The organism is Glycomyces harbinensis (genome assembly GCF_900101745.1).
Classification (GTDB): Bacteria; Actinomycetota; Actinomycetes; order Mycobacteriales; family Micromonosporaceae; genus Glycomyces; species Glycomyces harbinensis.
Genome location: NZ_FNAD01000011.1, coordinates 1 through 112,992 on the forward strand (window position 1 = coordinate 1; position 112,992 = coordinate 112,992).

The following is a 112,992-nucleotide window of genomic DNA, read 5'->3' on the forward strand; positions in this document are numbered from 1 at the left end:
GCCTTGTCGAGTCCCTCCGGTGGGACTGCTTGGGGCAGGACGGCGCGCGCTGTGCCGTCGGCGAGGGTCTCGATGACGCCCATGACGGCGTAGACGAGGTAGAGCGTGGCGATCGGTGCGGCGTCCAGGAGCACGAGGCCGGTCAGGAGGGCGAACATTGCGGCGCGGGAGAAGTTCGCGAGGTACGCCAGGCGGCGCCGGTCGACGCGGTCGATGAGCACGCCGATGCCGAGCACCGAGACGATGCGCGACAGCGAGTACGCGACCGCGAGGCCGGCGATCGCGATCGGGCTGTCCGTGACCGTCGTGGCAAGCAGCGGAAGGGCGATGAACGTGATGCCGTCGGCCAGGTTCGCTGACGCGTTGCCGAACCAGATCCGGCGGTAGTCGGCTCCCAGATGCATCGACGCCCCTTGTTCACGGCAGCCTCCCTGAACGGTCGACTGGGCCTGAGCGGACGCTAGTCAGGCTGCCGTTGGAACGCAACCGGTTTATTGCCGGAACCTCGGCGCCTGCGACGGGTGAATCGAGAACGACGCCTGGCCACGAGGTGTTGTCGGAGAGCCGAGATGGGGTCCCCGTCCACCATCGCGGGGCCTCCTTCGGAAACATCGGTGATGGGCGGGGCCGTTCACGATGCCCTGGTCAGCTCGATCATCGTCGAGGCGTAGTCGGAGGGAGCCAGGTCCAGGTCCAGTCCGTGCGCGGTGAGCACCGCGCCGTGGTGGACGCGGCCGGTGCGTTCGTCGCGGTACGTCGAGGCGGGATCGAGTCCTGCGAGTCGCAGCAGCGGGTCGCGGTAGCCGAGGCGCCGGGCACGGCGCCATGCGAGCACCGCGATCCGGTCGCCGCGGCGGTACTGCACGCCTTCGACCGCGCCGGCGGCGAGCGGGTGCCGCTGTCCGAGTTGGACGGTCGGGCGGACGCGCTTGTAGTCGGCCACCAGTTCGGCGCCGCGGTCCAGTTCCTCGCGGGTCCAGGACCGCAGGTCCCCGCCCACGCCCAGGACGCCGGCCATCGCCACGTGGAAGCGGAAGTCCAGCGGCGTCTCGCGGCGGGTGAACGGGTTGGGCGAGTCGGTCACCCATGCGCCCATGACGCGTGCGGGGTAGACCTGCGCGAAGCCGCGGTGGATCTCGATCCGGTCGGCGGCGTCGGTGTTGTCGGAGGTCCACACTTGGTCGGTGCGGCGCAGGATGCCGAAGTCGGCCCGGCCGCCGCCCGAGGAGCACGACTCGATCCGCAGCCGGGGATGGTCGGCGCGGAGCCGGTCGAGGAGGCGGTAGAGGTTGCGGGTGTGGTCGAACCAGAGCCGCTCGGGGTCGCCCGCGCCGGGCCACCCGGCCTCGGTGAAGGGCCGGTTCATGTCCCATTTGAGGAAGTCGATCTCGTTGTCGCGCAGCAGGTCGTCGAGTCGGCGGTGCACCCACTCGGCGACGTCGGTCCGGGCGAGGTTGAGCACCAGCTGGTGCCGGATCTCCGTGCGGCGGCGGTTCGGCTGGTGGTAGACCCAGTCGGGGTGCTCGCGGTACAGGTCCGAGTCCGGGCTGACCATCTCGGGTTCGACCCAGAGCCCGAACCGCATCCCCGATTCGTGGACGCGTTCGATCAGGGGCCGCAGGCCGTCGGGGAACCGGTCGGGGTTCGGGGTCCAGTCGCCGAGCCCGGCCCGGTCGTGGACGCGCGCCCCGAACCAGCCGTCGTCCATGACGAACAGCTCGCAGCCCATCAGTGCGGCCTTGGCGGCCAAGGCGATCTGGCCCTCGGCGTCGATGTCGAACCCGGTGGCCTCCCACGAGTTGTAGAGGACCGGCCGGACCTCCTCCGGATGCGGCAGGACGTGCGCGAGCGCGTACGCGTGCCAGGCGGCGGCCGCCCCCGCGAAGCCGTCCTCGGTGTACAGGCCCGCCGAGACCGGCGTCTCAAGTTCCTCGTCCGGTCCGAGGCTGATCGCGATCGGGTCGTGGCCGAATCCGGCCGAGACGGCGACGCGGCCGGTCGGGGCCTTCTCGACCGTCATGCGCCACGTGCCGCTCCAGGCGAGGACGGTGCTCCAGACGCGGCCGTGGGATTCGCCCGCGGTGCCGTCGTCCAGGGCCAGCCAGGGGTTCGCCTGGTTGCTCGTGACGCCTCGCCGCGAGCCGATCAGGGTCTCGCCGAACGGCAGCGGGGTGCGCGTCAGCTGCGTCTCGGCGGCCCATTCGCCGTGGAGCCGGCTGAGGCGGTAGTCCTCGAGTTCGGGCACGACCCAGGTGGCCGAGTCCGCGCGGAGGACCGCGATCGGCTCGGTCCCCCGGTTGCGCAGCGTCATCGAGCGCTCGACGGCGTCGGTGTCGGGGAAGGCGCGGTAGTGGACGCGCACCTCGAGCGGGTAGTGGGCGTCCTTGAAGACGAGGGTCAGCTCCCCTTGGCCCTCTTGGGCTTCGGTGAAGACCGTTTCGAGGTCGCGGGTGCCGTCGGCGAAGCGCACCTGGAGGCCGGTCGGGCCGTAGCGCAGCGCGGAGGCCGGATTGAAGTCGAGGACCGCGTCCCGGCCGTCGGTGAGCGACCGGCCCGTGGCCGCCGGCAGCGACAGGAGCGTGGCGGCCTGCTCGCGGGTGAGCCGCGGTCCCCAGTGGAGGCCGTGGAGCCGGTCGTCGTCGTCCAGGGCCACGACATAGCTCGTGCGGGGCGTGTCGACGGTCCAGAGGCGGGGTTCGCGCGCAGGCATGCAGCGTCCTTCCAAGGGTGTCAGAGGTTTCCGTGGTGAGAGCCCGCCCCGGGTCGTGGAGCGGGCTCTCGGGGCGGCGGCCTACTCGGCGAGGAGCGGCGCGATCGCGAAGTGGTCGAAGTCGGCGGCGCGGCCTTCGCGGTCGCCGATGTCGGTGAACAGGCCGGAGTTGCCGATCTCGATGGTGTTGGTCCCGGCTTCGAGGTCGACCACGAGCGGGTAGGACCAGAAGTCGTTCCAGCTCCAGGTGCCGCGCATCGGCACGGTGGCGACCGCGTCGCCGTTCACGGTGAACTCGGCGTACCGGGAGATGATGTCGATGTTGTAGTCGTGGTTGCCGCTGCGCTCGTCGTTGGCGTAGTGGACGAGCAGCAGGTGCGGCCCGGCCTCCTCGGCCTCGACGGTGAGCGTGGCGGTGTTGCCTTCGCCGCCGCCGACGCCGGTGACGACCTCGCCGTCTGCGGCCCAGGGGTTGTCCGTCAGCTGCGCGGTGCCCGCGAGGTCGGCGTCGGCGGCCGCGATCCGCGTGAAGTCCTGCTCGCCGCCGTCGCCGGTGACGGTGAGGTCGTGGACTTCGAGGCCGCGGCGGCCGTCGGCGCCGAGCGCGATGCGGTTGACGCCTTCGCTGAGGGCGAGGGTCTGCTCGTCCTCGAGTTCGAAGGCGGCGTTCTCGCCGTGCGGGCCGACCAGGGTGAGTTCGCCCTCGCCGTCGGCGTCCACGGCCACCTCGTAGTAGCCGTCGGCGGGCGCGTAGACGTCGAAGACGACCTGCTCGTCCCCGCGGACCTCGACGCCTTCGTGCCTGCCGTACCGGTAGTCGACGTCGCCTTCGGTGCGGGCGAACACGGCCGGGTAGGTGTGGGTGTCCACTGCGGAGAGGGCGAGGTCGATCTTGTCGATTCCGGCTTCGCCGTAGGCGGTCCCGGACTCGGTGTCGGACTTGGCGAGTGCGAGCGTGTTCTCTCCCGCTTCGAGTTCGACCTGGACGGTGACCTGGCCGCGCGAGCCCCACTGCATGGTCGACGGGTAGGTGACCGTGGCGGCGGGGCCGCCGTTCACGGTGAGGAACTGCTCGGTCGGCGAGGCGCCTTCGGGGAGGTCGCGGCCGTACGTGTTGCCGTAGGTGACGGTGAGGTCGTAGGTGCCGGCCTCGGGGACGTCCACGGTGAAGTCGACGCGGCTGTCGGCCCGGTTGAGCGATCCGACGCTCTTGCCGCCGGAGGCGGGGAACGCGAACGCGTTCGAGGGCCCGCCCTCGTTGTAGACGGTGCCGGCGGTGATCGCGGCGTCCTCGGCCTCCCAGGTGCCCGTCCAGGGCAGGTCGACGCCGTCGGCCCGGCCGGTGCCGGGAGTGAGGGTGATCCAGTACGCGGACATGGGGTCCAGGTCGGAGAGTTCCACGGTGGACGAGCCGTCGCGGTCGGGGCGCAGGGCGATCTGGTCGATGACCCGGGGCGGGGCCGCGGAGCCCTCGTTGCCGGTCCAGGCGATCTCGTGGACGGTGGCGGTCACCTTGCGGCCGAGGTCCAGGCCGGTGAGGTCCACGGTGGTGTCGCCGGAGCCGCCGCCGAGGAGGATCTGGGCCTGCTCCTTGGACTCGTCGTAGGTGGCGATGCCCTGGAGGGTGTCCACGGTGTCGGCCTGCGGCGGCGTGACCTCCGCGGTCTGGCCGGTCATCTGCGAGTAGGTCTTGAGGAACCACCAGCCGCCGTTGGGGACGTTGGTCTGCGGGGCGTTCCCGGAGAAGCCGCCCGAGGCGGTCCAGTAGGCCATGTCGGCGATCGCGTCGGTGTCCTCGAACATGGAGGCCCACTGCACCATCTGCCCGGGCATCCCGAAGTCGCGGTTGTTGCCGTACTCGTTGATGTTGATCAGGCGCGGTTCGAGGCCGAGTTCGGCCTCGAGGGCGCGGTAGTGGTCGAAGTTGCCCTGGTAGTAGCGCAGCGAGTCCGGTGAGAGCTCGTGCCAGGTGATGACGTCGGGCACGGTGCCGGCCGCGGCGGTGTGCTCCATGAAGTCGCGCATGAACTGCCGGTCGTAGTGGGACTCGTTGGGTCCGGCGATCGGGGTGTCGGGGGCGATCTCCCGGAGGTGCGCGTAGGCGAGGTCCCAGTCGTGGAAGAACCGCTCGGTCGCGCCCTCGTAGTCGTCGCCGCGCGGGTACCAGATCCAGTTCGGCTCGTTGAAGGGCACGTAGACGAGCCGGTCGGCGTGCTCCGAGGCCTCCATGACGGGGACCATCTCGTCGATCTCGGCGAGGTAGGCGTCGATGCCGTCGTTCTGGTAGGGCCAGTCGGGGTACCAGTCCTGGAGGTTGACGTAGGCGTCGCCGCCGTCGTGCTCGGCGAGGGCCGCGAGCACGTCGTTCGCGTCGCCGTTGGGGTGCTGCGTGCCGCCGGTCGGCTTCGCGGCCATGGAGGAGGGGGCGAGCGCGTCGAGCAGGTTGTCGCCGGGCACGCCGGATTCGGAGATCCCGTACAGGGAGCCGATCGCACCGTGGGTCGGCGCTCCGGTGAGCCGTCCGAAGTCGACGGACAGGACCGGGGTGTCCTGGGCTTGTGCGGGTGCGGCGGCGAGCCCGGCGAGCAGCCCGGCCGAGGCCGTGGCCGCCAGGCCTCTGCGGAGGAGCGGATGCATTGGAGCCCTTTCGGTAAGCGTCGTCGTTCAGGGGGTCCGGAGGTCTCCCGGACGATGAGTTCGGGTGAGCGCCAGGCGGGTCGGGGCCGATCGGTTCCCTCGAGCTTGCCGCGCAGCAGTTCGAAGGCGCCGCGGCCGACGCCGCGGAAGTCGAGGTCGACCGTGGTCAGGGGCGGGACGTGGTAGGCGGCGAGCGGGCAGTCGTCGAAGCCGATGACACTCAGGTCTCCCGGCACGCTCCGGCCGGCCCGGTGCGCGGCGGACAGGACGCCGAACGCGAGGTCGTCGTTGCCGCACAGGATCGCGGTGACGTCCGGGTCGGCGACCAGTCCGAGCGCGGCCTCGAACGCCGAGCCCACGGTCCATCCGGAGGGGACGACGGGGGGCGCCTCGATCCCGGCCTCGTCCAGCGCCGCGGCCCAGCCGGCCTGGCGGCTGGCCTTGGAGGGGATGGCGAGGTAGTGGACCGTGGTGTGGCCCATGTCGAGCAGATACCTGGTGGCGCGGGCGGCGACGGTGCGGTCGTCGAGCGAGACGAGCCAGTCGGTCGCGGGCTGCTCGACGCCGAGGTGCTCGCCGCCGGTGGCGACGGTGGCGTGCGCCTGGGTCTTCTGGAGCGCCTGCATGGCCTTGGTGGTGGTCTCGTCGTGGGCGATGACGATGGCCGGGGCGCCGTCGTGCGGGAGGCGGGCCAGGATGTCGGTCTCGGCGTAGGTCTCGTCGGGGTCCAGGACCGAGATGAGGATGGTGAATCCGGCGGCCCGGGCGGCGTCTTCGATGCCGCGGAGGGTCTCGGCGGTGCCGTAGAGGGAGGTGTCGGTGGTGAGGACGGTGACCGACCGCAGGGCGCCGCCGGCGAGGGCGCGCGCCGAGCGGTTGGGCCGGTAGCCCAGCTCGGCGATGGCGGCCTTCACTTTCGCGCGGGTGGCGTCGGCGACCATCGGCGCGTCGTTGACGACCCGCGAGACGGTCTGATGGGACACCCCTGCGCGCTCGGCCACGTCGAACATGCTGACTGGTCGGGGTTCGGCTGCGCTCATGGCGGTCGGTCACCTCTCGGTTCGAGTGCTATTCGGCGTTGGCGATCTCGACGACCGCCTCGGCCGCGGCCTGGGCGTCCTTCTGCCCCAGCCAGACCTGATTGAACTCGTCGAGCGCGGCGGTGCCGAAAGCGGCGTCGTTCATCGACAGCGGGTAGCCGATGGTGGTGCCTTCGGCGGCGGTCTGGAAGCCGGTCACGTCGATGCCCTCGCCGGCCCAGTAGTCGGCGAAGCCCTGGTTGAGGGAGGCGACGCCCGGCCACACCGAGCCCATGCCGGTGGCGATGGACTGGGCCTCCTCCGAGCCGAGGAACGACACGAGCTCCCAGGCTTCGTCGGGGTGCTCGGTGCCGGCGTAGACCGCGTTGGAGAGGCCGTTGATGACGGTGCCGGAGCCGGCGGGGCCGGAGGGGTTGTCGGCGACGGCCCATGAGCCGGGTTCGAGGCCGTCCCGGTAGAAGCTGAGCATCCACGAGCCGTCGAGGGTGGTGGCGGCCTGGCCGGGGACGACGTAGTCGCCGGGGACGCCGCCGTTGGGCTGGTTGGTGGATTCGGCCGGGACGGCCACGTGCCACCGGTTGTAGAGGTCGGCGGTGAACTGGATGGCCTCGACGCATTCGGGGGCGTCGATGGCGTAGTCGCCCCACGCCTCGGTCTGGAGCGAGCAGCCGTTCTGGACCGCGTAGTTCCACCAGTCGGTCTGGCCGGTGGAGGAGGCCATCGCCGTCCCGTACTGGGTCACGTTCTCGGGGTCGAAGTCGGGGCTCAGGGCGTTGTTGCCGTTCGCGTCGACGGTGAGCTTCTGGAGGAACTCCACATAGGTGCCGCCGTCGACGGGGTTCCATTCGAGGTCGTTGACGGTGGCGGGGTCGATCCCGGCGGCTTCGAGCGCGTCGAGGCGGTAGACGAGGCCGATCGAGTCCCAGTCCTTCGGCAGGCCGTACTGGTCGTCCTCGTACTGCCATGAGGCGTAGAGGTTCTCGGGGTAGACCGAGGGGTCGATCCCGTCCTCCTCGATGTGGTCGGTGAGGGGCAGCAGCACGCCGTTGTCGGCGTAGGTCGGGAAGCGTGAGACGTGGTTCCAGAACACGTCGGGCGCGTTCTCGGCCGCGAACTGGCTGTCGAGTCCGGGCCAGTAGTCGTCCCAGGGGTTCTGCTCCAGCTCCACCTCGATGTCGGGGTGGTCCTCGTTGAAGGCCGCGATCATGGCCTCCAGCGCGGGTCGCTGGTTGTCGTCCCAGAAGGCGTAGCGCAGCGTCACCGCTCCCCCGTCGTCGCCGCCGCAGGCGGCAGCGGTCAAGGGGAGGGCGAGCGCGAGGGCGGCGAGGGCCGCGGTGCGCGTCTTGTTCATCCTTCGTGCCTTTCATGGTCGAGAGGTCGGTGGAGAGGTCGGTCGGGAGTCGGGGTCACTTCATGCCGCTGAGGGCGATCGAGCGGACGATGTGGCGCTGGAAGATCAGGAAGACGACGACCAGCGGGAGGAGCGCCATCGTGGAGGCGGCCAGGATGAGGTGGTACTCCTGGTTGAACTGGGACTGCATCTGCGCGATGCCGCGCGTGATGACCCTTGTGGACTCGGAGTGGGTGATGATCAGGGGCCACAGCAGGTTGTTCCAGGTGTTGACGAAGCTGATGATCGCGAGCGTGCCGAGGATCGGCTTGGCCATGGGGACCATGACGCGCCACAGGACGGTGAACGTCCCGGCGCCGTCGATGCGGGCCGCGTCCTCGATCGAGGCGGGGATGGTCTTGAAGTACTGGCGGACCAGGAACACCCCGTAGGGCATCAGGAAGCCGAACACGAACGGCAGGATGAGCCCCACGTGCGTGTCGACCAGGCCCAGTTCGCGCACGATGATGAAGGTGGGCACCAGCGTCACGATCTGCGGGACCATCAGCGTCGCGATGTAGGCCCAGAAGAGCTGGTCGCGGCCGGGGAAGTCGAGGCGGGCGAACGCGTAGGCGGCGAGCGTGGAGAACACCAGCTGGCCGACGGTGACCGCGACCGCGACGATCACGGAATTGACGACGAAGGTCGCGAAGTCGTAGCGGCTCCACACCTCGGCGAAGTTCGACAGGATCGGGTTCGCGGGGGGCGCCCAGGGTTCGGAGGTCAGGACCTCCTGTTTGGACTTGAACGCGGCGTTCACAGTCATCAGGTACGGGGCCACCGAGAGCAGGGCGCCGGCCAGGAGCACCAGGTAGAGCGGGATCTTCTTCATCGGTGCCCCTAGCTGAAGTCGTAGGTGGTGCGCTTGCGGAAGAACGAGACCTGCGCCAAGGTGATGAGCGCGATGATCGCGAAGAGGATCACGGCGAGCATCGAGGCGTAGCCGGCGTTGCGCTGGGTGAAGGACTCCAGGTAGATCTGGTAGTTCAAGGTCGCGGTGGAGCCGGCGGGGCCGCCCGCGGTCATGACGTGGATGGTGTCGAAGACCTGGAACGAGCCGATGACGCTGGTGATGAGCACGAACAGCATCGCCGGGCGCAGGAGCGGCAGCGTGATCGTGAAGAACCGGTGCGCCGGCGAGGCGCCGTCCACATCGGCCGCCTCGTAGAGCTGGGCGGGGATGGCCTGGAGCCCGGCGAGGAAGAACAGCATGGTGTAGCCGGTGTACTGCCAGACGTTGACCGAGGCGATCACCGGCATGGCCCAGGCCGAGTCGGTCAGCCACGCCGCGCCGTCGACGCCGAACAGGTCGAGGAACCGGTTGAGCGCGCCGTAGGCCGGGTCGAAGACCCACCGCCAGATGACGCCGAGCGCCACCGGCATGGCCATCCACGGCAGGACGTAGATCACGCGGAACGCGTTACGGGCCTTGATCTTCGCGTTGAGCGCCAATGCCAGCGCGAGGGCGAGCACGGTCTGGGCGGGGATGTTGAGCAGGACGTAGTAGAACGTGTTGCCGATCGACTTGAGCGCCCGATCGTCGCCGGCGAGGTCGCGGTAGTTCTCCAGGCCGATGAACTCGGGGTCGGACAGCAGGTTCCAGTCGTAGAAGCTCAGGGCGACGACGACGATGATCGGCGCGATGAGGAAGACCGCGAATCCGATGATGCTCGGGGCGAGCATCCCGTAGGCCTCGATCGCCGTCTTCGGGTGCCGTGATCGCTTCGCTCGGGGCGGCGCTCGGCGGGCGCTCGCGGGCTCGGCGTCCGGCTCAGTGTCGGGAAGGGTTCGCATGGCACCTGGCTCGTCAACTCGTGGGGTCTGAGATGCGAGGAAATGTTAGCGCTCACGGTAAATCGAAGTCAAGGCCTGTCATAAATATTTCCAGATATCGATCTAACTTGCATGTTCCCACAGTTGAAGACGAATCCGGTGCTGGATGATGCTCGACTACCGGCCTCGGCCGCGCCTACTCAGTCGCTCTGTCTCGAAAACCCGTTAGCGCTAACAGCATCGGGCCGGATTTCTCGCCGGCCTCGAGGGGACGCGACGGGAGCCTGCAGCAATCCCCTGCCAGGGCTCCCGCCGCGCCGGATCATCCCGCAGCGATATCGCCCGCACCGAGCTCCGAGGCAAGGAACTCGTCGCGCTGCTGAATGATCGTCTTGAGCGACGCCGCGCCTTCGGCCGTATCGGCCGCTCCGTTGAGTTCGGCCGCGGCCGCCACGGTGTCGACCGCCTCCTCGGCGGCGCCGCCGGCGTAGATCCGCTCGTAGAGGTCCTCATAGGCCTCCGTGTAGACCTGTTGGAAGGCCTCGGAATCGAGGAACCGCTGTTTGAGCTCACCGGCGCCGGAGGACATGCCGCCCATGCCTTCGGGCATCTCGCCGCCCCCGGGCATCTCCATGCCTTCGGGGATCTCCATGCCCTCCGGCATCTCGCCCATGCCGCCACCGCCGCCGCCCATGATCGACGCGCTCTCGTCGGGCGCCAGCTCGGCGTTGGTCAGCGACAGGTCGAGGTCCCAGGTGATCACCGAGATCAGGCCGGTGCCGTAGTCGTACCAGAGGTAGTAGTTGCTGCCGGGACCCGACATGTCGTCGCCGTTGACGATCAGGTTCTGCAGCGCGGTGTAGTTCGCGAACGACTCGACGTCGACCCATTCGGCGAGTTCGGCGTCGAAGGTTGCGTCGTCGGCGGAGTCCAGCCACTCCAGGAAGTCGATGATCGGCTGCATGTCCGCCGAGCCCTCCATGGTGACCTGCTTGAAGTCGTCCTCGTACTCGCCGGGATCCTGTCCCTGATAGGCGAATTGGCCGCTCGCCCGTCCCTTGTAGAGCACGCCTTCGCTCTCGCCGTACTCGTCGTCGGCCCAGGTCACGTCCATGACGTCGACGACCCTGCGGGTCACCGCCTCCGAGCCGTTGACAGCGACCGTGGAGTAGGTCCAGTCGTAGCTCGGCTCGCCGCTCGCCTCGACCAGCTCGAGTGCGACGGCCTCGGTCAGGGTCGAACCGCTGATGCCGGCGTCGACGCGCAGGGTGATCTGCTGATTGCCCTGGTAGACCTGGCCGTCGACGTACTTCGAGAAGTCCACGAGCCACGGCAGGCCCTCCGGGTCCTCGAAGCTCAGCGAGCTCTCCATGCCGCCGAACCCGCCTTCGGCTCCCTCGCCGCCGCCGGGGCCCCCCATGCCTTCGGGCATTTCCATACCCTCGGGCATTTCCATACCCTCGGGCATTTCCATATCCTCGGGCATTTCCATGCCCTCCGGTATCTCCATGCCCTCGGGCATCCCGCCCATGCCGGTGCCTCCCCCTCCGAGGCTCGACAGGGTCGAGTTGCCCTTGAGACGGATGCCGACGTCGGCGACGGTCACGCCGTCGATGGTGATGTCGGCCTTGATCCATCCCTTCTCGCCGGATTCCTGGAACGTCTCGATCATCTTCTGGTAGTCGTCCTCGTTGTACTCGAGGCTGATCTCGTGCGCCACCGAGGTGTCGAACAGGTCCTCCGTGCCCTCGATGTCGTTGGTGATCACGAAGCCCTCGTTGGCGTCGGAGGTCACCACGGCACTGACGCGGATCGTGCCGACGGCCAGCACCAGGACCGCGACCAGGCCGACCGACCCGGCGATGAGCTTCCAGTAGTGCCGGACGCTCACCGGGATCCGGTGCCGCAATGCCTTGGCGCGCATGGCTAGAGGTCCGTCTGGTCGTAGCCGGTCAGCACCGTCACCTGCTGGCCCTGCGTCACGTCGCGCAGGTCGTCGAGCAGGTCGGACGGCTTCTTCCCGGACTTGAGCTTGACGGTGTAGGTCATCTCCGTCAGTGCTCCGCCCCTGATCGTCTCGATGCTCACCTGTTCGTACTCGTCGGTGTGGCGGATCAGGACGTCGTCGACCTCGCCGGTCAGGTCCTCGTGCGCCGGCACCTGCACCTTGACGACCTGGCGCTGCACGCTGTGCGCGAACCAGTTGAAGCGGCTCATGATGAGCAGCACCAGGCAGATCACCGCGGTCGCGATGATCGCCAGGAGGTAGAACCTGGTACCGCAGGCCATGCCCACGCCCATCACCAGGAAGATGTACCCGACATCGCGGGTCTCCTTGAGCGCGTTGCGGAACCGGATGATCGACAACGCGCCGACCAGGGCGAAGGCCCGGGCGACGTTCGAACCGACGATCAGCATGATCATCGCGATGATCATGCCCATGATGATCAGGGTCTGCACATAGGACTGGCTGTAGGAGACGTTGCGGTGAGTCCGGCGGTACACCAGTGAGATGACGCAGCTGAGCACGAACGAGAGGGTCAGCGAGATCGCGATGTCGGCGACGCTGAACTCCCCCGAGAGGTCGGTGAAGTCGGTCAGGAAATCCATGTGGACGACTGCTTTCGGCAGGTAGAGGGCGATGCCCGATCGGTTACTGGACGGAGGAGGACGCCGCGGCGCCCTCCGGCTTTGCGTGGACGGCGAAGTCGTCCTCGACGGGGACGTGGAACACCGAGCGGGGTGCCTGCCCGTGCGCCTCGATGCTCTGGCAGTACTTGGAGACGCGCACGACCGACATGCCCAGCCGGGCCGACAGGTCGGTGATCCAGTACGGGACCCGCTCGTTGGCCTTGACCTCCACGATCGCCTTGTGCGGCGGGATGATCAGGCGGTTCTCGACCTCGGCGCCGAGATGGAAGTCCCGGTCGCGCCCCCGCACCCGGTGGTCGATGGTCACGCGCAGGCCCAGGTCGGCGTCGTAGCCCAGGTAGGCCTCGCGGTTGTAAGCGGTGATCGCGATCGGACGCAGCCCGTGCCCCTCGACCAGGCCCAGGACCTCTTCGAGGAACGGGTGCTGCTCCGGCAGGTGGTCGATGAGGACGCGCTCGTCGCACAGCCGGCGGGCCTGGAGGTACGGCACCCGCACCCGCCGCTTCTGCGTGACCCGGTTGACCCGCTGCTTGATCTCGATGTAGACCGGGGACTCGTCGTGGAGCTCGTGCCGCGGGCCGTAGTTGCGGATGCGGAGTTTGCGGCGAAAGTGCAGGCCCTCGATCTTCTCCCAGTAGTACCGCAGCGACTTCGAGTCGTAGTAGAGGCTGCTGACCGGGTAGCCGCCGCCGACGGTGAACGGGTCCGCCTCCATCCGGGCGGCCAGCTCCTCGCGCAGTTGCGGGACCTGGTCGTACGCCAGCAGGTATTTGATCTCGAACCGGTTGAACGAATGCAGGGCACTGGCGGTTCGGCGCAGGTGCCCCGCATCGGCTCCGCTGGGTCGGCTCATCGACGCTCCTTCATGCTTGGGAACGTTGACGAGTCAACCCGCGGAACATAATGGTGAACTCAGGGTGAACTCAAAGTTGCCTCAGGACTCCCCTATTTGACCGCGCCGGCGGTGAGTCCGGAGATCACCTGCCGCTGCAGGATCAGAAAGATGACAATGGGAACCAGCATCACGATCGTCGCCCCGGTGACGGCGGCGGTGACGTTGAACCCGAACTGCGACTTGAATCCGGCCAGCGCCAGTTGGACGTTCTGGTTCTCCTGCGATATGAGCAGGAGGTTGGCGAAGAAGAACTCGTTCCAGATGTTCACGAACGCCACCACGGCCACGGTCGCGAGCGCGGGCCGCGCCAGCGGCAGCACCACGCGGAACAGCGTCGTGAAGTATCCGGCGCCGTCGATCATCGCCGCCTCCTCGAGCTCGGGCGGCGTGGAGACGAGGAACGCCCGCAGCACGACGAAGGTGAACGGGAACTGGAGCGCCGAGTAGAAGATCACCATGCCGAGCCGGGAGTCGAACATCCCCAGTTCGCGCACCACGAAGAACACCGGTGTCGCCAGGCCGACCAGGGGCAGCGCCAAAGCCAGGGAGAACAGCGCCACGAGAGCGTTGCGTCCGAGGAACGTGTAGCGCGCCAGCGGGTAGGCGGCCAGGAACGCGGCCGTCAACGCGCCCAGGGAGCCGGGTCCCGCGTACAGCAGCGTGTTCAGCAGGTACTCGTGGAGGCGGATCTGCGTGAACACGTCGATGAATCCCTGCACCGTGAACGGTGCGGGCCAGACGCCCTCGCCGCTGAAGATCTGGGTGCCGGTCTTGAAGCTCGAGAGCATCACCCATGCCGTCGGCGCGAGCGCGAGCAGTGCCACTGCGCCCAGGAATCCGTAGATGAGCAGGTGCGCCCAGGCGGGCCTGGTGGTCTTGACCTCCGTTGCGGTGTTCACAGCGTGCGCTCCCCGATCCGAAACACTCGTCGTACGGTCACGATCAACACCAGTCCGATGAGGATGATGACCGATCCGACCGCGTTGGCGTAGCCCCATTCGCCCCCCAGGTAGGCGCGGTAGGCGTACAGCGCCAGGGTCGCGGTCGCGTCGTCCGGCCCTCCGGCGGTCAGGATGAACACCAGGTCGAACATGCCGATGTCCACCAATAGGCGGATCAGGATCGCGGTCCCGATCACGTTGCGCAGCAAGGGCAGGGTGATCCGCGTGAGCTGCTGCCGGGTCGAGGCGCCGTCGACGGAGGCGGCCTCGTAGAGCTCGTTCGGGATCGACGCGATCTCGGCCATCACCAGCACGACGACGAATCCGATGATGAACACGAAGGTGCCCGTCACCGCCCATCGCGCCGTGGCGGTGTCGAAGAGCCAGTCCCTGTCGCCGGGCATGCCCAGTGCGCCGAGGACGTTGTTCAGCAGGCCCGACCTCGGGTTGTAGAACATGGAGAAGATGACGGCGTAGGCCGCGCCCGAGATCACGAACGGCACGAAGATGATCGTCCGCAGCGCCTTCCAGCCGCGGGGCCGCAGTGCGAGCACCATGCCGACGGCCACGCCGAGCGGGACCTGGATGAGCACCGACGCCGCGGCGTAGAACAGCGTGTTGCCCAAGGCCTTGAAGAACACCGGGTCCTCGAGCATCCGCCGGTAGTTGTCGAGTCCGGCCCAGGCGAAGTCCAGGCCGCCCCAGCGGGCGAACGCGGTCGCCACCAGTACGAGGAACGGCACCAGGAAGAACGTGCCGAACAGGACGAGTCCCGGCAGGAGCGAGAGGGCGACCGCTTTGCGCGCGCCGCGGGGGATGGTCGTCCCGCGGACGCGCCTGGGGGTCCTCTTCGTTCGTCCGGCCATGGCGTGGGCGGTCCGTCCGGGACTGCGGCTCGGCGGCCGGAGCGTGGTTGCGGCGCTCATGGCGGCCTACATCCCGCTCGAGGCGGCGTCGTCGGTCAGGCGCTGCAGGAACTCGTCGGTGTCCATCTCGCCCTGCACGTAGGCGGGCCAGAGGTTCTTCCATGCGGTGCTGAATCCCGCCGGGCCGTGCACGCGCGCATGCGGGTAGCGATAGGTCAGATCGGCGGCCTCGGTGACGAGGCCGGTCGCCAGCGGTTCCAGGTCAGCCGCTTCGGTCGCCGCGGGGTCGACCCGCACCGGCGGGTTGGCGCCGGTCGCCGCCGCCTGGGTGAGCACTTCCTCTTCGGAGGACATGAACTTGACGAACGCGTCGACCGCCTCGAGCCCTCGCTCGTCGGTCGTGCCGGAGACCCATCCGGCGCCGGACACGATGACGGTGCCCCGGTCGCCTTCCGTCCATCCGGGCGCGGGCGCGTAGCCCGTGTGCTCGTACAGGTCGGGTGCGGCGGCGTCGGTCGTGAGGTTGGTGCTGACGAACCACGGCCCGTTGGCCACCATCGCGGCCTCTTCGGTCAGGTAGGGGGCGAAGGCGTTCTGGGGGTCGCCGGAGAACGCGTCGGCGTTCACGTAGCTCTGCTCGTGCCAGTCGCGCAGGCGCTCGGTCGCCCGGGTCACGACCGGGTCCTCGCCCCAGTCGTCCATTGTGGCGATCCCTTCGCCCAGGAATTCGGGTCCGCCCGGCTGGGTCCCGATCAGGTTGACCCACATGAGCATCGTCGTCCAGTCCCCGTCCATGGCGATGGCGATCCCGCCCTGGCGCTTGAGTGCCTCGGCCAGGTCCTCGAACTCGTCCCATGTGGACGGAAATTCGTCGTAGCCGGCGACTTCCAGCATCGCGGTGTTGTAGTAGATCCCGATCGCGTCGCGCTGCTGCGGTATCGCCCAGATCTGGCCGTCCGGGCCCGTCAGCGCGTCGAACGCCTGGTCGTGGAAGGTGGCCGCCCACTCCTCGTCGTCTTCGAGGGCCGGCGCGAAGTCGTGGAGCCTGCCCGTCTCCTGCATCGCGGTGATCTCGGCGGAGTTGAGCTGGAACACGTCGGGCAGGTCGCCGGCCAGGGCGAGCCGCTGGTAGTACTGCAGGCGGTCGTCACTGGACCCCGCATTCGGGTTCTCGATGGTCTCGACCTGGTACCGGCCCTCGAACGCCTCGTTGAACCGCTGCGCGGCTTCGTAGTTGTACTGCAGGAACGGGTCGGTGGGGCTCTCCTGGCAGGTCGCGCAGGTGATCACCACTTCGCCCGATGCCGAGGTGTACGGGTCGGAACCGCATCCGGTGACCGCCGCCAGCAGTGCGGCCGCCGAAGCCGTCGCCGCGATCATCGTTCCGGGTTTGCTCATGACGCCATCTCCCTTGATGGTTCTTCCTGTGAATGAACGGTCGTTGGTTCGCCTCAGTAGCCGGCGACGCGCGGCCAGTGCCGCTCGATGCCGGCGTCGTCCAGCTCCCGCGTGAACTCGGCCAGCAGCTCCTCGTCGGCGCGGACCTGCCGCGGCGTCGCCTTGCGCTTCGCGCAGAACGCGACCAGGTGGCCGGCGACCTCGCCGATGTTCCACTCCACGAGCGGCATCCGGTACGCGCCGTTCGTGATGTGCGTGGTGCCGATGTTCTTCGCGCCGGCGAGCAGGTTCTCGACGCGCACCGGGATCATCGCCCCGAGCGGCAGCTCGAACGGGCAGCAGCCGATGTCGATGTACGGGTCGCCTCCGGTGGAGGGATGGAGGTCGATGCGGTACATCCCCACGCCGACGCTGTCGTCGTGCGCGACGGCGCCGGCCGCTCCCCGCACGTCGAGGGAGAGCTCCTGCTCCACGATGGTGTGTTCGGCGCGGATGCGGCGCGACTCCCTGATGTACAGCGACTTCGCCAGGCCGTCGCCGGTGTCGCCGACGATGTCGCCGCGCAGGCGCAGCCCCGGCCATCCGGTGCCGCCGTCGGGGCGGGGGGCCTCGGTCTGCAGCCAGTACAGGAACGACAGGCTCAGCTCCCGTGCGGCCCGCGCGTGCGCCTCGGCCTCCGGGTGGCCGTAGACGGGCCCGCCCCAGTAGTCCATCTGCGGCCAGTTGACCAGGGTGACGTCGCTCGGGTAGGCGTCCGGCCGGAAGTGCGCCCGGGCCGCGATCCGCCGGAACGTCCAGAGGTTGCGGTCCCTGGAGCCGACGCGCTGGTCGTTGTAGTCGGGCCGGATCGTCGCCGGGTCCTCGTCGGGGTTGGGCCAGAACCGGTGCTCGACCGGTCGGCGCGTCTTGGGGTGCGGCGCGGTGAAGGAGAGCTGCCCGTTCGGCCAGTCGACGGCGCGGGCGGCCTTGAACTCGTCGTAGCGCCCTGGTTTGTCGACGGTGTGGTCCTCGCCGGGCCGGTGGTCGAGCGCGAAGCACACCGACACCGGCTGCATGTTGAGCGGGTCGGCGACCTCGGGGGCGTGGGGTTCGCCGGTCTCGGTCCGCGATTCGGCGCCGGTGACGTGTTCGACGTCGGCCAGCGGCAGCAGGTCCCCGGTCTCGCTCGCGTCGACGACCCACTGGGCCGCGATCGTCGTCGTGTCGCCGGTTCGCTTGCAGCGCACGGTGACCGCCGTGATGCGGTCGCCGTCGGTCTCCGCGGCGACCGGTTCGTGCTCCATGAGGACGCGCAGGCGGCCCGAGCCGCGCAGCGGGGCCGCCATGGCTTCGAGCACGGCCACCGTCACGCGCGGTTCGTGGCACAGGTCGGAGACCTTCGCGCCACCGGGGTTGAACGCGCGCCGGTGCCGCGCGGCGTCGGTCAGGGGGTAGTGCCGCCGGTAGTACTCGCGCACGGCGTCGCGGTAGGCGCGGTAGGTCGCCGTGCTGCCGAACTGCTCGATCCAGACGTGCTCGTCCGGGGGGACCGCCTGGGCGGTGAGCACGCCGCCGAGCCAGTCGGTCGGTTCGGTGAGCGTCACGCGGATGCCGCGGCGGGCCGCGGTCAGGGCGGCCATGACGCCGCCCACGCCGCCCCCGACCACGAGGAGCTGTGTCTCAGTTTCACTCATGCGGTCATGACATCAGGATTCGACCATCATGAACATGGCTGTAATACACTGATCTGTGTCCCAGTTTGATGCCCACGCGCGTAGGCTCCGTATCACGGACGCGACCGCGAGACAGATCGTGCAGCCCGCCGGCTCCAAGATCGGACCCCGCCGCCAGCAGGAGATCCAGTTCATGCTGATCCATTCCGGCTCGATGAGCGTGCGCATCGACGGCGGGCCCGCGCGCGACGTGCCCGCGGGCCAGATATGCCTCCTGCTCCCCGGCCACACCGAGGAGATCCGGTTCGACGGGCGCGCCGACACCGGTGAGACGCTGGTCCGGGGCCGCATGGAGCAGGCGACGGACCAGATGCGCGCCTGGCTCGAATCCCTCCGGCCCACCAGGCCGCTCTCGTCCGCCCTGACCTACCTGGCGCGCGAGGCCGTCGCCACCGAGCAGACCCGCCTCACCGCCGACGGCGCCCTGGTGGACGCCCTCGCGACGGCGCTGCTGTGGCGGTTCATCGCGGAGTTCAAGAACCTTCCCGCCGCGCTGCCCGGATCGATCGAGGACGCCCGCCTGTTCATCCACCGGAACCTCGAACAGCCGATCACGCTCGACGACATCGCCCGGGCCGCCTCGGTCACCCCGGCCCATCTGGTCCGGATGTTCCGTTCCCACATGGACACCACGCCGGTGCGCTACCTCTGGGACCGCCGCATCTCCCTCGGCGTCGAACTGCTGACCTCGACCGGTCTCTCGGTCGGATCGATCGCCGTCCGCTGCGGATTCAAGACCAGCTTCCATTTCTCCCGGAAGGTCAAGGAGACGACCGGCCTGTCGCCCACGGAGCTGCGGACGTCCACCTCACGAGCCTGACGGGGCGGGCGCCGGTGAGCCGGCTCAGGAGGCCGCGAGCGACTGGTCGGAGCGGATCCGGTTGCGGTAGCGCAGCGGGGACTCACCCACCTCCCGCTTGAACGCGTTGCTGAACGCGCTCTCCGAGGCGTAGCCCAGTTCGGTGGCAAGTGAGCCGACCCGAACGTCGCCGTCGCGCAAAGCCTTCTGCGCCAAGAGCATCCGCCAGCGGTTGAGGTACGTCAGCGGCGGCAGGCCCGCCACGGTCCGGAAGCGTTCGGCGAACGCGGTCCGCGACATCGCCGCGGCGCGCGCCAGATCCTCCAGGCCCCAGGACTTCGCCGGGTCGGCGTGCATGAGGTCCAGGGCCGGGCGCAGCCGCTCGTCGGTCAGCACCCGGAGCCACCCGGGCGGCAGTTCGGCCTGGTTCACGTAGGCGCGCAGCACGTCGAGCAGGAGCAGCTGGCCGTACTGGCGGATCGCGAACGCCGAGCCCATGCGGTTCCCGCTCATCTCCTCGAACAGCCGGTCGAGGCTGCCGCGCATGTTGGCCGCGGCGGCGTCCGACGCCCGCACGTGCGCGACGGGAGGCAGCGCCTTCAAGAGCACCGCCCGCCCGGCCTCGTTGAGGTCGATGCGGCCGCCGAGGAGGACGTCGTCGGTCTCGCGGTCGGCGCCGATGAAGCGCAGCTCGTTCTCCTCGGGCGTGACCTCGCGGCGCGGCCCGTCGCCGGTGCCGCCCTCGACCCGCAGCCAGGACCGGCCGTTGAGGATGACGACGTCGCCCGGTTCGAGGTCGATCGGCCCGTCGATGCCGTTGGTGTTCACCCGGGCGCGGCCGCCGACCATCGCGAAGAACTTCATGCTCTCGTTGATGGTCCCGCACGACTGCCACAGGCCCCGCACCGCGAACCCGCCCGAGAGCACCCCGCGGACCTCGACGAGATCGAACACTTCTGAAAGATGGTCACCGGTCATATCTGTACTATCGCGCAGAAAATACGGACTGACAACCATTCAGCATCCGGGATTCCGGACGCAGACTGGTCCCATGACACAGCGACAGCACCCGATCGGCACCGGATTCACCGCCGCTTCCACCGCGGACGACGTCCTCGAGGGCATCGACCTCTCCGGCCGGAACTTCATCGTCACCGGCGGCCACGTCGGCCTCGGACTCGAGACCACGCGCGCGCTCAGCAGGGCCGGCGCCGCCGTCACCGTCGGCGCCCGCGACCCCGAGCGCGCCGCCGGCGCGCTCGCCGGCGTCGAACGCGTCGAACTCGACCGGCTGGACCTCCTCGACCCGGCGTCGATCGACGCCTTCGCCGCCCGCTACGTCGACTCCGGCCGCGCGCTCCACGTCCTGATCAACAACGCCGGGATCATGGGCGGCCGGCTCAGCCACGACGCGCGCGGCTACGAGTCGCAGTTCGCGACCAACCACCTGGGCCACTTCCAGTTGACGCTGGGCCTGCTGCCCGCCCTGCGCGCCGCACGCGGCGCCCGGGTCGTCACCGTGACGTCCGGCGCCCAGCGGCAGGGCCGGATCCGCTGGGACGACCCGAGCTTCAGCACCGGATACGACCCCTTGGCCGGCTACGCCCAGTCCAAGACCGCCAACGTCCTGTTCGCCGTCGAACTCGACCGGCGCTTCGCCGCCGAGGGCATCCGCGGCTACGCCGTGCACCCGGGCATCATCGCCGGCACGAACCTCGGGCCGCGGTCGAAGGACGACGACACCGCGGCGTTCAGCGAGGACCAGATGCGGGAGATGGGGCTGATCGACGCCGACGGACGGCCGGTCATCGACCCCGAACGCGGATTCAAGACGCCGCAGCAGGGGGCCAGCACCAGCGTGTTCGCGGCGACCAGCCCGCAGCTGGCCGACATCGGCGGCGTCTACCTGCGCGACAACGAGATCTCACCGCTGGACACCGCGACGCCCATCGCCTTCAGCGACGCCGCCGGGGTGACCCTCACCGACGTCGTGCCGCACTCGATCGACCCCGAATCGGCCGCGCGCCTGTGGGAGATGAGCGAGCGCCTGATCAAGGCCTGACACCCAGCCGCACCCACCAGTTCTAAGGACAGCAGATGCAGTACCGCACGCTCGGCCGCACCGGCATCAAGGTCAGCCCCTTCGCGCTCGGCGCGATGATGTTCGGGCCCGTCGGCAACCCCGACCACGACGACTCGGTCAAGATCATCCACAAGGCACTCGACGCGGGGATCAACTTCATCGACACCGCCGACATGTACTCCGGCGGCGAATCCGAGGAGATCGTCGGCAAGGCCCTCAAAGGACGCCGCGACGACGTCGTGCTCGCCACCAAGGCCCGGTTCCCCGTGGACTTCAACCCCGGGAGCACCGCCCCGGCCGTGCCCAACCGGTCGGGCGCCTCACGGGTCTGGCTGACCCGCGCGCTGGAAGGCTCCCTGCGCCGCTTGGGAACCGACCACGTCGACCTGTTCCAGATCCACCAGCCCGACCCGGACACCGACGTCGAGGAGACCCTCTCGGTGCTCACCGACCTGGTCCGCGAGGGCAAGGTCCGGGCCGTCGGGACGTCGTCGATGCCGGCCTCGGACCTCGTCCGGTCCCACTGGGTCGCCGAGCGGCGCGGCCTCGTCCGGTTCCGCACCGAGCAGCCGCCCTACTCGATCCTCAATCGCGGCATCGAACGCGAAGTGCTGCCGGTGGTCCAGGAGTTCGGCATGGGCGCCCTGGTCTGGAGCCCGCTCGCCGGCGGGATGCTCACGGGCCGGTACCGCAAGGGCATGGACGCCCAGACGCACCGGTCCAGGTTCGGCTTCCAGCACCTCAAGGACGACCGGCGGCTCGACGCCGTCGAGCAGCTGATCCCGCTCGCCGAGAAGGCCGGGATGTCGCTGGCGCACCTGGCCCTGGCCTTCGCCGTCGCCCACCCCGGCGTCACGTCCGCGATCATCGGGCCGCGGACCATGGAGCACCTCGACGACCTGCTCGGCGGCCTCGACGTCGCGCTCACCGACGAGGTCCTCGACCGGATCGACGAGATCGCGCCGCCCGGCACCGACATCGGGCGCCTGGACATGGCCTACGACCCGCCCGCGATCCAGAAGGCCGCCCTGCGCCGGCGCCCGCTCGAGGAGCGCGCCGCCGCCTGAACGTCGAGCGAGCGCCCCCGCGGGTCCCGCGGGGGCGCCGCCGTGCCGTTCTCGGGGCCGGGCGTCGACTTATGCGCCGTGTGCGCGGCGCAGGATCGGCGGGTTGAGCAGGGTCGCGTCGCCGCGGCGGAACAGCTGTGCCGGGCGTCCGGGCTCGCCCTCGGTCGTTCCGCCCGTTGGGGACACGAAACCCGGTGTCGTGGTGGCCTTGCGGTGGAAGTTGCGCGGGTCCAGCGACTCGCCCCAGACCGCTTCGTAGACCTGGCGCAGGGCCGCGATGGTGAACTCGGGCGGGCAGAACGCGGCAGCCAGCGGCGTGTACTCCAATTTGGACCGAGCCCGCTCGACCCCGTCTGCGAGGATGCGGTCGTGGTCGAAGGCGAGGCCCAGCGCGCCCACCGGACGCCACTCGGCCTCCGCCGCATCCGTTCCGGCCGTGGGAATGGGAAGGTCGGGGACGAGCGCCAGGTAGGCGATCGTGACCACCCGTCCGCGCGGATCGCGGTCGGGCGCACCGTAACTCGCGAGCTGCTCGAGATGCCCGCCCGGCTCGGCCAGGCCGGTCTCCTCGGCGAGTTCACGCCGCGCCGCCGCGGCCAACTCCTCGTCGGCGTGGACGAACCCGCCCGGGAGCGCCCACCGGTCGAGATGGGGTTCGAGGCCGCGCCGCACCAGCAGCACGTGCAGCCCGCCGTCTCTCACCGTCAGCACCACGAGGTCCACCGTGACAGCGAACACTGGATAATCCATTATCACCACCTTGACGATAATCTAGCACAGCGGTTATCGTCAGTATGACGTGAAATGGAGGCCCAACCCATGGCCGATGTAACGAGACTGCTCCACCTGCGACACCTGCGCGGCACCCCCACCGTCTGGGTCCGATTCCAGAAGCGCGACCGCACCGTCAAGGAGGGGACCGGGCAGTCGTTCTGGTACCGGCCCCTGGTCGCCGTCCTCTCCGAAGTGCCCGTCGACGACCGGGAACTCCCCCTGATGTTCCACGCCCGCACCGCCGACTTCGCCGACGTCACCGTCCAGGCGACGGTGACCTACCGGATCGCCGACCCGGCGCTGGCCGCCACCCGGCTCGACTTCTCCGTCGACCCCTACCGCGGCAAGGCCCGTGCCCGGCCTCTCGACCAGGTCGCGACCCTGCTCACCGAGCTCGCCCAGCAGCCCGCCCTGGACCTGCTGGCCCGCGTGCCGCTGGCGGAGGCGCTCACGCTCGCCATCACCGAGGTCCGGGAGTCCGTCGCCGCGGCGCTCTCGGACGAGACGCGGCTCAGCGACATCGGGGTCACCGTGGTCAGCGCCCGGGTGGTGGCGATCCGGCCCGAACCGGAGCTGGAGCGGTCCTTGCAGACCCCGACCCGGGAGGCCGTCCAGCAGGAGGCCGACAAGGCCACGTACTCGCGGCGTGCCCAGGCCGTGGAGCAGGAGCGGGCCATCGCCGAGAACGAGTTGCAGAACAAGATCGAACTGGCCCGGCGCGAGGAGCAGCTGGTCGAGCAGAAGGGCGCCAACGACCGGCGCCGAGCCGAGCTGGCCGCCGCGGCGGCGCTCGCCGTCGCCCAGGGCGAGGCGGAGCAGTCGCGCACCCTCGCGTCCGCCGAGGCCGACCGGATCCGTGCGGTGGGAGCGGCCGAGGCCGAAGCGGAGGCGGCCCGCATGACCTCCTACCGCGACCTTCCCGCGACGGTGCTGCCGTCGCTGGCGCTGCGCGAGCTCGCGGGCCAGATGCCCGAGATCGGCCAGCTGACGATCACCCCGGACCTCCTCTCCGGGGCCCTCTCGCGACTCGCCGACGGCTCGCGATGAGCGCGACGCTGGCGCCGAGAGTGGTGGTGGTCAGCCGCCGCAGCGAACTGGACGAGCTGCTCGCCCGGCACGGCACGCGCGCCGCGGCCGAGCACTTCCTGCGCCAGCGCGGCCGCGACCTGGGAGAGGTCACCGTCCGGCACGAGGCGCTCGAGGCGGCGCTCACCACAGTGGACGCGGCGGTCCCGGCCGAATGGCGCCGGGGCCGGGTCGACCGGGCGGACCTGCCCCGGTTCCTGTTCTCGCCGGAGGACCTGGTCGTCGCGGTCGGCCAGGACGGGCTGGTCGCCAACCTCGCGAAGTACCTGTCGGGCCAGCCGGTGATCGGCGTGGACCCCGAGCCGGGGCGCAACCCCGGCGTGCTCACGCGCTTCCAGGCCCGCTCGGTCGCCGCCGCGCTCCGGGCCGCGGCGCAGGGCTCGGCGGCGATCCGGCGGCTGACCATGGTCGCGGCCCGCCTCGACGACGGCCAGGAGCTGGCCGGTCTCAACGAGGTGTACGCGGGCCACGGCACGCACCAGTCCGCGCGCTACCGACTCGTCGGCGCGGACGGCGCGGACGAGCGGCAGTCGTCCTCCGGGGTGCTCGTCGGCACGGGCACGGGGGCCACCGGCTGGAGCGCCTCCGTTGCGGCCGAACGGGGTGGGAACACGGTGCTCCCGGCCCCGGAGGAGCCGTCGCTGTCCTGGTTCGTGCGGGAGGCGTGGCCGTCGCCGTCGACCGGCACTTCGCTGACCGCCGGCGTGTTGAAGGCGGGGGAAGAGCTGCGGCTGGTCTGCGAGAGCGAGCGGCTCGTGGTCTTCGCCGACGGCCTCGAATCCGACCACCTCACCGTCACGTGGGGGCAGCAGGTCGTCATCGGCCTGGCCGACCGCCATCTTCACCTGGTCGTGCCCCGCTAGGGCGTGGCGGCGGCCGACCGCGATCGGCGTCGGCCGCCCGGTCGGCCGACGCGAGCCCTTCGGCGGCGCGAAGCGGGTTTCAGGGGCCTGCGTCCCGATCTTCGGGCCGCCGGCATCGAGGAGATCGGGCGCGTCGGCTGGTGGGTTCGCAGTGGCGGCGGTCGGCATCGGGCTCGTGGAGCGCGGCGACGCCTACCCGTTCCCGATCGGCGCCGGGGTCTCGATCTGGAGTGCCTGGACCTCGGGCGTGTCGAGGGGCGCGTCCTCGACGTCGCACAGGAGGCGCAGTCGCTCCTCGGTCCCGGTGTACGGCTTCGGCAGCTTGACGACGAGTTGCAGGTCGGGCGCTTCGGCCGAGTGCAGCACCACCTGTTCGAGTCGCAGCATCCCGATGCGGGGGTGGTCGACGTCCATGTCGATGCCCGCGCCCCGGTGCACCACCTCGTGCTCGTCCAGCCACGCCGCGGCCTGCGGGAAGTGCTCCCGCAGCCTTCCGAGCAGGGCTTCCATGCGCCGGTTCGGATCGCGGGCGAAGGACTCCCGCAGCTCGCCGACCATCCTGCGGGCGTGCGCCTCCCAGCCGACGGTCTCGGAGCGGATCCGCTCGGACGCGAAGAACAGCCAGGCGGGGTTGCGGTCTCCGGGCGGCACCCTCGTGTACCCGTAAAGGGCGTCGGCGACGTCGTTCCAGCCCACCAGGTCCCAGCCGCCGTCGATGATGATCGCGGGCGCCGGATGCTGCGCGTGCATCATCCGCAGCAACCGCTCGGGAACCCCCGCTCCGATCGGCTCGGACGAGGGCGGCAGTTGACCGACGAGCCGGAACAGGTACTCCGTGCCCGCCGCGTCGAGCCTGAGCGCGCCCGCGATCGCCGCCAGGATCTCCGGCGAGGGATTGATGTCCCGGCCCTGCTCCAGCCAGGTGTACCAGGTGACGCCCACATTGGACAGGACGGCGACCTCCTCGCGGCGCAGACCCGGCGTCCGCCGCCGCAGACCCGGCGCGAGACCGACCTCTCCGGGGGACAGCGCGCGGCGCCGACTGCGCAGGAACTCCCCCAGCGCGGCTCTCCGTACCTCTTCCACGTGCGGCTCCCAGGTGTTCGGACTACCAGTATCGAACACGCCAGTCGGGCACCCGGTTCCCGGGCGACGCTTGGACCGATCGCAACAACGCATGAGCGAAAGGGAGCGAACGGTGCACAAGCACATCACCGGACCGGTGCTCGCCGCACTGGCCGCGGCGACCCTGGTGGCCGCCGCATCACCGGCGACCGCGGCAGGGCCGCAAGGGGAACGTCGTCCCGACCTCGTCGAGGCGCAGGCGCCGACCCTGTATCCCGAAGGCGTCGCCTACGACTCGGGCCGGGACGCCTTCCTCGTGTCCTCGGCACGGCACGGGACGGTCTCGATCGTCGCCGACGACGGGACGGTCGAGACGCTCGTGGAGGACCCGGCCATGATCGCCGCGCTCGGCGTGACGGTCGACGCCCGCAACGACCGGCTGCTGGTCGCCAACGCGGACAACGGAGTCGCCGAGGGCTCCAGCTCTGAGACCGCCGGACTCGTCGCGGGGCTGGGGATCTTCGACCTCGAGAGCGGCGACCGGATCGCGTACATCGACTTGGCGGCGCTGGTTCCCGACGGCGGGGGCTTCTTCGCGAACGACGTCGCGGTCGCGCCCGACGGCACCGCCTATGTCACCGACTCGTTCGCGGGCGCCGTCTACGCGGTCGAGCCGGACGGGTCGGCCTCGATGCTGGTCCGCGACGAGCGCCTGGCGTTCGAGGGCGGCTACGGCGCCAACGGGATCGTGTACGACAGCGGCCGCCTGGTCGTGGGGAACTACTCGGACGCCTCGCTCTGGCGCATCGACACCGCCCGCCCGGACCGCTTGCGGGAGGTGAAGGTCGACGGCGACCTGACCGGTGTGGACGGCCTGCGTCTGCGTCCGGACGGTTCGCTGGTCGCGGTGCTGAACACGCTCGGCGGCGGGGGCGAGGACGCGGTTCGCGTGCTGTGGCTCTCGCGGGACTGGGGGTCGGCGACGGTGAAGTCCGGCAAGGACTGGCCGGATGCCGCACCGACCGCTGCAACGGTGGTCGGATGCTCGGTGCACGTGCTGAGCGGGGATCTGGGACTGCTGCTGTCGGGGACGGGCAGTTCGGACGAGTTCTCGATCCGCCGGTACTGATCGGCGGGCCGGCGGTCAGGTGACGCCGGTTCGGAGCGGGGTCGGCGCCTCTGGCGTCGGCCCCGGCCTGCTCGCCCCGGCACGGAAACGCTCCCATATCTGAAATCTACTATGGACCGTTCGAGCAGAACCCGCACCGCGCGGCTTCCGTCGGGCGTTCGCTCGCGGACCATGCATCCTCTTGTCCGGCAATGGAACCATCGTGGAGAATGATCCGCAGTAGACTGGATACCAGTGAGTAACATATCGGTCTCCGAAGCAGAAGTTACACGAAAAGTGCGAGATCTATTGAAGCCCATTGTTTCCAGGCCATAGACTCTCGATCATGCATCCCTCCCCTCGAGCAGTCGCCGTGGGGGTCGACCTCGGGTCGGCGACCACGACAGTGTCCACGCGCCGAGACGACAGCGGTCCTGAGGACCGGGACGTTCAACAGAGCACGACCCCTCTGGTGAACGCCGACGACCCCGAACCGACCCGAACCCCCGACCCGAACCCCGACGAAGAGCCGGTGCTCGTAGGGCTCGCCGTCCCCGCCTCCTGGAACTCGACCCGGCGCCGGGCGCACGCCGAAGCGGCCGCGAACGCCGGGTTCGACGCCTCGTTCCTGGTGTCCGAGCCCGAAGCCGCCGCCCGGCAACTGGCCGAAGCCCAAGGCCGCCTGCTCGACCCGGGCGCGCCGCTCGTCGTCTACAACCTCGGCGCGGCCTCGTGCCATGTGGCCGTGGTCCACCGCGAAGGCGACCAGTACCGGGTCGACGCCGCGAAGAGCGCCGACGACATCGGCGGGCGGGCGTTCGACCAGCTGCTGCTCGAGCACCTCTCCGTCCGGATCCGCCACTCCGACGCCGAATACTGGGCGCGGGTCCAGAACCCCGGCGAGACCGTGCTGCGCGCGGGCGTGCTCGACGCGGTGTGCGCCGCCCGCGAGCACCTGTCCGACCATCTCTCCGCGAGCGTCGCCCTGCCCGGGCTCGACCACGAACTGCGCTTGACCCGCGAGGACGCCGAACAGTGCCTCAGCCCGGCGGTCCTGCGCACGGTGAGCCTGGTCGAGGAGACCATGCGGGAGGCCGGAGTCGAACGGGGGCAACTCGAAGCCCTGCTGCTGGTGGGCGGGGCGAGCCGGACTCCGCTCGTGCCCACCGTCCTCGGCCACCACCTCGGCGTCGAACCGGTCAAGCCCGAACTGCCGGACCTGGTGATCGCCGAGGGGACGGCGCTCGCGGGACTCGCACGGATCGGCGGCGAGGAGACGGCCGAGGCTCCGGTGGCCGCCTCGCCGTTCTCCCGGCTGCGGACGAGCCCTGACGTGCTGGTGACGATGATGGTCGTCGTCGTCGCGGTCTTGGCCTTCGCCGGTGTGGCCCTGCTCAACCGCGGGACTCCGGACACCGAAGGACTCGACGCCGGCAGCATGACGCCGTCCCCGCCCGATGCCGCCGGCGAGGCCGAACCCGAGGAATCGGACTCCGGCGGCACCGAGGAGGAGCCGGCCGACGAGCCCACCTCCCCTGAACCCTCAGCCCTCGAAGAGGAGACGGACGGGCCGTCCCCGACACCGGAGTCTGCGACGACGGCCGCCACGGCGGATCCGACCTCGCCGGGCACCTCGGCCTCGCCGGCGGCCGACGCCGGGGCCGCGATGCCGAACGTCGTGGGCGAGTCGGCCGCCGACGCCGAGCGCCTTCTCGCCGAGGCCGGATTCACGAGCGTGACGACCGACGGCGAGCGCCGAACAGGGTCCACGTACGACCATTGCGAAGTCACCGCCCAGAGCCCCGGGAGCGGCTCGCAGCACTCGTACGACGACCCGATCACCCTCGAATACGTCTACGTGGGAACCGATTCCTGCTGAGCGGCAACGGATCCGGCCCGGGCCGTGGAGCTCGGTCGCAGGCGGCATCGGCGTGCTCGCCGAGCGCTTTCAAGGTCGGCTCTACGCCGGCGGCTACAGTCAAATACCTTGTTGTCGATATATATCTCGTTGACCGACGAGGGTGCTCGGGTCGGGGCCGTCGGAGCCTTCGATCCATTCGAAGAGGAGCTCGAAGTAGGTGATCCGCCGATCCGCCTCGGCGTCGACGTACGGGCTGAGGGTGCGCGTGGACGAGGAGTCCATGTAGGCGAACCCGAAGCCCGTCAAGTGCTCGGCCCACGGCGGGGCCGTGTCCGAGAAGGCGCGCCTCTCTGCGTCCCAGGCGATGACGAACGGCAGCACGGTGGAGACGTAGAGCGTGCCTTCGCCGTCGACCTCGTAGACGCAGGACGTGTTCATGTTGGAGTCGGTGACGGGACGCGCCACCGGCGAGAGCGCTGCTGCGACAAGGTCGTCCCACACCCCCGAGAACGCCGCCTCGCGAGCCGGTCCGAGCGACCAGGTGGGGATTCGGTGGCTGCCGATCGCCGTCGCGAGATATCGGTTGATCACCTCCCACCTGGAGTGGCGCGGACCGTTCATGCCGTCCCTTCTTCGATTCGGGCGCGAGGCCGAGTGCGGTCGGTGGGTTCCCCGACGAGCGGTTCGGCGATCGGCCGAACTCTCGATCCGGGTCAGGCGGTCCTGACCGAGACTCCGAGTGCGTTGGGGAAGTATGCGACCGGCGTGAAGACGCTGTCGCCGGCGCAGTAGCCCACATGGCTTCCGTACGCCCGGTTGCCGTGGGACCAGCCGCCGCCGGAGTCGCCGCCGGTGGTGACGCGCTTGTTCATCTGGACCATACGGGCGGTGCTGACGCCGTCGATCGTGCAGGTGAGGCTGGGCCGCAACAACAGAGCCGAGCAGTCGCGCTGATTGGTGGTCCGGCCGTAGACGCAGATCGATTCGCCGGTGGTGAGTCCGGAGGCCGGCTCGGTGGAGGTCGTGGTGCGACGCGTGTTCGCATTGGCGTAGAACCGGGCAGGAGTGGAGTTGCCGGGCACGGTGTGCCATTCGACGTCGCCCCACCGGCCGCGATGCTGCGATCGGTAGTCCATCGCGTGCCAGCCGGAGCCGTCTTCGAGGATGCGGGTGATGCCGTCGCAGTGGCCGGCGGTGGTCACGCCTTGGGTGCCGCCGGGAGTGATGACGGTCCAACCGCTGGTGCACGATGTGCCGCCGCCGACCTTGGCGCCCCCGAAGGCGTATTCGAGCCCGGCTTCCAGGGAGTCGGTGAAGTTCAGTTCGACGCCCTCGTCGAACTCCTCGGACAGGGCGGCCCGAACGGCCGTCCTGCTGGACGAGAGCTCCTCGGTGGTCTCGATGTCGGCTTCGACGGTGCCGCTGGTGATGTCGACGGCCGTCATCAGGGTGTCGTAGCCCATGCCGATGAGCTCGGCGTGCAGCTTGTCGTTGCGCGCTTCCAGTTCGACGAACGAATAGGGCTGGCCGTCGGCGATGTTGACGGCGACCTCGGCCGAGGCGGCGAGCGCGTTGATCGCGGGGGCGGCGGTGCCCTTGATGTAGAGCGTGGGCGCGCCGCCGGGCTCTGTGGACAGTGCGGACCCGACGAAGGCGTCAGGGTATGCCGCCGCGACCTGGACCGCCAGTTCCCCGATCGCTTCGGTCGCTTCGTGCTGGGCGAGCGCTTCGGCGTAGGTCCAGCCTTGGGCCGCGGCTATGAGGGTGAGGTCTTCGGCGAGGGCTTCGTCGGCGGTCTGGAGGTAGGGACCTGCTTCGGGCTCTTCGGCATTCGCGGCCGCCGCGGGGGCGAGCAGGAGTGCGGACGATGCGAGCGCGATGAGCGCACGTGTCTTCATCATGTTCCGTCCAGTCTCTCGGAGGGGGTCGTCTCGGCGGCGACCTGTCCGATGGTCGGAAGCCGAGACCGAGGCCGCCGAGTCGGGAACCCGAGCGCGACCAGGCCTCGCCACCATTCTTTCTGTGAAAGGAGGGGAAATCGAGGCGGAAGACCGGCGGGTGACCGGCGGCCGTCGGCTCCGCCACAGCGGGCGCGGTCGATCGGTGTACCCGGCGGCTCAACGCCGCCGGCACCAGGTTCGTTCGCGGGATTCAGCGGGATTCAGCGGGATTCGAGGGTCGCCAGGTCGCGGAGGGCGTAGTGCCGGTGCTCGCAGTGCTCGTTGAGCACCACCCGCAGGCACCTGCCGACCGGCAGGCTCAGCACTCCCCAGGTCGGGGCCGGCTCGGCGGTGACGAGCCGTTCGAACTCGGTCTCGGTCAGGCCCTCGACCGCGTCTCGCATCATCGCGGCGCGACCGGCGCGGACCTCCACGATCTCGTCCCAAGACGGCCGCGCGTCGACGTCGACGCCGATCTCACGGGCCGCGTCGGCCGGAAAGTCGCTCGTCGGCAGACCGATCCGGTGGAACGGCCGGGCCTCTCCCCTCGCCATGCGCCCCACCCAGATGTCGGTGGCGAAGACCAGGTGGCGCATGGTCTCGGCGAAGGACCACTCGCCGTCCACCCGCTCGTTGCGGACCGCCTCCGGCAGGCGCTCGGCGCGGGCGACCGCGTCCTCCCAGAGCCGCTCGAGGACCGTCCACATCGATCGGTAGTCGTCCGGCGTCCGCACCGCCCGCAGCTGCACGCGTTCGGGATGGCGCCGGTCGAGTTCGTCCCGCACGAAAGCGGTGACGTCGACGTCGTTGACCACGAACCGGTCGATCTCGCCGGCGTGGCCCGACACGCGCAGCTCGGGGATCGCCGACGCGGTGATGCGGACCCGGCTCAGATCGCAGTCGCGGAACACCGCGTCCGAGAGGTCGACGGACTGGAAGACCGCGCCGCGGAAGGCGTCAGTGTGCTCGAATCTCGCTGTCATCGCACCATCCTCCCCTGCCCCACCGACAATCCGGTCGAGTCGTCGGTTTCAGCCGGGATGGGGCGGCTTACGCGCGTGGGGCGCGGCGGCGGCCGACGTAGCCTCGGGGGCGCACTCCCACGCGCAGCGGGATCGTGGACTCCTGCGCCCGCGATCGGCTCAGGACCGGCGATTCGCGCGCGTCCGATCGCCTCTCGCTCGACCAGGGCGGGTCGGCCGTCAGCGGATCAGCCCCGAACATCGCCGGAGTCTTCGCATCCCACGGCGGCTTCGCCATCGGCGTGACGAGGACCGGTCGCGTGGCACGCGATTGGGAACCCATGGTGACCGTCGGTGTCCTTCCTGTCGAGGCACGAGCGGCTCGGCTCGTGCGGATCCGCGGCGCGAGGCGCCGGTGCGGCTTGAGTTCGGTCGGGCATGACACCGCGTCCCGAGAACGCGCGGGTCAAGGGCAGTCGTGCAGTCCCCAGTAGGCGATCTCCACGGGGTGGTCGTGCTCCACGGCGGCCTCCGGTTCGGGGTTCTGCGACACGATCTCGCAGGCCTCGGGGGCGGCCCCGGCGAACAGGAGCGTGGGGACGATGCGGACATCGGTCCAGCCGAGGGAGTGCAAGTGCGCCTGGGCTTCGGTCGCGTCCATGCCGACGACGTCGGGAAGGCGCACGCCGGCGGCCGCGGTGGTCTCGACGGACCCGCCCGGGTCCGGCAGGGCGACGGCGGGTGCGGGCGCGGTCGTCGCTTCGGGGAGTGTCGACGCCTCCTGCGAGGGCGCCTCGGACGCGGTGGGGGCGGCATCGGCGCTCACCGGTGCGGACGGGGATTCGGCGGCGACCGTGTCGGCTCCGGATTGCGCGTCGGTGCGAGCCGGCGACCACGGCCGCCACAGCATGAGAACGGCCCCGACGGCAAGGACCAGGATCAGCGACGTGACGAAGACCCGCGGCCCGGCCCGGCGCCGGAGGCGGGTCGTCGGCACGCCCGTGTCGTCGGCCGCAGTGGATGCGGCGCGGCAGGCCGCAGCGAGCGCCGAGGCGCTCGGCCAGCGGTCCTCGGGGTGCTTCTGCAGGCACCGCTGCACGAGCGCGGCCACTGCCGGGGGCAACGAGTCGGGAAGCGGCGGCGGTTGCGCGTGCAGGTGCTGGTAGACGACCCCGTGCGGGTCGTCGGCGGTGAACGGGGGGCGGCCGGTGAGGCACTCGTAGGCGACCGCGCCGAGGGAGTAGAGGTCGGCAGTTCCGCGCACCTGGCCGCCGCCGAGCTGTTCGGGCGAGATGTAGGAGAGGGTGCCCAGGACATCGCCGACCGAGGTCAGCCGGTCGTCCCCGTCCGCGAGCGAGATGCCGAAGTCCACGACTCGCAACCGGCCGTCGGGTTCGACGAGGAGGTTGCCCGGCTTGATGTCCCGGTGCACGATGCCGCTGCGGTGGGCGACGGCGAGCGTCGCGGCGGTCGCGGCGACGTACCGGAGGGTCTCCTCGACCGAGAGGACGCCGTGCTCCGCGATGAGCGTCGCCAGCGAGGTGCCCTCGATGAGCTCCATGACGATGAAGCGCACCGCCCTGCGGCCCGACGTGTCCTCACCGTAGTCGTAGACCTCCACCAGGCCGGGGCCGCGGACGCTGGCGAGCGTCTTGGCCTCGCGGGCGAACCGGTCCCGCGCCTCTCGCGGGAGATGGCGCGTGCTGCGGAGGATCTTGACCGCCACCGGCCGTTCGAGCAGCGTGTCGAAACCCCGCCACACCTCGCCCATGCCGCCCGCCGCAATGGGGTCTTCGAGACGGTAGCGCCCTGCGACGAGCGTTCCGAGATCCACAATGGCTCCTTCATGGCCGATTCCGGCGAGATGACCGCCTTCGACGCGGGCGGTGAAGGGCACCTGCACCATATCGGTCGGCTGCGGGAACGGCCGCCTGCGCGACGCGAGCCGATCGGCACCGATGCCCAGGTCGCCCAAGCATTTCCGGGCTCGATCAGCCCGTGGAAAATGAAACCTGAAATCATCGAGTTCACCCGTTGGTGGGTACCGCCGGCGGCAGTCCAGAGTATTCCTAGGGTTTCGACGCGCTGTTTGCGAACGCCATGGCACGCCCGGTCCCCGGGGGCGGACGCCGCCGAAGGGAGTCCTGGCGGCGACCGCTCGGCAGAGCGCGGCGATGGCGGCTCCCCCATAGGCTGCGGCGGTGCCGGTCCCTGCCGGTCGATCAGATCCTGTCTGCCGCTGCGGGGATGGCGTCGTCGATGAGGACGGCTGCGATTGCGGTGGCGGTGGCGAACGCGTCGGCGTTGAGGACTCGGCCGCGGGCAGAGGCGCCGTCCAACAGCAGCGCCAGTTGCTCGCCGAGCCGTTCGGGATCGGCGGCGCCGGCCTCGCGCGCGGCATCGGCGAGCCGGGCGGCGAAGCCGATCTTGTAGTCGCGGGCGAGAACACGCGCCGGGTGGCCCGGGTCGGGGATCTCGACGGCCGCCGCGATGAACGGGCACAGGGGCGCGTGCACCTCGAACGCGGCGAGGAGCCGTTCGCGAGGCGTGAGGTCGGTGCGGTCGAACACCTCGGGCAGGATGTCGGGATCGAATCGGCGCAGGCACTCGGCGATCAGCTCGTCCTTGCCGGAGAAGTGCTGGTAGAGCGTGCGCTTGGACACCTCGGCCGCCGCGCAGAGCTGGTCCATGCCGGTGGTGTTGATGCCCTGATCGCGAAACAGCCGCTGTGAAGCGCTGACGATGCGCTCTCGCGCGCCCCTGCCGCGGCGCAGGCCGCGCGGCCCTTTCTCCAACTCGGTCACACGACCAGTCTAGCTCGAATGGGTACCGATCGGTGTGCATAGCTTGCGCCCCGCGCCGACCGCTGATACGTTAAGTACGCAGATCGGTGTACATAGCATCGGCGCAGCAGGTGAATGGAGTGGTCGTGGGAAAGCTCGATGGCAAGGTCGCGGTGATCACAGGCGCGACAAGCGGGATGGCGCTGGCAGGCGCGAAGCTGTTCGTTGACGAAGGGGCTCACGTCTTCATCTCGGGCCGGCGGAAGGACGCGCTGGACGCCGCCGTCGAACGGGTCGGCCGGAACGTGACCGGCGTGCAGGCCGATTCGGCCGACCTCGACGACCTGGACCGTCTGTTCGAGACGGTCAGGCGGGAGAAGGGTTCGGTCGACGTGCTGTGGGCGAGTGCCGGAACGGGCGAGCAGGGCAGGCTCGGCGAGATCACCGAAGAGCAGTTCGACGCCGCCTTCTCGCTCAACGCACGGGGCACGCTGTTCACGGTTCAGAAAGCGTTGCCGCTGTTCAACGACGGCGGCTCGATCATCATGACCGGGTCGAACGCGTCGCTCCGGGGCTACCCCGACTGGGGCGTGTACGCCGCGAGCAAGGCCGTGCTGCCCGCCTACGCACGGGTGTGGGTGTCCGAGTTGCGCGACAGGAGGATCCGGGCGAACGTGCTGACCCCCGGCCAGGTCGCCAGCCCGACGATGGAGGCCGTGATGGACGAGCAGACGAAGGCCCGGTTCGAATCCGTGATCCCGCGGCGGGCGATGGGCCGGCCTGAGGAGATCGCCTCGGTCGCGCTGTTCCTCGCCTCGGACGACTCGAGCTACGTCAACGGCATGGAGCTGGTCGCCGACGGCGGCACCACGGTCATCTGATGAACGGGCACCGGACCGTCGGATAGGCGCCCCTGACGTATTCCGGGCGCTGCGTCCGGAAAACGTCAGGGGCGCTCCCAGGCGATCGCGGCGCTGCCGGGCCGCCGCCCCCTGGCGCCATCTCGCTACGATCGCGGCATGGCCGCTCACAAGCCCCGCACTGATCGATCGGCGACGCTTCGGACCTGGATCGCGGCGCATCGCCGGAAGCCGGTGGTGGTCGTCGGCGTGGTCTGCGCTCTCGCGAGCGGCTGTGGACTCGTCGCCGCCTTCGGCGACCTGTACGGGGAGAATCCAGTGAGCTGGTCGATGGTGCTCGGCCCCATGGTGGTGACGGTCTTTCCGACGGTCGAGCTCGCGTGGAGCAGGGACCGGGACCTGTCGATGGCGTCGATGAAGCGGCGGTGGCTCGTCCTCCCGTTTCTGGGGGTGCTCGGCGCCGTCGTCGCCATGGGCCTCGCCGAGCTCGCCGTATACGCGGTGAACGCCGAGGCCGCCGGGCAGGCCGCGGACGTATGGCTCGACGGGTTCTCCGCGGACGGTCCGGCGCTGGTGTCGGTGTCGTACGGCCTGCTCGGCTACTTCATCGGTCTGCTGCTCGCCGTCGCGTTCTACTCGTTGATCCTGTGGCCGCTGCAACTGATCCGGCGCCAAGGACGGGCGATCGGGGAGCACCCGATGGACACCGCTGATCCGGACACGACCCTCGATTAGCCACTGGACCGCCTTGAGCGAACGGGGCTGTGGCGGCAAATGACTAGGATCGCGTCATGACTGCTCATAAGGCTCGTACTGACCAGTCCAGTGCGATTCGCGCATGGTTCGCGACCAATTACAGCGTCCCGGCGATGATCGTCGCCGTGGTCGGGGTGCTCGCGAGCGCGTGGGGACTCGTCGTCGCGGTCGGGGATCCGGACGGTGAGAATCCGGTGAGTTGGCTGATGTTCCTCGGTCCGGCCGCAGCGGGCGGTTTTCCGACGCTCGAGCTCGCATGGAGCAGGGACCGGGATCTGTCGACGGCGTCGATCAAGCGGCGTTGGTTCCGCCTCCCGATACTCGGCGCGCTCGCCGCCCTCGCCGCGATGGGCGTCGCCGAAATCGTCATGAACGCGACGGGCGCCGTCGCCGCCGCGCAGGCCGAGGACCAGTGGCACTACTGGTTCCCCACGGACGGGCCGTCGCCGGCGTCGGTGATGTTCGCCCTGCTCGGCTGGGTCATCGCGCTGCTGTTCTCCTTGACGTTCTTCATGCTCGTCCTGTGGCCGCTGCAACTGGTCCTGCGTCCCCGCCAGGCGATCGGCGAGAACATGATGGACACCTCGGAGCCGAACCTCCGCCGCAACCGGGCGGCCCTGGCGTTGACCCTGCTCCTCGTGATCGACGCCTTCGTGATCTCCGTCGCCCTCGCGCTCGAAATCGACTGGCTCGCAGTGGCCGGGGTCGTGATCGGGGTCGTCATGCTGGTCGTCGTGGTGCTCCTCCAACGGGTCGACAAGCAGCGCCGCGCCGAGGCCGGTCTCCCCGCGGGGGTCGAGATCAGGCGCAAACGCAAGCGCGACCACTACTGACCGATTGCGGCGCAAAACGGTCGGGCGCGGGGAAAGTAGGGTGCCCATATGTCCATCGCCCCTCTTCTGAGCATCGACTTCGGCACCTCCCACACCGTCGCCGCCCTCCGCCATGCGAGCGGGAACGTGGAGTCCGTTCTGTTCGACGGTTCGCCACTGCTGCCCTCGGCCGTATTCGCCGAGGCCGACGGGCTGCTCACCGTAGGGGGCGACGCCCGTGATGCGGCGCGCCGCGACCCGGCCCGGTTCGAGCCGCACCCGAAACGGCGCGTCGATGACGGGACCGTGCTCTTGGGCGACCTGGAGTTCGCCGTGTGCGACCTGTTCGCGGCCGTGCTCTCCAAGGTGCGCGCCGAGTGCGGGCGAATCCTCGGCACCGCCCCGAACGCGGTGACCTTGACGCATCCGGCGGCGTGGGGCCCGACGCGGCGGCTGGTCCTCGAGGACGCGGCGAAGGCCGCAGGGTTCGTGTCCGTGACACTGCTGCCGGAGCCCGTCGCCGCGGCGACCTACTACGCCACCGCGCTGAAGCACCTGGTCCCGGTCGGCGCCGCCGTCGTGGTGCACGACTTCGGCGGCGGCACCTTCGACGCGAGCGTGGTGCGGCGCAGTCAGACCGGATTCGAGGTGCTCGTCGTCGACGGCCTCGACGACCTCGGCGGCATCGACATCGACGCCGCGATCGTCGGCCACCTCGAAGGGCACTTCGGCGCCGACGAGGGCTGGCGGCGGCTCCTCACCCCGGCCACTCCGGTGCAGTGGCGGCAGTGGCAGAGCCTCTACGACGAGGTGCGGCAGGCGAAGGAGCGGCTGTCCCGCCACTCCAGCGCGGACCTGTTCATTCCGGTGATCGACCGGGAACTGCACCTCACGCGCGCCGAACTGGACGCGCTCACACGACCGCTGCTCGCCCGGGCGACGCGAATGGTCGCGGCGGTGATCCGCAGCGCGCGGCTTCCGGAATCATCGGTCGTCGGCATCTTCCTGGTGGGCGGTGCGAGCCGGATGCCGCTGGTGTCCACCATGCTCCACCAGGAGACGGGGAGGCCGCCGACGATGATCGACCGGCTGGAACAGGTCGTGGCCCACGGTGCCCTGCTCGCCCCGCCGACCGCAGAGGCACCGGAACCGCCGCAGTGGAAGTACGAGCCCGCGCAGCCGCCGCAGCCTGCCCGGCAGCCGCTGAACGCGGCGCGGGCCGCTCCGACGCCGACGCCGACGCCGACGCCGCAACAGTCGGTCCGGCCGCTGGCAAGCGCGCCGCAACCCGCGCTGCGAAAGGAGCGCATGCCTTGGCTGCTGGGATGGTTCGCCGTGGCCCTGGTCTTCCAGGCGCTGCCGATGTCGGACCTGATCTACGACGCGTTCTACAACGCTGACGAGCACCTGCTCTACTTCCTCAACGCGGGAAGGGGTCTCGTCCTGGCCTGCGTCCCATTGCTGTGGGTGCGCAGGCCGTGGGCGTGGTGGGCGCTCGTCGCCGCGCAGGCAGTGCTCATGCCGGTGCTGGTGCTCGTGCCGGTGCTGCAGACGCTCGGACTGCTCGGTTAGGAGACCCTCATGCAGATGATCGATACGCCCGCAGCCGGCGATTACGTGATGCTCCTGCTGTTCGCCGCGCTCGCCGCCACGGGTCTCGCGCTTCTGGCGCGCCCCGCCGCCCGGCGCTGGTTCAAGCGCCGCTAGGTCGAGTCCGGGCTTCGAGCTCGTCCGGTCAGCTCGCCGCGGCCTCCTCGACGCGGTCCAGCCATTCGTCCAGGAAGGCGTCGAGCAGCACCGGCTGCTCGAGCTGGAGGTTGTGCCCGGCCCGGTCGAGCACGGCGAAGGTCGCGCGCGGGTAGTGCTCAAGCAGCGCATAGACATCGGCGTACCCGGTGTTGTCGTCCTGCCGACCGGTGACGATGAGCGCGGGCCGCTCGAACGGCGCGCCGGATTCGGGGGCGGTGCTCAGCTCGTAGTTGCGCGCCACCCGAACCAGCCCCTCGTCGTCGGCCAGCGCCAGCCCCGGCGCGATCTCCTCGCGGAAGCGGCGGAACGTCTCCGGGGACTGCACGACCGCGAGTTCGCCGTAGGAGGCGGCGTCCGCCGGCGGCAGCCCGGCCATGAACGCGGGATCGGCGGCGATCACGGTGTGGGGTGGGAGGGTCCGCTTGGAGTGGCGGGCCTCTTTCCCGATGGGGCACACCAGGCCGAGGCCGAGCACCTGCTCGGGGCGGGAGTTGGCGATGGCGCGGGCGAGGTAGCCGCCGTAGGATTCGCCGACGATGAGGAACGGCGCGCCGCCGATCGTGTGGTCCACGAAGCCCTGGAGGGCGTTGAGCATGTCGTCCGTGCCCTGGTACTTCTCGGTGATCTCGGTCTGCCCCATGCCGGGGAGGTCGGGGTAGAGGCGGCGGTAGGGGCGTCCGCCGGGGCGTGCGGCGGAGCGGCGGGCGAAGAACGGCTCCATGAAGCCGGTCATGAGGCGGTGGTCGGGGGTCCAGCCGTGGATCGCAAGGACGGGGGTTCCGGTCCCGTGCGCGACGAAGTGCATTGGCATGGGCGCAACCCTAGGACAGCGGCGCCGCATTCGCCAGCGGCGGCGAAAGCGCCCGGGTTAGATCAGTTCGACGTGGGTCTCGGCGGTGGGCCTGTGTCGGTCGACGACGCGGCGCAGGACGGCGGTCGCGGCGCCCGCGTCGTCCTCGAAGTAGAAGTGGCCGCCGCGGACTTCGCGGTGCTCCAGCGGATGCGCGGTGACGTCCTGCCAGCGCGCGGCGCCTTCGGGGCCGACGTGCGGGTCGTCGGCGGCGACGACGGCGGTCACGGGGACGTCGAGCGGGGGCCCGGGTCGGTACCGGTAGGCCGCGGCCATGGCGAAGTCGCGGTGGAGGGGGCCGAGGAGGAGGGTCGCGGCCGCGGAGCCGCTCTCGATCTCGGGCGGGATGCCGCCGAAGAAGCGGACTTCCTCGGCGAATGCTGCCGGTTCGAGGGCGGCGAGGCGGCGCACGCGTTCGGACGGCAGGAGCGGCGGGCCCGCGCAGCCCGAGACGGTCAGGGCGGCAGGGGCTCGCGGCAGCCGCCGGGCGGTCTCGTAGGCCGTGAGGGCGCCGAGGCTGTGTCCGAAGAGGAAGAACGGTTCGGTGGCGTGCGCGGCGATGGCCTCGGCGGCGTCCTCGGCGAGCGCGGTGAGGTCGTCCGGGCGGGGTTCGGCGAAGCGGTGGCCGGTGCCGGGAGCGCAGACGGCGACGACGCGGACGAGTTCGCGCAGGTCGGGCTGCCATTCGAGGAACCGGTCGGCGCGCCCGCCGGCGTGGACGAAGGTGTAGAGGTTCGGGACCGACGTCGGCGCGTCCCCGGTCTCGATGAACCATCCTCGGCGGCCCGGCATCAGTGTGGTCTCCCTGTCGTTCGCGGAGTCGGAAAGGCTTGGTGCAGGCGGCATCTGAGGCGCCGGCGGTCCGGGGCGCACACGAGCGCGACGGTGTGGCGGCCCGCGGTGAACCGCAGGTGGCGCCACGGTTCCGGCAGGCGGGTCGGTGCGGGGTGGAGGGTCGTGGCTCGGACGCGGGCGGTGAGGCCTTCGCCGGTGGCTTTCCCGTAGGCCTCCTTCAGTGTCCACAGTGCGGTGCGGAGGGTGCGCTGGGAGTCCTTGGGCGCCTGGGCGATGCGGGCGCGTTCGTCGGCGGTGAAGGCGAACTGGCCGATGTCGTCGCCGACGGCGGTGGCGGATTCGATGTCGATGCCGCATTCGGTGCCGTCGGCGATCGCGCAGGCGACGGCGCCGTCGGTGTGGGACAGGTTGAACCGCAGCCGCGAGGCGGGGGCCGCTATCGCGGGTTTGCCGCCTGGGGCGGCGGTGAACCGCCATTCGGCGGCGCCGACGCCGTCGGTCATCGCGCTCAGCGCGCAGCGCAGGAGCGCGTGCGCGGTGAGGTACTGCATCCTGGTGTGCGCGTAGGCGAAGCGCGCCAGGCGTTCGCGTTCGGTGCGGTCGAGCACGGCGAGCAGGCGTTCGCGCTCGCCGCGCCCTTCGACCGGCGGCACGACCCAGACGTGGACGGTCACTCCAGTGTCCACACGTGCTCCTTCGCGGTGGCGGGGTCGCCGGGCCACAGCCGCAGCCGGCCGGTGTCGGGGCGGAGGACGACGGCCGCGACGGTGCGCTCGCGGCGGAGGTCGCCGTTGTCGGGCACGTTGATCGGCCGGCCGGACAGGAGCCGGTGGTGGGCCGCGACGTCGTCGGCGTCGGGGATGCCCGCGGCGAGGACCGCGTCGAGCCGCCGCTTGGACGAGTTCTTCGCGAAGACGTTGATCTCGTCGCGGGCGGTGAGGTCGGCATGCAGGAAATGGTTGGCGTGCACCAGTTCCGGTCCTTCGATGAGCCGCCGCTCCTCCCCCAGCGCCTCGACGCAGACGGCGCGTCCCCCGCCGCAGACGGTGAAGGACCGCGAGCTGGCGAGGTCGAGGCCGCAGAGGATCGCGACCGCGTGGTCGACGTCGTCGGCGGTGTCGAGGGCGTGCCGGATCGCCAGGTACGGCGGCACGCCGGGCCGCCACGTCCCGCCGATGACGAGGTTGAGGCCCACGGCCACCCCGGCGTCGTTGACGCCGAGGTAGCCGAGGAGTCCGGCGAAGCTGAGCACCAGGGAGCGGTGGCGCGGCCCCGAGACCGCGAGCACCGCGATCTGGTCGTCCAGGCCGCCGTTGAGGTCGACGGTCTGGGCCAGCACGGGGCGGCCGCGCACGGAGGCGTAGGTGGTGCAGTCGCCCGCGGTGACGCGGCTGTAGCCGAGGATCTCGCGGCGCAGCTGCAGCAGCCAGGCCTCGTCGCGGTCGATCCCGGCACCCTCGGCGAGGCCGTCGACCTCCTCGGCGAGGTCGGGGAGGGCCTCGGCCACGGCGTCGCGGTGGGCTTCGACCGTGCCGCGCACCGAGTCGAGGTCGATCGACCGGTCGGTCAGGTGGTCGAGGCGGGCGAGCCCGTCGTCCAGGAAGGCGCGGAGGCGGTCAGCGAGGGCGCGCCCGTGCGTTCGGCCCCGTTCGCGGGGCCCGCCGGCGATGTCGACGGTCGTCACGGCGTTCACAGCGACGGGTTCACGGCCTTGCCGCGGTCGCGGAGCTGCGTCTTCACCGACGGCCATTCGCCCGCGAGCACGGAGTAGTAGACGGCGTCCCGCCTGCGGCCGCCCGGCATGGGGTTGAAGCTGCGCAGCACGCCCTCCTCGCGGGCGCCGATCTTGCGCAGGCCCGCGCGGGCGCGCTCGTTGAGCACGTCGGTCTTGAACTCCACGCGGACGGCGTCCAGGTCCTCGAAGGCGTGCTGGAGCAGCAGGTACTTGGCCCAGCGGTTGACGCCGCGGCCCTGGAACTCCACGCCGAGCCAGGACCAGCCGATCTCCAGGCGCCGGTCGGCCTCGGCCATGTTGCCGTAGCTGGAGCTGCCGGCGGCCCGGTCGGCGCCCTTGTCGACGATGACGAAGACGGCGCGGCGCCCGGCGGCGTGGTCGGCGAGCATGGCGTCGAAGAACGCGTCGAAGTCCGCGTCGGAGTCGACGCGGCTGACGAAGTAGTCCCAGATGCCCTCGCCGAAGGCGATCTTGCGCAGCGGTTCGCGGTCGTCCTCGGTCACGGGCCGCAGGCGGACGTGGTCGTTCTCGAGGACGGCGGGTGCGTCCTCGTTCCAGGCGGTGTCGGTCATCGTCGTCATCCCTTCTGGTCGGCGTGGGGACGCATGGCCTCGACGACGTCGCCGAGCGTGCGCATCCGGGCGAGGTCGTCCTCGGTGAAGCGCTCGAGGCCGACGTCGGCGGCCCGGCACAGCGAGGTGAGGAACAGGACCTTGTTGAGCGAGGTGAGCCCGTAGGTCTCCGCGAGGTCCTCACCGGCGTCGAGGGTGGCCGGGTCGGGCCGGTCGCGCAGGACCTGCGCGAGCTGTTCGCGGGCCAGGGTGTCGAGGTCAGCGGGCATGGAGTCCTTCTTTCGGGTCGGCGATGCGGTCGCGGTAGCGCTCGAGGATGCGCCCCCGGATGGGTTTGAACTGGGAGGTGAGGAGTCCGTTGTCGATGGTGAAGGGCTCGTCGGCGGTGATGACGCGGGAGATCCGCTCGTCGGGTTCGGAGCCGGCGTTGACCGCGGCGAGCGCGGCCGCGACGGCGGCGCGGTCGACGGGCCCGGGATGCGGGGAGACGACGGCGACGAGCCCGGTCTGGTTGCGGCAGTATAGGACGCATTCGGCGACGGCGCCGGTGTCGCGGAAGCGGGTCTCGATCGGGCGGACGACGACCTTCTTGCCGTTGTCGAGGACGATGACGTCGTCGCTGCGGCCGTGGATGTACAGGTAGCCGTCCTCGTCGAGGTGGCCGAGGTCGCCGGTGCGGACGAGCCCGCCGGGCTTGAACATCCGCTCGCTCTCGCCTGGCGCCGCGAAGGTGTAGGCGGTGTTGACGGGGTGGTCGCTGCGGACGCACACGACGCCGTCGGCGTCGATGAGGATCTCCTTGCCGGGCAGGGCCTTGCCGACGCTGCCTTCGCGGTGGGCGCCGGGGTGGTTCTTGGTGGCGATGCAGGTCTCGTTGAGGCCGTAGCCTTCGAAGATGGGCAGGCCGGCCTCGGTGAAGAAGCGGAGCATGGCCGGGTCGGCGGGGGCCGAGCCGGTCCACAGGTAGCGGATGCGGGAGCCGAACAGCTCGGCGGCGGCCTTGGCGGCGTCGACGCCGTCGGCGAGCCGTCCTTCGAGGTGGCGCCTGGCGGAGTCGAAGAACCCGGGGACGGCCATGACGACGGTCGGCTCGACGGCGGGCATCACGGCGAACACGGACTGGTAGGTCGTGACGACGAGGTCGTGGCCCCAGCGCAGCGCCGAGTAGAGCCAGTAGCGCTGCTGGAGCAGCGACAGCGGCAGGAACACCAGGAGCCGGTCGCCGGGGCGGTGGTCGAACATGCCCTGGACGTCGCGCAGCGAGGAGTCGATGCTGGCGACCGTGGCTTCGAGTCCTTTGGGGACTCCGGTGGAGCCGGAGGTGAACTTGACGGTGGTGCAGTCCTCCGGTTCCCAAAGGGGCGCATGGATCTCGGGCGGGTCCTCGTCGGCGTGCCGCGCGATCTCGGCGATCGGGCGCACTGCGGGCGGCGCGCCGTCGGGGATCGGGGCGTCGGTGTAGAGCTGGTCGAGCCCGTACCGTTCGACCAGTTCGGCGTCCGGCGTGAACTTGCCGGGTTCGAACCCGGCGGTCTGGGCCTTGAGCATGAGCGCGGCGAGATCGAGCAGGATCCACTCGATGCGGTTGGCGGCGAGGACGCCGATGCGGTCGCCCTCGCCGATGCCGCCTCGTCGCAGGGCCCCGGCGACGGCTCGGGCGCGGTCGTGGAGTTCGGCGAGCGGCATGGCGCGGCGGTGGCCGAGCCCGGCGACGGTGAGGACGCCGTCGTGGGCGGGACGTTCGGCGATGATGCGGTTGAGGATCGATGCGGTCACGGCTGCTCCCGTTCGGTGGTGGCGGTGAGGTGGCCCGCCATGGCGCGCACGGTGTTGAGCGCGAAGATCGCCTCCAGCGGCAGGCCGATCCCGTACTCGGCGCGCACGGCGGTCAGGATGCGCGCGGCGGTCAGGGAGTCGCCGCCGAGGGCGGTGAAGTCGGCTTCGGGGTCGACCTCGGGGACCCGCAGCGTGCTCGCCCACAGCGCGGCGATCCTGGATTCGACGGCGGGGTCGGCGGGCGGGCGGTCTTCGGCTCCCTGTTCGGCGATCGGGACGTCGGCGAGCGCGGCCCGGTCGACCTTGCGGTTGCGGTTGAGCGGCAGCCGGTCGTGCCACACGACCGCGGCCGGGACCATGTAGTCGGGCAGGTCGGCGCGGAGGGCCTCGCGGATCTCGGCGAGCGGGGGCCGGCCGGCGGCGGGGACGAGGTGGGCGACGAGGACCGCCCCGGAGGCGCCCTTGCGGGCCACGACCGCGGCCTCGGCGACCGGGTCGAGGGCCGCGAGCCGGGTCTCGACCTCGCCGGCCTCGATGCGGTGGCCGTTGACCTTGATCTGGAAGTCGGTGCGGCCCAGGATGTCGATCGTGCCGTCGGGCCGGTAGCGGCCGAGGTCGCCGGTGCGGTAGAGCCGGTCGCCGCGGTCGTCGACGTAGCGTTCGGCGGTCAGGTCGGGGGCGCCCCGGTAGCCGGGGGTGACGCCGGCGCCGGCGGCGAGGATCTCGCCGGGGACCCAGTCGGGGCAGTCGTTGCCGTCGGCGTCGCGGATGTGCGCGCGGTTGTTGGCGTTGGGGCGGCCGTACGGGAGCGGCACGTCCGCCGGGTGGTCGGGCGGGATCGGATGCCAGATGTTCCAGATCGTCGTTTCGGTCGGCCCGCCGAGGGAGACGACGCGCAGGTCGGGTCGGGCGCGGTAGAGCGCGGCGGGCAGGTCGGGCGGGATGCGGTCGCCGCTCATCATGACCAGTCGCAGCGAGGGCGGCAGTGACCCGTCGTGGTCGGCGAGCATCCGCACGATCGCCGGAACCGAGTTCCACACCGTCGCTCCGGCGGCTTCGGCGAGCGTCTTCCAGTGCGCGGGGTCGGCGGCCCGGTCGGCGTCCGGGACGACCAGCGCGGCCCCGGCGCTCAGGGCGCCGAAGACGTCCCACACCGACAGGTCGAAGGTGAAGGCGCTGATGGCGAAGAAGCGGTCGTCCGGGCCGATCGCGAACCGCTCGGCGCAGTCGGCGACGACGTTGGCGACGTTCCGGTGGGTCACCATGACGCCCTTGGGTTCGCCGGTGGTGCCCGAGGTGTAGAGGACGTAGGCGAGGTCGCCGGGGTCGGCGCCGGGCACGTCGGGGGCCGCGGCCGCGCGCGGCCCCGCGCGCAGGTCGAGCGACGGGAGGCCGTGATCCAGGTCGTCGTCGGTGAGGACGTGGGCGAGGCGGTCGTCGCGCAGGAGCCGGTCGCGGCGGGTCGAGGGGAGGTCGGCGTCGACCGGGACGTACGCGGCGCCGGCGAGCAGGGCGCCGAGGATGCCGACGATCTGCTCGGGTCCGCGCCGCATCACCAGGCCGACGAGGTCGCCGCGGCCGGCGCCGTTGTCGCGCAGCCAGGTCGCGGCGCCCGCGGCGCGGGCGAGGAGGTCGCCGTAGGTGATCGACGCGTCCGCGGTGATGATCGCGGTCGCGTCGGGGCGCTGCGCGGCGTGCCGCAGGAAGGCGTCGGTGAGCATGGCGGGCGCGAAGTCCCGCTCGGTGTCGTTGGCGCGCTTGCGGGCGCGGCGCTGCGCGTCCGGCAGGAGGTCGAACCGTTCGGCGTCCCAGGCGGTTGCGTCGCAGAGGCGGTGCAGGAGGGTGTCGAGTCCGGCGGTGAGGGCGTCGAGCAGGCCGGGCGGGAAGAGCGCTTCGACCGCGTCGAGGCGGATGACGAGGTCGCCGTGCTGCTGGAGGACGAACACGTCGAGGTGGACCTGCGGGGTCTGGGAGACGGTGAAGACCTCGGGGCCGAACGATTCGAGCGCGGAGCCGTCGACGCCGCCGATGGCGTCCAGTGTGGAGTTGAAGGTGTAGGGCATGGCGGCGGCGCGGGTGTCCGAGTGGTGGCGTGCGAGGTCGCGCATGACGTCGATGCCGGAGTAGTGGCGGTGGTCGAGGTCGGTGCGGAGTCGGCCCTGGAGGGCGCGGGCGCGTTCGGCGAAGGTCCGGGTCCGATCGATGTGGACGGCGACGAGGAGCGGGTCGGAGAACTGGCCGACGGCGGTGAAGGCGCCGGGGTGGATCGGGAGGCGCTGCGAGACGGTGGTGTTGAGCGTGAACGCGTTTCCGGCGCCCCACAGGGACAGTGCCTCGGCCCAGGCGGCGAGCAGCGCGGCCGAGGGGGTGAGCCCGGCGGCCTTGATCTCGCGCTGGAGGCGGGTCCAGTCGTCGGCCTCGAGCACCACCCGGCGCTGGACGACCCGGGTGGGGCCGATCGCGGACGGGTCGGCGGCGAGCGGCAGCCGGGGCGCGGGAGGGAGTTCGTCCAGGCGCGAGCGCCAGTACTCGCGCGAGCGGGCGGAGGCGGGGCCGGCGGCCGCGGCCTCGATCGCCGCCACGTGGGCGCGGAAGGGCATCCGCGGCGCGTCGTCGCCGCCGCCGGTCTCGTATCGGCGGTGCCATTCGCCGAAGAGGAGGAACATGCCGATGCCGTCGACGGCCATGCCGTCGTGGTTGACGCACAGGACCATCCGGTCGTCGGCGAGGACGCAGACCTCGGCATCGACGAGGGGCCCGGTGGCCGGGAGCCTGCGGTGGGAGCGGCGCTCGCGGACGGCGGCGCGGCGCCGGTCCCGCTCGCTCGGGTCGAGGCCGCGCAGGTCCGTTACGGTGAAGCCGGGCAGGGTGGGGGTCTCGGCCTGCCGGTCCTCGTCGAGGACGGCCAGTCGCAGCGCCGAGTGGGCCCGTGCGGTGTCCTCAAGGGACTTTCGCAGTCGGTCGAGGTCCCAGGCGCCTTCGATCTCGTGGTAGACCTGGTTGGCGACGTCGCCGAGTTCGAGCAGGCCGGACCGTCCGACCAGGTAGGCGCGTTGCAGGGGCGTCAGCGCGAAGGCGTCCTCGAACGCGGCCAGGTGCGCGACGAGGTCGGCCTTGGCGGCCTTGAGCCTCGCGACGAGGTCGGGGGTCATGGCCGTCTTGGGGCCTTCGAGCCTGAGGTCGCCGCCCGCGGCGGACAGCGACAGGCCCGCTTCGCGGAGGTCGGCGAGGACGGCGGCGGGAGTGTCGGTCATCGGGTCTCACCTCCGAGTGCGGCGAGCAGGTCGGCGTCGGCCATGCCGTCCAGTGCGGCGGCGAGCGCGCTCAGGGGCGCGTCGGCGAGGAGGGTCTCCAGCGGGACGTCGGCCTTGAGCTCGGTGAGCGCGTGGTACTGGAGGGTGGTCGCGGCCAGCGAGTTCGCGCCGAGTGCGGGCAGCGACAGGTCCGCGAAGTCCGCTTCGAGGCCGAGCAGGACGGCGACCTTGGACCGCAGCCACGGGAGGGAAGCGGGTGTCGCGGGGGCCGCGAAGAAGCGGGTCGAGTCCAATGTGGTCCGGTTGCCGGGCGGGACGAGCTCGACCGCGTCGGGCCAGGCGTCGACCGCGAGCCCGAGCGATGCGGCGAGCCGCTGCGAGAAGCGCGGCATCAGGGGCGCGGCGGCGGTCGCGAGCAGGCGGGCGGCGGCGAGTTCGAGGGCGGTCGCGGTGCGCGCCTCGGAGGACCAGCGGTCGAGGCCGCGCAGGCGCGACTGGAGCCGGGAGAACGCCGTCGCGTCCTCGACCAGGGCGTCGAGGACCGCCGCGGCCCGGCGGAGCGAGAAGCCTTCGGCGCCCAGGGCCGCGGTGGCCTGCTCGAGGCGGTGGGTGAGCCGCGCGAGGAAGTCCGCGTGCTCGGTCGTCCAGGTCCCGGCGTCGGGGACGAGGCCGCCGTGGTCGCTGCGGACGCGCTCGCCGAGGTCGTCCAGCCAGGCCTGCCACTGTCCGATGAGGACATCGGTGACGGCGCGGTCGTACTCGGCGCGGCGGAAGTCGGTGCGCTCGTCCTCGGGACGGGTGCGGCACAGGTAGTAGCGGACCGCGTCCACGGTCTCGGGGCTCAGGATCTCCTTGCCCCAGATGGCGTGGCGGCGGCTGGTGGAGAACTTCGCGCCTTCGAGCAGGTAGAACTCGTTGACGTGGTAGTCGATGTCGGGGTTCCACTGGGGGAACGCGAGCCGGTACAGGACCGGGTAGAGGATCGAGTGGTAGAAGCTGTTGTCGTAGCCGAAGAAGTGGACGACCTTCCAGTCCGGGGAGGGCCGCTCGCGCGACCACTGCTCCCCGAGCCCGGCGCCCAGGCGCTCGATGCCGTGGAGGAAGCCGTAGCTCATCTCGGGCCACACCCAGATGACCTGGGAGGCGAGGTCGTCCTCGGCCGGGCGCACGCCCCAGTCGGACGGGTGGGAGACGGGCAGTTCGAGGCCGTCCCGGGCGAAGACCCGGTGGGCCAGTTCGCGCAGGCGGGCCGGGACGCGCCCGAGCAGGTGGTGGCCCGCGACGGTCTCGGCGAACTCGTGGAGCGGCAGGGTCCAGCGCTCGACCTCGGCCGCCCGCGGGGCGGCGTCGCCGCGGCGCGAGCGCGGCTCGCCGAGGTCGGCGACCAGATTGGGCTCGCCGCACTCCTCGCAGATGTTGCCGCCAGTGGGACCCGAGCACCCCGGGCAGGTCCCCGAGACGTCCACTTCGTACAGGTACTCGCCGCCCTCGCCTTCGACCAGCGCGGGAGTGGCCTTCGGGCGGACGGACCCGGAGCGGACCAGGCGGGTGAAGAAGCGCCGCAGGCCTTCCTCGTAGCCGTCGTCCGTACTCGTCGTGTAGTACTCGTCGACGTCGATGTCCATGGCCTTGAGGGTGGCGGCGATCTCGGCGGAGTAGTGCCGGGCGGCCTCGGCGGGGGTGACGCCGTCGCGCTCGGCGGCGGCCTCCACATAGCTCTGGTAGTCGTCGCTGCCGGTGAGGTGCCAGGCCCGGTTGCCGTTCAGCCGCTGGAAGCGCACGTAGGCGTCGGCGCCGAGGTAGGGCCCCGAGAGGTGTCCCAGGTGGAGGTCGCCGTTGGGGGTCGGCGGGGTGGAGAACACGAACTGGGGGCGCCCGGCGGCGCGGGTCCGGGTCCGGGAGGCGACGGCGTGCCGGGCGCGGGCGGCGTCGCGCCAGTACTGGGTGAAGAAGACCAGGTCGGCCTCGCCGGTGTTGGTGATGACGTGGGATTCGAAGGGCTCGAACAGGACCACGGTGCCGGGCCGGGCCGGATGGACCGCGCCGTCGATGCGGAGCTCGCCTTCGCCCGAGACGATGACGAAGAACTCGGTCTCGTCGTGCTGGTGGCTGGTGGAGCTCGCGCCGGGCGCGACGCGGCCCCAGCCGGCGCCGACGCCGAGTCCGTCTACTGAGGACATGTCGATGCCGAAGGCCTCGGAGAGATCGGATTCGCTGTAGTGGTTCAGGATCATGACTGCCTCCGTCGTTAGCGGTTCGAGGGGTGGGAGGTGGCGGATGCGAGGGCGGCGACGGCCTCGGCGGCGATCGCGGGGGCGAGCCGGTAGCCCGAGCCGCCCGCCGCGCCGGCGAAGACCAGGCCGGGGCACAGCTCGGCGACCACCGGTTCGCGGGCCGGACTGTAGGCGTCGCAGAAGACCCGGCCCGAGCGGCACAGCGGCGCCAGGTTGGGCGCGTGCCGCCGGAGCACGGCCCGGGCGTCCGCGAGGTCCGAGGGGGCGAGCCCGCGCTCGACGGTGTCGGGGTCGACGTCCCACTCGTCGCAGGTGTAGCTGAACAGGAAGTGCCCGCGGTGGTGCAGCGGCAGCACGAAGGCGTCCTCGTCGTCGAAGACGGCCAGGGCGTCGCCGGGGCCGGGGACGGTGTCGAGGTGGGCCGCGACGATCTTCTTGACCCGGAGGCCGAGCGGCGCGATGAGATCGGCCCAGGCCGGATGCGCGATCCACGGGCCTGGGGCGAGCACGACGCGGCGGGCGCGGAGCGTCTCGCCGTGGCCGAGGGTCAGGACCCAGCCGTCGTCGCCGTCGAGGGCGGCGACTTCGACGCCCTCCCAGACGGTCGCGCGCGGGCGCAGGTCGGTGAGGATCGCGCGGGCGACGCCTTCGACGTCGGCGTAGTGGCAGCCGTCCAGGACCCATTCGCGGGTGCCGGGGTCGGGCTCGGTCTCGGCGCCGAGTTCGAGATAGGCGCCGCGGACGGCGTCGGCGCGCTCGGCCGAGGCGCGGACGGTCGCCCGGGTCGGGTGCACCGGCAGGCCGAGTTCGGCGGCGAGGCGCTGCCAGTAGCGGTGGCTGTGCTCGGTCATGGACCGGACGCGCGCGGTCGCGCCGCGCGGGAAGTGGACGCCGGCGGACCGGCTCGTGGCGCCGCCGCCGACGAGGCCGCGTTCGAGGACGGCGATGTCGGCGCCGGGGAAGGCCGCCGCGGCCTCGTAGGCGGTGACGGCGCCGATGACGCCGCCGCCGATCACGGCGAGGTCTACAGCGTCCACTGCGTCTCCCTGGCGTGCTTGGCCGACCACTCGATGAACGACATCGCCGGGTCGGCGGCGGGGCGCCCGCGCAGGCGGTCGGCGATGCGCCGGGCCCGCCAGGCGTTGAGGCTCAGGTTGACGTCGGGCAGGCCGCGCTGGCCGCGCACCGCGTTCTGCACGAAGATGCTCCGGTCCGGCGGGCCGTCCCACTCGGCCGCGAAGTCCTCGTCCACGCGGAACTCGCCGTGCTCGGTCGCCATGCGGTCGAGCAGCGGTTCCAGGAACGGCTTCGGGGCGGGCCGGAAGCCGGTGGCCCACACGACCGCGTCGACCGCGAGGCACTGGGTCTGGTCGGGCTCGTCGTTGTGGTGCAGGGTCAGCTCCCACGCGCCGCCTCCGGCCCTGTCGGCGGCGGTGACGGTCCGGTTGGGCAGCAGCCCGAACCGGTGCTCGTCGCGCTCGATGAACTGGAGCCGGTACAGCTCCTGGTAGATCGCGCGGAGCGTGGACTCCGAGATGCCGTCCGAGGCGAGCAGGTGGGCCGAGATGAGCTCGGACCGCTTGGCCTCGGGCAGCCGGAAGAAGTAGTCGGAGTAGTCGGGCATGAAGAAGTCGTTGGTGAAGGTCGAGTCGTCGATCGGGAAGTAGTTGCGGCGCCGGGAGATCCACACGACGCGCTGGGGCCGTTCGGATTCGGGCCGCGAGAGCAGGTCCAGGAACGCCTCGGCGCCGGACTGGCCGCCGCCGACGACGGCGACGCGCTTGCCGCCCAGGGCCTTCGAGCGGCTCAGGTGCTCGCTGACGTGGAACTGGGTGGGGCCCCGGTGGGGCCGGACGAAGTCGGGGACCCACGGGACGGTGCCGACGCCGACGGCGAGGTTGTCGGCCGTGACGCGGCGCCGGTCGGTGGTGACGTGGAAGACCCCGTCGAAGTCGACGCGCTCGACCGATTCGCCGAAGGCGATGTTCTCGTTGCTCCGCGCGGCCCAGGCCAGGTAGTTGCGGAACTCGGTGCGCGGCACCTCGGCGAACTTGGCGTTCAGGAAGTGGTAGGTCCGCCCGTGCTCGTGGAGGTAGGACAGGAACGAGAACCGGTTGGTCGGGTCGGAGAGGCTCACCAGGTCCTTGAAGATCGACACCTGGAGGGTCGCGCCGGTGATGAGCTGGTCGTCGTGCCAGGTGAAGTCGGCCTTGCGGTCGAAGAACCGGTGCGGCTGCGCGGCGTCGCCGTGCAGCAGGGCCGCCAGGCTGAGGTTGGCCGGGCCGGCGCCGATGCCGACGATCCGGAGGTGGGGCGTCGGATCATCGGATGTCGAATGGTGCTGAGGTGCGGTTCCCACATCGAGTCCTTCCTGTGGGGTACGGGCTCGCGCCCGGGTGGTCGTGCGGTGGGTTCAGGCGTTGCCGGGCCGTTCGGGTCGGGGGACGCAGGTCCAGGCGATGACGGCCGCCGCGAGGGAGGCGGTGGCGACCGCCGGCCACACCAGGGATCCGATGTGGAGGTAGAGCCAGCCGCCGATCAGGGGGCCGAGGGCGATGCCGAGGCTGAACATGAAGTGGAAGCTGCCGAGGTAGTGGGCTTTGAGGCGGGCCGGGCCGGCCTTCGCGGGGTGGGCGAAGAACGCGGGCCCGGAGACGATCTCGCCGAGCGACCAGATGAGGGTCCCCACGATCAGGGCGGCGGGTCCGATGGGGAGCGCGTAGAAGGCCACGCCCGCACCGACCAGGGCGAACCCGGCGGCGAGCACGGTTCGCGCGGCGAGGCGCTGGGTGACCTTGGTGATGGCGAGCTCGAAGGCGATGACGATGGCGCCGTTGACCGACACCGCGAGGGTGTACCAGAACAGGGCGATGCCCACGTCCTCGACTTGGAGCGGCAGCGTCGTCACGTACTGGACGAACACGGCCGAGTGCAGGAACGTCGCGAGCAGGTAGAGGCTGAAGCGCCGGTCGGCGAGGACGGCCGCGTAGCCGCCGCGGGCGTCCGCGGCGGTCCCGGGCTCCTCGGGGACGGCCGGCAGCGCGCTCTTGGCGGGGAGCGTGGCGAAGGCCAGCGCCGCATAGGCCGCGGCGATGGCGGCCTCGCCCCAGAAGACGTAGACGAAGCTCTCGCCGCCGAGGTGGTAGAGCCCGTAGCCGACCAGGGGGGCGCCGGTCGCGCCGAGGTTGAGCCCCAGGCGGTACATCGCGAAGATCATCGTCTGGCGTTCGGTCGGGACCAGTGACGACAGGAGCGTCGAGGAGGCCGGCCGGAAGAGCTGGGCGCAGGCGCTGGCCGCGGCCACGAAGACGAGCAGCAGGAGGTAGTCGGCGATGTAGAGCAGCGAGGCGGTGAGGACCGCGGCGGCGGACATGCTGATGACGGTGGCGGCCCGCGGTCCGAGCCGTTCGGTGGCGGTTCCGCCGAGGAGGGCGCCGACGACGGCGCCGCCGCCGTAGCAGCCGACGGCGATGACGGCCTGTTCGGCGGAGAAGCCCTGGTGGGTGAGGTAGAGGACGATGAAGACCTGGAGGAAGCCCGAGAGGCGGTTGACGGTGACGCCGGCGAGGATGACCTTGGCGGCGGCGGGGCTGTCGCGGAAGGTCTCCCAGACGCGGGGTGCGGGGGGTGCCGGGGCGGGGGCGGTCACGGGATGCTCCTAGGACACGACGATGTCGATGGCGGACCGGACGCGGGCTTCGATCTCGTCGAGCCCGTCGGTGTCGGGGGCGTCGATGAGGAAGGCGACGGCGCGGTCGTCCGAGGAGTGCAGCGGCCCGAGGGTCGCGCCCTTCTCCCGGTGCACGAAGACGGCGCGGAGGGTCGGCGGGTCGTCGGCGGCTCCGGGTGCGGTGCGGGGCCACAGGTCGGTCTCGCCGATCCAGGAGGCGGTGACGCCGGGCCAGTCGAGCCGGACGTCCTCGAGGACGCCGTGGGGGTGCTCGAGGTAGACCTGGCGGGCGACGCGCCGGGGCCGCGGGTACTCGGCGGGTTCGCCCAGCGCGATGCGGATGATCTGGTCTTCGAGCGGGCGGCCGGTCGCGAGTTCGTAGAGCGGGAGCAGGCCGTCGCCGGGGGTGCGGGCGGCGATCTCCATCAGGCGCGGCGTCCCGGTCGGGTCGAGCCGCCATTCGGAGTGGGTGATGCCGTCCTCGAAGCCGAGCCGGTCGAGCACGTCGGCGTTGGCGTCGAGCAGGGCGCCGTTCGCGGGGTCGGCGCCGCCGACGGTGTGGGACAGCTCCACGAAGGCGCGGCTGCGGGTGTCGTTGGTGGTCTTGGCGGTGACCGAGGCGAAGACGCGCCGCCCGCCCTGGCTGAGGGTCTCGACGGAGTATTCGGGACCGGTGACCTTCTGCTCGATGAGGAGGGTCTCGTGGTCGGGGTAGGCGGCGAGTTCGCGGGCGATGTCGGCGGGCTCGTCGGCGGAGACGACGCCGGAGGAGGAGTGGCGGGTGGCGGGTTTGAGCACCGCCGGGTAGTCGAGCGCCCCGGGGTCGAGTCCGTCCCTTTCGGAGGGCGGGACGATGAGCGAGGCGGGGCTGTGGCGGTGGAGGTACCAGCGCTGGAGGTACTTGCTGCGGCAGACCCTGGTGGCGCGCAGGCCGGGGAAGGGCAGGCCGAGGGCGTCGGCGATGATGCCGGTGGGTTCGACGAGGGTCTCGCCGACGGCGTAGGCGCCTTCGATGCGGTAGCGCTCGCGCCAGGCCGCGACGGCGGCGACGACCCCGGAGTTGAAGGACGCCTCCATGTCGAGCGAGCCGCTCACGTAGGCGACGTCGTGGATGAGCGAGGCGGGGCCGTCCTCCTGGGCGCGGACGGCCTCGGCGCGGTCGCGGAAGCCCTCGGGGGTGACGACGAGGATCGACAGATCGCGGCGGGCGAGTTCGGTGAGGTACCGGGGGCTCCGGCAGATCACCCAGAACGCTCCGGTGAGGATGAAGGCCCGGGGGCGGTCGGCGGTGGTGGTCATCGCTGTCCTTCCTGGTCGGTCGAGTGGTGGGTCCAGGGCAGGCCTTCGGCGGCCAGCCGGTCGAGCCAGCGCCGGGCCGCCGCGGTGTCGGCGGCGGCGCGGTGGAGTCCGGGACCCGCGGTGCGGTCGAGGATCGGTGCGAGGCCGCACGCGAGGGAGGTCGCGACGCAGCGGGCCATGGCGGTGTCGGCGTCGTCGCCGGTGACGTCGAGCGTGTAGCGGCCGCGCCAGTGCGCGCCGTCGCGCCGGGCGTCGAGGGAGACGGCGAGGACGACGCGGTCGCGGTCGTCGGGGGTGGTCGGATACCGTTCGGCCAGTTCGTCGGCGAGCGCGGCGAGCCGGTCGCGGTCGCCGGAGTCGACGACGTCGAACACGCTCTTCCAGGCCCGCTTCCAGCCTTGGGGGCGGAGCGTGCCGCGCACGAAGGACTCGGCGGTCCAGTCGTCGGGGAAGCCGTACTGGGCGATGAACTCGGTGCTGTCGCGGTTGGGGTAGACCTCGAAGGCCTCGCCGTCGAGGAGGTAGTCCTCGCAGCCCTCCCAGGGGCGCGGGGTCTCGCGGACGGTGCCGCCCTCGACGTACCGGGCGGGGCTGGCGAGCGCGGTGAGCACTCCCATCGGGGCCCAGCTGAACTGGTAGCGGAACTCCCCCGGTTCGTCGGGGATGCCGCCGCAGTGGGAGGCGAGGGAGTAGCGGACGGGGCCGTCGCCGAGGTGCTGGCGGGCCCGGTCGAGGAGGAGGTGGGCCATGAGGTGGTCGATGCCCGGGTCGAGTCCGGCTTCGGTGAGGACGGCCAGGCCCAGTGCCGCGGCCTCGTCGGCGAGCGCGGCGATTTCGGGCGAGGTGTAACTGGTGCAGGCGAAGTGGGCGCCGGCGTCGATCGCGGTGCGCAGGAGGCGGGGGTGGTGGGCGGCCGGGAGCATGGAGACGAGGACGTCGCCCGGTTCGAGGGCGTCGGCGAGGTCGTCGGTGTCGAGGCCGCGCACGGTGATCGGCGCTGCGACGCCGAGCGCGTCGAGGCGGGTCCGGGCGCGGTCGCGGGTGCGGCCCCACAGGACGACGTCGGCGGCGCGGCCCAGGACGGTGAGTCCGGTGCGGCCGGTGGACAGGCCGGTGCCGATCCAGTGGACGGTGCCGGTGGTCGGGGCGATGCGGTCAGACACGGTCGAGCTCCTCGTCTCGCAGGGCGGTGCGGTAGGCGCGGCGGCTGCGTTCCCAGGCGTCGCCGTCGGGCAGGTGCGGCAGGTGGGGGGCGAGCTGGGCGGAGAAGTCGTCGCTCGCCTCGCGCGGCAGCAGCGAGGGGAGGTTGTCGATCGCGATCACCGCCGGTCCGTCGGCGATGGCGCGCACGGGGTGCTGCCAGCCGGTGAGCCGGTCGTAGACGGGCAGGAGGTGGGCCGGGGAGCCGACGTCGCAGGTGACGTCGACGATCAAGGACAGGCGACCGGCGCCGTCGAGGTGTTCGGGGGCCAGCAGGACCGGGCCGGGTTCGGTGAGGCCGACGGCGTTGACGAGGATGTCGTGGTCGAGGATCGCCCGGCGGTCGAGGCGCGCGGTCTCGGCGACGTCCCACAGGGTCGGTTCGACGCCGATGCGTTCCAAGGCGGCGCGGGCGCCGCGGCCGCAGCGTCCGAGCGCGCCGACGATGAGCACTCTCGGTGCCGCGGTGGGCGGGCGCAGGGTCCGATCGAGTTGATCCTTCGTGGTCGGTTCCAGCGGCGGGACGAGGTCGCCGTTCCAGTGCCGGATCGCGAGCGCGGCGCCGACGTATCCGGCCCAGTGGCCGAAGGCGGCGAGGCGCCGCCCGCGCTCGTCGGTGAGGTGTTCGAGGTCGAGGATCTCGCCGCCTCCCCGGGCGAACCGCGCCAGGAGCGCTCCGGCGCCGGACTGTCCTTTATAGGCGTGGGCGAAGTAGAGGTGGCGGCCGCGGATCGGATCGTCGCCGTCCGGCAGGCTCTTGATGCCGAGGATGCAGGCGTCGGCCGGGGCGTCGGCCCAGGAGCCGGGGGGTGCGATTCGGGCGCCGGCGGCCCGGTAGTCCGCGATCGGATGGCAGCGCGCGGGCGACGCTTCGACGGTCACCGCCGCTCCCGATGCGATGAGCGCGGCCGCCGCGGCGGGGGCGAGCGGGGTGCGGCGCTCGCCCGGGTGGGTCTCGGCGCGGAGCCACACGTGGAGGCCGGTCATGCGCCGCTCCCTTCGAGGACGGGGATGCGGGCGTTCGGGGACGGCAGGTAGCGGTGGCGCTGGGGCAGGTCGCGCGGGGTCCATCCGGCGGCTTCGGCCTCGGCGACGATGGCGGCGGCGATCTCGACGGCGACGGCGCGGCCGGGGCAGCCGTGCCGCCCGGACCCGAATGTGAACGAGACCGGTTGCGGGCGTGCGGGGTCGAAGTCGTGCGGGTCGGGGTTGACCGCCGGGTCGCGGTTGGCGGCGGCGAGGACCAGCAGGACGGTCTGTCCTGTGTCGACGGTCTGCCCGGCGTGGGTCCACGGCTCGTGGGCGAAGCGGCGGGTGTTCTGGATCGGCGCGTCGTGGCGCGCGACCTCTTCGACGAACGCGCGCAGGTCGTCGCCGCGCTCGTGGCGGCCGAGCGCGAGGAGCGTGGCACCGACGAGCCCGGCGGTCGCGTCGTACGTCTGGGAGAGCACGCCGACGGCGTTCGCGAGCGCGGTCCGGCGCGGAACGCGGTGCGCGGCGGCGGTCTCGGCCAATCGCGCGGCGAGGCCGTCCCCTTCGGCGGCCCGGGCGAGGAGGGGTTGGAGTTCGGCGGCGGCATCGGATGCGGCGGCGTGGTCGTCGGCGGTGGCCGACGCGGGGATGCAGCGCACGAAAGCGGCGGTGAGCGCGACCGAGCGGCGCACGTCCGCCGCGGGGACGCCGCTGAGGGAGGCGACGGCGGCGACCGGGACGCCGAAGGCCAGCTCGCGGTAGTCGAGGCCGCGTTCGAGCGCTTCGCGGGCCGCGATGCGGGCGGCTTCGGCGACGGCCTCGGGGGCGGTCTTGGACAGCACCGTGACGAGGGCGCTCTTCAGTTCGGCGGCGGCCGCGTCGTCCCGCATGCGCACCAGCTGCCCGAAGACCTCGCCGGCGGCGGTGTCCGCGATGGGCGCGGGCACCTCGTTCCCGCTGGGCCGCACCCGCAGTCCGGGGGCGTCGAACGCGGCCTGGACCGCCTCGGCGCCGGCGGCCGCCCAGGCGCCGATCTCGGCGTCGAACGCGAAGGGGCGCTCGGCGGTGAGCCCGGCGTAGTACGGGTACGGGTCGTCGTGCTGGATCGCGCTCAGCGGTGTGGTCATGGGGCCTCCCGGTCGGTCGTCGTCGGTCACAGGGATTCGGCGATGCTCATCTGGAGCACCTCGGACGGTCCTTCGTAGATGCGCAGGGAGCGGACCTGGCGGTACAGCCGCTCCACGGGGCTGTCGGCGACGAGCCCGGCCGCGCCGAAGATCTGGACGGCCGCGTCGACGATCTCGCCGGCGGCCTCGGTGGCGTAGACCTTCGCGGTCGAGGAGGCCTCGGCGTAGTCCTCGCCGCTGTCGGCGGCCCAGGCGGCGCGGGCGGTCAGCAGCGACGCCGCCGACAGCTTGACGCGCATGTCCGCGAGCGAGGACTTGACGAGCTGGAGGTCGGCCAGGCGGCTTCCGAAGGCCCTGCGGCCGCGGGCGTGGTCGAGCGCGAGGCGGAAGGCGCGGGCGGCGAAGCCGACCGCGGCGGCGGCGACGGTCATGCGGGCCCGCTCGAGCACGTCGAGGGCGACCACGTAGCCGCGTCCGCGTTCGCCGAGCACCGCGTCCGGACCGACGCGGCAGTCGGTAAAGGCGATCTCGGCCCACGACCGGGGCGCGATGGCGCCGATCGGCGAGGCCTTGAGGCCGGGGGCGTCGCCGGGGACGAGGAACGCGGTGAGCCCGAGCGGGCCGGGGCCGTCGCCGGTGCGGGCGAGCACGACGAGCACGTCCGCGATGTCGCCCTGGGCGATCCAGGTCTTGGCGCCGTTGAGGACGAAGCCGTCGCCGTCGGGCGCGGCCTCGAGCGCGACGGCGGCGAGGTCGGAGCCCGCGCCCGGTTCGGAGAGCGCGAGCGCCCCGATGCCGGTCCCGGCGGCGAGGCCCGGCAGGTGGCGGCGGCGCTGCTCGCCGCTGCCGTAGCGGGTGACCGCGGCGGCGCACAGCTCCTGAATGGAGTAGACGTAGTCGGCGAGGTCCTCGTGGTAGGCGAGGACCTGGCGCCGGACGCACAGCGACCGCAGTTCCGTTGCGGGGCGGTCGGTGTCGAGGTGGCGCAGCCATCCGGCCGCGCCGATCTCGGCCAGCAGCGCGCGGCACCGGTCGGCGGGGCCGGCCGGGCCGGCCCAGTCGCGGCCGGAGCACCAGCGGTCGAGGCGTTCGGCGAGGTCGCGGTGCCGGTCCTCGAACAGCGGCAGGCCCAGCACGTCGGGGTCGAAAGCGGTGGCAGGGGTCATGGCGGCGCTCCTCAGATGACCAGTTCGGCGGACGGTTCCGGCGCGGCCCTGAGCCGGCCGACCAGGTCGCCCTCGAGGTGGTACGCGAACGAGGCGTAGCCGCGCCACACCCGCCGCCAGCGCCGGCGCACCTCGTCCTCGCCGCCGTGGCGGGCGACGTCGTCCAGGTGGACGTTGACGAGGTCGACCGACTGGCGCGCATGGCCGGCGGAGAAGTTGTCGATGGTCAGGTGCGCCTCTTCGTAGACGGTGTCGAAGCCCCAGCGGCGCAGTTTCTGGATCTCGTGCAGGCGCATCTCGCCGAGGCCGAGCATCTCGATCCCGAGGTTGTACCCGATGATCTCGTCGTAGCAGGCGTCGGGGAACAGCGCCAGGCTCAGCTGGTGGATCGGGAAGGCGTAGACGTCGGGCAGCTCGGCCTGGTCCTTGAACGCCTCGCTGCGCAGGTGCGGGAGCGTGATGTCCATGCTCTCCAGGACGCGGCGGATGAGCGCGACGTGGTTCTTCGCGACGTCCCCGCGGCCCATCTCGTCGGCGTGGATGCCCAGCAGCATCCCGTCGGCGCGGCGGTCGTAGCGGCCGAGGCCGCCGATGCGGTGGACCCAGGCGCCGTCGATCATGCTGCCGAACGCGGTGAGCTTCTGCCCGAAGACGACCTCGTCGCGGTCGGGGACCGCCTCCAGCTTGCGGTAGGGCTCCACGAGCTTGCGCCAGTAGATCGCCTCGGCCCGCTCCAGGAGCGCCTGCGGGGTGTACTCGAACCAGGAGGCGTCGGTGTAGCGGCCTTCGCTGCCGTGCTCGAACAGGATCTCGGCCTCGGCCAGTCCCTGCTCGGCGCGTTCGCGGGCCGCCGGGAGGACGTTCGGAAACTGCTCGGCGTTGACCAGGCGGTAGAACAGCTCCCGGTCGTCCAGGGGGCCGGGCGCTTCGAACGCGATGCGGCCGGGCGCGGGACCCGCGGCGACGCGGTCGCGCCAGCGGCCCGCTGCCGCGTCCCCGGCCGTGTTGGGGGACAGCGTGATCGGGCCGCGCTCGCCGGCGTCGACGGCGTCGATCCACGCGGCGAGCGTCGCGGCCTCCTCGGCGTCGAAGATGCCGAACATCGGCCCGCCGAAGCGGATCGCCTCCAGGAGGCGGACCGTGCCGTCGGCGCGGGGGCTGACCTGGCGGGAGGCGGCGAGGGCGTCGAGGAACCCGGCGAGATCGGCCCGCTCGGGGTCGGCGAACCAGTCCGTCAGGAGCCTGCCGCCGATCTTGACCTGCTTGTGCTGCTTGCCCGCGAACGGCATGTGGCGGGCGATGACCGCGGCGGCCTTGTCGTCGATCGACTGGCGCTGCGCCCAGGTGGCGAACGCGTCGGCCAGGTCGAGCTGCTCGTCTTCGAGGGCGAGGACGGCCGCGACCGCGCGGGTGCAGCGCCGCCAGTCCGCTTCGCCGGTGCCCGAGTCCTCGCACAGGCTCCGGTACCGGTCCAGGACGTCGCGCAGTTCGGCTTCGGGGAACGGCGGTTCGCGATCGAGCCACACGTCGTCGGCGCCGAGGAGGAAGTAGGCGCAGTGGACGCCGACGACCTCGGGCAGCCGCGTGCCCGAGAGCAGGGACAGGGCGGCGTAGAACGCGCCGTGGACGGCGGTGAGCGGGCGGGACTGCGCCCGCTCGGTGAAGTCGGCGGCGCGCAGGGCGGGCAGGTGGACGCCCGCGGCCTCCAGGGAGCGGCGGCGCACGGCTTCAAGGGCGTCGGCGACCACGCCGTTCCCCTTGAGCGCCAAGCGGTGCGCACCGAGCAGGTTGACGATGACGGCCGGTTCGGTGGCGGGCTGGGAGACCATGTCGAGCCAGGACCCGGCGATCAGGGACAGCGGGGCGCGCTGGCGCACGAGCTGATGCCGCATCGGGCCGCCGCGGTGGCGGTCGAGGCGCGCTCGGACGGTGTCGCGCCGTTCGAGGATCAGCGCGACCGGGTCGCCTTCGATCTCGGGCGCCGCGTCGAGGACGGCGTCGGCGATCCGCAGCGACAGCAGGCGGGCCTTCTGGGATTCGGCGTCGGCGAGGAGGCGCTCGAACCACACGCGGGGACCGCGGGCGAGCACCGCCTCGGCGGCGTCGGCGGCTTCCGGGGAGAAGCGGTGGGGTCGGATCGGGAGGGAGGTCGTCGTGTCGAGGCGCGGCTGGTGGTCGGCGTTGCGCATGGTCCACTCCGGTGGTTGTCTACTGCGGGGTGCGGGTCGGGGCGTGGCGGTGGAGGAGCACGGCGGCTCGGATGCCGGGCACGCTGGACGCGAGCAGGTAGGGGGCGCCGTCGCGGAGCGCGCCGGCGTCGGCGAGGTCGGCGAGGTTGATGAGCGGGTCGGCGCCGAAGCAGTGTCCGAATCGGGTGATGTTGTCGAGGTGGAGCTGATGCGGGGCGAAGCCCGCCTGCGCCTCCTTCAGGGACACCAGGGGCAGGTAGAGGTTGTTGTGGAGGACGCGGGCGATGTCGCCGGGCGCGACGCCGGTGGCGCGGTGCAGCCGCTCGTTGACCGCGACGGCGAGGTCGGCCGAGATCTGACCGCTCCGGCCCCCTTCGGCCAGGTCCTGGGCGGCCGCGGCGGCGGCGATGCGGAAGCCTTCGCCGCGTTCGTCCGCGGTGACCAGGCAGCTCGCGGCGCCGTCGGAGAACAGCGCGAAGTTCTCGATCCGGTCGGGTTCGTGCTCGATCCGGTCGGCGGTGACGACGAGCGCGGTCCGGGTCTGCCCCGAGTCGACGGCGGCGCCGGCCGCGCGGAGGGCGAGCAGCAGGTTCGCGCACCTGCCCAGGCTGATGCCGGTGACGGCGGCGCGGCGCAGCCCGAGTCCGCGCACCACCCGGGCGGCGAAGTCCGCTTGGGCCTCGATCGAGGTGGGGAACGCCGTCGAGCAGAGGTAGAGGTCGTCGATGTCGTCGGGGTCGACGCCGGCGGCCGCGATGGTGGCGCGGCCGGAGGCGACCGCCAGGTCGGCGGTGTCGCGTTCGGTGCGGCGGATCCGGCCCCACCCCCAGAGTTCGGCGACGGGCGCCATCTGGAGGGCTTCGGCCCGCTCGCGCCAGCCTTTGACGGCGTCGTAGGGCTCGGTGATCTCCCCCAGGACGTACCGGGGCGCGCTGAGGTGTGCCATCTCCCCTACTCGCCCATCAGCGCGCGCATGTCGGCCATCGACAGCGCGTCGCGGTTGAACTCGCAGGTGCCCTTGGCGAGCAGTTCCTCGGCGGCGCGTTTGAACGCGCCCAGGGCGACGCGCGACAGCGAGGAGCCGAGGGAGACGCGCCGGACGCCGAGGTCGAACAGCTCGGGGACGGTGAGCCGGTGGCCCGCGCCGAGGAGGACGTTCACGGGGCGGTCGACGGCCGCGCAGACGCTGCGGATGGACGCCGCGTCGGGCAGCGCGGGGGCGTAGAGGACGTCGGCGCCGGCCTCCGCGAACGCCTCCAGTCGCGCGATCGTGTCGTCGAGGTCGGGCCGTCCGTAAAGGAAATTCTCGGCCCTTGCGGTGAGGGTGAACGGGAAATCGAGTGCCCGTGCCGCTTCGACCGCCGCGGCAATGCGCTCGACGGATTCGCCGAATGGTCGAATGGGCTCGTCGTCACGCCCGGTGGCGTCCTCAATAGAGCCGCCTACCGCGCCGGTCGATGCGGCGAGCGCAATGGCATCGGCGACCGATTCGGGCGACGGACCGAATCCGTCCTCGAGATCGACGGTGACCGGCAGCGGGGTCGCCGCGGCGATCAGTCGCGCATTCGCGAGGGTGTCCTCCAGGGTCACCTCGGCGCGGCGGTCGACCTGGCCGAGTGCGGAGGCCAGGCCGCCGCTGGTCGTCGCGAGGGCGCTGAAACCCATGGTATGCAGGATCTTCGCGGTTCCGGCGTCCCACGGGTTCGGGATGACGAAGGGGCCGTCGTCGGCGTGAAGGCGGGCGAAGGCCTCGCCTCGGCGGCGCTGCGCCGACCCGCTCCGCGCGTCGTTCTCGTTGCTGTCGAATCGATCCGCTACCATACCTGCGTCTTCCCGGTGCTATCCAACATGAATGATCAGGGTTTGCATGGGCAGTCTTGTTCGGGGCTTTGTCGATCCCGGGGATTCTCGAGTCCGGCTCGATCGTCTGCGCTCGAGCCCGGATCAGATTAGCAAAGCATCGGCACTTTCGCGGGACTCGTCGTTCCGCGCGATTCCCTACCGATCAATATGCGATTCATCGAAAGTGTCCCATGGTCCGGCATTGCAGTAGGTGTCCCCGAAGAGAGCACTCGGTGAACTGAGGCTGACCGAGCGTGGAGTCCGCTATTTCGAGTGGGCTTCAGCCACATGAACATCAGATCACTTATCCCGTTCCACGATCCGCGGCCGTGCGGCCCTGAATCAACAGTGATGACCGACACACCAAGTCCCCTGCCGGCCGGTCGCGCACCACCGGCTCGCCGCCGGCGGCCGGCCGACGAGCGGGCGCCCTGGGCGGAGCGACCGGAGCGTCATCGCTCCCATTTTCGGCCCGACGGGTATTTACATTGCGGGCAAATGCCGGTTATATTTACATTTGTCAATGTCGCCATATATGGGAGCGATACCATGCACAGTTCGAGAACGAAACGCGCCAGAAGCCTCCTCCTGGCGTTCGCGGCGGTGGTCTTGGCCAGCGCGTCGGCGCTGTTCTTCACCGCCCAGTCCGCTTCGGCACACGGCACGGCGACCTCGCCGGCCGCGCGGCAGTACAGCTGCTGGGAACGCTGGGGCGGCGACCACATGAATCCGGACATGGCCACCGAAGACCCGATGTGCTACCAGGCCTTCCAGACCAACGCCAACACCATGTGGAGCTGGATGAGCCTGCTCCGCGAGGGCATGCAGGGGCAGCACGAGCAACGCATTCCGGACAACCGGCTCTGCTCCGGCGGCAACGCCGAATACACCTCGCTCGACGAGCCGGGCGACTGGCACACCACCCCGCTCAGCAACAATTTCACGCTGCACTACGAAGACCAGGCGAGGCACGGCGCCGACTACTACTGGGTGTACGTCACCCGGCAGGGATATGACGCCACCACCGACGCACTCGACTGGGGCGACCTCGAACGGGTCGTCGAGACCGGCGTCTACCAGCCGGGCCAGGCGGTCGACATCCCGGTGAGCGCGCCAGGCCGGACCGGGCACCACGTGGTCTACGTCGTCTGGCAGGCCAGCCACTTCGACCAGACCTTCTACTCCTGCTCGGACGTGTCGTTCGGGTAGCGCTCGACCGAAAGCGGGCACCAGGCGGTCCCGGCCCCATGGCCGGGACCGCCTTCTTCTTGCGCCGCAAGGGATGGCGTGCGAGCTTCAGGCCGTTCCCGATGCCGCGCCGTATCTGACTCCAAAGTGCCCTACGCACTTGAAAGTGCCTTTTGCACGCCTCATTTCACGCACCTACGATGGTGTTACGAACTGATAGTGAGGTGGAGAAATGGACGGGATTCAGGCCGAAGCATCGGCTCCCGTGGTCGTCGAATTCCGGCCGAAAGCCGAGTCGGTCGGACCGGTTCGTCGGACCCCGCCGCGAATGCCCGCACGGGAGCGCGTCGTCGGGCGGTCCTGCGGTGGTCGAGTCCGTCCTCAGCGGACGGGGGAATCCTCGGAGGCGGCGGCACGCGCCTTCTCCCGGCCGACCCCGGTCTGCTCGTGGGCGCGGCGACTGGCGCCGACGTCCTCGTGATGGGCCACCGCCCACGACACGAGCGCCATCGCGGAGTCCAGCAGCGACCGCCCCAGAGCGGTGAGCTCGTACTCCACACGCGGAGGAATCTCGGGGTAGGCGGTGCGCAGGATCATGCCGTCGCGCTCGAGGGCCTTGAGGGTCACGGTGAGCATCCGCTGTGAAATGCCCGGAATGCTCGCCTGCAGGTCGGAGTAGCGCAGCGACGAACCGGAGAGCGTGCTGATGACCAGCACCGTCCACTTGTCGCCGATCCGGTCCAGGACCTCCCGGATGAACCCGCTCTCCTCCGGCCAGGCCTGACACGGCCCGCTGATCGCTCTCCCTGCCATTGCCACACCTTTCCCCACTTGAAGCGTACCGCACCAGCGGTATGTAACGCACTTTCGCGGACCGGCCCCGCCGCGCCGCGAAGGCACGACCACCACCTTTGAAAGGAAACAGTCATGTCATATCTGCTGCACATCGACTCCTCGTCGCTCGGCGAGGGCTCGGTCTCGCGCCAGGTCGCCCAGTCCTTCCGCCATGCGTGGTCGGGCGAAGTCGTCCACCGCGACCTCGCCGCGGCCCCCGTGCCCCACTTGAGCAGTGCGGGCATCGCCGCCCGGACCGTCGAACCGGCCCGCCGCACTCCCGATCAGGCCGAAGCGGCCAAGGTGCAGGACGAGCTCATCGAGGAGTTCCTCGGCGCCGGCGCCTACCTGTTCACGGTGCCTATGTACAACCTGACGATGCCGTCCGTGTTCAAGGCGTGGCTCGACCAGATCGTCGTCGACGGCCGCACGTTCAGCCACTCCGGGCCGTCCCGGGCCGCGGGGCGCCCGGCGGTGCTGATCTCGACCCGCGGGGGCGGGTACGGACCCGGTTCCCCCAGGGAGGGTTACGACTACGTCGTGCCCGCGCTGGAGGCGATCCTCGGCCATGAGGACCTGCTCGGCCTGGACGTGACCACCGTGGTGCCCGAACTGACCATGGCCCCGCACGCCCCGGCACTCGCGTCGCTGCTGCCGAAGCACGAGGCGTCGATGACGCGGGCCCACGAGCGCGTGAGGGAGCTGGCCACGACCATCGCCGCGGCGTGACCGACGCGGTGAAGGAGGGGTCATCCGAGGATGATCCCTCCTCGGGCGAGTGAGGGAGTGGATCGAGTCGGGGATAGTTGCGGGGTGACCGGCGCTTTCATCCACCCCGACTTTCGATCCGCCGTCGAGCGCGTCCTCGTGGACGAGGTCGGCGGCCGACTGAGCGACCTCTACCTTCCCGACGACCGAAACCTCACCGACCTGTGGGCCATCGGCCGCACGCCCGACGGCGGCAGCCGGCCCAACCCGTACCGCGACGTCGCACGCAACGTTCGCTTCGAAGGCAAGCGCACGGTCTACATCGCCGCGGACGGCACGCGCACGGCACTGACCGTGCCCCGAGGGAGCGTCACCCCGCACGGCGAACCGCTGGCATCGCGCTCGCTCGCAGCCGGGGTCTGGTCGCACTTCCCCGAGGCGGACGCCCGCATCTACGTCCCGGCCACGGGCGTGTTCGATCTCGGCGGGATGGCCGACATGACGGTGGTCGCGGGCGGCGTGGTCTACCGGGTGACGGTCGACGTCGGCCCTCGCAACCTCAAGCGGTTCATCCGCGACGTCTCCCACGGCTTCCGCGCAAGCCCGTAACAGTGCAACCGGCCATGTGCGCGACGCGTCGTTCCCCGGGCTCACGTCATAGCGTTGCCGCGGTCGGGTCCCAATCGGACGGCAGGAGCGCGGGGCGCGGCGCGGTCGACTCCACCGCGACCGGCTGCCGGGATTGAGCGGACTCGCTGATCGCGACCATCGCGTCGAGGACGTGGAAGGCCAGAGCGCCGGAGGCCCGCTCCGCAACGCCCGCCCGGATCGCCCGTGCCAGTTCGAGCACCCCGGTGCCGCGGGTGGCCTTCGGATCGGGCGCGGCGAGCTCCCGCGGCCGCTCGGACCCGTCCGTCCACAGTAGCGAGGGGCCGCCGAACGTGTTCGGGTCGGGCAGTTCCAGCGTGCCCGACGTCCCGTTGAACTCGACGGTCGGCGGGTGCGCGCGCACCGACTCGAAACTGAAGATCGCCTGCGCCGAAGCGCCGCTTTCGAACTCGATGAGCGCCGCGTGGTGGGTCGGCACCCGGACCTCGAAGACCGTCCCGGCCTTGGGCCCCGAACCGATGACCCGGGTCGCGCGGGCGGTCGAGGGCGCGGCGACGACGCGGCCGATCGGCCCGAGCTGCTGCACCAGCGCGGTCAGATAGTAAGGGCCGATGTCGAACAGGGGCCCCGCGCCGTGGTCGAAGAGGAACTCCGGGTTCGGGTGCCACGACTCCGGGCCCGGGCTGCGGAACAGCGCCGCGGCCGTGACCGGCGTGCCGATGCCGCCGTCGGCGATGACCCGCTGCGCGTTCTGGAGGCCGGGGCCGAGGAAGGTGTCCGGTGCGCTCGCGACCCTCAGGCCCAGCGCCTCGGCACGGTCGAGCAGGACCCGTCCCGCCTCGCGGTCGAGCGCGAGGGGCTTCTCGGCCCACACGTGCTTGCCCGCGTCGAGGATCCGCAGCCCGACCTCGGCGTGCGCGGCCGGGATGGTCAGGTTGACCACGATCTCGATCGTCTCGTCCGCAAGCAGGCCTTCGACATCGCCGCTGGCGGGCACGTCGAATTCGGCGGCCCGGGCGGCGGCCCGGGCCAGATCGAGGTCGGCGACGTACCGGACGTCGACGTCGGGGAACCGGGTCAGGTTCCGCAGATACTCCGCACTGATGACACCGGCGCCGATCACGCCCACGCCAACGGGTCCCGTCGGGTTCATGCCGTCTCCTCCGTCGCGTTCAGGTAGGCGATGCTCGCGCCGATGCCTTCGAAGACGTCGCCCGCGTAGTGGTCGAACTCGATGACGCGGAGCGTGTGCGGCGAGGCGGCGAGGACCGCCGGGATGTCGACCGCGCCCTCGCCCGCGGGCAGCTGCACGTCCCCGTCGCGGGGCAGCGGGCCGTCCTTGACGTGGAGGAAGCGGACGCGCTCGCCCAGGCGGTCGAGCAGGGCGGGGGCGGCGACGCCGGCGACCTCGGCCCAGTAGACGTCGAGTTCGAGGACGACCGCCGGGTCGAGCAGATCGGCGAAGACTTCGAATGCGGTGCGGCCGTTGAGGTCGGCGAACTCCCACCAGTGGTTGTGGTAGCCCACGCGCAGTCCGTGGTCGGCCGCTCTCCGGCCCAGGTCGTTGAGCCGGTGCGCCATCGCGGCCACGCCCTCGCGGCTCTCCCATCCTTCGCGGACGGCCGGTTCGATGACCGTCTCGACGCCGAGCCGGACGGCGGCGCTGAACACGGCCTCCGGGTCGGCGTCTTCGAGCAGGTGCTCGTGCGCCGAGGGCGCTCGCATGCCGGTCGCCTCGAGCGCGACCTGGTACCGGTCCTGGAGTTCGAGGAGCCCGAACAGCTCGACCGTGTCCAGGCCGAGGGTGCGCAGGCGGCCGAGGGCGTCGGTCGCGTCGGCGTCGATCGCCTCGCGTACCGAGTAGAGCTGGACTGACAGCGGCATTGCTGGTCCTTTCACTGCGAGTGGTGCTCGGATGGCACCGAACCGGTGCCAAACCTACGCCTCACCGGCCCCAGGAGGTAGTCCCCGGCGGCAGCGTTCTCGGCCGCGGCCGTGTCGGGGCAGGTTGCGGGCCATCGGTTGTCGGGATCAGCGGAGTTTCGAGGGGCTGTTCCCCGCCATCGACAGGTCCACGGCCAGGGGGATGAGCGGTGCGAGCTGGAGGTGGTCGGGCCGCCGGAAGAACTGGATCACGAACCGGTTGAGCATGGCGGCCGTCGCCGGCGGCAGGCCCGCCGCCATGCCGGCGTGGTAGTGCCGGGCGAGGTACTGCGGCGAGCCGACCTTGGTCATGCGGCCGTACACCGCGCCGGAGGCGTCGGCGATGTCCAGGCCCAGCGCCCGCGAACCGTCCGCCCGGACACGGCCGTAGGAGCGGTCGCCGACGGACAGCTCCCACGAGGGTTTGAACGTGACGCTCTTCTGTCGGATCGTCCCGACCTCGCGGCCGTGCGCGTCGGTCACGGTGACCCGGCTCTTCCAGTGCTTGAGGTGCTTCGCCTCGAGCAGCGTCGCCCCGTCCCGGTCGGTCACCGCGGCCACGTCGGTCTTCTGGTGGTCGACCAGCTCGCGCAGCGAGGCGTCGTCGACGCCGGGCCCGGGGCCGAGCCGCTTCTCGTTCGCCCACGCCACGATCCGGCCGTCCGGCCTGGCCCAGGCGTGCCGGAACCCCTCGTTCTCGGCGGTCTGCAACTGCGCGAAGGCGAGGACCGGTTCGCCGAACAGGGTGCCGTCGCCGACACCGACCGCCTGCACCTTCGCCTCGGCCAGCATTGCCTGGACCTGCTCCAGCCCGAACTCCTCCGCCATGGACCGCACGCTACATCAACCGGGCTGCGTGCGGGCGACCTGAGCGGTGAACCGCGCGACCAGGTCGTCCACGACCGCCGGGAACCGTCCGCCCCGGCGGCGCAGGAGCCGCATCGTGACGCGGGTCCGGTCGTCCTTGATGGGGCGCATGGTGATGAGGCCGCCGCGTTCGAGCGGATCCCCGTCGACGGAGTAGTCGGGCAGGATCGTCGCACCCAGCCCCTCGGCCACGAGCAGTTTGCCCATCTCGGCGCCGTCGACGCTGTGCCAGGCGGCCGGCGGGCGGCCCTCGAAGAGCTGCATCGCGAAGCGGTGCATCACGTATCCCGCCCGCATCCCGATGAAGGTCTCCGCGCGCAGGTCCTCGGCGCCGACCTCGGGCCGCGCGGCGAGCCGGTGGGAGCTGGGCAGGACCGCGACCGGGCGGCCCCGCCGGAGCACGACGCCGTCCAGGCGGGGCGGCACCGCGAAGTCGTCGAGGGTGTTGACCAGGCCTACGTCGAGGGAGCCGTCGGCGAGGCCGGTCTCGATCTCGTCCTGCTGGAGGGCGCGGACCTCGACGCGGGTGTCGGGTCGGCCGGAGCGGAAATCGCGGATGGCGGGTATGAGAAGGCTCGCGGTGCCGGCGTTGACGGTGCCGATGCGAATCGGGCGGGCGGCCCCTGCGACGGCCGCCGACTGGAGCCGGTCGACCGCTTCGAGGACGCCGAACATGTGCTCCAGCAGCTCCTTGCCGCGCACGGTGATCCGGGTGCCGTCGCGGCGGCGCTCCAGGAGCGTGACGCCGAGTTCGCGTTCGAGCTTGCTGATGGCCTCGCTCAGCGCGGGCTGCGAGACGTGGAGGTGCTCGCTCGCGCGCCGCAGCGACCCGTGCCGCGTGACCGCCGCGATGTACTCCAGTTGTTCGATGCGCATCGTCGCCCGCCTCCGAGATTCGGTGCCGCCGATGGGGTTATCGGTCGAACCGATGGTCGAGACCTGTTCCCCGGACACATTTCCTAGTAATTTGATAGGAAAAGATTACTACGAGGAAGGGCATCGACACAATGACGAACCGACCACCGGAGCACCCGCTCGACTGGTCCTCCCGGCCCGCCACGTCCGCGGCGTGGGTCGCACGCGCCCGCGAGGTCGCCGCAAGGCTCGCGGTCGACGCCGTGGAACGCGACCGCGAGGGCGCGACGCCCTACGCGGAGGTCCAGCTGCTCAAGGACGCCGGGCTCGTCCCGCTCCTGGCCCCCGCCGAGCACGGCGGCGGCGGGCAGGACTGGACGACCGCCTACCGCGTCATCAGGGCCGTGGCCGCCGGCGACGGCTCCATCGGGCAGCTCCTGGGCTACCACTACCTGTGGGCCTGGGCCGCGCGCCTGGTCGCCACCCCCGGGCAGATCGAGGCCGTCGAGAAGCAAGCGGCCGAACAGGAGTGGTTCTTCGGCGGGGCGGTCAACCCCCGCGACGACGACCTCGTGATCCGCGAGGAGGACGGCGAACTCGTCTTCAACGGCCGCAAGACGTTCTCCACCGGCGGGAAGGTCTCGGACGTGACCGTCCTCGAAGGGATCCTGGAGGGCACCGACCGGCACGTCTTCGCGATCGTGCCCACCGACCAGGACGGCATCGTCTTCGCCGGCGACTGGGACAACCTCGGCCAGCGCCTGACCGAGTCCGGTTCGGCCCTGATCGAGGGCGTGCGGGTCCCGTGGGAGGCCGCCGCCGGGTACGTCGCGACCGAGCAAGGCCACGAGTTCGCGCCGCGCACCTACAACACGCTCAACGTGCCGCTGATCCAGCTGGTGTTCACCAACTTCTACCTGGGGATCGCCCAGGGCGCGCTCGACACCGCCGCCGCGTACACGCGCGAGCGGACCCGCGCCTGGCCGTACGCGGCCGACCGGAAGGCGCGCGCGGTCGACGAGTTCTACATCCAGGAGACCTACGGGGGCCTGCAGTCGAAGCTGTGGGCCGCCGAGGCGCTCGCCGATCGGGCGGCGGGACTCATCGAGTCGATCAACGCGCACGCGGACGCCGTCACGCCCGAGGAGCGCGGGGAGGCCGCCGTGGTGATCGCCTCCGCGAAGCAGACCACGATCGACGCGGGGCTCGAGATCGGGACGCGGATCTTCGAGGTCACCGGCGCGCGGGCCAGCGCGAACGCGGTGGGCCTGGACCTGTTCTGGCGCAACATCAGGACCCACTCCCTGCACGACCCGGTCGCGCACAAGCGGGCCGAGGTCGGCCGGTACGCGCTGACGGGCGAGCTGCCCGAACCCACCTGGTACACGTGAGCGTCCTCTTCCGATCCCCCGACCGTCTCTTTTGGAGCAGCACATGAGCACACAGGCCCCCGAGCCGCTGCAATTCGCCTACTGGGTCCCGAACGTCTCCGGCGGCCTGGTCGTGTCGAAGATCGAGCAGCGCACCGACTGGAGCTATGAGTACAACGTGAAGCTCGCGCGCCTCGCCGAGGACTCGGGCTTCGCGTACGCGCTCTCGCAGGTCCGCTACATCGCCTCGTACGGGGCGGCCTACCAGCAGGAGTCCACGTCGTTCAGTCTGGCGCTGCTGCTGGCGACGCAGCGGCTCAAGGTCATCGCCGCGATCCACCCGGGCCTGTGGCATCCGGGGGTGTTCGCGAAGTGGATCGCCACGGCCGACCAGCTCTCGGGCGGCCGGGCGGCGGTCAACGTCGTGTCCGGCTGGTTCAAGGACGAGTTCACCAAGCTCGGGGAGCCCTGGCTCGAGCACGGCGAGCGCTACCGGCGCTCGGAGGAGTTCATCCGCTACGTCAAGGAGATCTGGACGAGCGATCACGCCGAGTTCAACGGCGACTTCTACCGGCTCCACGACTTCGACCTCAAGCCCAAGCCCGTGGTCGGCGAGGGCCGCGCGCATCCGGAGATCTTCCAGGGCGGCAACTCGATCGACGCGCGCGGCATGGCCGGCCGGGTCTCGGACTGGTACTTCGCGAACGGGAACTCCCCCGACGCGATCGGGGCCCAGATCCGGGACGTCCGCGAGGTCGCCGGGCTCCACGGCCGCACCGTCCGCTTCGGCGTCAACGGGTTCCTCATCGCCCGCGACACCGAGGGCGAAGCCCGGAAGGTGCTGCGGGAGATCATCGACAAGGCCGACCGGGAGGCCGTCGAGGGCTTCGGCGCCGCGGTCAGGCAGGCCGGGCAGTCCACGCACGACAAGCAGGGCATGTGGCAGGACTCGGCCTTCGAGGATCTCGTCCAGTACAACGACGGATTCCGCACGGGCCTGATCGGCACGCCCGAGCAGATCGCGCACCGCATCCTGGAGTACAAGCGGCGCGGGGCGAACCTCCTGCTGCTGGGCTTCCTGCACTACCTGGAGGACGTCGAGTACTTCGGCAAGCGCGTCCTGCCGATCGTGCGGGAGCTCGAAGCGGCCGAGCTGGAGCGGGTGCCGTGAGCGAGCCCGCCTGTACCGTGCCGGTGCTCGACGCCGCGGCCGCGGTGGCCGCGGCGTCGAGCCTGGCCGGGGAGTTCGCGGCGGGCGCCGCCGAGCGCGACGCCCGCCGGTCCCTGCCGTACGCCGAGATCGACCGGCTCTCGGCTTCGGGGCTGCTGGCAGTCACCGTTCCGGCCGCCCACGGCGGCGCGGACCTCGACGCCGCGACGGTGGCCGAGGTCTTCCGGCACCTCGCCGCCGGCGACCCGAACATCGCGCAGATCCCCCACAGCCACTTCGTGTACGTCAACCAGCTGCGCCTGCGCGGCGATGCGGGCCAGCAGGCGCGGCTGTTCGCGGAGGTGCTGCGCGGCAAGCGGTTCGGGAACGCCCAGACGGAGTTCGGGACACGGCACGTGCGCGACCACCGGACCGCGCTGACGCCGGACGGGGCGGGCCGCTGGCGGTTGAACGGCACGAAGTTCTACTGCACCGGTGCGCTGTTCGCCGACTGGATCCCGGTGCTGGCGCACCTGGGGGTCGAGGGGCCGATGCATGTGGCGTGGGTCCGGCGGGACACCGAGGGCGTCGAGGTGGTGGACGACTGGGACGGCATCGGCCAGCGCACCACCGCGAGCGGCACGGTGCACCTGCGGAACGTCGCGGTCGCCGACGAGTGGATCACGCCGTACGCGTCCACGTTCGAGGCCCCGCAGACGTACGGGGCGTTCGCGCAGGTCCTCCACGCGGCCATCGACGCCGGGATCGCCAGGGCGGCACTGGAGGAGGCGGCGGCGTTCGTGCGCACGAAGTCGCGGCCGTACCCGGACGCGGGCGTGGAGCGGGCCGCGGACGATCCGCTGACGGTGCACGCGTTCGGGGAGATGGAGCTGGCGCTGCGCGGCGCCGAGGCGCTGCTGCGGGAGGCGGCGTCCGCTGTGGACGCCGCGAACGCAGATCTTTCGGAGGCGAGCGCGGCCGCGGCGAGCCTGGCCGTGGCGGCGGCGAGGGCCGCGACCGCGACCACCGCCGTGGACGTCGCGAGCCGGGTGTTCGCGGTCGCCGGGACCCGCAGCGCCCTCGCGGGGCTCAACCTGGACCGGCACTGGCGCAACGCCCGCATCCACACCCTGCACGACCCGGCGGCCTGGAAGGTCCAGCACCTGGGCCACTGGGCCCTCCACGGGGCGCCCCCGCCCCGGCACGGCCAACTCTGAGGAGGTTTCGTTGAGCGCGTTGCAGTTTCACTGGTTCCTGCCCACGAACGGCGGTGACGGCCGGCAGGTCGTGGACGGCGGCCACGGGGTCGACCCGGGCCGCTCGTCGCGGCCGGCGTCGGTGTCCTACCTGGGGCAGGTGGCGAGGGCGGCCGAGGACAACGGGTTCGCGGCGGCGCTGACGCCGACGGGCGCGTGGTGCGAGGACGCCTGGGTGTCCACGGCCATGCTGTCGCAGGTGTCCGACCGCTTGAAGTTCCTGGTGGCGTTCCGGCCCGGGAGCGTCTCGCCGTTCCTGGCCGCGCAGATGGCGGGGACGTTCCAGCATCTGACGGGCGGCCGGCTGCTGCTCAACATCGTGACCGGCGGTGAGTCCCACGAGCAGCGGATGTACGGCGACTTCGAGGACAAGGACGCTCGCTACGAGCGGTGCGGGGAGTTCCTGCACATCGTGCGGCGCCTGTGGGCCGGCGAGACGGTCGACTTCGCGGGGAGGCACCTGCGCGTCGAGGGCGCGCGGCTCGCGCAGCTGCCCGAACCGGTTCCAAAAGTCTACTTCGGAGGATCGTCACCGGCGGCCGGGCGCGTCGCGGCCGAGCACGCCGACGTGTACCTGACCTGGGGCGAACCGCCCGGGGCCGTGGCGGCGAAGGTCGCCTGGATCAGAGGGCTCGCCGGCGGCAGGCCGATCCGCTTCGGCCTGCGCGTCCACGTGATCAACCGCGACACGTCCGCCGAGGCCTGGGCCGAGGCCGAGCGCCTGCTGGCCGGGATCGGCGAGGACGACATCGCGCGGGTCCGGGCGGGCCTGCGGCGCAGCGAGTCCGAGGGCCAGCGCCGGATGCTCGACCTCAACGGCGGCACCAAGCACGGCCTGGAGGTCCACCCGGGCCTGTGGGCGGGGATCGGCCTGGTCCGCGGCGGCGCGGGGACGGCGCTGGTCGGCTCGCACGCCGAAGTCGCCGACCTCATCGAGGAGTACCGGCAAGTCGGGATCGAGGAGTTCGTGCTCTCGGCCTACCCGCACCTGGAGGGCGCGTACTGGTTCGGCGAAGGCGTCCTGCCGGAGCTGGAGCGGCGCGGCCTGTGGTCGCATCCCGCGCCGCGGCGAAACCGCGTCGCGGCCGTCCCTTTCGCGAACTGACCCGACACCTCAGGAGGCACCCCATGACCCTGCCCACCAACCAGGACCTCGACCCGCGCCGGCTGCGGGAGGCGTTCGGGCTCTTCCCCACCGGGGTCGTGGCCGTCGCCGCATCCGTCGACGGGCGCGTCGCCGGCCTGGCGGCGAGCTCGTTCACCTCGGTGAGCCTGAACCCGCCGCTGGTGTCGTTCTCGATCGCGACCGCCTCGAAGACCTGGCCGGACCTGCGGCGGGCGGCCCACCTGGGCCTGACGGTCCTCGCCGACCACCACGCCGCGGTGTGCCGCCGGCTCGCCGGGGACCCGGCGCGGCGCTTCGACGGCCTCGCGCTCAGCGCCACCGCCGAGGGCGCGGTGACGCTCGACGACGGTCTGGCGCGCTTCGACTGCTCGGTGTACCGGGAGGTGGAGGCCGGGGACCACATCATCGTCCTGCTGCGGCTGCACGCGGTCGAGCACTCCGACACGCCCGGGCCGCTGGTCTTCCACCGCAGCGGATTCAGCCGTCTCGCATGAGCATCGTGCCAGCCGTTCGTCGGATGCGTACGCGGATTCAGCTCTCGATCGTCTTCAAGCGCCTGACGGGCGAGACCAGCAGCAGGATCGTCCCGGCGGCCACCGGGACCGACAGCAGCAGGAAGGCGTTCTGGACGCCGACGAGATCGGCCAGTCCCCCGGCCGCCAGCGCGCCGACGGGCGCCCCGCCCCAGGCGATCATGCGCCCGGTCGTGTTCACCCTGCCCTGCAAGGCGTCCGGGGTGAGCAGCTGCCGGACGGTGATGCCGTTGACGACGGCCGCGGTATGGGCGAAGTCCCAGGCGATCCAGGCCGCGACGGCCAGGGCGAAGCCCGCCGGGCCGGGTCCGGCCGCGGCGAGGGCGACGACCATGGTCAGTTCCAGGAGATACGCGGCGATGGAGACGGGGCCGTGCCCGAAGCGGGCCGTGAAGCGGCCGAGGAGCATCGCACCAAAGAGGGAGCCGACGGCGGTGGCGCTGTAGAGCAGGCCGAGCTCCCAGTCGCGAACGTCCAGGAGGACGTCGGCGTGGACGACGATGAGGCCGAGGGCGCCACCGCCGGTGCAGGCGATCCCGAAGCCTGCGAAGGTGAGTGCGCGGATGCGCGGCTCGGACCAGATGAACCGCAGGCCTTCGGCGATGTCCGCGCGGATGCTCGCCGCCTTGGCCGCGGCGCGCCCGGGCAGGGCCAGGCGGCGCAGCAGGAGTGCCGAGGCGGCGAAGGTCAGCGCGTTGATCCCGATGACGGCCTCCGGTCCGACCGCGCTCGCGAGCAGGCCGCCGAGTGCCGGTGCGGCGATGCCGACCACGGTGGTGGTGGAGAAGATCAGCGAGTTCGCCTGCTGGAGGCGCTCTCGGCCGACGATCTGGGGCAGGGCACCGAAGGCGGCGGCGTCGAACCAGACGAACGCGGTCCCGGTGAGGACGACGACGGCGAGGACGTGGGCGGCGGTGACGGTGCCGAAGGCGGCGGCCGACGGGACGGTGGCGAGCAGTGCCGCGGCGGCCGCGTCGGCGCCGACCATGAGCCGGCGCCGGTCGACCCGGTCCGCGTACGCCCCGGCGAACAGCCCGAACAGCAGATAGGGGGCGAGGGACAGGCCGGAGGCGGCGGCCGTCGCGGTGGCCGAGCCGGTGCGTTCCCACACCAGCATCGGTACGGCCACCCCGGAGGCGGCCGTACCGACGAGGCTGGTCGTGCGCGCGGCGTACCAGCGGCGGAATCCGGGGAGGGCGAGCAGGTCGCGACCCGCCCGCCGGGTGGCGGTCATTCCTGGAAGGCCTCGGGGTAAAGGCCCGCGGCGATGGCGCGGACGGCGTCGATGTTGCTGAGGGAGCCGGGGTAGACGTCGGAGCCGGAGATGACCACGATGCGGTCGTTCGCCACGGCGCTCACCTCGGGCAGGGTCCGCGCCAGATAGTCGCGGGTGGTCTGCTCGTGCTCGGCGTCCCTGGCGGCGAACACGATGACCTCGGGGTCGGCGGCGGCCAGGGCCTCGGGGTTGATCTGGGCGGCGAAGAAGGAGGCGAACTCGGGGTCTTCGGGGCCGAAGACGTTCTCGCCGCCGGCGCGGGCGATCATGTCGTACTCGATGCCGGCGCCGATGGCGGTGAGGGCGTCGCCTTCGACGTAGACCTGAGCGACGGTGGGCCGCTCCAGCCCGGCGATGCGGCCCGCGACGTCGTCGAGCGTCGCGTGGGCCCCGTCCGCGAGCGCGGCGGCCTCGTCCTCGACGTCGAAGATCTTCCCGAGGTTGTCCAGGTCGGTGAACAGGTCGTCGACGGTGCCCGCCATGCGGCGCTCGGGGCAGCCGCCGGTGGCGGTGTAGGCGGCGACGCCGGCCTCGGCGAGCTGCTCGTGGCTGGCGAAGCCCTGCTCGGCGGTGAACTCGTAGTCGGTGGGCGAGTACACGAAGTCGGGTTCGACGTCGAGGAGCGCTTCGCGGGCGGGCGGGGTGTCCTCGCTGATGACGGGGATGTCGGCGGCGAGGGAGGCGAGGTCGTCGCTGAGCGGGGCGGTGGCGGTCTGGGCCTGCCCGACGATGCGGTCGGCCAGGCCCAGGCGCAGGAGCAGCTCGGTCTGGGTGGGGCTGAGGCCGACGACGGCGTCCGGCGCGCCGTCCACGGTGATCTCGCGGCCGCAGTTCTCGACGGTCAGGGCCTCGCCGGTGGCGGCGGGGCCGGCGTCGGCGACGTCGGAGCCGCAGGCGCTCAGGGCGATGGCGGCGCCGAGTGCCGCGGCGGCGGCCGCGGTGCGGCGGGCGGGACGGGTGTTCATGCGGTGGTGTTCCTCTCGGTTGACGGAGCCTTCAAGGGGCTCAAGGCGAAGTGGGGGCGACCGGTGGCGGGGTGGGCGATCCGGTCGGCGCGGACGGCGAAGGCCTCGGCGATGAGGTCGCCGGTGAGGACGGTGCCCGGATCGCCGGCGGCGATGAGGCGGCCCTCCTTGAGGACGGCGACGGCGTCGCAGTACTCGGCGGCGAGGTTGAGGTCGTGGAGGGCGGCGATGGTGGTGAGCCCCAGGTCGGCGACGATCTGCATGAGTTCGAGTTGGAACGTGACGTCGAGGTGGTTGGTGGGCTCGTCGAGGACGAGCACGGGGCAGTCCTGGGTGATGGCGCGCGCCAGGAGGATCCGCTGCTTCTCGCCGCCCGAGAGGATCGTGAAGGGGCGGTCGGCGAGGTCGAGGGCGCCGACGCGTTCGAGCGCGGCCTCGGCGGCGGCGAGGTCGGCGGGGCTGTCGGCGCCGAAGCCGCGCTGGTGGGGAACGCGGCCGAGCATGACGACCTGGAAGGCGGTGAGGTCGTGTTCGGCGGTGCTCTCCTGGGCGACGACGGCGATCCTCTGGGCGGCTGCGCGGGCGCCCAGCCGCCACAGGTCGTCCCCGCCGATGCGGACGGACCCGGACGCGGGGCGGTGGAGGCGGTACAGGCTCCGCAGCAGCGTGGATTTGCCGGACCCGTTGGGGCCCAGCAGGGCGAGCCGCCGGCCCGGTTCGACCTCGAGGGAGACGCGGTCGACGATGCGGCGCCCGCCGAGTTCGATCGAGAGGTCGTCGATGCTGATCCTCATCGGTGCATCCCCGCACCCGCGGCGCGTCCCCTTCGCATGAGCCACAGGAAGAACGGTGCCCCGACGGCGGCGGTGACGATCCCGATCGGGATCTCGGTCGGGGCGGCGACAGTGCGGGCGGCGAGGTCGGCGGCCATGAGGAACATGGCGCCGCCGAGCACGGTGACGGGCAGCATCCGGCGGTGGTCGGCGCCAACGGCGATGCGGCTGATGTGCGGGATGACCAGGCCGACGAAGCCGATGCCGCCGCTGACGGCGACGACGGCGCCGGTGAGCAGCGCGCAGGCGACGAGCAGCTGGCTGCGGAAGCGGTTCACGTCCACCCCGAGCGCGGTCGCGGTCTCGTCCCCCACCTGGAGGGCGTTCAGGGAGCGGCTGCGCAGCAGCGCGAACGCGAGCACGATCGCGAGCGCGGCGGCCGGGACGGCCAGCTGGGTCCAGGTGGCGGCCGCGACGCTCCCGAGGAGGAAGAACAGGATGCTGAAGACGTTCTGCGCCTCGGTGGTGATGGTCAGGTAGCTGGTGACGGCGCTGAGCAGGGACCCGAGGGCGACCCCGGAGAGGATGAGCCGGGTCGGCGCGACGATGCCGCCCTGGCGGGCCAGGAGGTACACGGCCACGGCGGCGGCGAGCGCCCCGGCGAACGCGGCCCCGCTGAGCGTCAGGCCGGCGGCGCCGGCGCCGAGGGTGATGACGGCGACCGCGCCGACGCCCGCGCCGGCGGAGACGCCGAGGAGGTACGGCTCGGCGAGCGGGTTGCGGACCAGGGCCTGCATGAGCGCGCCCGCCAGGGCGAGACCGGCTCCGGCGATGCCCGCGAGGAGGGTGCGCGGGAGCCTGAACCGCCAGACGGCTTGGTCCTGAAGCGATGTCAGGCTGCCGTCGGCCATCCAGGGCATGTTCGGCAGCAGGTGGCCGGCGACGATCTTGAAGGACTCGGCGACGGTCACGTCGACGGTCCCGGTCGCACCGGAGACGATGACGACGCCGAAGCCTGCCGCCAGCAGCGCCATGCCGGCGAGGGGTGCGGTGGGACCTGCCGTGCGTCTCGCGGAAGGTCCTCGATGTCGGGTGAGGGTCACTGGGCCTGCTCGGATCGGGGGGAGCGCGGCCGTGGGCGGGGACCCGCGGCCGCGCGGTGCGCTCCGATACTAAAGCTAATGAAAACCGGTGTCGTTATTGTCGGCCACGCAGAGCGTGCTGGACCACAGTCTCGACACGCGGCGGACCGACTCAGTCGGCCACATTGTCGAGGAGCCGGTGGTAGCGCAGCCGCAGCGCCCGCTCCGTGCTGGCGAGCGCGGCGGCGACGCCGAGCGCGATGTTGAGCCACACCGGCAGGTGCAGCGGTGATTCGAAGGCCCCGAAGCGTTCGAGGACCGGAGGGATCTGCGAGATCGGTTCCAGCAGCTGCAGTACGAGCAGGGCCACGCCGTTGAAGAGCGCGATCGGGGAGAGGAGTCCGATCATGCGGCTCAGCGCCGGATGGTTCCGCTCGAGGCGGGCTTGGCCGCCCAGGCGCACGCGGACGGCCCGGCTCGGTGAGCCGGGCCGTCCGTTCCTCTCAGCGGCGGCTTCGCGCCTCAAATGTTCGCGAAAGTGCTGATCTTCCCGGGCCCGTTCCACCACAGCCGCATCTGGTCGCTGTCGACTCGGAAGACCATGGTGTTGCAGCCTTTGTCGTTGCCGTCGGTGGTGTCGCCGTGGGGGATGTGGCCGTTGGCGCTCTGCCACAATGCCTGCCCGGTGACCGTGTACCCGTCCCGCTGCGTGTCGCAGACTTTGAACTTCTGGGGATCGGAGTCATAGAAGACCATATAGCCGAGCTGACGCCCGTCGATATCACTCAGGATGATGGTCTTGTTCGCGGCCTGAGCCGGCGCCGCGATACCGACGACGACCGACGCCATCAGAACGCACACGATCATCGCGCGCTTCATGAGCTTCGTGAACACTGTAAAGTCTCCTACCCTGTAGTTACGACCATTCTGCGAGCTCACAAGGCCCATCACAAGGCGAAACACCGGCGGGAAAGCGGCAGAAATCCCGGACTCGGGCTGTTGGAGACGTTCGGGCCGGCGGGATCGGGCAGCTCGTTGCCGCTACCGCGAATGTTGCGTCTCGGCGGCGTGAGCAGCCAGGTCGTCGGCCATCCGCTGCATGGTCTTGGGCAGGATCAGCGGCGTGATCCAGCCGAGTCCCGGTTTCGAGCGCCAAGTGCCGCTCCAATCGATGAGCGTGCCGCCCTCGTCGGCCGGTCGCAGCTCGATGACCGCCCGGTACTCCTTCATCGCGAGGTTGAACTCGTCGGTGTAGCCGAAGCGGCGCACCGGCACCAACTCGGTCAGGCGCTCGCCGGTGACGACCCTCCCGGTGCGGAACGCTCGAACGGCGCCCACGCCGTCGCTGCCGTTCGGGTCGAGGCCGCTCGATCGCTCCTCCACGAGTTCATCGAGCCCCGAAGACCAACGGGGCCAACTGCGGCCGTCGACGAGGAGGGCCCAGACGATTTCGGGTGAAGCGGCGGCGGTGGCACGTACGCGGTACTGCGGCATGGGATGGACTTCCTTCTCTAGGGTGTCGTCAGGAGGGCGTCGTTCGTGCGCACCGCGTGCTGCTCGTCCGCCGGGATCCAGCCGTCGAGATGGATCTCGCCGAGGTGGTGAAAGGAGTCTTCACCGGTGCGGGTGAACGTGTCGCGCAGCCCGAAGCCGGTTCCGGCGATGGTGAGTGCGCCCTCGAACACCAGCCTGTCACCCTCCCAGCCCCGGGAACGCTGCACGGCCCGACCGCCGTTGCCGGCGAACCAGTCCGCGACGAACGCGTCGGTCTCGGGTTCATAGCCCCACAGGTAGCGGCTCGACAGGGGGAACGGGTTCGCCACGGTGGCGAGTTCCTCGATCCGCACCATGATCCAGAAGCCCCGCTCCTCCGCGGTGGCGACGATGCGCTTCGCGACCTCTTTGCGCGGGAAGAACGGCGTCTCGTGGAACAGGCCCGGGGCGTCCCACTCCCCGACGAAGAACGCCAGTTCGCGCATGCGCGGGTGCGGTTCGGGCAGTCCCGGTGCGCCGCTCTGGTCGACGCCGGTGTCGTGACCGGTCATGGATCATCTCCTGTGCTGACGAGTTGCATGGTCATGGTTCTGGTGGAGCAGTGCGGCGCGCGCGAAGAAGGCCGCGAACCGGGCCGCGGCGCGGATCCGGCGGGCGCGGGTGAAGCCCTGCCCTGCGATCGAGGTGGCGAGTCGCAGCAGGTCGAACGGGCCGATGGAGACGGTAAAACGTTGCGTCTCAACGGGTCCGGCATCGGCGGGGGCGATGGCGGTGCGCAAGTTCGTGAGTCCGGTGAGCAGCGCGATCGGGGTCCGCGATCGTGTGGCCTTCACGCCGGTCAGCCGCCATGGGCGGCCGGTGTCGTCGTCGAAGCGCAGGTCGTACGCCATCGCCTCCGGGCGGCCGTCGGGAAACAGCGAGAGCGTGCCGGTGACGGCCGCCCGCGAGGCGAGGCCCTCGATGTCGATCACGCCCCGCATCGGCACGGTGTGCGACGGGTCGGCGAGAAACCGGTCCATGCCGGGGATCTCGGCGGTCAGTTCCAGAACCGCCCGGGCCCGCTCACGTCGGCGCGTGGCCATGCGCTCGTGGAAGACGACCCCGTCGCCCTTCGTCGCGGCGTGGCGCTCGGACATGTAGGTGAACGCCTCGTCCTCGGGTATCTCGCTGGTGGCCACCGCGTCCCACTCCGGGGCACGCCAGCCGTCGAGCCCTGAGCGTCGGATCATCGCCTCGACCGAGCGTTCGGCCACCGCGAGGATCGTGGCCGAGGGGTTCACGCCGGTCGCGGCCGGGAGCACCGAGCCGTCCATGACGAACAGCCCCGGATGGCCGTGCACCTCCCCGGCCTCATCGACGACGCCGGTCGCGGCGTCGGGTCCCGGACGGACGCCGCCGAGGGGGTGGACGGTCACGGTGCGCCGCAGGAGCGACCAGGTCAGCGGCTGGGACAGACGCGCGTTGAGGAGCCGCCCGAGCATCGGGCCCAGGCGGAGCTGGGACCGGTACAGCTCGGCCTGCCAGCTGTTGCGCCACGACAGGGTGGCCCGGCCGTTGTCGTTCAGGCGCAGCGTGCCGTCGCCGGAGTCGCGCCCCATGCCGAGCACGGCGAAACTGCGCCCCGCGGTCTCGATCCGCCTCCTGCGGCGGCGCTCACGCAGCCGCTCTCCGGGAAGGACGGTGTCGAGCAGCTCCTCGACCTGCGGGGGGATCGCGCCGTCCTGCACCTGGTACCACACCGACCGCTTCCCTTCGGGCACGTCCAGAACAGTAGTGGTCGTGATCGTCGGTCCGGTCGTCATGTCGCCTCTGCCCTCGCGCAGTCGGGCGAGGGTGAGGAAGTCGCCGTTGCCGGAAAAGCCCCGGCCGAGCTGCGGCGAGAGCCCGGGCAGGGTGCCGTGCACGTCGCGGGCGCGCAGCAGGAGTTCGTTGGTGGCCACCGCGCCCGCCGCGAGGACGACGCGGGGCGCGGTCCATTCGCGCAGGGGCGCTTTGCGATCGGAGGGGGTCGCGGCGGACACCAGGTAGCCGCCGTCGCGCGGTTCGATGCGCTGCACCTCGGCGTCGGTGACGGCGCGCGCCCCGTGGCGTTCGGCCACGGCGAGGTAGTTGTGATCCAGCGTGTTCTTCGCCCCCTGGTTGCAGCCGATGACGCACTCGCCGGTGAAGGAGCACCCGCGCTGGCTGACGCCGTGGCGGTTCGGGCGCCAGACGTGCGGGTCGCCGAACGTCACCGCCAGGTTGGGCCGCACGGTGGCCTCTGCCATCGCCATGTCCCGGACCATGGCTTCGACCAGTTCGGTGCGGGGCGGCGGCCGCCCGGTGCCCGGATCCGGCTGCACCGGTGCGACGTCGAGCATGTGCGCGGCCAGGTCGTAATAGGGGTCGAGCCGCTCGCGGCGCAGCCCGGCCGGCCAGCGCTCGTCCATGGCGCCGGCGAAGGGCCGGGCGAACACGTTCGCGTAGGCGAGCGATCCGCCGCCCCAGCCGGCCGCTTGGACGCTGGCCATCGTGTCGAGCCAGCGGATGTCGTAGAGGCCCTGGTCGACGTCCCACATCCAGCCGTCTTTGAGGTCGGGTCGGCGGGGGAACCCGCCGGGCCGCCATCGGCGGCCGCGTTCGAGCACGATGACGGTGAAGCCCGCCTGCGCGAGGCGGGCGGCGGCGACGGCGCCGCCGAAGCCGCTGCCGACCACAATGGCGTCGGCGTCGAATGGTTCGGTCATGGACGTTCGCTCCCGAAGGGGTGTCGTGTTCGGTGTCGGTCCGGGCCGTGGGGCGCGGCGCCCGATCGGTGGCGCGCGGGCGCCGCGCCTCACTGAAGGCTGCTACCCGTGCTTGCCGGGTGCGGCGCTGCCGCTGTAGTCGTCGAGGTTCGCGACCAGGTCGGCGATGTCGGGCGTGTTCGCGAAGCGGCGCTGGTGGATCGCGGCGATCTTGGCGCCCAGCTCCGGATCGGGGTCGTCGGTGATGTCGAACGAGGCGAACTTGTCGATCAGCGGCAGGCCGCTGCGGTCGATCTCGTTGTGCTCGGGGTGGTTCATCATCTCCTCGTAGTCTTCGAGGCTCTCGAGCTGCGAGACGGCGCCGAACTGGTACTCGCCGCCGAAGTCGCGGCCGACGACCCAGGACTTGATCGCGGTGATCTTGGTGGAGGCCTGCCGCATGCGTTCGAGCCCGGCGTCCACGTCTTCTTGCGAGAGACCGGGTTTGATGCTGAATCGGATGCCGTGGTAGATCATCATGTCTTCCTTTCGATATGTGTCTGCTGTGGTGGTCAGTTGCCGGAGAACGCGGCGGCGTGGTCGCGGGCGAAGTCGGCGATGTCGCGCGCGGGCCTGCCGGTGAGGTCGGCGACCGCGGTGCTGACCTCGGCGGCCTCGCCGCGGGCGTAGTGCGCGTAGTCCTCGACGAGTCCTTCGAGCTGCCAGGGCGGCATGAAGGCCGCCAGCGCGGCGGCGAAGTCCTCGCTCGTGGTGTCCTGGTAGGCGATCGGCTTCCCGGTGGCGGCCGAGATCGCTGCGGCGATCTGGGCGTGGGTGACCGCGCGGGGCCCGGTCAGGTTGTAGGTGCGGCCGGTGTGACCGCTGTCGGTGAGCACGGCCGCGGCGGCGTCGGCGATGTCCCTGGTGTCGATCGCGCTGACGGCGGCGTCGCCGACGGGGGCGCCGAACCAGCCCTGCGAGATGGCCCCGGCGAAGCCCAGCAGCGCCTGCATGTAGAGGTTGGGGCGCAGGAAGGTGTGGTCGATGCCGAGCCCTTCGACGTGCGCTTCGACTTCGGCGTGCCAGCGCAGGAACCGGACCGGCGAGTCGGTGGCCGCCGCGTACTGGGAGAGCACGACGAGCCGGTAGACGCCGGCGGAGCGGGCGAGGTCGGCGAAGCGGGTCTGGAGGGCGGCTGCGTCCTCGGCGGACGGACTGTTGAGAAAGGCGGCGTCGACGCCTTTCATCGCGGCGGTGAGCGACGCGGGGTCGCCCAGGTCGGCGAGGACGTTCTCGACGCCGGGGACGGACCGTTCGGGGTTGCGGATCATGGCGCGGACGGTGGCGCCGCGGGCCTGGAGGGCGGGGATGAGGGCGGATCCGACGGTGCCGGTCGCGCCGGTCACGAGGACGGTGGGTGCGGACATTGCTGGTCTCCTTGACTTGGCTGGTTCGGGATCGGTTGCGGCAGTGGGACTGCCGGGGTCAGGACGCGGTCGAGGCGAGTGTGTCCTGTCTGGACTTCCCTCGCGCGGTGAGCGAGATGACGAGGGCGATGGCCATGAGCGCGGCCTGGCTCAGGAACGCGGTGGTGAAGGCGATGTCGCCGTGGGCGCCGGCCGCGCCGATGGCGATGCCGGCCAGGGCGGCGAGCCCGATCGCGCTGCCGAGCTGCTGCGCGGCGTTGACCAGTCCGCTCAGGAGCCCGGATTCGCCTTCGCCGCTGTCGCGCACCGCCATCGTGGTGGCGTTGACGATCCCGAGGCCGAGACCGGAGCCGATGAGCGTGAACGATCCGAAGAGGTGCACGGAGTAGCCGCTGGTCACCGGGTTCAGGGCCAGCCACAGGATGCCGGCGAGCAGGAGGACGAGGGCGACGGGCAGGGCCCGGCCGAGGCCGATGCGGTTGGTCAGCATGGGCGCGAAGCCGGCGCAGGTGATGAGCATGACGGCGATGGGGGTCTGTGCCGTGCCGGCCTCCGCGGCGGTCATGCCGAGCACGTCCTGCTGGTAGAGCGGCAGGAAGAAGAACAGGCTGGTGAGGGTGGCGCCGAGGAGCGCCATCACCGCGCTCGCCGTGACGACCGGCCCGCGCCGGAAGACGCTGAGCGGGACCAGGGGGTGCGTGGAGCGGCGCTCGGCGGCGATGAACGCCGCGATCGCGGCGAAGCCGACCGGGATGCCGATCAGGGTGGCGGGGTTGCTCCATCCGGCTTCGGAGGCGGCGACCATGCCGAAGGCCAGGGCGGAGACGCCGACGGTGATGGCGATCGCGCCGGGGAGGTCGAAGCGGCCGGGCCGGCCCGGGAAGGACGGGACGGTGCGCATGACGATGAGCATGCTGAGGATGCCGAAGGGCACCGGGGCCCAGAAGACCGACTGCCAGCCGATGGTCTGGGTCAGGACGCCGCCGATGAAGATGCCGAGGAGGCTGCCGGCGCCGGAGACGATGCCCCAGATGCCGAGGGCTCGGGTGCGCGCGGCGGGGGTCTCGTAGATCGCGAGCATGAGCGCGAGCGAGGAGGGCACCACGGTCGCGGCGCCGATCCCTTGGCCGATGCGCCCGGCGATGAGCATGGGCCCGCTGACGGCCAGGGCGCAGAGGGCGCATGCGGCGAGGTAGACGAGCATGCCGGCCATGAAGACCCGGCGTGCGCCGAGCACGTCGGCGAGGCGTCCCCCGAGCAGCAGCAGCCCGGCGAAGGCGACCAGGTAGCTGTCCACGACGATGGCGAGCTCGCCGGAGGTGAGCCCGAGGCCGTCGCGGATCGCCGAGCCGGCGAGGTTGACCATCGCGGTGTCGAGGATGATCAGGAACATGGAGGTGGCCAGGCCGGTCAGGGCCAGGCCGCGCGGGATTCGCGGATAGGAGGACTGCACCGGAGGGGGTGCGGTTCGGTCGGTCATCGTTTCGTCTCTCGTGAGTGGGTGTCGGGTGCGCCGGGAGCCGGCGCCTCGTATTTTGATAGTGAGTGGTCACTATCTTTAGGATAGGAATCGACTCGCCCGGCGAGGCTTGGACCGGTGGGTCAGGCCCCGGAGGCGAGGAAGCGCTCGGCCCAGGCGTCGTGTGCGGCCCGGGCGGGCAGGTCCATGGACGCGGCCACCATGTACAGCATTCCGGCGGAGAAGAAGTCGTGCGCCATGTCGGTGTCCACGTTCGGGATCGCCTCCACGCGCTCGAAGGTCTCCTGCGTCCACCGGTGCATGAGGTCGCGGATGACGGGGTCCTCCGAGGCCGCGTACCCCTGGAGCAGGATGAGCATCAGCTCGCGCTGCCCCATCAGGGCACCCCAGGCCTCCGCCATGGTCTCCAGCGGACGGTCCTCGGCGGACTCGCCCGCCATGAGCATCTGGCGCTCGACCGTCGCGAACGCCTCCTCCAGCACCGCGATGAAGAGCTCGCGCTTGGTCGGGAAGACGCGGAAGAGGTTCGGGTGCGAGATCTCCAGGTCCTTGGCGATGCTCACGGTCGAACCGCCGTGCAGCCCTTTATGGCTGAACTCCTTCAGCGCCGCCTCGAGTATCTCGCGGCGGCGCTGCTCGATGCCGACCCGCGGCCGCTTCCCTGCCATGTTTGATAGTAAACACTCACTATCGACGTCGTGTCAACCCGGGGGTCGGTGTTCAGGCGGCGTTCGCGGAACGCTTGGGCAGCACCCAGCCGGGCCGCGGGAAGTGGCACGTGTAGCCGTTCGGGTAGGTGATCAGGTAGTCCTGGTGCTCGGGCTCCGCCTCCCAGAACGCCCCGGCCGGCTCGATCGTCGTGACCGCGTCGCCCGGCCACAGGCCCGACGCGTCGACGTCCGCGATCGTGTCGCGCGCGATCCGCTCCTGCGCGGGGTCGAGCGGGAAGATCGCCGACCGGTAGCTGGTGCCGATGTCGTTGCCCTGGCGGTTCACCGTCGAGGGGTCGTGGATCTGGAAGAAGAACGCGAGGACGTCGCGGTACGTCGTCCGCGTGGGATCGAAGACGATCTCGACCGCCTCGGCGTGCCCGGGGTGGTCGCGGTAGGTGGCGTGGTCGTTCCTGCCCCCGGTGTAGCCGACGCGCGTGTCCAGGACTCCGGGCTGACGGCGGATGAGGTCCTCCATGCCCCAGAAGCACCCTCCGGCCAGAACGGCCGTCTCGGTGCCCGGCTTGCGGGTGATCTCGCCGGTGTCGTGAATTCCGCTGGTCATGATGCGTGCTCCTCCGTGCTGGTGTCGGCCGTGTCGAACATCGACCTGCGGCGTCGCCGGATGCGGCGCCACTGGTTACAACCACGTGGCGCCTTCGTTTGGTTCTTGCAGGGGCCGACTGTGACGGCAATCCCAGAGCGGCCGGGCGAGCCCGGGCCGGTGCACCGCTCAGGCGGGATCATCCAGCCTCGTTTCCGATCGTAATGATGGTCTTGCCGGTCGGGCGCGAGGCCGGGTTGAACGCGGTGACGGCGTCCTCCAGCGGGTGGACCGCGCCGATGCGGGTGCGCAGGCGTCCGTCCCGGACGCGGGCCGCGATCTCGGCGAGCTGAGCCCGGTCGGCCTCGACGACGAAGAACACCGCGCGGCCCTCGGCGGGCCGGACCTCCGGCGGGGCCGCGATGGTGACGAGGGTGCCGCCGGGGCGGACCAGCGCGGCCGAGCGCTCCCCGATGTCGCCGCCGATGACGTCGAACACGAGGTCGACCTGGCCGACGGCGGTGAGGTCGTCGGCTTCGAGGTCGAGGAACTCGTCGGCGCCGAAGTCGAGCGCCGCTTTGCGGTCGGCTGCGCGGCCGGTCCCGACGACGTGCGCGCCCTTCTCGCGGGCGAGCTGGGAGACAACGGAGCCGACGCCGCCGGCCGCGCCGTGGACGAGGACGGTCTGCCCGGTCTGGAGGCGGCCGTGGTCGAACAGGCCCTGCCAGGCGGTGAGCCCGGAGATCGGCAAGCTCGCGCCGGTCGTGAAGTCGATGTCCGCCGGAAGCGGCGCGAGGTTGCGGGCCTCGACGGCGACCAGCTCGGCGAGCGTGCCGTCGCGGGCCCAATCGGCGAGGCCGAACACGCGCTGCCCCACGGTGAGCCCGGTCGTCCCGTACCCGAGCGAGGCGACGACTCCGGCCAGTTCATGCCCGGGAATGCTCGGGGTGCGGTCACGCCCGGCCCGGTCGGTCCAGGTGCCGGGCCAGGTCAGCTCCCCGGGGGTGAACCCGGAGGCACGGACGCGGACGACCACGTCGTTCTCCGCAGCGTGCGGCTCGGGCCGCTCGCCCAGGGTCATGCCGGCGGTTCCGGCGTTCGGGTCGGTAACGGTGATCGCCCTCATGCGGGTCCTCTCGCTCAGGTAGGTCGCTCCATTAAACGACCTGCCGCGCCCCGCCGCCAGGAGGCCCCGGAAACCCGTCCGCCGAGGGAGCGCCCACGCGGCTCCACGCTCAGTCCGGGCTGACGTTCCGCGCGGTCAGCCGCCATTTCGACCGGTCGTTCCAGGCGGTCCGCGGCTACGTCGACGGCAAGCACCTCCCCCATGCGCGCGGAAAGAACGGCCGCTGTTCGTCGAACTGCACCGGCTACGGCATCGACGACCCGGCCGCACGCCTGGACGGCGGCCACGGAGCGGGTCGCGTCGGGCCCCGCCGCGGCGATACGCCGAACGTCGGGTCCGCTGATCACAGCCGAATTCAGCGGGCTCCTCGGCCCTGACGGCTGGGGGCTGGCGCAGCCAGTGTCCGGGTGCCGGGGGCCGAGGCCGCGAACGGCCCGGGCACGGGCGCATCGCGTGGGAAGCCGGTGATGTCCGCGCTCAGGTCCAGGTCAGACCCGTCGGGGTTGGTGTAGCCCATCTCGGCTTGGTAGCTCATCCCGAGGAGCCCGGTCGTCACCGGGGTGACGACGTCGATGGCCCCGGAGTCGGCCACCTCGACACGAACGGTGCCGGCTGCGGCGTCGTGCACCTCGACGCGCACCGGTGACGTGTCGATGACACGGGGCGCAGGTTCCGCGCGGAACGGCTCGGCGCCGTCCGCGTACAGGTTGCCCTCGGCCCGGACCGGGAGGCGCAGGCCGGCCAGCGCGCTGCCGTCCTCGCCCGGGTACTCCTCCGGCGTCGGGTACGCGTCGTACTGCGAGGTTCCCACCGGGGTCGGCACGAAGGTGGCCTGGCCGGGCACGCCGTCGATGTCGATCGCGCCGGACCAGAAGCTTGCGAGCGCCGGTTCCGCCTGTGCTCGCGGTTCGGCACGTTCCCCGCGGGCACGGTCGCCGACGAAGACGTTGTTGTAGAACCGGTTGTCGCCGCCGAGGATGTTCGCGACGCCGTAGACGGCTGTGGAGTGCGGGAGGTGGTACGGGGTGTACCGCTGGTGCTCGGTGCAGTTCGCGATGCGACCGGCGAAGTAGTTGTGCACGTAGGCGCCGCCGGTGGCCATGTCCTTGACCGCCCACGGGGAGAGGAACAGGTTCGAGTCCACGAGGTAAGGGCCGTGGCAGACCTCGACCATGAAGTCTTCGGCGGTGGAGGAGTAGAAGACGTTGCGCCGCACCAGGGTGCCTTGGGCCTGCCAGTCGAGCCACAGGGCTCGATGCGTGTGGTGGATGGTGTTGCCGGTGATCACGGTGTCGATGGCGGCATGGAGTTTGATGCCGGCCACCTCGGCGCCGTGCCACTGTCGCTTCACGTGGATGCGGGAGATGTGGTTGTCGGCGATGGTCGAGAACGCCGCGCCGAGGTGTCCGACGATGCCGGCCTGCTCGCAGTCCTGGATGGTGTTGCGGCGCACCGTGTGGGAGCCGACGTGGTCCCGGTCCCACGGGTGCGGCTCGCCGGCGTCGGGCCCGCGCAGGGCGAGCGCCCGCTGGATCACTTCGCGTTCGCGTTGCGTGCCGCCTTTGGCGCCCTTCGGTCCCGCGGTCCACTCGTTCTGGCCGGTGCCGGCCTCTTTGCCCAGGGAGACGCCGACGTTCTTCGAGTCGGTGACCGTGTTGTCCTCGATCACCCAGCCCTTGGACCAGTGCGGACCGATCAGGCCCTCCTGCAGCGCGGTGGGCGGTGCCCACTGCGTGGCGGCCTTGGTCAGGGTGAAGCCGCGCACCGTGACGTGGTCGATTCCCGTGGCCGCAGGCCAGAAGACGAACTTGCGAGCGTTGATCTCGATCTCGTGTGCGGCCGGGTCGGCGCCCCCGAAGTTCGCCCAGATCGTCGTGGCGTCGTCGCCCACCTCGCAGTACCAGGTCAGCAGGGAGCCTGCCTGGTCGAACGAGTCCTCGGTGGCCTCGGGGCGTTCGACGCCGCCCAGGGTCAGCGCCTCGTACATGGACTTGCCGTCGAGATACACCTCGCCGGTGTGCCAGGTGTTGACCTGGTCGAAAAACCAGTCCCCGCCGATGCGTTCGGCATACGGGTTGTGCTCCCCGAACAGGGTGTTCGGCACCGTCGCCGCCCAGACGGCCGCGGAGTGGGGGCGCCAGTCGGCGATCACCTCGGCGCCGGAGATCGTGACCGGCTCGTAGAGGCCGTCCGCGCCCAGCGCGGCCTGGTAGGTGATCGGCGCATCGGCCGTGCCGCCGCGAGGCGGATTCACCCACTCGCGGTACACGCCCTCATGCACGACGACAGTGTCCCCCGGTTGTGCCAGCGCCGCGGCCGCGCCGATGCTGAGCAGCGGGGCCTCGGCGGTTCCAACGGCGGTATCGGACCCGGACTTCGCGACGTGTAGCTCCACGCCGCAAACCTTAGTCTCCGGCCCGGCCCGGTCCCCGGTCGAGCGCCGGCGGTTGTTTCCGGAAGACCGATTCACTCGCGATCGGCGTTCCCGCGATATTCGCTCCGCTCAAGGAGATCCGACAGTTCTCTGGGCAGGCTCAGCGCGACGCAGTGGCTGGCCGCGATCTCGTCGGGGACGATGCCGAGGCGCGACTTCACCAGGCCGCGCATGAAGTCGGGCGGGAAGACCCGGTCCTCGGTGCAGAGCACGAACCGCGTCGGCACGTCCGGCCAGGCCTCCAGCGGCCACGGCTGCACGTACGCCGCCCAGGACGGATGGTCGCGCTCCTTGCTCAGCGCCCGGGCGGCGATCGCGCGCGGGACGTCGTGGTAGTAGGCGACGTACGGGTCGTCGCTGCCGGTCAGGCCGCCGTCGAGGGCGGCCTGCTCGCGCACGGCGGCGTTACAGCCGGTGTCGTCCCACCAGTCCTCGCCCGGCTCGCCCGGCGCGGGGATCATGCCGGCCACGAGGACCAGTGCCTTGACCGGCACTCGGGCGGCGACGAGCGGTGCGGTGAAGGCGCCGAAGGAGTGGCCGACCACGACCAGGTCGGCGCGGTCCTCGACCGCCGCGAGGGCGGCGTCGGCGTAGTCCTGAAGGGTCAGCGTCGGGTCGTCGGCGGGGAGGTCGGGCGCGATCGCCTCGTGGCCGCGGGCCTCGAGTTCGGCCTGCACGAGGTGCCAGTAGCCGCCGAAGCCCGAGTCGCCGGCGCCGTGGATGAGAAGGAAGGTGGTCATGTCGTTGTCCTTTCGATGGGTTTCTTGTGTTCGGCCGCGATCACGGCGGCCGCCGAGCCGATCACGACCAGGCCGCCGAGGACCGTGAACGGCCCCAGCGGCTCGCCGAGCAGGAGCCATCCGAGCAGCACGGCCACGAGCGGATTGACGTAGGCGTAGGTCGCGACGAGCGATACGGAGACGTGCTGGAGCAGCCATGCGTAGGCGGACAGGGCGAAGATCGATCCGAACAGGACCAGGTAGGCCCAGGCCGCCCAGGAGCCGGCCGAGTAGGCCGCCGGGTCGAACCGCTCGCCGCTGGACAGTCCGATGAGGGCGAGCGCGGCGCCGCCGGTCAGCATCTCGTAACAGACGAGGACGAAGGGGTCCTTCGGGAGCCGGAGCCGGGGCTGTATCCAGGTGCCGAGCGCCCACGAGAGGCCTGCGAGGACGATGACCGCCATCGCCCAGGCCGGGAACGCATCGCCGAGCCCGTGCGCGGCGATCAGGGCCGCGACGCCGGTGAAGCCGGCGATCACGCCGACGCAGGTCCGCCGGGGCGGGCGCTCGCGGGCGAGGACGCGCAGGCAGACCACCCACAGCGGCACCGTGGCGATGAGCAGCGCGGTGATGCCCGACGGCGCGCCGCCGTTCTCGCCGATGGCCACGAGCCCTTGGCCGCCGGCGGGGAGGAGGAGCCCGATCAGCGTGCAGCCCAACAGTTCGCGCCGGGTCACGGCGAGAGCGCGGAGACCGTGCCGGACCAGGAGCGCAGCGCCCACCAGGGTGCCGGCGGCGAGGAACCGGAGGCCGGCGCCGACCAGCGGCGGCATGTCCTCGACCATCAGCCGGATCGCGAGATACGTGGAGCCCCAGACCACGTAGACGGTCCCCAATGCTCCTGCGACCTTGGCCGTGGCGGGACCGGTTCCGCGGGCCGCGTCCATGGTGGCCGTCATGACCGAACTGCTTCCCGTGCGCGCAGTGACGCTGCGGCCCTGCGCTGTGCGACGAAGAGCGCCAGTCCTGCGATCAGTGCGGTGACGGCCAGCCAGGTCGCGTCGGCGTGCTCCAACAGTGCCGTGCCGGCCGGCGGGCCGAAGACCGCGCCGAGACTCCAGGTGCTCGAGGCGACGCCCATGTAGCCGGATCGCAGGTCGGGCGGCGCGAGGTCTGCGAACACGGCCCCGAAGTGGACGGCGATCCCGATCTGGCCGAGGGTCCAGGTGAGGACCGCCGCGGCGAATCCGGTACCGGAGTGGGCCAGCGCGGCGAGGCCGCCGCCGGTGCCGACCAGCAGGATGGAGACCGCGAGGACCGTCGCGCGGTCCCGTCGGGACAGCAGGGCGATGGCGGCGGGCTGGAGGAGCACGATGGCGACGCCGTTGAGGGCGAGGACGATGCCGAAGGTCCCCGGTCCGTGGCCGTGCGCGGCCATGAGCAGCGGCAGCGTGGCGAAAGTCTGGGCTTGCAGGGTGAAGAAGGCGATGTAGATCAGCGCCATGGCGATCATCAGGCGGTCGCCGAGCAGTGCGGGCACCAGTCCGCGCCGGGACCGGACCGCGGTGGAGCGCGTCTCGGGCACCGCCGTCACCACCGTGAGCGCGGCGATCAGCATCGCGGCGGCGTTGATCCAGAACAGGGTGTCGTAGCCGCGGCCGGCGAGGACGCCGGCGCTGACGGCGGCGATCGAGTAGCCCAGGTTCGCGGCCCAGTACTGCAATCCGTACGCCCGGACCCGTTGGCCGCGTTCGAGGTCGGCGACCGCGGCCGAGGCGGCGGGGCGGAACAGCTCCGAGGTGAGGCCGTAGCCGATCGCCGCGACCCAGATCAGGGGCATCGTGTCGGCCGATCCCAAGGCCACCAGTGCGATCGAGGCGCCGAGGAAGCCCAGGACCATGGTGCGCCGGCGGCCGATGCGGTCGCCGAGCCAGCCGCCGAGGAGTTGGGATCCGACGTCGCCGACGGCGATGGCGGCCAGGACCGCCCCGGCCGCGGTGGGCGTCATCGCCTGCTCCTGGGTGAGGTACAGAACGAGCATCGGGCGCACGAGGCCGCCGGCCCGGGCGATGAGGTGGCACGAGCCCAGGGCCCACTCCAGAGGCTGCAGCCCGAACGGGCGCCGAGGCCCGTGATACACGGTTTGAGCTGCACTGATGTCCTGCGTTGCGGTCGTCATGGCGGTGACGTTACGCCGGAACGAGTATTAATAAAAGCGAAGGAATACGATCGAATCCATCGCCATTAGCGATATCATCGGGCCATGACCGAGATTTACCTGCGGCAGTTGGCGACGATGGCCGCCATCGCCGAGGAGGGGACGTTCTCCCGGGCGGCGAACCGGCTGGGCTACACCCAGTCGAGCGTGAGCCAGCACGTGGCGGCGCTGGAGAAGGCGGTCGGCGGCCCGGTGTTCGAGCGGCCCGGCGGTCCGCGGCCGGTGCGGATCACGCCGCTGGGAGCCGTGGTGCTCGAGCACGGTCGCGGCCTGCTGTCGAAGGCGGAGGCGCTGGAGGACGCCGTCGAGCGGTTCAAGGCGGGCGACGGCCGGGTCGACATCGGCACCCTGCAGAGCGTCGCCAACGCGATCCTTCCGGCCGTGGTGCACCGGCTCAAGGAGGAGCACCCGGGCTGCGAGATCCGGCTGTCCGAGAAGGACCAGGAGGAGGCGTCGATCGGCGAGCTGGACCTGCTGTTCTTCGACGGGCCGATCGACGAGGACACCGAGCAGGTCCTGCTGCTGGAGGACCCCTACCTCGTGGTGGCGCGCCCCGGCGAGCTGCCGCCCGGCCCGGCGCGGGCGACGAGCCTGGACGGGAGGGCGACGGTGGCCTGGCCGGCGACGTGCGACCAGTCCCGGATGGAGCAGGCGCTCGCGGACGCGGGTGTCCTGCCGCGCATCGTGTTCCGTTCGGCCGGCAACGAGACGATCCTGTCGATGGTGCGCGCCGGGTTGGGACTCGCGGTACTTCCCTGGCTGGCGATCCACCACGTCGTGTGCCGCACGTGCGGCGACATCCACGGCTACTACGCGGGGGCGGACCTGCCGCTGCAGGTGCACGAGCTCGTGCCTGCGCCGAAGCGCGAGATCCGCCTGCACTGGCCCCGCGGGCACGCCGAGCGGTCGCCGCTCACGGCTCGCACGATCGCGATCGCGGCGGAGGTCGCACGCGAACTGGCCGGCCAGCTGCCCTCGAGTGACAACCCGAGGGGAACCGCCTCCCATTTGCCTGAGCGGTGAGTGCTGTTGCGGCGCTTGTGCATCAGGTCGGACCGGACCTTAGCCTCGATGCGGCGGAGCCGAATCTCCCGTCGGTGAAGGAACTCCCGGCGAACCTGAGCGTCGCACCCGGTCCCGGACGAGGGTGCCGCATCGGGCGGGCAGGGCGAACGAGCGCGGCGAGCCACCACTCCAGCAGAGCCCCCGAAGCGTCTCTATATATATCGACATTTATCGATAGTCACGGTACATTAGCTTTCGGGGCCTCTCACGAAAGTTTCGACCGCAGGGACGCAAGCTCAACCATCCCAACATGAAAGGCGCCTCAATTATGAAGCCCTTGAGAACGGGCGCTCGGATCGCGCTGGTCGCGGCGGGTCTGGCAGCGGTCTTCGCCGCTGGCGCCCTCACCGCCACCGCCGATCCCGCTCCGGTACAGGCGGCGGCGACCGCCGGATGCGGTCAGGCCCCCACGCTGACCAGCGGCACCCACACCATCCAGAGCAACGGCAAGAACCGCAGTTTCATCCTCGACATCCCCTCCAACTACGACCGGAGCCGCCCCTACCGCCTCGTCTTCGGCTTCCACTGGTGGGGCGGCACCGCTCAGGACGTCGCGACCGGCCAGGCGGTGCAGACCGGCACCCACGCCTACTACGGTCTCAAGCGCCTCGCGGGCGACTCCACCATCTTCGTCGCCCCCCAGGGCCTGGACAACGCCTGGGCCAACAGCGGCGGCGAGGACGTCGCCTTCGTCGACAACATGATCGCGCGCATCGAAGACGACCTGTGCATCGACACGGACCAGCTGTTCTCTCTGGGCTTCAGCTACGGCGGAGCCATGAGCTACTCGCTCGCGTGCTCGCGCCCCGACGTCTTCCGCGCCATCGCGCCCTACGGCTCGCCCGGAGACGTCAGCGGATGCAGCGGCGGCACCCAGCCCGTCGCGGTCTTCGCGGCGCACGGCACCACCGACAACTTCAGCAACGGTATCGCCCAGCGCAACAGGTTCGTGGCCAACAACGGCTGCACCCCGCAGACCACGCCCTCGCCCCCGCAGGGCAGCCGCACGCACATCACGACCGCTTTCGCGGGATGCTCGGCGGACCACCCGGTCGTGTGGGCCTCGTTCGACGAAGGCCACATCCAGGCCCCGCGCGACGGGGCCTCAGGTGACGGCGCGAACTCGTGGCTGCCGGGTGCGACCTGGGAGTTCTTCACCCAATTCGAGTCCGATCCCCCCGAGGAGACCACTCCTCCCGAGGAGACCACCAGCCCGCCCCCGACCGGGTCGGGCTGCTCGGCCGCGATCGACGTGGTCAACGAATGGGGTTCAGGCTGGCAGGGCAACCTCCGCATCACCGCGGGAGGCGGAACCGTCAACGGCTGGACGCTCACCTGGACCTGGCCGGGCGGACAGAGCATCAGCAACCACTGGAACGCCGACGTCTCCACTTCCGGATCGACCGTCACCGCCACCGACGTCGGATGGAACGGGACCATCCAAGCCGGACAGACGGTCGGCGCCTGGGGCTTCGTCGCCACCGGCTCCGCCGCGACCCCGGCGGTGACCTGCACCGCCGATTAGGTCGTGTTCGCGAACCGAAGAAGCCTCCTCTTGAATCTATTGCGCTGCAACGGCATACAAGAGGAGGCTACTTCGCCGAGCGTAGCCGAATCGGTGGTCGGCGACCGCGATCGCCGGCGGGTGGCCCTCAGGCGAAGGGGTCGACCGCTGAACGGTCGCCCCCTTCCTCATTCCGCGTACCGCTCGGCTCGAATCTGGGCCAGTTCGTCGATCTTCGTCAGGATCATCTCGGCGAAGTCGGTCGAGATGTCGCAGAGGTCCTGCTCGGCGCCGATCGCGATGTTCTCATCGGTGAAGCCGAATACTTCCTGTATGCCCTCGGGGTCCTCGCGCAGGACCATGGTCACGAACGAGTCGTCCCCGATCTCGACACGGTGGTGACAGGAGGTCTCGGAGGCGACCTCGGTCGCCGGGCGGTCCGCGAACTCCACCTCTTCCGCAGCCGGGACTTCGATGACACCGTCGAGCGTGTTCTCCGTGGGATATGGAATCCATCCGATCTGGTTGCCGTAGATGCTGAACCAGTAGCAGGCCCGGGCGGGCCGCTCGGAGATGTCCAGAGTTCGTCCCTCAGATCCGATGCCGAACTGGCTGTAGTCGTCCTGGGAGTAGACGATCGCGCAGGGCAGGCCGGCGAACTCGCCGAGAGCACCGACCTGGTCTTCGAGAGCCGGTGAGGGCGTAGAGGATTCCGGTGCCGCCTCGGGGTCGCCGGAACCCGCCGTGCAGCCGAGAAGCGCGAGCATCGGGATGAGGACGACAGCCGCGGCGGCGCGTCGAATCACAGGCATGCACTACACGGTAAGGAATGCGGACGGGGAGGGGTCCCGCCGAAGCGTTCAGATCTTCGACACTCAACGACGGTCGAGCGCGGCTGCGCAGCACCGACCAACAGACGAAGAGCCGACCGCTCCGCGGTCGCCCCTGCCCCGTGCCGCCAGCTAGAACGTGTGGGTGACGGCAGTCGGGCTCCCATACCTCAAGGCGGGCACGCTCGTCAGCGGCTACCGCCGCCTGACCTTGCAATACGAGCAACACGGCCACCTGTCCGCCGGGTTTCCCACCCTCCCCGCCATCACCTGCGCTAAGAAGCTCGCCAACTGAGACACGCTCTAAGTAAGGCAGACATTATGACATTGACCCTCTTCAATTTACTTGTATAATGTATGACGTCTGATGTTATGTTGCTGACCGCTCGGGGCAGACGGGAGAAGCTTGTGTTCGGCTCGATTCGGTTCTTCGCCTGGAACTTTTTCGACGCCCGCAAACCGTTGGGGCTGCTGGCTTCGACGGCCGTTGTCTGCGTCGGCTCGGTGGCCGTGGTCGCCGCCCACGCCGGTCACGGGCGGCACGAGGAGAAATAAGTCGGCCGCCGGAGTTCTCGTGCCAGAGGCTCCGGCCGCCCGCAAGCCCGGTCCCACCCCCCACCCCCCACCGGACCCGAACGAAGGAGCCCCCATGGCCTCTCGACCCGACCAACCCAATCTCTCCCGTCGCCGCCTCCTCCAGTCCGCTGCCATCCTCCCGGCGGCCGCGATCCACGCGTTGACGCCGGATGGAGCCGGTGCCGCCGTCGAGGCGGTCGCGACCGACGGCGTCTCCGCCGGCAATGCCGCGCTCACTTCCATCGATCTTGCCGGAACGTGGAGCTTCACCCCGGCGGGCCGGGCGACGACGTCGATCAGCGTGCCCGGCGGCGGCTGGTACAAGCAAGGATTCACAGACGTGAACGAGGCGGTGTACTCGCGCAGCATCACCGTGCCGGACTCGGGGCAGCCGCAGTCGACCTGGATCGAGTTCGGCGCCGTCAATCACCAGGCGACACTGTCGGTCGACGGCCGCGTGGTCGCCACCCAGACAACGGCGTTCACCCCGTCGAACTTCGACATCAGCGCCTACGCGGCGCCCGGCACCACCCACACGATCTCGGTGAATGTGAAGGGCCGCGGCGCGTTGAAGGCATCCAACGGCCGGTACCTGGTGCCCGACGCCGCAACGTGGTCCGAGGCGGTCCCGCAGGGCATCTTCGGGTCCGCGTTCCTGCGGGTGTACCCGGCGGTGTACGTCAGCGACACGTTCGTGCGTACGTCGGTGGCGAACAAGACGCTGAGCTACGACGTGACGGTGCGGAACACGTCGGGCAGCTCCCGGTCGGTGACGTTGACCGGGTCGCTGTCGTCCAAGAACGGAACGGCTTTCAGCTACCCGGAATTGCCCAGCCGTACGGTCACCGTGGCGGCCCGCTCGACCGCGACCGTGACCGTCGGGCCGGTCGCGTGGAACCTCGACAGCACCTCGTACTGGTGGCCCAACGTGCCGTACCGGTCGGGGTACCGGGCGCAGCTGCACGGGCTGGCGGTGCATGCCGTCACCGACGACGGCCGGACGAGCGACGCCGAGTACCGGTTCGGGTTCCGGGAGGCCACCCAGAACGGTGACTACTACTACCTCAACGGCGTGCGTGTGAACTTCCGCGGCGACAACCTCCAGGGCGCCAACTACGACCGGATCAACAACGGCGGCAAGGGCGACGCGTACCACACCCTGCCCGGCTTCCTGCCTCCGTCGCCGGGCAACGGCGGCTGGCCGCAGGCGGTGGACAACTACCAGCGGCTGAACTACAACGTGGTGCGCATCCACCAGGAGCCCGGGAGCCCGTACATGTTGGATGTCGCCGACGAGATGGGCCTGATGATCATCGACGAGGTCGCGATTCGCGGCTCCCAATCCTCGCAGGAGTGGAGGGACCCCGTCGGGCACGACAACATGGTCAACCACGCCCGTGCGCTGGTCCTGCGCGACCGCAACCACCCCGCGATCATCCGCTGGAGTCAGAACAACGAGCCGAATCAGAGCGGCCAGGATTCCGAGCAGTTCGAGAAGGACCTGTACGCGGCGATGAACGGCGCCGACGGCACCCGGCCGATCATTGTCGAGGTGGGCGTCGGCAACAATGTCAGCCTGTATCCCGGGATGACGTACGCCAACTTCGCGGTGATCCCGCACTACGTCGACGGCTTCGGCAGGTACGGGGAGGGCCTGGTCAGCGTGAACGGGCGGCCCGACGGCGAGGGCGAGTACATCTGGCCGGCGTGCAACAACAAGCAGGGCTTCGAGTGGTTCGCCACGGCAACGCTGGCCAAGCGCGGCAAGGGCGCCGCCGACCTGCGTCCGTACACGCTGCTGTCCGCCTGGGCCAGCGTCGTGCCCGGGGTGCGCACCGGCGACTTCGTCCCGGAGGAGGGCGGTCGCCCCGTCTACGGCGTGGACAACCTCCCGGACCCCTGGAGCAACCCGCAGATCCAGCGGGTGCAGGCGGCGTTCAACCCGGTGGCCGCGGTCGACCTCCCGTACTGGTCGGCCTCCGGCGTCTCGGATGTGAACGGCACCTTCCCGCTGCCGCAGGCGGTGCCCAACTACGCCCGGAACGCCACGGTCACCCGCACCATCACCGTGTTCAACGACGGCTTCACCGGCACCTCGGTGGACTTCACCTGGACTGCCCGGCTCGACAGCCCCACCGGCACGGTCGTCGCGTCGGGCAGCACCAACCTGACCATCCCGCTCGGCACGCGGGCCACTCAGCCGGTGTCCTTCACCGCGCCCGCCTCCGGCAGCCGCGTGTACCTGGTGCTGTCGACGGCGAAGTCCGGCAGCACCCTCTTCACCGACGCGGTCGAGTACTTCACCATCGGCGGAACCGAATCCGGACCCGCACCCGGCACGTACCGCATCGTCAACCGCAACAGCGGCAAGCCCCTCGCCATCGCCGGCAACTCCACCGCCGACGGCGCCAAGGCGATCCAACAGAGCGGCACTTCCACGTGGACGATCAGCACCACACAGGACGCCTACACCTTGCGCTACACCGCCTCTGGAAAGGAGCTCGACGTCAACGCCGGCAGCACCACGGCGGGCCTGCAGCTGCAGCAGTGGTCGGCCAACGGCGGCACCAACCAGATGTGGTATCTGCGCTCCACCGGTGACGGCTACTACACGATCGTCGCCCGTAACAGCGGACTGGTGGCCGACGTCTCCGGCGCGTCGACCAACGATGGGGCGCAGGTAGTGCAATGGAGCGCCAACGGCGGGACCAACCAGCAATGGCAGTTCATATCCGCCTAGGGTGCTTCGGCAGTGTCCCGGCGGTGGCTCAGGTCGAGTCCAGGGCCTCCGTCGGGTCGAGCGGCGCGGACCGCCGGGTAGAGGCCTGCGACCGCGCCGCTCGCCAGGGGGCGGCAAATCCGCCGGAGCGATGAGCCCTCCTCTGCCTCGGGCTGATTCCCCAAGGACCGCAGGCGATCGCCCAACTCGCTGGCGTCGAGCTCCATCCCGCTCTCGCCTTTTCACTAGACGGTCTGTTGGAACGCCTGACCGGCCCGTCGCGCGCCCGCAGCCCCGAAACCGGCCCCTCGGCCCCCGGATCCCCCGTCGAACCGCCCCCGGTCGCCTACCCGCCAGCGCCCTCAAGAACCCTCGGAAAGCGCCTCTCCCCCACCGACCGCGACACCCTCATCGCCGGCGCCACCCAAACTAAACTCGCCCGCCACTACAACGTCGACACCAGCACCATCAAACGCATTCTGCGCCAAACGGCAAGGTCGGAGACCCAAGGCTCACGGTGATATACACCGCGAACCACGCCGCCGATGGACGGAGCCGATCCACACGCTGCTGGGGGCATCCGGCCGCTGAACGGCCGGATGCCCCCGAGGAAGATCAATGACGCGCAGGACCGGGTCCTCGGCGATCGATCAGAAGTACTGGTAGTACCAGCCACCGGTACCGCGAGTGCACGGTGTGGTGTCGTATCCGTAAAGGTATTCAGCCATCTCCCGGTCGAAATTGCAGTCGCGCCAGGTGAGGAAGGGCCCCTCCCACGCTTGGATGCTGACGGTGTCGTCGGTTCCTGCGGGCTCACTGGCGGCAGCCGGTGCCGAAACGAGCGCGCCGGCCCCCAGCGCGAGACCAGCAGTGATCGCGGCGGCGGCGACCGCGCGCGTCAAGCGCGGCAGCTTTCGCCGGTCGGGGCGAGGCCGAGTCGCAATGGTAGCCATAGTGCCTCCTTAGAAATTGCGGACCCGAAGTGCTCACATGAGGACCACATCGGCTCATTCGGATAGACCGCTCTGCACGCGAGCGGGCCGCTGACAGAATCATCCTCGCGGCGAATGACTGCCTTTACAAGGCGGAGCACCGGCAGAATAGCGGCAGGTCGCATGGATGTTCAATTCCTCTACAACCACAATCCTCGACCAATTTGAAACAAGTTCATTGTCCGTACAACTACTGGGTTACGGGGAGGGCGCTATATGAGGAGAGCCGCCGGACGCCCCTCACGGGTCGCGGCAGGGCTTATCCAAGTTCCAAAGGTGATCCGGCGCGGGGTGGTCCTGTCGGCGCACAATGAAGACCACAGGCGGCTCGGTTGCAGTGAGGTGCGTGGTGAGCGAGACGGATGCGGTGCAGCGCGGCGGTGCGCCGGTCGCATTCACGGTTCTGCACGTCGAGGGGTTGGTCAAGAGTCCCCGGGACGAGGGTGCGCCCGATTTGAAGCCGGTCGGCACGCGGTCAGTAGTGACGTTGCGGCGTCCGTCGGACGAGATGGAGTCGACTACGGTCGAGTTCGCTTGTCCCACTTGTGGACGCACGGTGGCGGCGCGAATGCGCAGCCGTGCGGAATGGTCGCGGTTGCGGCGCCGGCGGCTGACGCAGGGCCTGGTGGCCCTCCTGGCCGTCGTCTGGGGCATATGGCTGTTCATCGACACCGTGAAAGCCGGACCCGAAGGCGCGGAGATCCTGTTCTGCGCGGTCGTTGCGATGGGCTCGCCTCTTGCGGCCTTTTACGGCATCGTCTCGGCCGTCTTGGCACTCGCGAGCAAAGGCATCGCCATCGAGGGCGAGGCAGACCCCCGGCTTCTCGCGGGCGCGATCGCCCCCGAAGACCAGTTCCACGTCGACGGCGCCCGCCTCGTAAAACACGCCGTGTAACTCCTCCAAGGCGAGTCTGCGACCCGGTCGAGGCGGCCAGAGCCTTCTCGTCGTCCACCCACGCACCCGCTCGCAGACACGAGCCGCCGCAACGGAGTCCTTCGAGTCGTACGCGGCCGAACTCTGGGCGGCCGAGACCGACGACGCCGAGCGGTAAGGGCCACATCCGCCGACGCGGCCCTACTCTGCCGGTCTACGGTGCGGAGATAGTGACGACGGCGTCGGGGCACTCGGCCGCGTCGGTCGGATAGTCGCCCGTCGGCAAACCGATCCGGTGCAGCGTCTCCTCTTGCCATGCGACCGACCCCGATCCTTGGGCAAGGGAGTCCTGCTGAATGCGGTGACGGATCAGCATCCGAGTCCACTAGAGACTGACCGAGGTTGCATGCGGCGGAAGGAATCTTGCATGTAAAGCATCACAGCACTCATGCGCCCCAAAAGTTGAACGCGTTCGATATTTTGGAGATCCGCGTAATCCGGACCGTCCTATAGGACTCCGGTGCTCGATTTCAACACACCAGAGGAGTACCCCATGCGCACCTTCGGCAAGACCGGTCGCCACCTCGCCGCAGTCGCGGCCTCCGCCGCCCTCGTGCTCGCCTCCGCCGATTCCGCGCTCGCGCAGACGACCGACGAGAACGCGGACGCCGCGGCGACCCCGCAGTCCAGCTTCTCCTTTCTCGACCAGGAGCTGCCGAACCCGACCCTCTGGGAGAACGACCCCATGCAGCCGGAGTATCGCGTCGACCGGGAGTCCCCGGTCAAGGACCCGGCGGGCGTCCTCCTGACCTTCTGGGACACCCAGAGCCTGGACGCCCTGCTCAACAACGGGACATACCAGCTCACCAACCACGCCTACGTGAGTGCGGGCTACGACAACTGCGTGTGGGTTTCCGCCAATAAGACCACGCAGTGCTTCGTGCCCTACGACGTCGAACTCGGCAAGACCTACACCCTGAGCGGACCCGTGAACTACAGGGCCTTCACGACGCTCACCGACGACGACGCCGGCGTCTACACCGCGCGCGACATCCCCCAGGTGGACTTCGCGGGCTTCGCCGAGCTCTACGGCTACGACCCCGCCAACGACAACAACGTGACCTTCGTGGAGAAGCCGGAGACCAGGGGCGGCGACTACTACGACAACTACGGCCTCGTCACCTGGGAGACGCCCCGCGGCTAAGCTCACATGACGAATGAAACGGGCTCCGCCCCCTGCCAATGGGGACGGGGCCCGCTTTGGTCTCTACTCGTCATCCGTTGCTTCACCGTGGACCACGACGACCGGGCAGGCGGCAGGGACGACGCATTTGAAACTCACAGACCCGAGCAGGGTCCCCGGCGACGAGCAGGAGGGTCGCGACCGCCCGCGGGCGACCGGCGACCGCCTCCCCCTGTCGCACCGCGTTTTCAGCCCCCGTCGGGTCCGACGGCGGCCTTCGCAGCCCCCAGAGGATTCGATGGGTTGCGGCCGATGCAGTATCGCCGCCGGCCGTGAGTCAGTCGGTGACCCAGTCCATGTGCTCGATCCAGTGCTCGAACAGTGCCCGATCGCCCAGGACCTCCAGCGCGGGAGTCGCGTTCAGCGGGCGACGCCTGCTGATCACGAGGAGGAGATCGGCGGCCGGGCCGCGCACCGCGACGTCGGCCTTGGCGTGCGTGCGCTCCAGGACGACCTTGTCGGATTGCCGGCGGGCCAGCCACTCCCCGGGCGCGTCGACGGCGTGGAAGTGCAGGGTCTGGCCGTCGCCGCGCATCGCGTCGGCGAAGCCCTCCCGGTTCTCCCAGTAGCCGCGGGAGGTCAGCGTGTCCAGCCAGTCCTCGACGGCCGCGACGGCGTACTCGGGTGCGATCTCGTACGGCGCGTCGAGCGTGGCGGCGGCGTCCGCGCGGTGCACGCTGGCCTCGCCGAAGAGGCGGCGCGACCAGAACGGCACGCCTGCGGCGGCGCCGGACGGATCCCAGACCGGCGTGTCGTCGGCGACGGATCGGAACGCCAGCTCGGCCTCGGCTGCACCCTCGTTCAGCCAGGCGCGCCACAGGCTCGAATCCGTCGGCGCCGGGACGTAGCGGGCGAACGCCTCACTCGGTTCCGACATCTGCTCCCCCACGAGCATGCTCACCATGCGCTGCGTCGAGCCGACATGGTCGACGAGATCAGCCAACATCCACTCGGGACAAGTAGGCACCGGGGCCGAGGCGTTCCCGTCCTGCACCCATTCGGCGAACGTGCTCGTCTGCTCGACAACACCGTTCAAATACGCGGTCGTGTCCATCGCTGCGCCTCCATCTGCTCGGACAGTTGCCGCCATTGAACCAGCTGAGCCGCGACAGAGGCAGGAGCCGTTGCAAAACGTTGGAACACTTCGCGTCGGACCGGAGTGTCGGCGAGCTCGGGGCGAAGCCGCGCTCGCGCGTGCCCTGCCACAGAAGGTCGGACACCCGGAGATCCTCGGAGAGGACACCGCCGAAGGCCACGGCTGGATCGTGACCGCGGAGGTTCGCGGCCAGAACCTGCACGAGGTATGGCCAATGCTGACACCTGCGGAGCGACGACAGGCGGTCGGTCAGCTGTGGGCTCGGGCCCAGATCGTGCACGACGCGACCTCGTCTCTTAGGGCGCATGTCCCCTCGCACGGGGGTTTCGTACCGGCAATGTTGGGCGATGCCATGACGGCGGCGGGACGCGCTGGCGTCGCGCTAGGCCTGTCCAGTGCCCAGCAGTTGCGCCTCCACGAAGTCGTCGAGGGCTATTTCCGGGCTGCACCCGTGGTCGAGCAGGTCGTCAATCACGGCGACCTCGCCCTGATGAACGCCCTGTGGGAAGGCGAGGTCGTCGCCTTGCTGGACTTCGAGTTCGCCGTGCTCGGTCCGGTCGAGATCGACCTATGCCGACTGGTATGCGAAGCTCGCGTATCCGAGGAGGGCCAGTGCGTTGATTCGGAGGCCGGCGATGCTGCGGTGGAGATCGCCGCGCACTGTATGGACCCGGTTCATGGTCGCGCGCTCACCCACGGCGCAGCGGTTCTCGACCAGCTCCGCGACCTGGACATCTGGCTCGCCCGCGACAGCACCGAAGAACGTGTCGAGGACTGGCGGCCCTGCCGCCTGATCACTGACCTGCTCAACGCCGAGGGCGGCTATCTCGCGCCGCTGCTCAGGCAACGATCTCCTCATACGCGAAAGTAGTTCGCGCTCGTCGCGATAGCGCGGTTCCGACAGGTAGCCGTTCCAGCCAGCGGGGGGTAGCTCCGCGGCGACGAGACTCGCGAGCGCTACCAAGCCGTCGTCCCCGCCCACACGACAGGGACCCGCACGGGCGCAATGCACTCAACAACCCCCTGACCCACCTGACACCAGCCAATTCTGGTCAGAGCATCTACCTCCCTCGCAGCTCGCGCCCCCGAACGCCCCGAGGATGTCGACCACGACTTCACGCCGTGAACGGATCTGACTGAGCACCAAGCGATCTCACGGAAACCACAGCAAGGGAACTCGCGCGAGATGAGCTCATCTCGCGCGAGTTCCCTTGCTGTGCAATGAATATGAATCACGTTCATACTCGTAAATATAGTTGTCGGCCTAACACTCGCCTATTCGAACTCAAACCCCCAGCTAGACGGCCTGTTGGAACGCCTGTCGGGCCCATCGCCCACCCGCGGCGCCCAAACCGGCCCCACGACCCCGGGCTCGCCCGAAAACCAGGCCCCGACCGCCTACCCACCAGCGGCCCCGCGCGCGCTCGGCAAACGCCTCTCCCCCGCCGAGCGAGACGCCGCCCTGATCGACGCTTTCAACGCCGGCGCCCGCCAGAAGGATCTTGCTTCCAAATACGGGATCAGCATTCGATCCGTCAAGCGCCTCGTCCACGGCACCTCCAACCGGCCCCAAACCGCAGCCAACCGGCTCTCTCCCGATCAGCAGGCGGCCATCATCCGCAGCTATTCGACAACCGGTGCCACCCAGGCCGAACTCGCCCACCTGTACGGCGTCTCCACCAGCACCATCAAACGGCTCCTTCGGGAAGCCCGGAGCACCATCGCCCCCGCCCACTCCGGTTCCTTCCGAATCCAGCTCCGTCGATAGCGGCGACAAACCGGCGTGGATGGTCCGGAGCGCGACCGAAATGCGAGGAGGCGACCGGACAGCCCTAACCGCCCTGCAACGACCGGCAGACCGTTTGGAGGAAACCGAGAAAAAACGAGCGGAATGCGGAGCGAACACAGGCATTACTTGTAGAAACGCTACAACGGTGGCACGATGTCGGTAGCGGGGCGCTTGCGCACGGTCGCGACACTGGTCTCATGAACACGACACAGCAGACCACCGCTTCACGAGGCGTCGCGCCCGCCATCGCCTGGGGACTCGCCCCGATCGGATGGTTCCTCCTTCTCATGGGCTGGGTCGGCCTGGACGGCGACCTGTCCGGCCCGGTCCAGACCGCACTCGGCATCGCGATCCTGGTCTTGCCCGCACCGTGGCTGCTCTGGGCCTCCTGGCGGATGCCGCGCCCGCAGGTCAAGACGTACCTCGCCGAAGGAGGCGGGCTGGCCGCGCTGCTGCTCTCGCTCTTCGTCACCGCCGTGTACTTCCTGCTCGGAGCCGACCCGACCGAAACAGCGTCAATGGGCTTCACCGCGGTGTACTTCGCCGCCGCGGCGGTGCTCATCGCGGCCGCCTGGCCGCTGCCAGGCCGGCGCATCGCGTACGGGGTGGCCGCGCTGGGATGCGCGATCTTCGCGATCAGCGTTCAGGTCCCGCAATGGAGGACCGGCGCGCACATGGACTCGAAGCTCGCCATCGCGGACGAGGTGCTTCTGAACCTCCTCCTCGGTTCGATCGTCCTAGGCATGCTCCTCCAAATCGCCTGGTGGCTGCTCGGGAAGCGACGTGCCATCTAAACGGATCGCATCTGCGGTCAGGCACCACTATCGGGAGTGCATGGTTCGCGCCTCCTTCGCATCGAACACGCCCGCCCAAGCGCCACACCGCGGATCTCGCGGACCCGCTAGGGCCGTGCGCTTGCTGATGTGAGGAGGCCTGGCCAGCGCTCGGGTCACTGCCGGGCATTTGCCGTGAAGCGTTGGTGCACTTGGTCGGCCAGTTCTTCGGTGAGATCGAGTGCGTCCGCCGGTTCGGTGATGGCTTGTCCGCCCTCCAGCAGGATGGTGATCTTCAGGCGGCCGGCCGCCGCTTCCAGGCTGACGTGATTGAGCCACTCCCGCTCGAACACACTGGTGTACCCGGCAAGCTCGCCGTTGTCGAAATCCTCGACCGCCAGGGCGTCGACACCCTCCCAGACCTCACGGCTTTGCTCAACTGATGCCGCCGCCCCGTCTTCGTCATTCGTGGCGACAACGGTGATAGTGAGCGTCAGCCCGGCGTCCGAGGCGTAGGCGCAGGACAAAATGCCGCCCACAGGTTCGGCTTGATCGTCGGCGTCCGCCTCGGATGACTCGATCGAGATCGCGGACGACTCGGGGAACTGGGCGAAGTCGAACTCCTCGCAGGTGGCCTTCGTGAAGTCGGCCTCCACGTTCGGGGAGTCGTCGCTGAACTGGACGACCAGGAAGACGCCGACCAGGGCGAGCAAGCCCAGACCGGCGGCCAGCAGGACCACGAGGCGCTTGCGGGATCGGCGGGCCGGATGCGGCGGGTTCGAGGGGACGGTCAAGGGGGAGCTCCTGAGGGTAGGCCAGACGTGAGAGGCCGGGTCGATGCGACGGGGCGAAGTCGCCCGCTGCAACAAGCGAGGTGGCGTAAGAGACGATAACCGGGGATCGACCATCGGTCGGGGCCTGAACTGCGCCCTCCATGCTTCCTTTTATCGCGATACCGACGGTTCTCCCTACTACTGAGCCCGGCTCTCGTAGCCGCCAAGTGCACTTCCGCGAACCGGTGGCAACGTTCCTGCCGGTGTCCCGCCGGTTCCCCGCCTCACACGATGCGGAAAGTGAGCTCGACCAGCCCTCATCGGAGTTGTCCCGCAAGAACCGGCTTCGATGCGACACGCGCCTCCGCCAACAAACCTCAAACCAGTTCTAGGTCTGAAGGCCACAGTCGGTGCCCGCTCCTGATTGGAGCGCACGCCGACCGAGCGCCCTCGTCAATCCCCTACCGCCCTCATGTTGCGCAGTTCACTGACATCGACCCGCACCGGGCATCAACGGGCCGTGCCGCTCCTGGTTCCCGTGGATTGTTCAACCGGCTCTTGCGCTTTCGCGTCCGGTGCGGCCTTGTCACCGGAGCGAAGAGGCTGGGTCGAGCGGCGTGTCCGGTTGCGTCGGGCTGCTCGGCGGAGCCGGCGGGGTTTGAATCGTGCGGCGAAGTGGATGAGCGTGGCGATGGCGAGCAGGGTAAGCACGCCGGCGGTCAGCCAGCCCCAGCGGATGGGGCCGGTGTCGAACAAGGTGCCCGGTGCGCCGAGCGCGACGGCGAACAGGGCGAGGATCAGCAGGCCCTTGGTCGCGGCGATGGTCGCGGAGTGCTGGGCTGAGCGCAGCGAGACCGCCAACGCCTGACCGGACAGTGTGACCCAGATCAGTGTCAGGGCGGTCGCCGCGGCGACCGTGCCGGCGCCGATCCAGGCCAGGGTCACCAGCTCGCCGTCGGCGAAGTAGCGGCGCACGGCCTCGGCCCACCAGGTGAAGGTCACCGCGGCGCACGCGGCGAAGGCCAAGGGCAGCAGGAGGACGCGGGTCGCGCGTCTGATGGTGGCCCAGGTGATGCGCAGCCCCGCCCACATGACCACGGCGGCCGCCACGATAGACCCGAGGATGCGCCTTGAGGCTTCGACGCTGATCCACACCAGCCAGTTGAGCAGCGCCGTCCCCGCGATGGCGATGCCGTACCCGAGCAGGCGGACCGCGCTGAAGGCTCGGGTGCCGCCGACCGCGGAGCCGGCGGCGACGACTTGGAAGAAGGCGAGCACGCCGCGGGCGAGGCGGTCGATCGGCCCGGCCGGGCGGCCGGGGCGCGTGCGGTGGAACTGGACGCGCCAGCGCAGTCCGAGCGGGCGCGCGAGGTAGGGGACCTGTGGGGGGTGGGCGCGTTCGAGATGGCGGCCGCCGCGGAGCACCCCGATGATCGCCGCGACCAGCAGTGCGCCGGTCAGGCCACCGACGGCCACGACCAGGAAAGCCTCGCGCCATTCCGCGCGCACCGCCGCGGCGGCCAGTGCCGGGAGCACGATGGTCAGGGTCACCGCCACCACTTGCGCGCCGCGGTCCTCCCCTGCCGGACCGGCGCGACCGCCGCCTCCGGAGTTGGCCAGCAGCGCTGTCAGGGCCGCCCAGGCGGCCAAGCCCGCGTAAGCGCTCCAGGTCAACAGCGTGGCTTGGGTGGTGAACGTCCCGAACCACAATTCGAGGCCGACCGCGGCGGCCACGAGCCAGTACAGTGCTGCGGCGCGTGAGTTCACCGGGTACAGCCGCAGCGGGAGGACGGCGATGGCGAGACCGCACAGCAGCGCGACGCCCCAGACCGGGAGCATCGAGTCGAACAGGGCAGTGAAGAAGAACCCGGCGGCGATCACCGCCCGCAGGCCGCCGATCGCCATGTAGTGCAGTGCATGCGGCTTCTGCGGGCCCCAGCCGAGGAACGCCTCATGGGTGCGGCAGTACACATCGGATGCTGCGACTTCATCGCTGTCGCAGTCGGGTTGGGCGCAGCCGTGGATGTAGTGGTGCGGTTCGGTACCGAGGTCAAGCCACCACGAACTGTCAGGCTCCGGTTCGGATGCGGTCTCGTCGTCGACGTCGAGAGTGGGGTGCATCGGTGCTCCCTGGGGCGGTCCGGGAGTGTCGCCAACCCCGTCAACGGGATTGGCACGAAACCATATTTTATCAATGACAAGAAGACATACCGGTACTCGATTTCCCTCCTACGCAGCGGTAACGACGTGGTTCACCTGTCGGATTGACGACAGCGAGTTGTTTGCGCGTCCTGGCACTTGATCCCGCGACTCGTCGTTCAGGTCAGGGACGAGCGGCGCATCCGCTTCCCGCGCCATGACGATTCATCGCCTCGGAACAAAGACATCGGAAGCTCACGCCGGCTCGCCACGTACGAGCGGCGGCGCTTGCTGGGCCGGTCCAGGGTAGCCGCTTCGCGGCTGGGGCCAGGCCCTCAGCAAGCGCCGCCGCCCCCCGATCGGAAAGGCGGCCAACCCGATTGGAGCCTCCCATGGAGCTCACCCAGATCCCGCCCACAAAACTCGTCCCGCACGAGAAGAACGCGCACAGCGAGTTGCGCGGCATCGACACGCTCGCACAGGCCACCGGCCGCGAGATCGAGCGTGTCCAGCAGTCCCTGACCCTTCACACGCTCCCCGAACAGGTTCAGCAAGCCGCCCATGCCGGCGAGGTCGACCTAGCGGCCGCCGCGGCTCTGACGGAGTTCGCGCACGACCCCAAGGCGATCGAGCGGATCATGAAGAAGGGCGGCGGACACTGGTCCTACCAGCACCTCATCGCCGAAGAACGCCACCGCCAAGACACCAGGGACATGCTTGAACGACTCAAGGCCGAACTCGTCCTCGCCGGCGTCAAGGTCACCCCACGCCCGAAATTCCTCACCGAAGGCGGCGCCGCAGTCCTTCTCGAACAGCTCGTTGACACCGACGGCAACCCCGTCGACGTCGAGCAAGTGAAGGCCAATGCGGGGTTCGCGGCCTACATCAATCGCGACTACGGCGCCAGGGCCGTCTTCTACTGCCCCGATCCGGCCGCGGTCGGGCTGCGGCCGGCCCCGAACTCTTCAGCCGCGCAGCGGGCCGAACGCGAGGCCCGCGACGCCGAAATCAACGCGAGGCACGAGGTGTGGGAGGCCGCCACCGGAGTGCGGACCAATTTCCTGCTCTCCAAGTACGGCACCGCGAAAGGCGCGAAGACGCTGTTCCGCCCCGCACTCGCTGAGCTTGCGGGCACGAGCATGAGCCTGCCGCACAACGAATACGCCGAGCTTGCCGATACCCTCTGCGGCTGCCCAGTAAGGGAATTGCCGGAGAACGCTGGCATGGACCGCCTCACCCGCGCGACCGTCGCCCGCTGGCTCGCCCACGCCGAGAAGAGCCTGACCGAACTCGCCCGCGGCTACTGGGGCGACCTCGACCACGGGTTGCGCTACCTCAATCTCCTGGTCGCCGAAGGTTACGAACTGGCTGACGTCGAGACGCAGCTACACGAGTCGATCACCGATCGCCGTGCCGATGAAGCAGAGGAGGAGGAAGGCGATGAGGGTCCGGGTCCGGACGCCGCGGTCTACATCGCCGCCGACTCGGTCCCGGACCACGACGGGGAACTTGCCGAAGCCGACGACTTCGTAGCGGCCTGAACAGCCGGTGGTCGGTGTCGCACCGTACCGGTGCGGCACCGACCGACCAGGCGCCCTCGCCATTGCCCGCCTGCCGGAACATGCCGTCGCATCCGCCTGCATCGCAATGCCATTCTTACGGGTCAAGCGCCGCCCGCGCAGTCGGGGGTTCCAGTCAAACAGTGGAGTTGGAGCGAGCGCTACGAAGCCGCCGGGTTGAGTGGCAACCACGATCAGCTGGCAGACCTCATTGCGTCGAAGCGTCACGCAGTCTGCCCCGGACTGCTTCGGCGTCGGGATGTCCAAGATCGTCCAGCATCGCCAAGGCTTGAATCCATGCTTCCTGAGCGGTGTCGAGGGCGCCCGTGGAGCGGTACAGATCGCCGAGCCGGGAGAGCGTGTCGGCCTCCTCGAAGCGGTCGCCCAGTTCGCGGAAGATCGCTCGGGCGCGCAGGTAGTAGGAC

103 protein-coding genes and 1 pseudogene (1 of these 104 only partly in view) are annotated in these 112,992 nt (G+C 70.7%); 31 read left to right on the forward strand and 73 right to left on the reverse strand.

All coding sequences use genetic code 11. The annotated features are described in order from the left end of the window. The 14 genes and pseudogenes from BLQ63_RS17460 to BLQ63_RS17525 form a co-directional block, all read right to left on the reverse strand. A partial coding sequence (locus BLQ63_RS17460; protein WP_143014969.1) for an MFS transporter occupies positions 1–404 on the reverse strand: 404 nt, incomplete at its 3' end. 227 nt (positions 405–631) lie between these two features. Further along, entirely contained in the window at positions 632–2,710 is a 2,079-nt protein-coding gene (locus tag BLQ63_RS17465; protein WP_091038070.1) for an alpha-galactosidase, read from the reverse strand. A gap of 81 nt (positions 2,711–2,791) precedes the next feature. Then, positions 2,792–5,347 carry a CBM35 domain-containing protein gene (locus BLQ63_RS29315; protein WP_091038073.1) on the reverse strand — a complete coding sequence of 852 codons (2,556 nt, stop codon included), beginning with the start codon at positions 5,345–5,347 and terminating at the stop codon, positions 2,792–2,794. A 98-nt stretch (positions 5,348–5,445) separates the two neighbouring features. Further along, positions 5,446–6,387: pseudogene (locus BLQ63_RS29860) on the reverse strand (LacI family DNA-binding transcriptional regulator); the annotation flags it as partial. 28 nt (positions 6,388–6,415) lie between these two features. Beyond that, entirely contained in the window at positions 6,416–7,738 is a 1,323-nt protein-coding gene (locus BLQ63_RS17480; protein ID WP_091038075.1) for an ABC transporter substrate-binding protein, read from the reverse strand. Between the two features lie 55 nt (positions 7,739–7,793). Further along, complete coding sequence (locus BLQ63_RS17485) at positions 7,794–8,609, reverse strand: carbohydrate ABC transporter permease (protein ID WP_091038077.1); 816 nt, start codon at positions 8,607–8,609, stop codon at positions 7,794–7,796. 8 nt (positions 8,610–8,617) lie between these two features. Next, on the reverse strand, positions 8,618–9,571 hold the full coding sequence (locus tag BLQ63_RS17490; protein ID WP_218125320.1) for a carbohydrate ABC transporter permease: 954 nt from the start codon (positions 9,569–9,571) through the stop codon (positions 8,618–8,620). 301 nt (positions 9,572–9,872) lie between these two features. Beyond that, positions 9,873–11,474: a CotH kinase family protein gene (locus BLQ63_RS17495; RefSeq protein ID WP_091038081.1), complete on the reverse strand. Its 1,602-nt coding sequence runs from the start codon at positions 11,472–11,474 to the stop codon at positions 9,873–9,875. A gap of 2 nt (positions 11,475–11,476) precedes the next feature. After that, positions 11,477–12,160 carry a DUF4956 domain-containing protein gene (locus BLQ63_RS17500; protein ID WP_091038083.1) on the reverse strand — a complete coding sequence of 228 codons (684 nt, stop codon included), beginning with the start codon at positions 12,158–12,160 and terminating at the stop codon, positions 11,477–11,479. A gap of 43 nt (positions 12,161–12,203) precedes the next feature. Continuing rightward, complete coding sequence (locus BLQ63_RS17505) at positions 12,204–13,055, reverse strand: polyphosphate polymerase domain-containing protein (RefSeq protein ID WP_091038085.1); 852 nt, start codon at positions 13,053–13,055, stop codon at positions 12,204–12,206. Between the two features lie 92 nt (positions 13,056–13,147). Beyond that, on the reverse strand, positions 13,148–13,996 hold the full coding sequence (locus BLQ63_RS17510) for a carbohydrate ABC transporter permease (RefSeq protein WP_177154987.1): 849 nt from the start codon (positions 13,994–13,996) through the stop codon (positions 13,148–13,150). Beyond that, positions 13,993–14,964, reverse strand: a complete 972-nt coding sequence (locus BLQ63_RS17515; RefSeq protein ID WP_091038089.1) for a carbohydrate ABC transporter permease — start codon at positions 14,962–14,964, stop codon at positions 13,993–13,995. The genes BLQ63_RS17510 and BLQ63_RS17515 overlap by 4 nt, the downstream gene beginning before the upstream one ends. A 6-nt stretch (positions 14,965–14,970) precedes the next feature. Next, positions 14,971–16,302 carry an ABC transporter substrate-binding protein gene (locus tag BLQ63_RS17520; protein ID WP_091038092.1) on the reverse strand — a complete coding sequence of 444 codons (1,332 nt, stop codon included), beginning with the start codon at positions 16,300–16,302 and terminating at the stop codon, positions 14,971–14,973. Between the two features lie 53 nt (positions 16,303–16,355). Continuing rightward, positions 16,356–17,975 carry an FAD-dependent oxidoreductase gene (locus BLQ63_RS17525; protein ID WP_091038095.1) on the reverse strand — a complete coding sequence of 540 codons (1,620 nt, stop codon included), beginning with the start codon at positions 17,973–17,975 and terminating at the stop codon, positions 16,356–16,358. A gap of 118 nt (positions 17,976–18,093) precedes the next feature. Between BLQ63_RS17525 and BLQ63_RS17530 the strand changes: the two genes are divergently transcribed. After that, entirely contained in the window at positions 18,094–18,834 is a 741-nt protein-coding gene (locus BLQ63_RS17530; protein WP_177154988.1) for a helix-turn-helix transcriptional regulator, read from the forward strand. Between the two features lie 24 nt (positions 18,835–18,858). Here the strand turns inward: BLQ63_RS17530 and BLQ63_RS17535 are convergent, their stop codons facing one another. Beyond that, the gene (locus tag BLQ63_RS17535) at positions 18,859–19,791 is read right to left on the reverse strand and encodes an AraC family transcriptional regulator (protein ID WP_091038100.1); all 933 of its coding nucleotides are present in this window, start codon (positions 19,789–19,791) and stop codon (positions 18,859–18,861) included. A 73-nt stretch (positions 19,792–19,864) separates the two neighbouring features. On the opposite strand from BLQ63_RS17535, the gene BLQ63_RS17540 reads away from it, so the two are divergent. Together BLQ63_RS17540 and BLQ63_RS17545 are read left to right on the forward strand one after the other, a co-directional pair. After that, positions 19,865–20,875, forward strand: coding sequence for an SDR family NAD(P)-dependent oxidoreductase (locus BLQ63_RS17540; protein ID WP_091038103.1), 1,011 nt, complete (start codon positions 19,865–19,867; stop codon positions 20,873–20,875). Between the two features lie 35 nt (positions 20,876–20,910). Continuing rightward, complete coding sequence (locus BLQ63_RS17545; RefSeq protein WP_091038105.1) at positions 20,911–21,963, forward strand: aldo/keto reductase; 1,053 nt, start codon at positions 20,911–20,913, stop codon at positions 21,961–21,963. A gap of 69 nt (positions 21,964–22,032) precedes the next feature. On the opposite strand, the gene BLQ63_RS17550 is transcribed toward BLQ63_RS17545, so the two are convergent. Beyond that, positions 22,033–22,713 (reverse strand): NUDIX hydrolase, encoded by a 681-nt coding sequence (locus BLQ63_RS17550; protein ID WP_091038107.1) that lies wholly within the window; start codon positions 22,711–22,713, stop codon positions 22,033–22,035. A gap of 69 nt (positions 22,714–22,782) precedes the next feature. Here BLQ63_RS17550 and BLQ63_RS17555 point away from each other — a divergent pair, with 69 nt between their 5' ends. Together BLQ63_RS17555 and BLQ63_RS17560 are read left to right on the forward strand one after the other, a co-directional pair. Next, positions 22,783–23,784, forward strand: a complete 1,002-nt coding sequence (locus BLQ63_RS17555) for an SPFH domain-containing protein (protein ID WP_091038109.1) — start codon at positions 22,783–22,785, stop codon at positions 23,782–23,784. Next, positions 23,781–24,686 (forward strand): diacylglycerol kinase catalytic domain-containing protein, encoded by a 906-nt coding sequence (locus tag BLQ63_RS17560; protein ID WP_091038111.1) that lies wholly within the window; start codon positions 23,781–23,783, stop codon positions 24,684–24,686. The genes BLQ63_RS17555 and BLQ63_RS17560 overlap by 4 nt, the downstream gene beginning before the upstream one ends. A gap of 192 nt (positions 24,687–24,878) precedes the next feature. Here BLQ63_RS17560 and BLQ63_RS17565 read toward each other — a convergent pair whose 3' ends face one another. Next, positions 24,879–25,772: a helix-turn-helix transcriptional regulator gene (locus tag BLQ63_RS17565; RefSeq protein WP_177154989.1), complete on the reverse strand. Its 894-nt coding sequence runs from the start codon at positions 25,770–25,772 to the stop codon at positions 24,879–24,881. Positions 25,773–25,884: 112 nt separating this feature from the next. On the opposite strand from BLQ63_RS17565, the gene BLQ63_RS17570 reads away from it, so the two are divergent. After that, positions 25,885–26,880, forward strand: coding sequence for an SMP-30/gluconolactonase/LRE family protein (locus BLQ63_RS17570; RefSeq protein ID WP_143014970.1), 996 nt, complete (start codon positions 25,885–25,887; stop codon positions 26,878–26,880). Between the two features lie 325 nt (positions 26,881–27,205). Continuing rightward, on the forward strand, positions 27,206–28,738 hold the full coding sequence (locus BLQ63_RS17575) for an Hsp70 family protein (protein WP_091038117.1): 1,533 nt from the start codon (positions 27,206–27,208) through the stop codon (positions 28,736–28,738). 99 nt (positions 28,739–28,837) lie between these two features. Here the strand turns inward: BLQ63_RS17575 and BLQ63_RS17580 are convergent, their stop codons facing one another. The 5 genes from BLQ63_RS17580 to BLQ63_RS17600 form a co-directional block, all read right to left on the reverse strand. Continuing rightward, positions 28,838–29,341: a hypothetical protein gene (locus BLQ63_RS17580; protein WP_091038120.1), complete on the reverse strand. Its 504-nt coding sequence runs from the start codon at positions 29,339–29,341 to the stop codon at positions 28,838–28,840. A gap of 92 nt (positions 29,342–29,433) precedes the next feature. Next, a complete protein-coding gene (locus BLQ63_RS17585) occupies positions 29,434–30,621 on the reverse strand; it encodes a chymotrypsin family serine protease (RefSeq protein ID WP_143014971.1) in 1,188 nt (395 codons plus the stop codon). Positions 30,622–30,881: 260 nt separating this feature from the next. Then, the gene (locus BLQ63_RS17590) at positions 30,882–31,643 is read right to left on the reverse strand and encodes a DinB family protein (protein WP_091038124.1); all 762 of its coding nucleotides are present in this window, start codon (positions 31,641–31,643) and stop codon (positions 30,882–30,884) included. A gap of 445 nt (positions 31,644–32,088) precedes the next feature. Next, a complete protein-coding gene (locus tag BLQ63_RS17595; protein ID WP_177154990.1) occupies positions 32,089–33,456 on the reverse strand; it encodes a serine/threonine-protein kinase in 1,368 nt (455 codons plus the stop codon). Between the two features lie 388 nt (positions 33,457–33,844). Then, the gene (locus BLQ63_RS17600; RefSeq protein WP_091038130.1) at positions 33,845–34,426 is read right to left on the reverse strand and encodes a TetR/AcrR family transcriptional regulator; all 582 of its coding nucleotides are present in this window, start codon (positions 34,424–34,426) and stop codon (positions 33,845–33,847) included. A 125-nt stretch (positions 34,427–34,551) separates the two neighbouring features. Between BLQ63_RS17600 and BLQ63_RS17605 the strand changes: the two genes are divergently transcribed. The 5 genes from BLQ63_RS17605 to BLQ63_RS29665 all read left to right on the forward strand — a co-directional run bounded on the left by BLQ63_RS17605 (position 34,552) and on the right by BLQ63_RS29665 (position 38,540). Continuing rightward, on the forward strand, positions 34,552–35,286 hold the full coding sequence (locus tag BLQ63_RS17605) for an SDR family oxidoreductase (protein WP_091038132.1): 735 nt from the start codon (positions 34,552–34,554) through the stop codon (positions 35,284–35,286). 138 nt (positions 35,287–35,424) lie between these two features. Continuing rightward, complete coding sequence (locus tag BLQ63_RS17610) at positions 35,425–36,000, forward strand: hypothetical protein (protein ID WP_091038135.1); 576 nt, start codon at positions 35,425–35,427, stop codon at positions 35,998–36,000. 56 nt (positions 36,001–36,056) lie between these two features. Continuing rightward, positions 36,057–36,854, forward strand: coding sequence for a hypothetical protein (locus BLQ63_RS17615; RefSeq protein WP_143014973.1), 798 nt, complete (start codon positions 36,057–36,059; stop codon positions 36,852–36,854). A 48-nt stretch (positions 36,855–36,902) separates the two neighbouring features. Next, on the forward strand, positions 36,903–38,405 hold the full coding sequence (locus BLQ63_RS17620; RefSeq protein WP_091038139.1) for an Hsp70 family protein: 1,503 nt from the start codon (positions 36,903–36,905) through the stop codon (positions 38,403–38,405). Positions 38,406–38,414: 9 nt separating this feature from the next. Then, on the forward strand, positions 38,415–38,540 hold the full coding sequence (locus tag BLQ63_RS29665; RefSeq protein ID WP_281187959.1) for a hypothetical protein: 126 nt from the start codon (positions 38,415–38,417) through the stop codon (positions 38,538–38,540). Positions 38,541–38,568: 28 nt separating this feature from the next. Here BLQ63_RS29665 and BLQ63_RS17625 read toward each other — a convergent pair whose 3' ends face one another. The 20 genes from BLQ63_RS17625 to BLQ63_RS17720 are packed head-to-tail and all read right to left on the reverse strand — an operon-like array spanning position 38,569 to position 63,242. Next, a complete protein-coding gene (locus BLQ63_RS17625; RefSeq protein ID WP_218125323.1) occupies positions 38,569–39,393 on the reverse strand; it encodes an alpha/beta fold hydrolase in 825 nt (274 codons plus the stop codon). 57 nt (positions 39,394–39,450) lie between these two features. Continuing rightward, complete coding sequence (locus BLQ63_RS17630) at positions 39,451–40,224, reverse strand: thioesterase II family protein (protein ID WP_177154991.1); 774 nt, start codon at positions 40,222–40,224, stop codon at positions 39,451–39,453. Next, positions 40,224–40,913 carry a 4'-phosphopantetheinyl transferase family protein gene (locus BLQ63_RS17635; protein WP_143014974.1) on the reverse strand — a complete coding sequence of 230 codons (690 nt, stop codon included), beginning with the start codon at positions 40,911–40,913 and terminating at the stop codon, positions 40,224–40,226. Before BLQ63_RS17635 ends, BLQ63_RS17630 begins: the two co-directional genes overlap by 1 nt. Continuing rightward, positions 40,898–41,920 carry a C45 family autoproteolytic acyltransferase/hydrolase gene (locus tag BLQ63_RS17640; RefSeq protein WP_218125324.1) on the reverse strand — a complete coding sequence of 341 codons (1,023 nt, stop codon included), beginning with the start codon at positions 41,918–41,920 and terminating at the stop codon, positions 40,898–40,900. The genes BLQ63_RS17635 and BLQ63_RS17640 overlap by 16 nt, the downstream gene beginning before the upstream one ends. Further along, entirely contained in the window at positions 41,917–42,534 is a 618-nt protein-coding gene (locus BLQ63_RS17645; protein ID WP_091038445.1) for a GNAT family N-acetyltransferase, read from the reverse strand. The genes BLQ63_RS17640 and BLQ63_RS17645 overlap by 4 nt, the downstream gene beginning before the upstream one ends. A gap of 5 nt (positions 42,535–42,539) precedes the next feature. Then, a complete protein-coding gene (locus BLQ63_RS17650) occupies positions 42,540–42,803 on the reverse strand; it encodes a hypothetical protein (RefSeq protein WP_091038152.1) in 264 nt (87 codons plus the stop codon). Continuing rightward, positions 42,793–44,310, reverse strand: a complete 1,518-nt coding sequence (locus tag BLQ63_RS17655) for an AMP-binding protein (RefSeq protein ID WP_218125325.1) — start codon at positions 44,308–44,310, stop codon at positions 42,793–42,795. The genes BLQ63_RS17650 and BLQ63_RS17655 overlap by 11 nt, the downstream gene beginning before the upstream one ends. Then, complete coding sequence (locus BLQ63_RS17660; RefSeq protein ID WP_091038154.1) at positions 44,307–47,564, reverse strand: non-ribosomal peptide synthetase; 3,258 nt, start codon at positions 47,562–47,564, stop codon at positions 44,307–44,309. The genes BLQ63_RS17655 and BLQ63_RS17660 overlap by 4 nt, the downstream gene beginning before the upstream one ends. After that, positions 47,561–49,798 carry a class I tRNA ligase family protein gene (locus BLQ63_RS17665; RefSeq protein ID WP_091038156.1) on the reverse strand — a complete coding sequence of 746 codons (2,238 nt, stop codon included), beginning with the start codon at positions 49,796–49,798 and terminating at the stop codon, positions 47,561–47,563. The genes BLQ63_RS17660 and BLQ63_RS17665 overlap by 4 nt, the downstream gene beginning before the upstream one ends. Positions 49,799–49,812: 14 nt before the next feature. Further along, entirely contained in the window at positions 49,813–50,835 is a 1,023-nt protein-coding gene (locus BLQ63_RS17670; RefSeq protein WP_091038158.1) for an NAD(P)/FAD-dependent oxidoreductase, read from the reverse strand. Beyond that, positions 50,823–52,157, reverse strand: coding sequence for a lysine N(6)-hydroxylase/L-ornithine N(5)-oxygenase family protein (locus BLQ63_RS17675; protein WP_091038161.1), 1,335 nt, complete (start codon positions 52,155–52,157; stop codon positions 50,823–50,825). Before BLQ63_RS17675 ends, BLQ63_RS17670 begins: the two co-directional genes overlap by 13 nt. A gap of 54 nt (positions 52,158–52,211) precedes the next feature. Further along, positions 52,212–53,447 carry an MFS transporter gene (locus tag BLQ63_RS17680; protein WP_091038164.1) on the reverse strand — a complete coding sequence of 412 codons (1,236 nt, stop codon included), beginning with the start codon at positions 53,445–53,447 and terminating at the stop codon, positions 52,212–52,214. 9 nt (positions 53,448–53,456) lie between these two features. Beyond that, on the reverse strand, positions 53,457–54,767 hold the full coding sequence (locus tag BLQ63_RS17685; protein ID WP_091038167.1) for an ATP-grasp domain-containing protein: 1,311 nt from the start codon (positions 54,765–54,767) through the stop codon (positions 53,457–53,459). Next, complete coding sequence (locus tag BLQ63_RS17690) at positions 54,764–55,930, reverse strand: saccharopine dehydrogenase C-terminal domain-containing protein (RefSeq protein ID WP_091038168.1); 1,167 nt, start codon at positions 55,928–55,930, stop codon at positions 54,764–54,766. The genes BLQ63_RS17685 and BLQ63_RS17690 overlap by 4 nt, the downstream gene beginning before the upstream one ends. Beyond that, positions 55,923–56,954 carry a Rossmann-fold NAD(P)-binding domain-containing protein gene (locus BLQ63_RS17695; protein WP_091038171.1) on the reverse strand — a complete coding sequence of 344 codons (1,032 nt, stop codon included), beginning with the start codon at positions 56,952–56,954 and terminating at the stop codon, positions 55,923–55,925. Before BLQ63_RS17695 ends, BLQ63_RS17690 begins: the two co-directional genes overlap by 8 nt. After that, a complete protein-coding gene (locus BLQ63_RS17700; protein WP_143014975.1) occupies positions 56,951–58,066 on the reverse strand; it encodes a cytochrome P450 in 1,116 nt (371 codons plus the stop codon). The genes BLQ63_RS17695 and BLQ63_RS17700 overlap by 4 nt, the downstream gene beginning before the upstream one ends. Before the next feature lie 26 nt (positions 58,067–58,092). After that, positions 58,093–59,232, reverse strand: coding sequence for an acyl-CoA dehydrogenase family protein (locus tag BLQ63_RS17705; protein WP_091038175.1), 1,140 nt, complete (start codon positions 59,230–59,232; stop codon positions 58,093–58,095). Positions 59,233–59,243: 11 nt separating this feature from the next. Continuing rightward, on the reverse strand, positions 59,244–61,421 hold the full coding sequence (locus BLQ63_RS17710) for an iron-containing redox enzyme family protein (protein ID WP_091038177.1): 2,178 nt from the start codon (positions 61,419–61,421) through the stop codon (positions 59,244–59,246). 19 nt (positions 61,422–61,440) lie between these two features. After that, positions 61,441–62,367, reverse strand: a complete 927-nt coding sequence (locus BLQ63_RS17715) for a hypothetical protein (RefSeq protein WP_091038180.1) — start codon at positions 62,365–62,367, stop codon at positions 61,441–61,443. Positions 62,368–62,372: 5 nt separating this feature from the next. Then, the gene (locus tag BLQ63_RS17720) at positions 62,373–63,242 is read right to left on the reverse strand and encodes an isocitrate lyase/PEP mutase family protein (RefSeq protein WP_091038183.1); all 870 of its coding nucleotides are present in this window, start codon (positions 63,240–63,242) and stop codon (positions 62,373–62,375) included. 570 nt (positions 63,243–63,812) lie between these two features. Between BLQ63_RS17720 and BLQ63_RS17725 the strand changes: the two genes are divergently transcribed. Next, the gene (locus tag BLQ63_RS17725; protein WP_091038186.1) at positions 63,813–64,472 is read left to right on the forward strand and encodes a lytic polysaccharide monooxygenase auxiliary activity family 9 protein; all 660 of its coding nucleotides are present in this window, start codon (positions 63,813–63,815) and stop codon (positions 64,470–64,472) included. Positions 64,473–64,832: 360 nt separating this feature from the next. On the opposite strand, the gene BLQ63_RS17730 is transcribed toward BLQ63_RS17725, so the two are convergent. Further along, positions 64,833–65,264: a winged helix-turn-helix transcriptional regulator gene (locus BLQ63_RS17730; RefSeq protein ID WP_091038189.1), complete on the reverse strand. Its 432-nt coding sequence runs from the start codon at positions 65,262–65,264 to the stop codon at positions 64,833–64,835. A 114-nt stretch (positions 65,265–65,378) separates the two neighbouring features. Between BLQ63_RS17730 and BLQ63_RS17735 the strand changes: the two genes are divergently transcribed. Next, a complete protein-coding gene (locus BLQ63_RS17735) occupies positions 65,379–66,014 on the forward strand; it encodes an FMN-dependent NADH-azoreductase (protein ID WP_091038192.1) in 636 nt (211 codons plus the stop codon). Between the two features lie 84 nt (positions 66,015–66,098). Further along, positions 66,099–66,602 carry a hypothetical protein gene (locus BLQ63_RS17740; protein ID WP_091038195.1) on the forward strand — a complete coding sequence of 168 codons (504 nt, stop codon included), beginning with the start codon at positions 66,099–66,101 and terminating at the stop codon, positions 66,600–66,602. A gap of 46 nt (positions 66,603–66,648) precedes the next feature. Here the strand turns inward: BLQ63_RS17740 and BLQ63_RS17745 are convergent, their stop codons facing one another. The 4 genes from BLQ63_RS17745 to BLQ63_RS17760 all read right to left on the reverse strand — a co-directional run bounded on the left by BLQ63_RS17745 (position 66,649) and on the right by BLQ63_RS17760 (position 70,268). Then, entirely contained in the window at positions 66,649–67,755 is a 1,107-nt protein-coding gene (locus tag BLQ63_RS17745; RefSeq protein WP_091038198.1) for a Gfo/Idh/MocA family protein, read from the reverse strand. Beyond that, entirely contained in the window at positions 67,752–68,486 is a 735-nt protein-coding gene (locus BLQ63_RS17750) for a sugar phosphate isomerase/epimerase family protein (RefSeq protein ID WP_091038200.1), read from the reverse strand. The genes BLQ63_RS17745 and BLQ63_RS17750 overlap by 4 nt, the downstream gene beginning before the upstream one ends. Before the next feature lie 147 nt (positions 68,487–68,633). Then, on the reverse strand, positions 68,634–69,353 hold the full coding sequence (locus BLQ63_RS17755; RefSeq protein ID WP_091038203.1) for an LURP-one-related/scramblase family protein: 720 nt from the start codon (positions 69,351–69,353) through the stop codon (positions 68,634–68,636). 15 nt (positions 69,354–69,368) lie between these two features. Beyond that, positions 69,369–70,268 (reverse strand): LysR family transcriptional regulator, encoded by a 900-nt coding sequence (locus BLQ63_RS17760; protein WP_091038449.1) that lies wholly within the window; start codon positions 70,266–70,268, stop codon positions 69,369–69,371. Between the two features lie 131 nt (positions 70,269–70,399). Here BLQ63_RS17760 and BLQ63_RS17765 point away from each other — a divergent pair, with 131 nt between their 5' ends. From BLQ63_RS17765 to BLQ63_RS17785, 5 genes are read left to right on the forward strand one after another with little or no spacing between them, the layout of a single operon-like run. Continuing rightward, entirely contained in the window at positions 70,400–71,638 is a 1,239-nt protein-coding gene (locus BLQ63_RS17765) for an acyl-CoA dehydrogenase family protein (protein WP_091038206.1), read from the forward strand. A gap of 43 nt (positions 71,639–71,681) precedes the next feature. Beyond that, positions 71,682–72,788, forward strand: a complete 1,107-nt coding sequence (sfnG, locus tag BLQ63_RS17770; protein WP_091038208.1) for a dimethylsulfone monooxygenase SfnG — start codon at positions 71,682–71,684, stop codon at positions 72,786–72,788. Next, positions 72,785–73,984 (forward strand): SfnB family sulfur acquisition oxidoreductase, encoded by a 1,200-nt coding sequence (locus BLQ63_RS17775; RefSeq protein WP_218125326.1) that lies wholly within the window; start codon positions 72,785–72,787, stop codon positions 73,982–73,984. The genes sfnG and BLQ63_RS17775 overlap by 4 nt, the downstream gene beginning before the upstream one ends. Positions 73,985–73,994: 10 nt before the next feature. Next, entirely contained in the window at positions 73,995–75,128 is a 1,134-nt protein-coding gene (locus BLQ63_RS17780) for an LLM class flavin-dependent oxidoreductase (protein ID WP_218125327.1), read from the forward strand. Between the two features lie 23 nt (positions 75,129–75,151). Beyond that, a complete protein-coding gene (locus BLQ63_RS17785; RefSeq protein ID WP_091038217.1) occupies positions 75,152–75,643 on the forward strand; it encodes a flavin reductase family protein in 492 nt (163 codons plus the stop codon). Between the two features lie 37 nt (positions 75,644–75,680). Here BLQ63_RS17785 and BLQ63_RS17790 read toward each other — a convergent pair whose 3' ends face one another. The 19 genes from BLQ63_RS17790 to BLQ63_RS17880 form a co-directional block, all read right to left on the reverse strand. Further along, the gene (locus tag BLQ63_RS17790; protein WP_091038219.1) at positions 75,681–76,916 is read right to left on the reverse strand and encodes an MFS transporter; all 1,236 of its coding nucleotides are present in this window, start codon (positions 76,914–76,916) and stop codon (positions 75,681–75,683) included. After that, the gene (locus BLQ63_RS17795) at positions 76,913–77,923 is read right to left on the reverse strand and encodes an ABC transporter substrate-binding protein (RefSeq protein ID WP_091038221.1); all 1,011 of its coding nucleotides are present in this window, start codon (positions 77,921–77,923) and stop codon (positions 76,913–76,915) included. The genes BLQ63_RS17790 and BLQ63_RS17795 overlap by 4 nt, the downstream gene beginning before the upstream one ends. Beyond that, entirely contained in the window at positions 77,920–78,717 is a 798-nt protein-coding gene (locus BLQ63_RS17800; protein WP_091038224.1) for an ABC transporter ATP-binding protein, read from the reverse strand. Before BLQ63_RS17800 ends, BLQ63_RS17795 begins: the two co-directional genes overlap by 4 nt. Then, positions 78,714–79,730 (reverse strand): FecCD family ABC transporter permease, encoded by a 1,017-nt coding sequence (locus BLQ63_RS17805; protein ID WP_091038226.1) that lies wholly within the window; start codon positions 79,728–79,730, stop codon positions 78,714–78,716. The genes BLQ63_RS17800 and BLQ63_RS17805 overlap by 4 nt, the downstream gene beginning before the upstream one ends. 220 nt (positions 79,731–79,950) lie before the next feature. Further along, complete coding sequence (locus BLQ63_RS17810) at positions 79,951–80,187, reverse strand: hypothetical protein (protein WP_143014976.1); 237 nt, start codon at positions 80,185–80,187, stop codon at positions 79,951–79,953. A gap of 113 nt (positions 80,188–80,300) precedes the next feature. Next, entirely contained in the window at positions 80,301–80,672 is a 372-nt protein-coding gene (locus BLQ63_RS17815) for a hypothetical protein (protein WP_091038232.1), read from the reverse strand. A 147-nt stretch (positions 80,673–80,819) separates the two neighbouring features. Further along, on the reverse strand, positions 80,820–81,272 hold the full coding sequence (locus BLQ63_RS17820; protein WP_091038235.1) for an SRPBCC family protein: 453 nt from the start codon (positions 81,270–81,272) through the stop codon (positions 80,820–80,822). A gap of 17 nt (positions 81,273–81,289) precedes the next feature. Further along, positions 81,290–81,823, reverse strand: coding sequence for a hypothetical protein (locus BLQ63_RS17825; RefSeq protein ID WP_218125328.1), 534 nt, complete (start codon positions 81,821–81,823; stop codon positions 81,290–81,292). A 3-nt stretch (positions 81,824–81,826) separates the two neighbouring features. After that, entirely contained in the window at positions 81,827–83,998 is a 2,172-nt protein-coding gene (locus BLQ63_RS17830; RefSeq protein ID WP_091038237.1) for a GMC oxidoreductase, read from the reverse strand. 102 nt (positions 83,999–84,100) lie between these two features. Then, complete coding sequence (locus BLQ63_RS17835) at positions 84,101–84,514, reverse strand: Dabb family protein (RefSeq protein WP_091038239.1); 414 nt, start codon at positions 84,512–84,514, stop codon at positions 84,101–84,103. Between the two features lie 35 nt (positions 84,515–84,549). Continuing rightward, the gene (locus BLQ63_RS17840) at positions 84,550–85,404 is read right to left on the reverse strand and encodes an SDR family oxidoreductase (protein WP_091038242.1); all 855 of its coding nucleotides are present in this window, start codon (positions 85,402–85,404) and stop codon (positions 84,550–84,552) included. A 58-nt stretch (positions 85,405–85,462) separates the two neighbouring features. Further along, a complete protein-coding gene (locus BLQ63_RS17845) occupies positions 85,463–86,884 on the reverse strand; it encodes an MFS transporter (RefSeq protein WP_218125330.1) in 1,422 nt (473 codons plus the stop codon). A gap of 122 nt (positions 86,885–87,006) precedes the next feature. After that, on the reverse strand, positions 87,007–87,552 hold the full coding sequence (locus BLQ63_RS17850) for a TetR/AcrR family transcriptional regulator (protein WP_091038246.1): 546 nt from the start codon (positions 87,550–87,552) through the stop codon (positions 87,007–87,009). Between the two features lie 52 nt (positions 87,553–87,604). Further along, the gene (msrA, locus tag BLQ63_RS17855) at positions 87,605–88,159 is read right to left on the reverse strand and encodes a peptide-methionine (S)-S-oxide reductase MsrA (protein WP_091038248.1); all 555 of its coding nucleotides are present in this window, start codon (positions 88,157–88,159) and stop codon (positions 87,605–87,607) included. Between the two features lie 178 nt (positions 88,160–88,337). Then, positions 88,338–89,264, reverse strand: coding sequence for an NADP-dependent oxidoreductase (locus BLQ63_RS17860; protein ID WP_091038251.1), 927 nt, complete (start codon positions 89,262–89,264; stop codon positions 88,338–88,340). A gap of 355 nt (positions 89,265–89,619) precedes the next feature. After that, positions 89,620–91,659: a right-handed parallel beta-helix repeat-containing protein gene (locus BLQ63_RS17865; RefSeq protein ID WP_091038253.1), complete on the reverse strand. Its 2,040-nt coding sequence runs from the start codon at positions 91,657–91,659 to the stop codon at positions 89,620–89,622. Positions 91,660–91,730: 71 nt separating this feature from the next. Further along, a complete protein-coding gene (locus BLQ63_RS17870; protein ID WP_091038256.1) occupies positions 91,731–92,438 on the reverse strand; it encodes an alpha/beta fold hydrolase in 708 nt (235 codons plus the stop codon). Continuing rightward, the gene (locus BLQ63_RS17875; protein ID WP_091038259.1) at positions 92,435–93,376 is read right to left on the reverse strand and encodes an EamA family transporter; all 942 of its coding nucleotides are present in this window, start codon (positions 93,374–93,376) and stop codon (positions 92,435–92,437) included. Before BLQ63_RS17875 ends, BLQ63_RS17870 begins: the two co-directional genes overlap by 4 nt. Further along, positions 93,373–94,596 carry an MFS transporter gene (locus BLQ63_RS17880; RefSeq protein WP_091038260.1) on the reverse strand — a complete coding sequence of 408 codons (1,224 nt, stop codon included), beginning with the start codon at positions 94,594–94,596 and terminating at the stop codon, positions 93,373–93,375. The genes BLQ63_RS17875 and BLQ63_RS17880 overlap by 4 nt, the downstream gene beginning before the upstream one ends. An 84-nt stretch (positions 94,597–94,680) precedes the next feature. On the opposite strand from BLQ63_RS17880, the gene BLQ63_RS17885 reads away from it, so the two are divergent. Both BLQ63_RS17885 and BLQ63_RS17890 read left to right on the forward strand, forming a co-directional pair. Continuing rightward, positions 94,681–95,658, forward strand: a complete 978-nt coding sequence (locus BLQ63_RS17885) for a LysR family transcriptional regulator (protein ID WP_091038262.1) — start codon at positions 94,681–94,683, stop codon at positions 95,656–95,658. A gap of 310 nt (positions 95,659–95,968) precedes the next feature. Next, positions 95,969–97,225: a CE1 family esterase gene (locus BLQ63_RS17890; RefSeq protein WP_091038264.1), complete on the forward strand. Its 1,257-nt coding sequence runs from the start codon at positions 95,969–95,971 to the stop codon at positions 97,223–97,225. A 167-nt stretch (positions 97,226–97,392) separates the two neighbouring features. Here BLQ63_RS17890 and BLQ63_RS17895 read toward each other — a convergent pair whose 3' ends face one another. Then, positions 97,393–98,016 carry a DUF3558 family protein gene (locus tag BLQ63_RS17895; RefSeq protein ID WP_143014977.1) on the reverse strand — a complete coding sequence of 208 codons (624 nt, stop codon included), beginning with the start codon at positions 98,014–98,016 and terminating at the stop codon, positions 97,393–97,395. A gap of 163 nt (positions 98,017–98,179) precedes the next feature. Between BLQ63_RS17895 and BLQ63_RS28530 the strand changes: the two genes are divergently transcribed. The 3 genes from BLQ63_RS28530 to BLQ63_RS17905 all read left to right on the forward strand — a co-directional run bounded on the left by BLQ63_RS28530 (position 98,180) and on the right by BLQ63_RS17905 (position 101,350). After that, complete coding sequence (locus BLQ63_RS28530; protein WP_177154992.1) at positions 98,180–98,329, forward strand: hypothetical protein; 150 nt, start codon at positions 98,180–98,182, stop codon at positions 98,327–98,329. Positions 98,330–98,442: 113 nt separating this feature from the next. Then, positions 98,443–98,589, forward strand: a complete 147-nt coding sequence (locus BLQ63_RS17900) for a hypothetical protein (protein WP_218125331.1) — start codon at positions 98,443–98,445, stop codon at positions 98,587–98,589. Positions 98,590–98,683: 94 nt separating this feature from the next. Further along, entirely contained in the window at positions 98,684–101,350 is a 2,667-nt protein-coding gene (locus BLQ63_RS17905) for an RICIN domain-containing protein (protein WP_218125332.1), read from the forward strand. 629 nt (positions 101,351–101,979) lie between these two features. Here BLQ63_RS17905 and BLQ63_RS17910 read toward each other — a convergent pair. Then, positions 101,980–102,282 (reverse strand): hypothetical protein, encoded by a 303-nt coding sequence (locus BLQ63_RS17910; protein ID WP_091038270.1) that lies wholly within the window; start codon positions 102,280–102,282, stop codon positions 101,980–101,982. A gap of 388 nt (positions 102,283–102,670) precedes the next feature. On the opposite strand from BLQ63_RS17910, the gene BLQ63_RS17915 reads away from it, so the two are divergent. After that, on the forward strand, positions 102,671–103,216 hold the full coding sequence (locus BLQ63_RS17915; protein ID WP_143014978.1) for a hypothetical protein: 546 nt from the start codon (positions 102,671–102,673) through the stop codon (positions 103,214–103,216). Positions 103,217–103,409: 193 nt separating this feature from the next. Here BLQ63_RS17915 and BLQ63_RS28905 read toward each other — a convergent pair whose 3' ends face one another. After that, positions 103,410–103,571 carry a hypothetical protein gene (locus BLQ63_RS28905; RefSeq protein ID WP_218125333.1) on the reverse strand — a complete coding sequence of 54 codons (162 nt, stop codon included), beginning with the start codon at positions 103,569–103,571 and terminating at the stop codon, positions 103,410–103,412. Positions 103,572–103,748: 177 nt separating this feature from the next. Between BLQ63_RS28905 and BLQ63_RS17920 the strand changes: the two genes are divergently transcribed. Further along, a complete protein-coding gene (locus BLQ63_RS17920) occupies positions 103,749–104,399 on the forward strand; it encodes a hypothetical protein (protein ID WP_091038273.1) in 651 nt (216 codons plus the stop codon). Between the two features lie 316 nt (positions 104,400–104,715). Here the strand turns inward: BLQ63_RS17920 and BLQ63_RS17925 are convergent, their stop codons facing one another. Beyond that, the gene (locus tag BLQ63_RS17925; protein WP_177154993.1) at positions 104,716–105,492 is read right to left on the reverse strand and encodes a maleylpyruvate isomerase family mycothiol-dependent enzyme; all 777 of its coding nucleotides are present in this window, start codon (positions 105,490–105,492) and stop codon (positions 104,716–104,718) included. Between BLQ63_RS17925 and BLQ63_RS17930 the strand changes: the two genes are divergently transcribed. From BLQ63_RS17930 to BLQ63_RS17940, 3 genes are all read left to right on the forward strand, one after another. Then, positions 105,485–106,405 carry a phosphotransferase family protein gene (locus tag BLQ63_RS17930; RefSeq protein WP_218125334.1) on the forward strand — a complete coding sequence of 307 codons (921 nt, stop codon included), beginning with the start codon at positions 105,485–105,487 and terminating at the stop codon, positions 106,403–106,405. The genes BLQ63_RS17925 and BLQ63_RS17930 overlap by 8 nt on opposite strands. A 438-nt stretch (positions 106,406–106,843) precedes the next feature. Beyond that, positions 106,844–107,302 (forward strand): sigma factor-like helix-turn-helix DNA-binding protein, encoded by a 459-nt coding sequence (locus BLQ63_RS17935; protein WP_177154994.1) that lies wholly within the window; start codon positions 106,844–106,846, stop codon positions 107,300–107,302. A 218-nt stretch (positions 107,303–107,520) separates the two neighbouring features. Further along, a complete protein-coding gene (locus tag BLQ63_RS17940; RefSeq protein WP_091038280.1) occupies positions 107,521–108,117 on the forward strand; it encodes a hypothetical protein in 597 nt (198 codons plus the stop codon). A 155-nt stretch (positions 108,118–108,272) separates the two neighbouring features. Here the strand turns inward: BLQ63_RS17940 and BLQ63_RS17945 are convergent, their stop codons facing one another. Together BLQ63_RS17945 and BLQ63_RS17950 are read right to left on the reverse strand one after the other, a co-directional pair. Further along, positions 108,273–108,890 (reverse strand): hypothetical protein, encoded by a 618-nt coding sequence (locus BLQ63_RS17945; RefSeq protein ID WP_091038283.1) that lies wholly within the window; start codon positions 108,888–108,890, stop codon positions 108,273–108,275. Between the two features lie 489 nt (positions 108,891–109,379). Further along, on the reverse strand, positions 109,380–110,990 hold the full coding sequence (locus BLQ63_RS17950; RefSeq protein WP_091038284.1) for a hypothetical protein: 1,611 nt from the start codon (positions 110,988–110,990) through the stop codon (positions 109,380–109,382). A 410-nt stretch (positions 110,991–111,400) separates the two neighbouring features. On the opposite strand from BLQ63_RS17950, the gene BLQ63_RS17955 reads away from it, so the two are divergent. Continuing rightward, on the forward strand, positions 111,401–112,549 hold the full coding sequence (locus tag BLQ63_RS17955) for a hypothetical protein (RefSeq protein WP_091038286.1): 1,149 nt from the start codon (positions 111,401–111,403) through the stop codon (positions 112,547–112,549). Positions 112,550–112,775: 226 nt separating this feature from the next. Here the strand turns inward: BLQ63_RS17955 and BLQ63_RS17960 are convergent, their stop codons facing one another. Beyond that, positions 112,776–112,992, reverse strand: partial view of an AfsR/SARP family transcriptional regulator gene (locus BLQ63_RS17960; RefSeq protein WP_091038288.1) — the final stretch only. The gene runs 2,561 nt beyond the window's last position; only the last 217 of its 2,778 coding nucleotides appear in the window; its start codon lies beyond the right edge, outside the window; it ends in the stop codon at positions 112,776–112,778.

What these genes read in the sequence shown, in the direction of transcription:
- BLQ63_RS17710 (WP_091038177.1), bottom strand. Translation starts at nt 61,421, where the DNA reads ATGCGCAACGCCGACCACCAGCCGCGCCTCGACACGACGACCTCCCTC.
- BLQ63_RS17760 (WP_091038449.1), bottom strand. Translation starts at nt 70,268, where the DNA reads ATGCGCATCGAACAACTGGAGTACATCGCGGCGGTCACGCGGCACGGG.
- BLQ63_RS17645 (WP_091038445.1), bottom strand. Translation starts at nt 42,534, where the DNA reads ATGACCGACACCGCCTGGAACGAGGACGCACCCGCCGTCCTCGAGAAC.
- BLQ63_RS17700 (WP_143014975.1), bottom strand. Translation starts at nt 58,066, where the DNA reads ATGACCACACCGCTGAGCGCGATCCAGCACGACGACCCGTACCCGTAC.
- BLQ63_RS17725 (WP_091038186.1), top strand. Translation starts at nt 63,813, where the DNA reads ATGCACAGTTCGAGAACGAAACGCGCCAGAAGCCTCCTCCTGGCGTTC.
- BLQ63_RS17705 (WP_091038175.1), bottom strand. Translation starts at nt 59,232, where the DNA reads ATGACCCCTGCCACCGCTTTCGACCCCGACGTGCTGGGCCTGCCGCTG.
- BLQ63_RS29315 (WP_091038073.1), bottom strand. Translation starts at nt 5,347, where the DNA reads ATGCATCCGCTCCTCCGCAGAGGCCTGGCGGCCACGGCCTCGGCCGGG.
- BLQ63_RS17545 (WP_091038105.1), top strand. Translation starts at nt 20,911, where the DNA reads ATGCAGTACCGCACGCTCGGCCGCACCGGCATCAAGGTCAGCCCCTTC.
- BLQ63_RS17555 (WP_091038109.1), top strand. Translation starts at nt 22,783, where the DNA reads ATGGCCGATGTAACGAGACTGCTCCACCTGCGACACCTGCGCGGCACC.
- sfnG (WP_091038208.1), top strand. Translation starts at nt 71,682, where the DNA reads ATGAGCACACAGGCCCCCGAGCCGCTGCAATTCGCCTACTGGGTCCCG.
- BLQ63_RS17765 (WP_091038206.1), top strand. Translation starts at nt 70,400, where the DNA reads ATGACGAACCGACCACCGGAGCACCCGCTCGACTGGTCCTCCCGGCCC.
- BLQ63_RS17490 (WP_218125320.1), bottom strand. Translation starts at nt 9,571, where the DNA reads ATGCGAACCCTTCCCGACACTGAGCCGGACGCCGAGCCCGCGAGCGCC.
- BLQ63_RS17560 (WP_091038111.1), top strand. Translation starts at nt 23,781, where the DNA reads ATGAGCGCGACGCTGGCGCCGAGAGTGGTGGTGGTCAGCCGCCGCAGC.
- BLQ63_RS17870 (WP_091038256.1), bottom strand. Translation starts at nt 92,438, where the DNA reads ATGACCACCTTCCTTCTCATCCACGGCGCCGGCGACTCGGGCTTCGGC.
- BLQ63_RS17735 (WP_091038192.1), top strand. Translation starts at nt 65,379, where the DNA reads ATGTCATATCTGCTGCACATCGACTCCTCGTCGCTCGGCGAGGGCTCG.
- BLQ63_RS17575 (WP_091038117.1), top strand. Translation starts at nt 27,206, where the DNA reads ATGCATCCCTCCCCTCGAGCAGTCGCCGTGGGGGTCGACCTCGGGTCG.
- BLQ63_RS17465 (WP_091038070.1), bottom strand. Translation starts at nt 2,710, where the DNA reads ATGCCTGCGCGCGAACCCCGCCTCTGGACCGTCGACACGCCCCGCACG.
- BLQ63_RS17785 (WP_091038217.1), top strand. Translation starts at nt 75,152, where the DNA reads ATGACCCTGCCCACCAACCAGGACCTCGACCCGCGCCGGCTGCGGGAG.
- BLQ63_RS17520 (WP_091038092.1), bottom strand. Translation starts at nt 16,302, where the DNA reads ATGAGCAAACCCGGAACGATGATCGCGGCGACGGCTTCGGCGGCCGCA.
- BLQ63_RS17790 (WP_091038219.1), bottom strand. Translation starts at nt 76,916, where the DNA reads ATGACCGCCACCCGGCGGGCGGGTCGCGACCTGCTCGCCCTCCCCGGA.
- BLQ63_RS17715 (WP_091038180.1), bottom strand. Translation starts at nt 62,367, where the DNA reads ATGGCACACCTCAGCGCGCCCCGGTACGTCCTGGGGGAGATCACCGAG.
- BLQ63_RS17795 (WP_091038221.1), bottom strand. Translation starts at nt 77,923, where the DNA reads ATGAACACCCGTCCCGCCCGCCGCACCGCGGCCGCCGCCGCGGCACTC.
- BLQ63_RS17940 (WP_091038280.1), top strand. Translation starts at nt 107,521, where the DNA reads ATGAACACGACACAGCAGACCACCGCTTCACGAGGCGTCGCGCCCGCC.
- BLQ63_RS17925 (WP_177154993.1), bottom strand. Translation starts at nt 105,492, where the DNA reads ATGGACACGACCGCGTATTTGAACGGTGTTGTCGAGCAGACGAGCACG.
- BLQ63_RS17810 (WP_143014976.1), bottom strand. Translation starts at nt 80,187, where the DNA reads ATGATCGGACTCCTCTCCCCGATCGCGCTCTTCAACGGCGTGGCCCTG.
- BLQ63_RS17905 (WP_218125332.1), top strand. Translation starts at nt 98,684, where the DNA reads ATGGCCTCTCGACCCGACCAACCCAATCTCTCCCGTCGCCGCCTCCTC.
- BLQ63_RS17630 (WP_177154991.1), bottom strand. Translation starts at nt 40,224, where the DNA reads ATGCCGGGCCGCCGAGGATGGTTCATCGAGACCGGGGACGCGCCGACG.
- BLQ63_RS17540 (WP_091038103.1), top strand. Translation starts at nt 19,865, where the DNA reads ATGACACAGCGACAGCACCCGATCGGCACCGGATTCACCGCCGCTTCC.
- BLQ63_RS17890 (WP_091038264.1), top strand. Translation starts at nt 95,969, where the DNA reads ATGAAGCCCTTGAGAACGGGCGCTCGGATCGCGCTGGTCGCGGCGGGT.
- BLQ63_RS17650 (WP_091038152.1), bottom strand. Translation starts at nt 42,803, where the DNA reads ATGCCCGCTGACCTCGACACCCTGGCCCGCGAACAGCTCGCGCAGGTC.
- BLQ63_RS17515 (WP_091038089.1), bottom strand. Translation starts at nt 14,964, where the DNA reads ATGAGCGCCGCAACCACGCTCCGGCCGCCGAGCCGCAGTCCCGGACGG.
- BLQ63_RS17495 (WP_091038081.1), bottom strand. Translation starts at nt 11,474, where the DNA reads ATGCGCGCCAAGGCATTGCGGCACCGGATCCCGGTGAGCGTCCGGCAC.
- BLQ63_RS17480 (WP_091038075.1), bottom strand. Translation starts at nt 7,738, where the DNA reads ATGAACAAGACGCGCACCGCGGCCCTCGCCGCCCTCGCGCTCGCCCTC.
- BLQ63_RS17660 (WP_091038154.1), bottom strand. Translation starts at nt 47,564, where the DNA reads ATGACCGACACTCCCGCCGCCGTCCTCGCCGACCTCCGCGAAGCGGGC.
- BLQ63_RS17805 (WP_091038226.1), bottom strand. Translation starts at nt 79,730, where the DNA reads ATGGCGCTGCTGGCGGCAGGCTTCGGCGTCGTCATCGTCTCCGGTGCG.
- BLQ63_RS17745 (WP_091038198.1), bottom strand. Translation starts at nt 67,755, where the DNA reads ATGAACCCGACGGGACCCGTTGGCGTGGGCGTGATCGGCGCCGGTGTC.
- BLQ63_RS17535 (WP_091038100.1), bottom strand. Translation starts at nt 19,791, where the DNA reads ATGACCGGTGACCATCTTTCAGAAGTGTTCGATCTCGTCGAGGTCCGC.
- BLQ63_RS17880 (WP_091038260.1), bottom strand. Translation starts at nt 94,596, where the DNA reads ATGACGACCGCAACGCAGGACATCAGTGCAGCTCAAACCGTGTATCAC.
- BLQ63_RS17755 (WP_091038203.1), bottom strand. Translation starts at nt 69,353, where the DNA reads ATGGCGGAGGAGTTCGGGCTGGAGCAGGTCCAGGCAATGCTGGCCGAG.
- BLQ63_RS17840 (WP_091038242.1), bottom strand. Translation starts at nt 85,404, where the DNA reads ATGTCCGCACCCACCGTCCTCGTGACCGGCGCGACCGGCACCGTCGGA.
- BLQ63_RS17610 (WP_091038135.1), top strand. Translation starts at nt 35,425, where the DNA reads ATGGCCGCTCACAAGCCCCGCACTGATCGATCGGCGACGCTTCGGACC.
- BLQ63_RS17885 (WP_091038262.1), top strand. Translation starts at nt 94,681, where the DNA reads ATGACCGAGATTTACCTGCGGCAGTTGGCGACGATGGCCGCCATCGCC.
- BLQ63_RS29665 (WP_281187959.1), top strand. Translation starts at nt 38,415, where the DNA reads ATGCAGATGATCGATACGCCCGCAGCCGGCGATTACGTGATGCTCCTG.
- BLQ63_RS17730 (WP_091038189.1), bottom strand. Translation starts at nt 65,264, where the DNA reads ATGGCAGGGAGAGCGATCAGCGGGCCGTGTCAGGCCTGGCCGGAGGAG.
- BLQ63_RS17750 (WP_091038200.1), bottom strand. Translation starts at nt 68,486, where the DNA reads ATGCCGCTGTCAGTCCAGCTCTACTCGGTACGCGAGGCGATCGACGCC.
- BLQ63_RS17860 (WP_091038251.1), bottom strand. Translation starts at nt 89,264, where the DNA reads ATGAGGGCGATCACCGTTACCGACCCGAACGCCGGAACCGCCGGCATG.
- BLQ63_RS17950 (WP_091038284.1), bottom strand. Translation starts at nt 110,990, where the DNA reads ATGCACCCCACTCTCGACGTCGACGACGAGACCGCATCCGAACCGGAG.
- BLQ63_RS17625 (WP_218125323.1), bottom strand. Translation starts at nt 39,393, where the DNA reads ATGCCAATGCACTTCGTCGCGCACGGGACCGGAACCCCCGTCCTTGCG.
- BLQ63_RS17875 (WP_091038259.1), bottom strand. Translation starts at nt 93,376, where the DNA reads ATGACGGCCACCATGGACGCGGCCCGCGGAACCGGTCCCGCCACGGCC.
- BLQ63_RS17550 (WP_091038107.1), bottom strand. Translation starts at nt 22,713, where the DNA reads ATGGATTATCCAGTGTTCGCTGTCACGGTGGACCTCGTGGTGCTGACG.
- BLQ63_RS17910 (WP_091038270.1), bottom strand. Translation starts at nt 102,282, where the DNA reads ATGGCTACCATTGCGACTCGGCCTCGCCCCGACCGGCGAAAGCTGCCG.
- msrA (WP_091038248.1), bottom strand. Translation starts at nt 88,159, where the DNA reads ATGACCAGCGGAATTCACGACACCGGCGAGATCACCCGCAAGCCGGGC.
- BLQ63_RS17685 (WP_091038167.1), bottom strand. Translation starts at nt 54,767, where the DNA reads ATGACCACCACCGCCGACCGCCCCCGGGCCTTCATCCTCACCGGAGCG.
- BLQ63_RS17615 (WP_143014973.1), top strand. Translation starts at nt 36,057, where the DNA reads ATGACTGCTCATAAGGCTCGTACTGACCAGTCCAGTGCGATTCGCGCA.
- BLQ63_RS17665 (WP_091038156.1), bottom strand. Translation starts at nt 49,798, where the DNA reads ATGATCCTGAACCACTACAGCGAATCCGATCTCTCCGAGGCCTTCGGC.
- BLQ63_RS17845 (WP_218125330.1), bottom strand. Translation starts at nt 86,884, where the DNA reads ATGACCGACCGAACCGCACCCCCTCCGGTGCAGTCCTCCTATCCGCGA.
- BLQ63_RS17825 (WP_218125328.1), bottom strand. Translation starts at nt 81,823, where the DNA reads ATGACCGGTCACGACACCGGCGTCGACCAGAGCGGCGCACCGGGACTG.
- BLQ63_RS17485 (WP_091038077.1), bottom strand. Translation starts at nt 8,609, where the DNA reads ATGAAGAAGATCCCGCTCTACCTGGTGCTCCTGGCCGGCGCCCTGCTC.
- BLQ63_RS17895 (WP_143014977.1), bottom strand. Translation starts at nt 98,016, where the DNA reads ATGCCTGTGATTCGACGCGCCGCCGCGGCTGTCGTCCTCATCCCGATG.
- BLQ63_RS17525 (WP_091038095.1), bottom strand. Translation starts at nt 17,975, where the DNA reads ATGAGTGAAACTGAGACACAGCTCCTCGTGGTCGGGGGCGGCGTGGGC.
- BLQ63_RS17500 (WP_091038083.1), bottom strand. Translation starts at nt 12,160, where the DNA reads ATGGATTTCCTGACCGACTTCACCGACCTCTCGGGGGAGTTCAGCGTC.
- BLQ63_RS17695 (WP_091038171.1), bottom strand. Translation starts at nt 56,954, where the DNA reads ATGACCGGCCTCCACGTGTGGCTCCGCGCCGAGACCCACCCGGGCGAG.
- BLQ63_RS17620 (WP_091038139.1), top strand. Translation starts at nt 36,903, where the DNA reads ATGTCCATCGCCCCTCTTCTGAGCATCGACTTCGGCACCTCCCACACC.
- BLQ63_RS17580 (WP_091038120.1), bottom strand. Translation starts at nt 29,341, where the DNA reads ATGAACGGTCCGCGCCACTCCAGGTGGGAGGTGATCAACCGATATCTC.
- BLQ63_RS17720 (WP_091038183.1), bottom strand. Translation starts at nt 63,242, where the DNA reads ATGGTAGCGGATCGATTCGACAGCAACGAGAACGACGCGCGGAGCGGG.
- BLQ63_RS17830 (WP_091038237.1), bottom strand. Translation starts at nt 83,998, where the DNA reads ATGACCGAACCATTCGACGCCGACGCCATTGTGGTCGGCAGCGGCTTC.
- BLQ63_RS17505 (WP_091038085.1), bottom strand. Translation starts at nt 13,055, where the DNA reads ATGAGCCGACCCAGCGGAGCCGATGCGGGGCACCTGCGCCGAACCGCC.
- BLQ63_RS17835 (WP_091038239.1), bottom strand. Translation starts at nt 84,514, where the DNA reads ATGATCTACCACGGCATCCGATTCAGCATCAAACCCGGTCTCTCGCAA.
- BLQ63_RS28905 (WP_218125333.1), bottom strand. Translation starts at nt 103,571, where the DNA reads ATGCTGATCCGTCACCGCATTCAGCAGGACTCCCTTGCCCAAGGATCG.
- BLQ63_RS17955 (WP_091038286.1), top strand. Translation starts at nt 111,401, where the DNA reads ATGGAGCTCACCCAGATCCCGCCCACAAAACTCGTCCCGCACGAGAAG.
- BLQ63_RS17850 (WP_091038246.1), bottom strand. Translation starts at nt 87,552, where the DNA reads ATGGCAGGGAAGCGGCCGCGGGTCGGCATCGAGCAGCGCCGCCGCGAG.
- BLQ63_RS17590 (WP_091038124.1), bottom strand. Translation starts at nt 31,643, where the DNA reads ATGACAGCGAGATTCGAGCACACTGACGCCTTCCGCGGCGCGGTCTTC.
- BLQ63_RS17820 (WP_091038235.1), bottom strand. Translation starts at nt 81,272, where the DNA reads ATGCCGCAGTACCGCGTACGTGCCACCGCCGCCGCTTCACCCGAAATC.
- BLQ63_RS17920 (WP_091038273.1), top strand. Translation starts at nt 103,749, where the DNA reads ATGCGCACCTTCGGCAAGACCGGTCGCCACCTCGCCGCAGTCGCGGCC.
- BLQ63_RS17585 (WP_143014971.1), bottom strand. Translation starts at nt 30,621, where the DNA reads ATGATGAAGACACGTGCGCTCATCGCGCTCGCATCGTCCGCACTCCTG.
- BLQ63_RS17800 (WP_091038224.1), bottom strand. Translation starts at nt 78,717, where the DNA reads ATGAGGATCAGCATCGACGACCTCTCGATCGAACTCGGCGGGCGCCGC.